The 115343-nt window shown below is 70.7% G+C and carries 87 protein-coding genes, 3 tRNA genes and 3 pseudogenes (2 of these 93 cut by a window edge); 57 read left to right on the top strand and 36 right to left on the bottom strand.

Going from position 1 to position 115343, the window contains the following annotated elements; genetic code table 11:
* From C4B68_RS27695 to C4B68_RS27660, 8 genes are all read left to right on the top strand, one after another.
* On the top strand, positions 1-845 hold the 3' portion of the coding sequence (locus tag C4B68_RS27695) for a mandelate racemase/muconate lactonizing enzyme family protein (RefSeq protein ID WP_099499111.1). Its footprint begins 313 nt before the window's first position; only the last 845 of its 1158 coding nucleotides appear in the window; the start codon falls outside the window, past its left edge; it ends in the stop codon at positions 843-845.
* Positions 846-871: 26 nt separating this feature from the next.
* A complete protein-coding gene (locus tag C4B68_RS27690; protein ID WP_099499493.1) occupies positions 872-1876 on the top strand; it encodes a zinc-dependent alcohol dehydrogenase in 1005 nt (334 codons plus the stop codon).
* Between the two features lie 119 nt (positions 1877-1995).
* On the top strand, positions 1996-2961 hold the full coding sequence (locus tag C4B68_RS27685; RefSeq protein ID WP_099499112.1) for a hypothetical protein: 966 nt from the start codon (positions 1996-1998) through the stop codon (positions 2959-2961).
* A 37-nt stretch (positions 2962-2998) separates the two neighbouring features.
* A complete protein-coding gene (gene chvE / locus C4B68_RS27680; RefSeq protein WP_099499113.1) occupies positions 2999-4105 on the top strand; it encodes a multiple monosaccharide ABC transporter substrate-binding protein in 1107 nt (368 codons plus the stop codon).
* 41 nt (positions 4106-4146) lie between these two features.
* Positions 4147-5697 carry a multiple monosaccharide ABC transporter ATP-binding protein gene (gene mmsA, locus C4B68_RS27675; protein WP_099499114.1) on the top strand — a complete coding sequence of 517 codons (1551 nt, stop codon included), beginning with the start codon at positions 4147-4149 and terminating at the stop codon, positions 5695-5697.
* Positions 5694-6941 (top strand): multiple monosaccharide ABC transporter permease, encoded by a 1248-nt coding sequence (gene mmsB / locus C4B68_RS27670; RefSeq protein ID WP_099499115.1) that lies wholly within the window; start codon positions 5694-5696, stop codon positions 6939-6941. The genes mmsA and mmsB overlap by 4 nt, the downstream gene beginning before the upstream one ends.
* A 210-nt stretch (positions 6942-7151) precedes the next feature.
* Positions 7152-8765, top strand: a complete 1614-nt coding sequence (locus C4B68_RS27665) for a pyridoxal phosphate-dependent aminotransferase (RefSeq protein WP_099499116.1) — start codon at positions 7152-7154, stop codon at positions 8763-8765.
* A gap of 170 nt (positions 8766-8935) precedes the next feature.
* On the top strand, positions 8936-11887 hold the full coding sequence (locus C4B68_RS27660; RefSeq protein WP_099499117.1) for a beta-galactosidase: 2952 nt from the start codon (positions 8936-8938) through the stop codon (positions 11885-11887).
* 6 nt (positions 11888-11893) lie between these two features.
* Here C4B68_RS27660 and C4B68_RS27655 read toward each other — a convergent pair whose 3' ends face one another.
* The 4 genes from C4B68_RS27655 to C4B68_RS42110 all read right to left on the bottom strand — a co-directional run bounded on the left by C4B68_RS27655 (position 11894) and on the right by C4B68_RS42110 (position 15060).
* Complete coding sequence (locus C4B68_RS27655; protein ID WP_099499118.1) at positions 11894-12763, bottom strand: SMP-30/gluconolactonase/LRE family protein; 870 nt, start codon at positions 12761-12763, stop codon at positions 11894-11896.
* Positions 12760-13533: an IclR family transcriptional regulator gene (locus tag C4B68_RS27650; protein ID WP_099499119.1), complete on the bottom strand. Its 774-nt coding sequence runs from the start codon at positions 13531-13533 to the stop codon at positions 12760-12762. The genes C4B68_RS27655 and C4B68_RS27650 overlap by 4 nt, the downstream gene beginning before the upstream one ends.
* Positions 13534-13660: 127 nt before the next feature.
* Positions 13661-14905, bottom strand: coding sequence for a PucR-like N-terminal domain-containing protein (locus C4B68_RS27645; protein WP_099499120.1), 1245 nt, complete (start codon positions 14903-14905; stop codon positions 13661-13663).
* Positions 14906-14907: 2 nt separating this feature from the next.
* On the bottom strand, positions 14908-15060 hold the full coding sequence (locus C4B68_RS42110; protein WP_167459177.1) for a hypothetical protein: 153 nt from the start codon (positions 15058-15060) through the stop codon (positions 14908-14910).
* A 385-nt stretch (positions 15061-15445) separates the two neighbouring features.
* Here C4B68_RS42110 and pgfA point away from each other — a divergent pair, with 385 nt between their 5' ends.
* The 9 genes from pgfA to C4B68_RS27600 all read left to right on the top strand — a co-directional run bounded on the left by pgfA (position 15446) and on the right by C4B68_RS27600 (position 27772).
* Positions 15446-16423, top strand: a complete 978-nt coding sequence (gene pgfA, locus C4B68_RS27640; RefSeq protein ID WP_099499121.1) for a cell envelope lipid trafficking protein PgfA — start codon at positions 15446-15448, stop codon at positions 16421-16423.
* 307 nt (positions 16424-16730) lie between these two features.
* Positions 16731-17993: a glycosyltransferase family 4 protein gene (locus C4B68_RS27635; RefSeq protein WP_099499122.1), complete on the top strand. Its 1263-nt coding sequence runs from the start codon at positions 16731-16733 to the stop codon at positions 17991-17993.
* Entirely contained in the window at positions 17990-18808 is an 819-nt protein-coding gene (locus C4B68_RS27630; protein WP_099499123.1) for a class I SAM-dependent methyltransferase, read from the top strand. The genes C4B68_RS27635 and C4B68_RS27630 overlap by 4 nt, the downstream gene beginning before the upstream one ends.
* On the top strand, positions 18805-23406 hold the full coding sequence (locus C4B68_RS27625; protein WP_099499124.1) for an alpha-(1->3)-arabinofuranosyltransferase: 4602 nt from the start codon (positions 18805-18807) through the stop codon (positions 23404-23406). The genes C4B68_RS27630 and C4B68_RS27625 overlap by 4 nt, the downstream gene beginning before the upstream one ends.
* On the top strand, positions 23403-24923 hold the full coding sequence (locus C4B68_RS27620; RefSeq protein ID WP_099499125.1) for a condensation protein: 1521 nt from the start codon (positions 23403-23405) through the stop codon (positions 24921-24923). Before C4B68_RS27625 ends, C4B68_RS27620 begins: the two co-directional genes overlap by 4 nt.
* The gene (locus C4B68_RS27615; protein WP_099499126.1) at positions 24920-25660 is read left to right on the top strand and encodes a class I SAM-dependent methyltransferase; all 741 of its coding nucleotides are present in this window, start codon (positions 24920-24922) and stop codon (positions 25658-25660) included. Before C4B68_RS27620 ends, C4B68_RS27615 begins: the two co-directional genes overlap by 4 nt.
* Positions 25661-25675: 15 nt before the next feature.
* Positions 25676-26581: a hypothetical protein gene (locus C4B68_RS27610; RefSeq protein ID WP_099499494.1), complete on the top strand. Its 906-nt coding sequence runs from the start codon at positions 25676-25678 to the stop codon at positions 26579-26581.
* Positions 26578-26805: a Trm112 family protein gene (locus C4B68_RS27605; protein ID WP_099499127.1), complete on the top strand. Its 228-nt coding sequence runs from the start codon at positions 26578-26580 to the stop codon at positions 26803-26805. The genes C4B68_RS27610 and C4B68_RS27605 overlap by 4 nt, the downstream gene beginning before the upstream one ends.
* A 331-nt stretch (positions 26806-27136) precedes the next feature.
* Positions 27137-27772 (top strand): hypothetical protein, encoded by a 636-nt coding sequence (locus C4B68_RS27600; protein WP_099499128.1) that lies wholly within the window; start codon positions 27137-27139, stop codon positions 27770-27772.
* Here C4B68_RS27600 and C4B68_RS27595 read toward each other — a convergent pair.
* Positions 27753-28658: an ATP-grasp domain-containing protein gene (locus tag C4B68_RS27595; RefSeq protein ID WP_099499129.1), complete on the bottom strand. Its 906-nt coding sequence runs from the start codon at positions 28656-28658 to the stop codon at positions 27753-27755. The genes C4B68_RS27600 and C4B68_RS27595 overlap by 20 nt on opposite strands.
* Before the next feature lie 158 nt (positions 28659-28816).
* On the opposite strand from C4B68_RS27595, the pseudogene C4B68_RS27590 reads away from it, so the two are divergent.
* Positions 28817-29881 (top strand): annotated as a pseudogene (locus C4B68_RS27590) (MerR family transcriptional regulator); the annotation flags it as partial.
* Between the two features lie 44 nt (positions 29882-29925).
* On the opposite strand, the gene C4B68_RS27585 reads toward C4B68_RS27590, so the two are convergent.
* Genes C4B68_RS27585 through C4B68_RS27575 form a run of 3 tightly spaced genes read right to left on the bottom strand, consistent with a single transcriptional unit; the run spans position 29926 to position 33221 of the window.
* Positions 29926-31359 carry an FAD-dependent monooxygenase gene (locus C4B68_RS27585; RefSeq protein WP_167459176.1) on the bottom strand — a complete coding sequence of 478 codons (1434 nt, stop codon included), beginning with the start codon at positions 31357-31359 and terminating at the stop codon, positions 29926-29928.
* Positions 31356-32573: an MAB_1171c family putative transporter gene (locus C4B68_RS27580; protein WP_099499130.1), complete on the bottom strand. Its 1218-nt coding sequence runs from the start codon at positions 32571-32573 to the stop codon at positions 31356-31358. The genes C4B68_RS27585 and C4B68_RS27580 overlap by 4 nt, the downstream gene beginning before the upstream one ends.
* A 6-nt stretch (positions 32574-32579) precedes the next feature.
* Positions 32580-33221, bottom strand: coding sequence for a toxin-antitoxin system, toxin component (locus C4B68_RS27575; protein ID WP_240634490.1), 642 nt, complete (start codon positions 33219-33221; stop codon positions 32580-32582).
* Between the two features lie 303 nt (positions 33222-33524).
* Here C4B68_RS27575 and C4B68_RS27570 point away from each other — a divergent pair, with 303 nt between their 5' ends.
* The 9 genes and pseudogenes from C4B68_RS27570 (at position 33525) to fxsT (ending at position 47578) form a co-directional block, all read left to right on the top strand.
* Complete coding sequence (locus tag C4B68_RS27570) at positions 33525-35018, top strand: acyl-CoA synthetase (RefSeq protein ID WP_099499131.1); 1494 nt, start codon at positions 33525-33527, stop codon at positions 35016-35018.
* Positions 35011-36426, top strand: a complete 1416-nt coding sequence (locus C4B68_RS27565; protein ID WP_099499132.1) for a carboxyl transferase domain-containing protein — start codon at positions 35011-35013, stop codon at positions 36424-36426. The genes C4B68_RS27570 and C4B68_RS27565 overlap by 8 nt, the downstream gene beginning before the upstream one ends.
* Before the next feature lie 414 nt (positions 36427-36840).
* Positions 36841-37878, top strand: a complete 1038-nt coding sequence (locus C4B68_RS27560; protein ID WP_099499133.1) for a rod shape-determining protein — start codon at positions 36841-36843, stop codon at positions 37876-37878.
* 26 nt (positions 37879-37904) lie between these two features.
* Positions 37905-38526: pseudogene (locus tag C4B68_RS27555) on the top strand (GAF domain-containing protein); the annotation flags it as partial.
* A 387-nt stretch (positions 38527-38913) separates the two neighbouring features.
* Positions 38914-39096, top strand: coding sequence for a hypothetical protein (locus tag C4B68_RS27550; protein ID WP_099499134.1), 183 nt, complete (start codon positions 38914-38916; stop codon positions 39094-39096).
* Positions 39097-39238: 142 nt separating this feature from the next.
* Positions 39239-41422 carry a radical SAM/SPASM protein FxsBH, inactivated beta-hydroxylase extension form gene (gene fxsBH / locus C4B68_RS27545; protein ID WP_099499135.1) on the top strand — a complete coding sequence of 728 codons (2184 nt, stop codon included), beginning with the start codon at positions 39239-39241 and terminating at the stop codon, positions 41420-41422.
* A 106-nt stretch (positions 41423-41528) separates the two neighbouring features.
* The gene (locus tag C4B68_RS27540) at positions 41529-42236 is read left to right on the top strand and encodes an AAC(3) family N-acetyltransferase (RefSeq protein ID WP_099499497.1); all 708 of its coding nucleotides are present in this window, start codon (positions 41529-41531) and stop codon (positions 42234-42236) included.
* A 93-nt stretch (positions 42237-42329) separates the two neighbouring features.
* Entirely contained in the window at positions 42330-43646 is a 1317-nt protein-coding gene (locus C4B68_RS27535) for a TIR-like protein FxsC (RefSeq protein ID WP_180289153.1), read from the top strand.
* Positions 43643-47578 carry an FxSxx-COOH system tetratricopeptide repeat protein gene (fxsT, locus tag C4B68_RS27530; RefSeq protein WP_099499137.1) on the top strand — a complete coding sequence of 1312 codons (3936 nt, stop codon included), beginning with the start codon at positions 43643-43645 and terminating at the stop codon, positions 47576-47578. Before C4B68_RS27535 ends, fxsT begins: the two co-directional genes overlap by 4 nt.
* Before the next feature lie 206 nt (positions 47579-47784).
* Here the strand turns inward: fxsT and C4B68_RS27525 are convergent.
* Positions 47785-48648 (bottom strand): annotated as a pseudogene (locus tag C4B68_RS27525) (alpha/beta fold hydrolase); the annotation flags it as partial.
* A 218-nt stretch (positions 48649-48866) separates the two neighbouring features.
* Between C4B68_RS27525 and C4B68_RS27520 the strand changes: the two are divergent.
* Together C4B68_RS27520 and C4B68_RS27515 are read left to right on the top strand one after the other, a co-directional pair.
* Positions 48867-50369 carry a serine/threonine-protein kinase gene (locus tag C4B68_RS27520; protein ID WP_099499138.1) on the top strand — a complete coding sequence of 501 codons (1503 nt, stop codon included), beginning with the start codon at positions 48867-48869 and terminating at the stop codon, positions 50367-50369.
* A 139-nt stretch (positions 50370-50508) separates the two neighbouring features.
* Positions 50509-51771 (top strand): hypothetical protein, encoded by a 1263-nt coding sequence (locus tag C4B68_RS27515; protein ID WP_099499139.1) that lies wholly within the window; start codon positions 50509-50511, stop codon positions 51769-51771.
* A gap of 195 nt (positions 51772-51966) precedes the next feature.
* Here C4B68_RS27515 and C4B68_RS27510 read toward each other — a convergent pair.
* The 3 genes from C4B68_RS27510 to C4B68_RS27500 form a co-directional block, all read right to left on the bottom strand.
* Positions 51967-52043: transfer RNA gene (locus C4B68_RS27510), tRNA-Ile, on the bottom strand.
* 176 nt (positions 52044-52219) lie between these two features.
* Positions 52220-52292 (bottom strand) — tRNA-Asn (locus C4B68_RS27505).
* A 5-nt stretch (positions 52293-52297) separates the two neighbouring features.
* Positions 52298-52370, bottom strand: a tRNA-Asn gene (locus C4B68_RS27500).
* Between the two features lie 144 nt (positions 52371-52514).
* Between C4B68_RS27500 and C4B68_RS27495 the strand changes: the two genes are divergently transcribed.
* The 4 genes from C4B68_RS27495 to C4B68_RS27480 all read left to right on the top strand — a co-directional run bounded on the left by C4B68_RS27495 (position 52515) and on the right by C4B68_RS27480 (position 58223).
* Positions 52515-52814: a YtxH domain-containing protein gene (locus C4B68_RS27495; protein WP_099499140.1), complete on the top strand. Its 300-nt coding sequence runs from the start codon at positions 52515-52517 to the stop codon at positions 52812-52814.
* 73 nt (positions 52815-52887) lie between these two features.
* A complete protein-coding gene (locus tag C4B68_RS27490) occupies positions 52888-54342 on the top strand; it encodes an FGGY family carbohydrate kinase (protein ID WP_099499141.1) in 1455 nt (484 codons plus the stop codon).
* A gap of 219 nt (positions 54343-54561) precedes the next feature.
* Complete coding sequence (locus C4B68_RS27485; RefSeq protein WP_099499142.1) at positions 54562-56295, top strand: ABC transporter ATP-binding protein; 1734 nt, start codon at positions 54562-54564, stop codon at positions 56293-56295.
* Positions 56295-58223 (top strand): ABC transporter ATP-binding protein, encoded by a 1929-nt coding sequence (locus C4B68_RS27480; protein WP_099499143.1) that lies wholly within the window; start codon positions 56295-56297, stop codon positions 58221-58223. Before C4B68_RS27485 ends, C4B68_RS27480 begins: the two co-directional genes overlap by 1 nt.
* 113 nt (positions 58224-58336) lie before the next feature.
* On the opposite strand, the gene C4B68_RS27475 is transcribed toward C4B68_RS27480, so the two are convergent.
* The 5 genes from C4B68_RS27475 to C4B68_RS27455 form a co-directional block, all read right to left on the bottom strand.
* The gene (locus C4B68_RS27475) at positions 58337-59635 is read right to left on the bottom strand and encodes an RNA polymerase sigma factor (RefSeq protein WP_099499144.1); all 1299 of its coding nucleotides are present in this window, start codon (positions 59633-59635) and stop codon (positions 58337-58339) included.
* Positions 59636-59854: 219 nt separating this feature from the next.
* Entirely contained in the window at positions 59855-61756 is a 1902-nt protein-coding gene (dnaG, locus tag C4B68_RS27470) for a DNA primase (RefSeq protein WP_099499145.1), read from the bottom strand.
* A 148-nt stretch (positions 61757-61904) separates the two neighbouring features.
* Positions 61905-63170, bottom strand: a complete 1266-nt coding sequence (locus C4B68_RS27465) for an NAD(P)/FAD-dependent oxidoreductase (RefSeq protein ID WP_099499146.1) — start codon at positions 63168-63170, stop codon at positions 61905-61907.
* A gap of 93 nt (positions 63171-63263) precedes the next feature.
* Complete coding sequence (locus C4B68_RS27460) at positions 63264-64634, bottom strand: deoxyguanosinetriphosphate triphosphohydrolase (protein ID WP_099499147.1); 1371 nt, start codon at positions 64632-64634, stop codon at positions 63264-63266.
* Positions 64635-64707: 73 nt separating this feature from the next.
* Entirely contained in the window at positions 64708-65625 is a 918-nt protein-coding gene (locus C4B68_RS27455) for a sirohydrochlorin chelatase (RefSeq protein ID WP_099499148.1), read from the bottom strand.
* A gap of 255 nt (positions 65626-65880) precedes the next feature.
* Between C4B68_RS27455 and C4B68_RS27450 the strand changes: the two genes are divergently transcribed.
* On the top strand, positions 65881-66591 hold the full coding sequence (locus tag C4B68_RS27450) for a SanA/YdcF family protein (RefSeq protein WP_099499498.1): 711 nt from the start codon (positions 65881-65883) through the stop codon (positions 66589-66591).
* Between the two features lie 197 nt (positions 66592-66788).
* Positions 66789-68978: a molybdopterin oxidoreductase family protein gene (locus C4B68_RS27445; RefSeq protein WP_099499149.1), complete on the top strand. Its 2190-nt coding sequence runs from the start codon at positions 66789-66791 to the stop codon at positions 68976-68978.
* Between the two features lie 41 nt (positions 68979-69019).
* Here the strand turns inward: C4B68_RS27445 and C4B68_RS27440 are convergent, their stop codons facing one another.
* Both C4B68_RS27440 and cutA read right to left on the bottom strand, forming a co-directional pair.
* Positions 69020-69475 (bottom strand): gamma-glutamylcyclotransferase family protein, encoded by a 456-nt coding sequence (locus C4B68_RS27440; RefSeq protein WP_240634489.1) that lies wholly within the window; start codon positions 69473-69475, stop codon positions 69020-69022.
* The gene (cutA, locus tag C4B68_RS27435; RefSeq protein WP_099499151.1) at positions 69472-69813 is read right to left on the bottom strand and encodes a divalent-cation tolerance protein CutA; all 342 of its coding nucleotides are present in this window, start codon (positions 69811-69813) and stop codon (positions 69472-69474) included. Before cutA ends, C4B68_RS27440 begins: the two co-directional genes overlap by 4 nt.
* Positions 69814-70015: 202 nt before the next feature.
* Between cutA and C4B68_RS27430 the strand changes: the two genes are divergently transcribed.
* Positions 70016-71659, top strand: a complete 1644-nt coding sequence (locus tag C4B68_RS27430; protein WP_099499152.1) for a M4 family metallopeptidase — start codon at positions 70016-70018, stop codon at positions 71657-71659.
* Between the two features lie 226 nt (positions 71660-71885).
* Here the strand turns inward: C4B68_RS27430 and C4B68_RS27425 are convergent, their stop codons facing one another.
* Positions 71886-72638, bottom strand: coding sequence for a helix-turn-helix domain-containing protein (locus C4B68_RS27425; protein ID WP_099499153.1), 753 nt, complete (start codon positions 72636-72638; stop codon positions 71886-71888).
* A gap of 242 nt (positions 72639-72880) precedes the next feature.
* Here C4B68_RS27425 and C4B68_RS27420 point away from each other — a divergent pair, with 242 nt between their 5' ends.
* Genes C4B68_RS27420 through C4B68_RS27410 form a run of 3 tightly spaced genes read left to right on the top strand, consistent with a single transcriptional unit; the run spans position 72881 to position 75313 of the window.
* On the top strand, positions 72881-73552 hold the full coding sequence (locus C4B68_RS27420) for a DUF4097 family beta strand repeat-containing protein (protein ID WP_099499154.1): 672 nt from the start codon (positions 72881-72883) through the stop codon (positions 73550-73552).
* A gap of 16 nt (positions 73553-73568) precedes the next feature.
* Positions 73569-74525: an ATP-binding cassette domain-containing protein gene (locus C4B68_RS27415; RefSeq protein WP_099499155.1), complete on the top strand. Its 957-nt coding sequence runs from the start codon at positions 73569-73571 to the stop codon at positions 74523-74525.
* Entirely contained in the window at positions 74522-75313 is a 792-nt protein-coding gene (locus C4B68_RS27410) for an ABC transporter permease (protein WP_099499156.1), read from the top strand. The genes C4B68_RS27415 and C4B68_RS27410 overlap by 4 nt, the downstream gene beginning before the upstream one ends.
* 1091 nt (positions 75314-76404) lie before the next feature.
* On the opposite strand, the gene C4B68_RS27405 is transcribed toward C4B68_RS27410, so the two are convergent.
* Positions 76405-76794 (bottom strand): hypothetical protein, encoded by a 390-nt coding sequence (locus tag C4B68_RS27405; protein ID WP_143674243.1) that lies wholly within the window; start codon positions 76792-76794, stop codon positions 76405-76407.
* Between the two features lie 311 nt (positions 76795-77105).
* Between C4B68_RS27405 and C4B68_RS27400 the strand changes: the two genes are divergently transcribed.
* The 3 genes from C4B68_RS27400 to C4B68_RS27390 all read left to right on the top strand — a co-directional run bounded on the left by C4B68_RS27400 (position 77106) and on the right by C4B68_RS27390 (position 79608).
* On the top strand, positions 77106-77621 hold the full coding sequence (locus tag C4B68_RS27400; protein WP_099499158.1) for a hypothetical protein: 516 nt from the start codon (positions 77106-77108) through the stop codon (positions 77619-77621).
* A 140-nt stretch (positions 77622-77761) separates the two neighbouring features.
* Complete coding sequence (locus tag C4B68_RS27395) at positions 77762-78391, top strand: class F sortase (RefSeq protein ID WP_099499159.1); 630 nt, start codon at positions 77762-77764, stop codon at positions 78389-78391.
* Between the two features lie 146 nt (positions 78392-78537).
* The gene (locus C4B68_RS27390) at positions 78538-79608 is read left to right on the top strand and encodes a S1C family serine protease (protein WP_099499160.1); all 1071 of its coding nucleotides are present in this window, start codon (positions 78538-78540) and stop codon (positions 79606-79608) included.
* Positions 79609-79692: 84 nt separating this feature from the next.
* Here C4B68_RS27390 and C4B68_RS27385 read toward each other — a convergent pair whose 3' ends face one another.
* Positions 79693-80475 (bottom strand): sulfite exporter TauE/SafE family protein, encoded by a 783-nt coding sequence (locus C4B68_RS27385; RefSeq protein WP_099499161.1) that lies wholly within the window; start codon positions 80473-80475, stop codon positions 79693-79695.
* Between the two features lie 254 nt (positions 80476-80729).
* Between C4B68_RS27385 and C4B68_RS27380 the strand changes: the two genes are divergently transcribed.
* Genes C4B68_RS27380 through nirD form a run of 3 tightly spaced genes read left to right on the top strand, consistent with a single transcriptional unit; the run spans position 80730 to position 85057 of the window.
* Positions 80730-82082, top strand: a complete 1353-nt coding sequence (locus C4B68_RS27380) for an NAD(P)/FAD-dependent oxidoreductase (protein ID WP_099499162.1) — start codon at positions 80730-80732, stop codon at positions 82080-82082.
* Positions 82083-84710: a nitrite reductase large subunit NirB gene (gene nirB, locus C4B68_RS27375; protein WP_099499163.1), complete on the top strand. Its 2628-nt coding sequence runs from the start codon at positions 82083-82085 to the stop codon at positions 84708-84710. It abuts the gene before it with no gap.
* Positions 84707-85057 carry a nitrite reductase small subunit NirD gene (gene nirD / locus C4B68_RS27370; RefSeq protein ID WP_099499164.1) on the top strand — a complete coding sequence of 117 codons (351 nt, stop codon included), beginning with the start codon at positions 84707-84709 and terminating at the stop codon, positions 85055-85057. Before nirB ends, nirD begins: the two co-directional genes overlap by 4 nt.
* A gap of 24 nt (positions 85058-85081) precedes the next feature.
* Here nirD and C4B68_RS27365 read toward each other — a convergent pair whose 3' ends face one another.
* From C4B68_RS27365 to C4B68_RS27355, 3 genes are all read right to left on the bottom strand, one after another.
* Positions 85082-87007 carry a glycoside hydrolase family 5 protein gene (locus C4B68_RS27365; protein ID WP_099499165.1) on the bottom strand — a complete coding sequence of 642 codons (1926 nt, stop codon included), beginning with the start codon at positions 87005-87007 and terminating at the stop codon, positions 85082-85084.
* A gap of 251 nt (positions 87008-87258) precedes the next feature.
* A complete protein-coding gene (locus C4B68_RS27360) occupies positions 87259-87576 on the bottom strand; it encodes a nuclear transport factor 2 family protein (RefSeq protein ID WP_099499166.1) in 318 nt (105 codons plus the stop codon).
* A gap of 213 nt (positions 87577-87789) precedes the next feature.
* Positions 87790-88716 carry an oxidoreductase gene (locus tag C4B68_RS27355; protein WP_099499167.1) on the bottom strand — a complete coding sequence of 309 codons (927 nt, stop codon included), beginning with the start codon at positions 88714-88716 and terminating at the stop codon, positions 87790-87792.
* A 201-nt stretch (positions 88717-88917) separates the two neighbouring features.
* On the opposite strand from C4B68_RS27355, the gene C4B68_RS27350 reads away from it, so the two are divergent.
* The 3 genes from C4B68_RS27350 (at position 88918) to C4B68_RS27340 (ending at position 91336) form a co-directional block, all read left to right on the top strand.
* A complete protein-coding gene (locus C4B68_RS27350; protein ID WP_099499168.1) occupies positions 88918-90078 on the top strand; it encodes an alkaline phosphatase PhoX in 1161 nt (386 codons plus the stop codon).
* Positions 90079-90410: 332 nt separating this feature from the next.
* Positions 90411-90812: an excalibur calcium-binding domain-containing protein gene (locus C4B68_RS27345; RefSeq protein ID WP_099499169.1), complete on the top strand. Its 402-nt coding sequence runs from the start codon at positions 90411-90413 to the stop codon at positions 90810-90812.
* Positions 90813-90901: 89 nt separating this feature from the next.
* Entirely contained in the window at positions 90902-91336 is a 435-nt protein-coding gene (locus tag C4B68_RS27340) for a VOC family protein (RefSeq protein ID WP_099499170.1), read from the top strand.
* A 145-nt stretch (positions 91337-91481) separates the two neighbouring features.
* Here C4B68_RS27340 and ppdK read toward each other — a convergent pair whose 3' ends face one another.
* Positions 91482-94223: a pyruvate, phosphate dikinase gene (gene ppdK / locus C4B68_RS27335; protein ID WP_099499171.1), complete on the bottom strand. Its 2742-nt coding sequence runs from the start codon at positions 94221-94223 to the stop codon at positions 91482-91484.
* 462 nt (positions 94224-94685) lie between these two features.
* Positions 94686-95924, bottom strand: coding sequence for an ROK family transcriptional regulator (locus tag C4B68_RS27330; protein ID WP_180289154.1), 1239 nt, complete (start codon positions 95922-95924; stop codon positions 94686-94688).
* A 119-nt stretch (positions 95925-96043) separates the two neighbouring features.
* Between C4B68_RS27330 and C4B68_RS43545 the strand changes: the two genes are divergently transcribed.
* Both C4B68_RS43545 and C4B68_RS27315 read left to right on the top strand, forming a co-directional pair.
* Positions 96044-98203 carry an MGH1-like glycoside hydrolase domain-containing protein gene (locus C4B68_RS43545; RefSeq protein ID WP_373682173.1) on the top strand — a complete coding sequence of 720 codons (2160 nt, stop codon included), beginning with the start codon at positions 96044-96046 and terminating at the stop codon, positions 98201-98203.
* Positions 98200-100137 (top strand): amylo-alpha-1,6-glucosidase, encoded by a 1938-nt coding sequence (locus tag C4B68_RS27315; RefSeq protein ID WP_099499173.1) that lies wholly within the window; start codon positions 98200-98202, stop codon positions 100135-100137. The genes C4B68_RS43545 and C4B68_RS27315 overlap by 4 nt, the downstream gene beginning before the upstream one ends.
* 16 nt (positions 100138-100153) lie before the next feature.
* Here the strand turns inward: C4B68_RS27315 and C4B68_RS27310 are convergent, their stop codons facing one another.
* Together C4B68_RS27310 and dusB are read right to left on the bottom strand one after the other, a co-directional pair.
* Entirely contained in the window at positions 100154-100681 is a 528-nt protein-coding gene (locus C4B68_RS27310; RefSeq protein WP_099499174.1) for a hypothetical protein, read from the bottom strand.
* 42 nt (positions 100682-100723) lie between these two features.
* On the bottom strand, positions 100724-101878 hold the full coding sequence (gene dusB / locus C4B68_RS27305; RefSeq protein ID WP_099499175.1) for a tRNA dihydrouridine synthase DusB: 1155 nt from the start codon (positions 101876-101878) through the stop codon (positions 100724-100726).
* A 118-nt stretch (positions 101879-101996) separates the two neighbouring features.
* Between dusB and C4B68_RS27300 the strand changes: the two genes are divergently transcribed.
* Positions 101997-103442 carry an MFS transporter gene (locus C4B68_RS27300; protein WP_099499176.1) on the top strand — a complete coding sequence of 482 codons (1446 nt, stop codon included), beginning with the start codon at positions 101997-101999 and terminating at the stop codon, positions 103440-103442.
* A gap of 231 nt (positions 103443-103673) precedes the next feature.
* Entirely contained in the window at positions 103674-103880 is a 207-nt protein-coding gene (locus C4B68_RS27295; RefSeq protein WP_099499177.1) for a hypothetical protein, read from the top strand.
* 44 nt (positions 103881-103924) lie between these two features.
* On the opposite strand, the gene C4B68_RS27290 is transcribed toward C4B68_RS27295, so the two are convergent.
* A complete protein-coding gene (locus C4B68_RS27290) occupies positions 103925-104521 on the bottom strand; it encodes a TetR/AcrR family transcriptional regulator (protein WP_099499178.1) in 597 nt (198 codons plus the stop codon).
* 26 nt (positions 104522-104547) lie between these two features.
* Complete coding sequence (locus tag C4B68_RS27285) at positions 104548-105552, bottom strand: aldo/keto reductase (protein ID WP_099499179.1); 1005 nt, start codon at positions 105550-105552, stop codon at positions 104548-104550.
* A 323-nt stretch (positions 105553-105875) separates the two neighbouring features.
* On the opposite strand from C4B68_RS27285, the gene C4B68_RS27280 reads away from it, so the two are divergent.
* Positions 105876-106928: a chitinase gene (locus C4B68_RS27280; RefSeq protein WP_099499180.1), complete on the top strand. Its 1053-nt coding sequence runs from the start codon at positions 105876-105878 to the stop codon at positions 106926-106928.
* A 171-nt stretch (positions 106929-107099) separates the two neighbouring features.
* Here the strand turns inward: C4B68_RS27280 and C4B68_RS27275 are convergent, their stop codons facing one another.
* Together C4B68_RS27275 and C4B68_RS27270 are read right to left on the bottom strand one after the other, a co-directional pair.
* Positions 107100-108044, bottom strand: coding sequence for a DUF4394 domain-containing protein (locus tag C4B68_RS27275; RefSeq protein WP_099499499.1), 945 nt, complete (start codon positions 108042-108044; stop codon positions 107100-107102).
* 185 nt (positions 108045-108229) lie between these two features.
* Positions 108230-109612 carry a glycine--tRNA ligase gene (locus tag C4B68_RS27270; RefSeq protein WP_099499181.1) on the bottom strand — a complete coding sequence of 461 codons (1383 nt, stop codon included), beginning with the start codon at positions 109610-109612 and terminating at the stop codon, positions 108230-108232.
* A 224-nt stretch (positions 109613-109836) separates the two neighbouring features.
* Here C4B68_RS27270 and C4B68_RS27265 point away from each other — a divergent pair, with 224 nt between their 5' ends.
* The 4 genes from C4B68_RS27265 to C4B68_RS27250 all read left to right on the top strand — a co-directional run bounded on the left by C4B68_RS27265 (position 109837) and on the right by C4B68_RS27250 (position 113053).
* Positions 109837-110811: a metal ABC transporter substrate-binding protein gene (locus C4B68_RS27265; RefSeq protein ID WP_099499182.1), complete on the top strand. Its 975-nt coding sequence runs from the start codon at positions 109837-109839 to the stop codon at positions 110809-110811.
* 83 nt (positions 110812-110894) lie between these two features.
* On the top strand, positions 110895-111677 hold the full coding sequence (locus C4B68_RS27260) for a metal ABC transporter ATP-binding protein (RefSeq protein WP_099499183.1): 783 nt from the start codon (positions 110895-110897) through the stop codon (positions 111675-111677).
* Positions 111677-112579, top strand: a complete 903-nt coding sequence (locus C4B68_RS27255) for a metal ABC transporter permease (protein ID WP_099499184.1) — start codon at positions 111677-111679, stop codon at positions 112577-112579. Before C4B68_RS27260 ends, C4B68_RS27255 begins: the two co-directional genes overlap by 1 nt.
* 57 nt (positions 112580-112636) lie before the next feature.
* Positions 112637-113053, top strand: coding sequence for a Fur family transcriptional regulator (locus C4B68_RS27250; RefSeq protein WP_099499185.1), 417 nt, complete (start codon positions 112637-112639; stop codon positions 113051-113053).
* Between the two features lie 249 nt (positions 113054-113302).
* On the opposite strand, the gene C4B68_RS27245 is transcribed toward C4B68_RS27250, so the two are convergent.
* The 3 genes in view from C4B68_RS27245 to C4B68_RS27235 are tightly spaced (at most 24 nt apart) and all read right to left on the bottom strand, a layout consistent with a single transcriptional unit that may run on beyond the window.
* Positions 113303-114154, bottom strand: a complete 852-nt coding sequence (locus C4B68_RS27245; RefSeq protein ID WP_099499186.1) for an isoprenyl transferase — start codon at positions 114152-114154, stop codon at positions 113303-113305.
* Positions 114155-114178: 24 nt separating this feature from the next.
* Positions 114179-114925, bottom strand: a complete 747-nt coding sequence (gene recO / locus C4B68_RS27240) for a DNA repair protein RecO (protein WP_099499187.1) — start codon at positions 114923-114925, stop codon at positions 114179-114181.
* A gap of 22 nt (positions 114926-114947) precedes the next feature.
* On the bottom strand, positions 114948-115343 hold the 3' portion of the coding sequence (locus C4B68_RS27235) for a DUF1266 domain-containing protein (RefSeq protein ID WP_099499188.1). It continues 219 nt past the right edge of the window; 396 of the gene's 615 nt are visible here — the last part of the coding sequence; its start codon lies beyond the right edge, outside the window; its stop codon occupies positions 114948-114950.

The following is a 115343-nucleotide window of genomic DNA, read 5'->3' as shown; positions in this document are numbered from 1 at the left end:
CCGTCTGGCAGCTGCTCGGCGGCAAGGTCACCGACAAGGTCAAGGCGTACGCCAATGGGTGGTACACCACGGAGCGGACCCCGGAGGCTTATCACAAGGCCGCCCAGGAGGTCGTCGCGCGGGGGTACAAGGCCCTCAAGATCGACCCCTTCGGCACCGGGCACTTCGAGCTCGACAACGATGCCACGCTCTACTCCGTCTCCCTCATCGAGGCCGTACGGGATGCGATCGGGCCCGATGCAGAGCTGATGCTGGAGATGCACGGGCGCTTCTCCCCCGCCACCGCCGTCCGGCTCGCCCGCGAGCTCGCGCCCTTCAAGCCCGCCTGGCTGGAGGAGCCGGTTCCGCCGGAGAATCTCAAGGCCCTGGAAAAGGTCGCGGCCAAGGTCGACATCCCGGTCGCCACCGGTGAGCGCATCCACGACCGGATCGAGTTCCGGGAGCTCTTCGAGAGCCAGGCCGCCGACATCATCCAGCCCGATGTCGGTCATATCGGGGGAATTTGGGAGACCAGGAAGCTGGCCGCCACCGCCGAGACCCACTACGTACTCGTCGCGCCGCACAACGTCGGCGGGCCCGTCCTCACCGCCGCCTCCCTCCAAGTCGGCTTCACCACCCCGAACTTCAAGATCCTGGAACACTTCAACGACTTCGCGGACGCGGAGATCAAGAAGGTCGTCAAGGGCGCCCCGCAGGTGGTCGACGGCTACTTCCACCTGTCCGACGCGCCCGGTCTCGGCGTCGAGCTGGACACCGATGCCGCGGCCGAATTCCCGCAGCAACAGGCGCGCTTCGACCTCTGGGCGGACGGCTGGGAGCAGCGCAAGCCGAAGGGGACACAGTGAGCACCGCCGCGGGGAGCACCGACGCCATAAGCACCGCGGTCGTCGTCGAGGCGCCGGGCGAGCACCGGCTGACCGCCCACGAGCCCCGGCAGCCGTCCGCCGGCGAGGCCCTGATACGCGTCCACGCCGTCGGCATCTGCGGCAGCGACCGCGAGGTGTACCAGGGCAACCGGCCCGACGGGTACGTCCGGTATCCGCTCACGCCCGGTCACGAGTGGTCCGGGACCGTGGAGAGGGTCGGCGCGGGAGTGCCGCACAACCTCGTCGGGCGCAAGGTCGTCGGCGAGGGCTTCCGCAACTGCCAGGTCTGCGACCGCTGTCACGCGGGTGAGACCACGCTGTGCACGGCGGGGTACGAGGAGACCGGCTTCACCCAGCCGGGCGCGATGGCCGCCACGCTGACGCTCCCGGCCCGGCTGCTCCATGTCCTGCCGGACGATGCCGACTTGACTGCTGCCGCCCTGCTGGAGCCCGCCGCCTGTATCGCCGCCGCCGCCCTCAAGGCGGACGCCCGGCCCGGCGAGCGGGTCGCGGTGGTGGGGACGGGGACGCTCGGGATGTTCGCCGTGCAGTTCCTCGCCGCGGGTTCTCCGGGCGAACTGCTGGTGGTCGGTACGCGCCCGGACCGGGCGGAGCTGTCCAGGGCCTTCGGGGCCACCGACTTCCGTACGCGGGACGAGAAGCTCCCCGACGACATCGATGTCGTCATCGAGACCGCGGGGTCCGCGTCCGCCGCGCGCACCTCCGCCTCCCTGCTCAGGCGCGGCGGACGTCTGGTCCTCACGGGGATCCCGGCGCCGGGCGCCGAGGGACTCGACCCCACCGATCTCGTCGTACGGCAGCTGGAGGTGCACACCGTGTTCGGGGCGCCGCCCAAGGCCTGGGCGCACACGGTGCGGGTCTTCGGCACGGGGTTGCTGAACCCGTTGCCGCTGGTCACGCATGAGCTGCCGCTGGCCGAGTTCCCGCAGGCCATCGAGTTGGCGGGATCCGGTGATCCCAAGGTCGGAAAGGTCCTGATGAGGCCCTGACACCGCAGGCCGTGCGCCGGTACGGGGTCATCTGACGAGCCCCGTACCGGCGTACCCCCCAGCTACCGCACACCCAAGTCGCAACCCCCGTCCGAAATACCGAACGTGAAGGACAGCTTGTGACCGACGCCTCCGTTACGGCAGCCCGTCGACCCGGTGAGCAGGCGCTCGCCGCGCTCGGCCTGGGCGCGCCCGCCCTCTCCCCCGCCGACGCCTCGCCCCACACCTTCCCGGGAGGCGGCCGCTGGCGCACCGAGGTCCCGTCCGTCGAGGGGCCCGAAGCCCTGGCCGTGGTCCTCAAGGAGTCCTCGCGGCTCGATGTGCCGATCCACCGGATCAGCCAGGGCAGCGGTGTCTGGATGCTGACCGACGCCGAGATCACCGAGATGGTCGAGGCCACCGGTGAGCGCGGCATCGAGCTGTGCCTGTTCACCGGTCCGCGCGGCACCTGGGACATCGGTGCCTCCGTACGCACCGATTCGCGCGGCGGCGGGCTGCGTGCCCGGGGCCACGACGCGGTCGCCGGATGCGTCGAAGACGCCGTCCGGGCCACCGAGTTGGGCGTCAGGTGCCTGCTGGTCGCCGACGAGGGCGTGCTGTGGACGCTGCACCGGGCGCGTGAGGCCGGGATCATCCCGGCCGACACGACGCTCAAGGTCTCGGCGCTGATCGGCCCGGTCAACCCGGCCTCGTACGCCGTGTACGAGCACCTCGGTGCCGACTCCGTCAATGTGCCGAGTGATCTGACGCTTGATCATCTCACCGAGATCCGGCGGGTTTCCGCCGCTCCCATGGACCTTTACATCGAGGCGCCCGACGACCTCGGCGGGTACGTGCGGATGTACGAGGTCGCCGAGCTGATCCGGCGCGGCGCACCGCTCTATCTGAAGTTCGGCCTGTCCAAGGCCCCCGGGATCTACCCGTACGGCACCCATCTGCGGGACCTGACCCTGAACACCGCCCGGGAGCGGGTGCGGCGCGGCCGCCTCGCCCTGGACCTGCTCGCCCGGCACGGTGCGGACGGCGACATGGCGCCGCTCGGCTCCCGGCTGCCCGGACCGCTCCACCGCTTTCCCACGCTGTGACACCTCACCACAACGAGAAGAACAGGGACTGATCACCATGCGCAACCGCAGAGCCGCCCTCGCCGCGATGGCCACAGCCGCCTCCCTCGCCCTCACGCTGTCCGCGTGCGGCCAGAGCGGTGAGGGCGGCAGCAAGGAGGACAAGGGCGACGCCAAGGGCGGCACCATCGGCATCGCGATGCCGACCAAGTCCTCCGAGCGCTGGATCGCCGACGGCAAGAACGTGGTCAAGGACCTGGAGTCCAAGGGCTACAAGACCAAGCTGGTCTACGGCGAGGACGACCCCGACCAGCAGGTCTCGCAGATCGAGAACCTGATCACGCAGGACGTGAAGGCCCTGATCGTCGCCGCGATCGACAACAAGTCGCTGAACAACGTCCTCCAGCAGGCCAAGGACGCCGGCATCCCGGTCATCGCCTACGACCGTCTGATCCTCGGCACGCCGAACGTCGACTACTACGCGTCCTTCGACAACACCAAGGTCGGCGAGCTCCAGGCCACCTACATCGTTGACAAGCTGGGCCTGAAGGACGGCAAGGGCCCGTTCAACATCGAGCTGTTCGCCGGTTCCAACGACGACAACAACACCAAGTACTTCTTCAACGGCGCGATGAGCGTCCTGAAGCCGTACATCGACAGCAAGAAGCTGGTCGTCAAGTCCGGCCAGACCGCGCTCAACCAGGTCACCACCCTGCGCTGGGACGGCGCCACCGCCCAGCGGCGCATGGACGACATCCTCACCAAGTCGTACAAGAGCGGCAAGGTCGACGCGGTGCTCTCGCCGTACGACGGCATCTCCATCGGCATCCTGTCGGCGCTGAAGTCGGACAACTACGGCTCCGGGAGCAAGCCGCTGCCCGTCGTCAGCGGCCAGGACGCCGAGCTGGCCTCGGTGAAGTCGATCATCGCGGACGAGCAGACGATGACCGTCTACAAGGACACCCGCGAGCTGGCCAAGGTCGCCTCGAACATGGTCGACGCCGTCCTCGGCGACAAGAAGCCCGAGGTCAACGACGAGAAGACGTACGACAACGGCTCGAAGGTCGTCCCGGCCTATCTGCTGCAGCCGGTGAGCGTCGACAAGAGCAACTACCAGCAGGTGCTGGTCGACGGCGGTTACTACACCGAGTCCGACCTCAAGTAATCCGTCGCCCCCCTGACAAGCACAGATTGGAAGGCACGACCATGGCGGGACCCGTCCTGGACATGCGCTCGATCGTCAAGACCTTTCCCGGTGTCACAGCGCTGTCGGACGTCACACTGACCGTCCGCCAGGGCGAGGTCCACGCCATCTGCGGGGAGAACGGCGCCGGGAAGTCCACCTTGATGAAGGTGCTCTCCGGCGTCCATCCGCACGGCACGTACGAGGGCGAGATCCTCTTCGGGGGAGAGGTCTGCCGCTTCAAGGACATCCGGGCGAGTGAGCACCACGGCATCGTCATCATCCACCAGGAGCTGGCGCTGGTGCCGTTCCTCTCCCTCGCCGAGAACATCTTCCTCGGCAACGAACACGCCACGCGCGGGTTCATCAACTGGAACGACACCCTCAGGCACGCCACCGAACTGCTGCGCCGGGTGGGTCTCGACGACCACCCGGAGACCCGCGTCGCCGACATCGGCGTGGGCAAGCAGCAGCTCGTGGAGATCGCGAAGGCGCTGTCGAAGAAGGTGAAGCTGCTCATCCTGGACGAGCCGACCGCGGCCCTGAACGACGAGGACAGCGGCAAACTCCTCGACCTGATCCTGGAGTTGAAGGAACAGGGCATCACCTCGATCATCATCTCCCACAAGCTGAACGAGATCCGCCGGGTCGCCGACTCGGTGACGATCCTGCGCGACGGGCGGTCCATCGAGACCCTCGACGTGAAGGCCCCGGAGACCACCGAGGACCGGATCATCAGCGGCATGGTCGGCCGCGACCTCGACCACCGTTTCCCCGAGCGCACCGCGTACGACGGCGAGGTGGGCGCGGCCGCCGCCCTGGAGATCCGCAACTGGACGGTCCACCACCCGATCGACCAGCAGCGGAAGGTCGTCGACGACGTGTCGCTGCACGTACGGCGCGGGGAGATCGTCGGTGTCGCGGGACTGATGGGCGCGGGGCGCACCGAGCTCGCGATGAGCGTCTTCGGGCGGACGTACGGCCGCTACGGGGGCGGCACGGTCCTCAAGGACGGAACGGAGATCCGTACGAAGACCGTCGCGGAGGCGGTCGGACACGGCATCGCGTACGTCACCGAGGACCGCAAGCGCTACGGCCTCAACCTCATCGACACCATCAACCGCAACATCTCGCTGACCGCCCTGAACAAGGTCGCCAAGCGAGGTGTGGTGGACGAGCACGAGGAGCGGCAGGTCGCCGAGCGCTTCCGCACGTCCATGAACATCAAGGCGCCGACCGTCTTCGAGCCGGTGGGCAAGCTGTCCGGCGGCAACCAGCAGAAGGTCGTCCTCAGCAAGTGGATCTTCGCGGGGCCCGACGTGCTGATCCTGGACGAGCCCACGCGCGGCATCGACGTCGGCGCCAAGTACGAGATCTACACGGTCATCGACCAGCTGGCCGCCCAGGGCAAGGCGGTCGTCTTCATCTCCTCCGAGCTGCCCGAACTGCTCGGCATGTGCGACCGCATCTACACCATGGCCGCCGGGCGGCTCACGGGCGAGGTCCCGCGCGCCGAGGCCACGCAGGAAGTGCTGATGCGCCAGATGACGAAGGACAAAGAGGTAACGCGATGAGCACGGATGTGACCGCCCCGAGCCCGGCGCCCGCGCCGCCCGGGAAGAGCGGGGGACCGGCCGCGGGCACCGGCCTGCTGCGGCTGATGCTGGACGGCATGCGCCGCAACATGCGGCAGTACGGCATGCTGCTCGCGCTCGGCCTGATCGTGGCCCTGTTCGCGGTGTGGACCGGCGGCGACCTGCTGCTGCCGCGCAACGTCTCCAACCTGGTGCTGCAGAACAGCTACATCCTGATCCTCGCGATCGGCATGATGCTGGTGATCATCGCGGGCCATATCGATCTGTCGGTCGGCTCGCTGACGGCGTTCGTGGGCGCGACGGCGGCCGTGCTGACGGTGCAGAACGATGTGTCGTGGCCGGTCGCCGTGGTGCTGTGCCTGCTGGTGGGCGCGGTGGCGGGCGCGGCGCAGGGATTCCTGATCGCGTATCTCGGCATACCGTCGTTCATCGTCACCCTCGCCGGGATGCTGCTGTTCCGGGGCCTGACGGAGATCCTCCTGGAGGGCCAGACCCTCGGCCCGTTCCCGGACGGGCTGCAGAAGATGGGCAACGGCTTCCTGCCGGAGGCCGGCCCGAACACCAACTACCACAACCTCACGCTGCTGCTGGGCCTCGTCCTGATCGCCTTCGTGGTCATTCAGGAGGTCCGCGACCGCAGGCGCCAGCAGGAGTTCTCGCTGGACGTGCTGCCGAGGAACGTCTTCCTGCTCAAGCTCGTCTCCATCGTCGCCGCGGTCCTCGTCGTCACGCTGCTGCTCGCCAGCTACAAGGGCACCCCGATCGTGCTGCTGATCCTCGGCGTGCTGGTGGTCGGGTACGGCTACGTCATGCGCAACTCCGTGTTCGGCCGCCACATCTACGCGATCGGCGGCAACCTGCCGGCGGCGAAGCTGTCCGGCGTCAAGGACAAGAAGGTCACGTTCTACGTCTTCCTGAACATGGGCGCGCTCGCGGCCCTGGCGGGCCTGGCGATCGCGGCCCGCCTCAACGCGGCGTCGCCCAAGGCGGGACTGAACTACGAACTCGAGGCGATCGCCTCGGCGTTCATCGGCGGCGCGTCCATGAGCGGTGGTGTCGGTACCGTCCTCGGCGCGATCATCGGCGGTCTGGTCCTCGGCGTGCTGAACAACGGCATGAACCTCCTCAGCGTCGGCACCGACTGGCAGCAGGTCATCAAGGGCATGGCCCTGCTGGCCGCGGTCGGCTTCGACGTGTGGAACAAGCGCAAGTCCGGTTCGTAAGCCTGGCCCGGGCCCCGCCGTACGTACGGCGGGGCCCGTCCTGCGTGACCGGCCCCTCACGGCCTGTTCACAGCTTCCGCACGAATACGCATTCGTTGAACAGCGCCACGTTCGTATCCGTACAGGAGGTCGGCCCGTGCTCCCCCGCGCGGGCCACCCAAAGACGGAGGGCCCGTCCACCCCAACAGGCCCGCACCATACGGAGGTTCCATGGCCGGCAACGTCACCTCGCTCTTTCGCGGAACCGCGGCGCACAGCCCGTCGATGGCCGCGCTGGCGCGGGAAAGTGACGGGGCCGGTCCGGTGGACTTCTGCATCCCGTGCAACCCGTACTTCCCCACGCCCACGATGTTCGACGAACTGGCGGGCCGGCTGCGCGAGATCATCACGTACTACCCGAGCAGCGCCGAGACCATCACGGCCGAACTGTGCTCGCTGCTCCAACTCCCGCCGCAGTGCGTCGCGATGGGCAACGGCTCCACCGAACTCATCACCTGGATCGACCATTTGCTGGTCCGGGAGTCCCTCGCGATCCCCGTCCCCACCTTCGGCCGCTGGACCGACCAGCCGATGGAAACCGGCAAGCGGGTCGACATGTTCCCGCTCCAGGAGTCCTCCGGATTCACCCTCGACCTCGCCCAGTACGCCGAGTTCATCCGCGCCCGCGGCAGCCGGGTCGCCGTCATCTGCAACCCGAACAACCCGGACGGCGGCTTCCTCCCCCGCCAGTCCGTCATCCAGTTCATGGACGCGATGGCGGACCTGGACCTGATCGTCATCGACGAGTCGTTCCTGGAGTTCGCCGACGCGGAGTCCGAGCCGAGCGTGGTCGAGGACGCGGTGATGCGGCCCAACGTCATCGTGCTGCGCAGCCTCGGCAAGAACTTCGGACTGCACGGCATCCGCTTCGGCTACCTCGTCGCCAACCCGGCCCTCGCGGGCAAAGTCCGCTCGATGCTGCCGAAGTGGAACCTCAACTCCTTCGCGGAGACCGTGGTGTTCATGCTCAAGGAGCACGGCGCGGAATACCTGGAGAGCCTGCACATGGTCCGCCGCGACCGGCTCGACATGGCCCGCCAGCTCTCCGCCCTGCCCGGTCTGACGGTCTACCCGTCGCAGGGCAACTTCCTCTTCGTGCGCCTCCCCGTGGGCGCCGAAGGCACCGTGGTCCGGGACCGGCTGCTCACCGAGCACCGGATCCTGGTCCGCGAGTGCGGCAACAAGATCGGTTCGTCCAGCCGCTTCCTGAGACTCGTGGTGCGCCCCCAGGTGGATGTGCGACGCCTGGTGTCCGGCCTGGAACAGGTGCTCTACGGGACCAGGAGGGGAGCCGCCGTGCCCGAGCTGGGCAACGGGACCAGCTACAGCTCGGGTACGGCGGCGGTGGACCGCCTGGTCAGCGCCACCAACGGGGCGGGCATGCAGGGGCTGACCGGGCAGGTGGGCGCGTGGCCGGCGGCGCCTTCTCCGGCACAGGCACCGGCGCAGATCCCCGCACAGATCCCCGCACAGATCCCCGCACAGATCCCCGCACAGATCCCGGCACCGAGCTTCCCGGCCCCGCAGCCGCCGCCCCAGCCGCAGCCGCAGCCCATCGCCTGGCCGGCGCCGGCCGCCGCGCAGGCTCCCGGAGCGATGCCGGGCCTGGCTCCGGCCCCGGCTCCCGCGCCGGCTCCCGCGCCGGCCGCCGCTTCCCTGGGCGCCCAGGGAGGCCTGACCGCCGCCCAGGTCCGCGGCCGGACCCAGCCGGAACCGCCGCCCCAGCCCCAGCAGGCGACCGGGTGGCCGGCCGTGGGGGCCATGCTGTACAACCGGGCGGGCTGACGACCGGGGCGCCGGGGCCGTCCGGGCGCCCGTACCGCGCCAACCGCCCATACGGCGTCATCCGCCCGTACCGCGTAATCCGCCCGCGCCGTGATCCTCATATGACCAGGGTGGGACGCCCCGCTGTGGACAATGGCCGCACCCCCGCTGCCGTCCCCAGGAGGACCCGCATGGTGTTGAGCCGACGTACCTTCAGTGCCTTCGCGGGAAGCGCCGCGCTCGGCCTCTCGCTGAGCGGCAGCGCGGGCGGTGCAGCCTCCGCAACCGGACGGGCACACGTCGCTCCGACGGGGCCCGCGCCCGGACCGCCCGCCGCCGACCGCGCCGCGCACACCGTCGGCTTGGACCGCTACTCGATGCTGATCGACGGCAAGCGCCTGGTGCTCTGGTCCGGCGAGGTCCACCCCTTCCGGCTGCCGAGCCCGTCGCTGTGGCGGGACGTCCTGGAGAAACTGCGCGCCCACGGCTACAACGCGATCAGCATCTACGTGTCGTGGAACTACCACTCGCCCGCGCCCGGAACGTACGACTTCACCGGCGTCCGCGACCTCGACCTGTTCCTGCGGACGGCCGCCGAGACGGGCCTGTACGTCATCTTCCGCCCCGGCCCGTACATCAACGCCGAGGTCGACGCGGGCGGCTTCCCCGGCTGGCTGACCGCCACCCAGGGCACCGCCAGGACCTCCGACCCGACCTATCTGAAGTACGTCGACGAATGGCTGACCGCCGTCGACCGGATCGCCGCCCGGCACCTCTACACCAAGGGCGACGGCACGATCGTCCTCTACCAGCTGGAGAACGAGTACGCGGACCACGTCGACAGCCCTCTCGGCCGCGACTACATGGCCCACCTCTACGCCAAGGTGCGCGCGGACGGCATCGACGTGCCCCTCTTCCACAACGACAAGGGCAGGAACGGCTATTGGGCCCCCGGGACCTTCGACACGGACGGTGAGACGGGGCGTTACCTGTACGCCTTCGACGGCTATCCGTCGCCTTTCAGGCAGCCGCCGGACTGGGGCTATTTCGGTATCGGCGGCACGCGGGGCGGCTCGACCGCGAGTCCCGAAACCCCGGGATTCATCGCCGAGTTCGGGGGCGGCTGGTTCGATCCGTGGGGCGGGGTGGAGTTCGGCGGCAAGGGGTACGCGGAGTCCCGCCGGACCCGGGACGCGGCGTACGAGCGGCGTTTCTACCTCACCAACCTCGCCAACGGCATCAAGGTCCACAACGTCTACATGTCCTTCGGCGGCACGAGCTGGGGCTGGCTGCCCGCGCCGGTCGTCTACACCTCGTACGACTACGGGGCCGCCCTCGACGAGGCCCGGCAGCCCACCGCGAAGCTGATCCCGATGCACCAGATCGGCCAGCTCCTGCACTCCGTGCCCGACCTCGCCAAACTGGACCGGGCGGCCGACATCACGGTCGGCCCGGACATCAAGGCGTACCACCTCGTCAACCCGGACACGAAAGCGCACGTCTACGTGCTGCGCAACGACTCCTCCACCGAGGTCGTCGCCTCCGTCCCGCTCGCCGGGACGACCGTTCGCGTGCCGGTTCCCGGCCTCGACGCCCGGCTGCTCGCCACCGGAATCGCCCTCGGGCGCCGGACGTTGAGGTACTCCAGCGCCCAGCCGATGCTGTGGTTGACCGCCGGACGCCAGGACATCGCCGTGTTCACGGGCCGGCTCGGGGAGTCGACACAGACGGCGCTGGAGTGCGCGAGCGAACCGAAGGTCACCGTCCTTGAGGGCGACGCCGCGTGCGCGTACGCCGACGGCGTGCTGCGCGTGGACGCCGAACTGTCGGGACTCACCCGCGTGCTGGTGGAGGGCGGCGGCACCTCGACGCCTCTCCTGCTGCTGCTCGCCGACGACGAGACCTCCCGACGGCTGTGGCGGTACGACACCCCGTCGGGGCCGGTGCTGGTGCACGGCCCCGCGCTCCTGCGCACCGCCGCCCTGCGCGATGCGACCGTCCATCTCACCGGAGACACCGTCGAGGCTGCGGATCTGGAGGTCTGGGGGCCGCGCGGAATCCGTGACGTGGTCTGGAACCAGGGCGCGGTGAAGACGCTCGCCACCGCGTCGGGAAGCCTGCGGGCCGAGCGGCAACTGCCCGGCGTGCCCGGCGTCCGGCTGCCCGCCCTCACCGACTGGCGCCGTTCCGTGGAGAACCCGGAGTCCGCCGCCGACTACGACGACTCGGACTGGAAGGCCGCCGACAAGACATCCTCGTACAGCGTCACCCCCGTACCCGCCGGCCAGCCCGTGCTGTTCGCCGACGACTACGGCTACCACTACGGCGACGTCTGGTACCGGGGGCACCTCACGGACGCGGGCGACGCGGACTCCGTCTCCCTCTCCTACATCTCGGGCTCGCAGGGGCTGCTGATGGCGTGGCTGGACGGGCGGCCGCTGGGCACGCACCGGATGCCGGTGCCGGACAAGAAGACGGTCAGGCAAGGGACATGGGCCGCCACGGCCACCTTCCCCGTCGAGCCGGACGGCCGGGGCCCCCATGTCCTGTCCGTCCTCGTCCGCCGTATGCAGCACGACCAGGACGGGACGGCCCGCGACACCCACAAGGTGGCCCGGGGCCTGACGGCCGTGACCTTCAACGGAGCATCCCCGGCGGTCACTTGGCGGATCCAGGGCGAGGTCTCACCCGACCCGGTGCGCGGCCCGGTCAACAACGGAGGGCTGCACGGGGAGCGGCACGGCTGGCATCTGCCGGGGCACGCCGACGGTGACTGGAAGACCGTCGGCTTCCCCCGCGCCGAGCGGCACCAGGGCGTCATCTGGTACCGCACCGGCTTCCGGCTCGCCATCGACACCGCCGTGGACGCCTCGATCGGGCTCACCCTCACCGATGACCCGGCCCGCGCCTACCGCGTCCAGATCTTCCTGAACGGCTGGAACATGGGCCAGTACATCAATGACGTTGGCCCCCAGCACATCTTCGTCCTGCCGAACGGGCTGCTGCGCACCCGTGGCTCCAACACACTGGCCCTCGCCGTCCTGTCCGACGGGACCACACCCGCGGGCCCCGGCCAGGTGGAGCTGACGCTGCTGGGCAGCGCGGCCGGAGGAGTACCGGTGACGCTGGTGGACTCCCCATGAGGTGGTTCAGCCGCCGAACGCGGGCTGCGGCAGGCCCCTCCCCGCGCCGGGGATCACCAGCAGCGAGCCGGAGAGCGGGTGCGGTGAGTCCAGGCCTGTGCGGGCGGTGGTGATGTAGAGGTCGGTGAGGCCGGGGCCGCCGAAGGCGCAGGCGGTGGGGCGGCGGACGGGGAGTTCGATGATCCGGTCGAGCTCCCCGTCGGGGGTGTAGCGGCGGACGGCGCCGCCGTCCCAGAGGGCGACCCAGACGCAGCCGTCGGCGTCGACCGTGAGGCCGTCGGGGAAGCCTTCGCCTTCTACGACGGCTGCCAACTGCCGTCTACGGGCTGGTCGTTGTTGATCCCCGTCCGTCTCGAAGACGTCGATGCGACGGGTCGGCGAGTCGATGTAGTACATCAGCCGCCCGTCGGGGCTCCAGCCGGTGCCGTTGCTGACGGCGACGTCGTCGAGGACCGTGCGGACCGTGCCGTCGGGGGCGAGCCGGGACAGCGTGCCGCCGCCCGGCGCCTCGTCGTAGCGCATGGTGCCGAACCAGAGCGAGCCGTCGGGGGCGACCGCCGCGTCGTTCCCGCGGCGGCCGGGGACGGGGTCGCGGTGCAGCCAGCGGAAGGCCCCGGCAAACTCCTTCGGCCCCTTCGGTTCGTAAAGCCCCACGCCGTCACGGAGGTTGACGACCAGACCGCCGCCCGCGCGGGGCTTGGCGGCGCCCACGTGCTGTTCGGTGGCCATGACCGTGCGGCGGCCAGAGACGGGGTCGTACGTGTGGACCCGGGAGCCGAGGATGTCGACCCAGAGCAGCCGCCCGGCCGCGCTGTCCCAGGTGGGGCCCTCACCGAGGGCCGCGTACGCGCGTACCGCTACCTCGACGGACGTCATCCGACGCTCCGGTGGCCGAGCCGCTCGGACAGCTCGGCGGCGCCCTTCGCGGCGAGTTGCTCCAGTTCGGCGTGGCGCTCGTCGCTCCAGCGGATCATCGGTACGGAGATGGAGAGCGCGGCGACGACCTGTCCCGTGCGGTCGCGCACCGGGGCGGCGACGCAGCTGACGTCCGGGTTGGACTCGCGGCTCTCCACGGCGATGCCGCGGTGCCGGATCCCCGCCAGGGCCTCGCGCAGCGCGGCCGGCTCGGTGATGCTGTTGGGCGTCATCGCGACCAGCTCGGCGTCGTCGGGGATGCGGGACGCCAGCTCCGGCTCGGGGAGCGAGGCGAGCAGCATCTTGCCGACGGAGGTGCAGTGCGCGGGCAGGCGGCGGCCCGCGGCCGACACCATGCGCACGGCGTGCGTGGAGTCGACCTTCGCGATGTAGATGACGTCGGTGCCTTCCAGGATGGCCACGTGCACGGTCTCGTCGCAGGTCTCGGCGACGGAGCGGGCGACCTGCTGGCCCTCGGCGGCGAGGTCCAGCTGCTCGGCGTACCGGCTGCCGAGCTGGTACGGCCGCACGCCGAGTCGGTAGCGTCCCGGCTGCCCGGGCACCTGGACGATGTACGACCGGGCGGCGAGGGTGGTGACCAGCTCGTGCACCGTCGTGCGGGGCAGCCGCAGCTTACGCACGATGTCGGGGGCGGAGAGTGTGCCGTCCCCGTCCAGGAAGAGCTCGAGTATGTCGAGAGCCCGGGTCACGGCAGGTACGAGGCGTCCCACAACCGGCCCCCTCCCTTGTGTTCGAAATTTCAACAGGCGATCGGCATGGCGAACACAGGCTAGTCATAGGAGGCTTGGGCGGGCAATGGGCGGGCACCGGGTGACAGGCCTGGTTACCCACGTGAGGTCAGCGGCGCGCCCGCGGATCTCCCAGCTCTCCCCGCAGCCGTTGCGCCCGCAGCACCAGTTCCAGCTCGAAACGCCGGTCGGGATGGTCGATCTCGTCGCCCCAGAGTTCGCGGATCTGGCGGAGCCGGTAACGCACGGTCTGCGGGTGCACCCCGAGCCGCGCAGCGACCTCGGGGGCGCCACCGCGTGTTTCCAGCCAGGCCAGCAGCGTCTCGGCGAGGCGGCGCCCATGGGCGGGCCCGCAGTGGGCCAGCGGAGCCAGGCACCGCAACGCCAGGTCGTCGATCAGCTCCTCGGGCTGGAGGAGCACCAGCGCCTCCGTGTGCTCGGTGCAGTGGAGCACCTCCCCGGCGGGAAGCAACCTCCGCTCCATGAGCCGTACCGCCGCCTCCGCCCAGCGCAGCGACTTCGCCGCGTCGGCGAGCGGCACCGGCGGCCCGATCGCCCCGGACCATCCGGTCAGCGCCCGGTGCAGCAGCTCGGGCCGCCCCGCGGCGTCCGGCTCGGGCACGACCATGCGCGGCTGCTCGTATTCCATGTCGAGCAGCACGCTCTGCCCGACGGCGGGTGCGACGGCCTCCCGCGCCGGGCGCAGCAGCACCCCGACGGCGACCCGGTCGGGCAGCGGCCAGCCGATCCGGGCGGCACATTCGACGAGCGCCTCGGCGGCGTCGCCCCGAGGGTGGTGCTCCGAGAGAAGCAGCTCCATCAGCCGGCGCTGCAGCCGCAGCCGCTCGCCCGCCTGTCTGGCCGCCGCCTCGGCGTAGCCCCGTACGGACTGCTCGACCAGGCCGTCCAGATACTCGTATCCGGCGTCGACCAGCTCGTACATCGCCGGTGGCGGGATGTCGACCCGCTGCCCGATCTCCGCGAACCGGCGCCAGGCGAGCCTGACCCCCAGCCGGTACATCGCCTGGAGCGAGTCGAGGCTGCGGCCGTGCAGCCCCTCACCCCGGCCGAACTCCTGGAACACCTCGGGGTGGACACGCGGGCGCCCTTCGGCGGTCTCCAGGTGCTGCACGAAGACCTCGATGGCACGGCGGATGCCGACGAGCGCCATCGGCTCGCCGGAGTCGTCGAGGACGACGGGCAGCTGCGGGTGCTCGCGGCGGATCTCGCGCAGGATCTCCTCGGCGAGCACCGGCGCCTCGGCCATCGCCAGCTCCGCGAACTGCCGCACCTGGAGGCGGGGAACATCGTGCCAGGCCGAGCGCGTCGTGACGGTTCCCGGGTGGGCGGCCACGGTCAGCGCTCCTGCGCGGCGTTCTCGTATGTGATGAGCGGGGTGTTCGGCTGGTCGGGCGTGGCCTCGAGCAGCGCAACGATGCCGAGCGCGGCGCCCACCGCCAGGACGGCGGCGAGCACCACGGCCAGCGCGACGGCAAGTAGTCTGGACATCGCAGGGTCAGCGTCTCTGATCGACTTAGTGCTCCTGTGTGTTGCTCAGGGGTGTGGGTCAATCGCCTTCGTGCCCTGGTGCTGAACGGCCGGAGCCGCCAGCCCGCGTGGCACGTCCCTCCGGACGCTGGTCGGTAAGGCCTCGCGGCCTCACCGAGGAGGGTGCCCGACGTCGCCTGGGCGCCGGGCGTGCGCTTAACGGTCTGCCACAGGATAGCTACGTTCCGCTAATCCGATTGGCGAGCGTCTCCGTCCGGAGGCCGTCTCACCCCTGCCTGTCGAGCCCAGTGTCGACAGACAATTGACACCCCGTCAAGGGGCTCCTACGGTTCCCGGCCCATAGAGCGGCCCAAACTCCGTCATCTCACGCCCCTGGAGTGCCCGCATGCGCCGGAACCCCTCACCCCTCTCGCTCATCCTTCTTGGCCTCGGCACCTTCCTGCTCGTGCTGGCCCCGATGCTCGCGTGGTACGTCGCACCACGAGCCGCCGTGAATCCGATCGACGTCGACCAGACCGCCGTCTACACCGGCACGGGCAGCGTCTTCGATGTCGACGAGGTCGCGACCGTGCCCGACCGGAAGATCACCGTCACCCAGCGGGTACGCGGCAACGTCGCCGACAGCGCGCGCAGCGGCAAGGCCGTCTGGGACGTGACGACCACGGTCGACACGGACAAGTCGCTGCCGGCGGCCGACCCGCACGACGCCCTGGAGTTCGTGCCGCACCGCTGGGTCACCGACCGCAGGACCAACATGCCGGTGCACTGCTGCGACGAGAAGCCGTACATCCAGGGCGAGGCCTACCTCAAGTTCCCCTTCGACGTGCAGAAACGCGCGTACCGCTGGTGGGACAACTCCCTTGGCGCGACGGTCACTTTGACCTACCGGGGCACCAAGAAGATCCAGGGGTACGAGGGTTACCGGTTCACCGGCACCGTCCCGGCGACCAGGACCGGGACCAGGCTCGTACCGGGCACGATCGTCGACGAGCCGGAGCGCAGCCAGGTGCTCGCCGAGGAGTGGTACGCCAACCACGGCATCGAGCTCGTCGTCGACCAGCGCACGGGCCGGGTGCTGTACGCGCAGGTCGGACCGCGTAAGACGCTGCGCGCCCCGGGCGGCACGAAGGACGCGGCGGTGCTCCTGGACAGCGAGAAGCTCGCCTTCACCACGGACACACAGGAGTTCGCGGTGAGCCGGGCGAAGGAGGAGAGCGGTCAACTGCGCATGGTGGGACAGACGTTGCCCATAGGTGCCGGTGTGCTGGGTATCGTCCTGGCCGCGGTGGGGGTCGTTTTGGTGGTGCGGGGGCGTCCGCATCCCGATACGTCCGAGTCCTCCCAGCCTTCGCCCACGATGTGATGTTCCGTCAGCTCCACAAAGCCCGAAATTGTCATCCCGGTGAGTAGCCGCATCGAACCTTCAGGCTAAAACTATCCACCCCACCCGAGCACAGCCCACCCACATCCCCGCCACGGCGAACGCCCAGAACCCCCACGGTTCGTCAGATTCCCAGCACAAAATCCAGTAGGGAATCCCCGTACGAAATCCAGCAAGATCCCCAGCACAGACCCCAGCACAGTCCCCCAGCAGTTTCCGTCACAACAGATCCGCGCCTCGCCCAGCCCCCCACGCTGAGTTCCGCACCCTGAGACGAGTTGGAGCACCCATGCCCCAGCACGTGCCGTCCCCTCCCCCACTCTCGGCTTCTCCCCCACTCTCGGCTTCTCTCGAGCGGGGGAACCCCCATGAGCGGGGGGACCCCCATCGCGCCACGGTCCCCAGCCCGGCGCCGCAGCACCTTCCGGCGCTCCCCCCACCGCCGCGCCGCATCGTCTTCCTCGCCCGCCGCGATCTCGGCAATCCGGCGGCGGGCGGCTCCGAGCTCCTGGTCGACCGCCTGGCCGAGGGGCTGACGCAGCTCGGCCACCAGGTCACCCTGCTGTGCGGCGGACCCGCCTCCCCCACGCTCGAACACGCTCGCGCGGGAGGTGCCCCCCTCCGCGAGTACCGGGTGGTGTCGGCGGGCGGCGACCTGGGCCACTATCTCGGCGCCCGCCCCGCCTTCCACCGTCACGTGGGCGACTGCGACCTCCTGGTCGAGGTGTGCAACGGCATGCCGTACCTGGCACCCCTGTGGCATCACGGCCCCACCCTCTGCCTGGTCAACCACGTCCACACGGACCTGTGGGCGATGCGGTTCGGCGGACCGCTGACACCCGCCGCACGGCTCGGACGAAGACTCGAGCACTGGGCGCTGGCCGGCGGGCGGCGCCGCAATCTGCTGGTCGCCGTCTCTCCGTCGACGGCACACGCCCTGCGCGCGATCGGGGTCGAGCGGGACCGCATCCGGGTCGTGCACAACGGGGTCGAGGAGCCGGGGCCGCGCGCCGCGCGCTCACCGGAGCCGCTGTTCGTGGCGATGGGGCGGCTCGTCGAGTACAAGCGGATCGATCTGCTGCTGCGGCTGTGGGAGCGGGTCCGCCCGGTCACCGGCGGCCGTCTGGTGATCGTCGGAGAGGGGCCCGAGCGGGAACGCCTGGAGCAACTCGCCGGTCCTGGCGTGGAGTTCACAGGTCATGTATCCGAGGCCGAGAAACACCGGCTGCTGTGCGCCGCCTGGCTGCTGCTGCATCCCTCCGCCGTCGAGGGCTGGGGTCTGGTGGTCACCGAGGCGGCCGCGCGCGAGACCCCGGCGGTCGCCTTCGACGTACCCGGACTGCGCGACTCCGTGGTGAACGGGGAGACGGGTCTGCTGGCCCGCGGCGAGTCCTCGTTCGCGGCGGCCTGGTGCACCCTCGCCCTGTCCACGCACCGCCGCACCCTCATGGGCAAGGCGGCCCGCGACCGCGCCGCCCAGTACCGCTGGAACCACACGGTCCGCCAGTTCGGAGCGGTGGCCGCGGAGGCGGTGAGGAGCTGGGCACCATGACGGCCCCGAAGGGCGAGGGCGTGGGGAAACGTTCCGGTACAGGTACGGAGACGGGCACAGGCACAGGGACCAGAAGCCGTACAGGCACAGGCCTCAAGGACCCGTCCATACGCCGCTCCCTCGCCCTCTTCCGCGCCTTCCTGCACGAGCAGGACGACCCCGAGTCCTGCTACACGCTGCTCGCCCGGGACGCCGCCGACCAGGTCGAGGCGTACGGCGCCGTCGAGGGCCGTACGGTCGTGGACGTCGGCGGTGGCAGCGGATACTTCACCGAGGAGTTCCGGCGGCGCGGCGCCCACGCCTACCTCTTCGAGCCGGACGTACGGGAGCTGGGGCCGAAGCCGCCCCGCTCGGCGGTCGTCGCGGACGGGTATCTGCTGCCGCTCGCGGACGGGGTCGCCGACGTCTGCTTCTCCTCCAACGTGCTGGAGCATGTGGCCGATCCGCAGACGTTCCTGAGCGAAATGGTGCGGGTGACCCGGCCCGACGGGCTGATCTACATGGCGTTCACCAACTGGCTTTCCCCGTGGGGCGGTCACGAGTGGGCGCCCTGGCACTACTTCGGAGCCGAGCGGGCGCGGGCCCGCTACCGGCGCCGTACCGGAAAGGCCGCCAAGCACACCCTCGGCGAGAACCTCTTCGCCGTGCACATCGGCACCACCCTGCGGCAGGTGCGCGCCCGCGACGACGTCAGGGTCGTCGCGGCGCGCTCCCGCTACTGGCCGTTCCTCGCGGGAGCCGTCGCGAAGGCGCCGGGGCTGCGCGAGTTCGCCACCTGGAACCTCCTCCTCATCCTCCGGCGGTGTCCACCATGACCAGCACGGTCCAGGCTCCTCCCCCGGCAGCCGTCCGCCCCGCCGCCACGGCCTCGGGCCCTCCGGAGGGGCCGCGCTCGCGGCGGTGGCTGCTGGGTTTCTGGGCCGTGGTGTTCGTGCTGTTCCTGGCCGTACACCCGGGGCGGACGACCTTCGACACCAAGCTCGGCGTCGCGCTCGATCCGTGGCAATTCCTCGCCGATCTGGGCCAGCTGTGGCACGACCGGGGCGGTTTCGGCGGCATCCAGGACCAGTACGTCGGTTACGCCTGGCCGATGCTGCCGTTCTACGGCCTGTGCAAGCTGATCCATCTGCCGGTGTGGCTGGCGGAGCGGCTGTGGCTGTCGCTCGTCGTGTCCGTCGCCTTCTGGGGCGCGCTGCGGCTGGCCGAGCGGCTGCGGATCGGCAGTGCCGCGTCCCGGCTGCTCGCCGCCGTCGCGTACGCACTGTGGCCGGTCTTCACGATCGTCGTCGGCTCGACATCGGCGGCCGCACTGCCCGGCGCCTTCCTCCCCTGGGTCCTGCTGCCTCTGACGAACGAGCGCCACACCGCCCGGATCGCGGCCCTGCGCTCGGCGCTCGTCGTCCCCTTCATGGGCGGCGTGAACGCGGCCGCGACCCTGGCGTCCCTGCTCCCGGTCGGCCTGTATCTCCTGTCGCGCCCGCCCGGGCCCCGGCAGCGCAAGCTGATCGCCTGGTGGGTGCCGGGCGTGATCCTGGCGACCGCCTGGTGGTGGATCGCGCTGCTGATGCTCGGCATCTACGGCGAGAACTTCCTTCCCTACGTGGAGACTTCGGGTACCACGACGGCCACGATGTCGGCCACGGAGAGTCTGCGCGGTGCCGGGAACTGGGTCGCGTATCTGCACTTCGGCGAGGCCTGGCTGCCGGCCGGCTGGACCGTCGCGTCCTCGGTCATCGTGATCGTCAGCTCGACGCTCGCGGCCGGTCTCGGCCTGGCCGGGCTCGCGCGACGCGACATGCCCGAACGCCGCTGGCTCGTCGTGACCGTACTGTCGGTCGCGCTCATCACCCTGGCCGGGTACGGCGGTTCGTTCGGCGCGCCCTTCCACGGCATCGTCCAGGACTGGCTGAACGGCGGGCTCGCCCCCTTCCGCAACATCTACAAGTTCCAGACGGGCCTGGCGCTCGCGCTCGTCTTCGGGATCGCGCATCTGGTCGGTGTCGCGTCGCAGACACGCGGCGCCCGTCCCGTACGCGGCCGCCGTTTCGCGTCGCTCGTGGCGGCGGTACTGATCCTGCCGGGGCTGGCGTGGCCGTATCTCAACGGGTCGGTCCTGCAGCCGGGGTCGTTCCGGGAACTCCCCAAGTACTGGCAGACGACCGCCGACTGGCTGGAGAAGTACTCGCCCGACTCGCGCGCCCTCGTCGTCCCCGCCACCACGCACGGCATCTACACCTGGGGCTCCCCCATCGACCAGCCCCTCGACGTGCTCGCCGAATCCCGCTGGGCCCAAAGGGATTACGTCCCCTTCGGCAGCGCGGGCAACCGGCGCGCCATGGACGCGGTCGAGCAGGCGCTGATGACGGGCGGCGAAGTCCCGGGCATGGCCGACTACTTGAGCCGGGCCGGCCTCTACTACGTCGTCGTACGCAATGACCTGGACCCCGACCAGATCGGCTACGTCCCGACCACCACCGTGAAGCGCACCCTGGAGCAGTCCGGGTACCGGCGCGTGACCGGTTTCGGCCCGGTCATGACCGGGGGTCGGATCGCGGACGACACCCCGCTCCGGGTCGAGGGCCTGTATCCGCGCCAGCGCGCCGTCGAGATCTACGAGCCGGCCGGCCAGGACGTGCCGAGGCCCGGACAGGCCGGGCTGAAGCCGATCGCCGACACGGCCGTCGTGTCCGGCGGCCCCGAGGCGCTCCTCCCGCTGGCCGCCGACCCCTCGATGCGGGGCCGCGCCACCGTGCTGACCGGCGACAACCATCCCGGCCTCGGCACGCCCGCGGTGCAGGTGGTGGGCGACGGGCTGCGCCGCGCCGACACCCGCTTCGGCCTGGTCAACGCCAACACCTCGTACACGTACACGCGCGACCAGCGCAATGACAGCGACAGTGTCCAGGACGCCGGCGAGAAGCCGCACCAGATCCTGCCGGCCAAGGGGATCCGGCACCAGACGGTGGCGGAACTGCGCGGTGCCCGCTCGGTGACGGCGTCGTCCACCGGCAACTGGCTGTTCCACCTCCCCCAGTACGACCCCGTGAACGCCTTCGACGGCAACCCCGGCACGGCGTGGGCCGAGGGCGCGGCGGGCTCGGCGAACGGGCAGTGGCTGCGGATCCGCTTCGACGATTCGCTGGACATGCCGTCGTCGTTCAAGATGACCCCGCTGCCGCAGGACGGCGTACGGTCGGCGGCGACGCGGGTGCGGGTGGAGACGGAGAAGGGCTCCGTCAGCAGCTATCTCCAGCCGAACGGCATGGCCCAGTCGGTCAAGGCCCGCCCCGGCTCGACGAGCTGGCTGAAGATCACGATCACCGGCTCGACGCGGCAGCACGCCGGACTGACCGGTGCGGGCTTCTCCGAGGTCGACCTGCCGGACGTCCAGGTCACGCGTCTGCTGCGACTCCCGACGGACGCCGCCGGCTCGGACGCCTCCGCCGACATCGTCTCGCTGCACCGCACCGCCGACCCCACCGGGCTCTCCCCGACGGGCACCGAGGCGGGCCTGCACCGCAGCTTCTCGACGTCGACGGCGGGGACGTACGCGATCAAGGCGAGCGCGGTCCCCGTCCCGGGCGAGGAGCTCGACAGGCTGCTGTACGAGGTCGCGCCCGACCGGCGGAGCCGGATCGTCGCGACGGCCGACTCCACGGCCGAGCTGGGCGCCGGCCTGTCGGCGCGCAACCTCACCGACGGCGACCTGACGACGGCGTGGATCGCCGGGGACAACCCGGCGATCCACCTGAGCTGGCCGGACAAACAGCCGGTCGCCTCCATCGTCCTGGCCCCGGCGGGCGGCCTGTCGGCCCGGCCGACGAAGGTGAACATCAGCTCCCCGGACGGGGCGGCGATCGTCGCCGTCGACGAGAACGGCTGGGCCCGCTTCGATCCCATCACCACCGACCGCCTCGACATCACCGTCACCGAGACCGCACCGCTGACCGTCCACAACCCGGTCGCGGACGCCGACCTGCAGCTCCCGGTCGGACTGACGGAGGCCTACATCCCGGCGCTCGACCAGTACCGCACCCCGCAGCCGTCCGGCTCCCGTTCGTTCTCGCTCCCCTGCGGGAAGGGCCCGGTCGTCGCGGTCGACGGAAAGCTGCACGAGACGAGCGCGCAGGGGACGGTACGGGATCTGGTGGAGCGGCGTCCGTTCGACGTGACGCTCTGCCAAGAAGGGCGTGAGGACGGCTCCTTGGAGCTGGCCGGCGGCTCGCACCGGGTCGAGGCGGGCGACGCGGGACCGCTGACCGTCACCGCCGTGACGCTGACACGCGGCACGGTCACGGAGGCGGCCACCGCCGGGCGTGATCTCCGGATACGCGACTGGCTGGGCGACCGCCGCGAGGTGACGGTCGGCTCGGGCGCCGCCTCGTACCTGACGACGTACGAGAACTACAACGACGGCTGGAAGGCCACGCTGGGCGGCAAGGAACTCACGCCGGTACGGCTCGACGGCTGGCAGCAGGGCTGGCAGATCCCGTCTGGCCCGGGCGGCGCGGTCAAGCTGTCGTACGAGCCCTCGACGACGTACGAGGTCGGGCTGATCGGTGGCGGTGTCGCGGTGGCGGCCCTGGTGTGCCTCGTCGTGTGGCGCCGCCGCTCGGCGAACCCCGACGAGCCGCAGCCGGTGCCGCCGCTGCCCGGGATGTGGCTCGGCCTGGTCGCGCTCACCCTGGCCGGGGTCGTGATCGCGGGCTTCTTCGCCCTCCTGGTCCCGGCGCTGGCCCTGCTCGCCCGCAGGCGGCACGCCCTGCTCGTACCGATCGCGTTCCTCGCGCTCGCGGGTGCCGGGATCGCCGCCGCGACAGGGGCGGGATCGCCGGTGTCGGCGGACGAGGGGGCGTTCGGGCCGACGGCCCAACTGCTCGCGCTGATCGGGCTGTTCGCGGGGCTGGTGAGCGTACGGGAACCGGGCCCGTCCGGGGCGGCCGCTTCCCGGTGGTCCCGGCGGGAGGCACCGACGGCACCGCTGCCGCGACGGGTGCGGGGGGAGAGCCGGAGCGGGCCGGGGGCCTCGAGGGCTCCGGGGGTGTCCGGGAAGGCGGCGGGTGCGTCGGGGCCGGGGGCGACCGCAGAGACGCCGGGCGCACCGAAACCGAGGGCGACCGCAGAGACGCCGGGCGCACCGAAACCGAGGGCGACCGCAGAGACGCCGGGCGCACCGAAACCGAGGGCGACCGCAGAGACGCCGGGCGCACCGAAACCGAGGGCGACCGCGGAGACGCCGGGCGCGCCGAAACCGAAGGCATCCGGGGTCACCTCGGGGCCGACCGTCTCCGCGCGTGGCCCGGAGTCGGCGCAACCCGAGCCCGACCCGCCGACCGCCCGCATCGGGTTCCGCAAGCCGAGGTTCAGGGCGACACCGCCCGAGGACGACACGGGGAGGGGTGACACCGCATGACAGCAGTGGAGCACCCGGCACGGAACGGCACGGACGGTCCGCGCCGGCCTCCGGTACGCGTTCCGTTCCCGGTGGTGGACGAGGTCGCCCGCCACTGCCTCCAGGACGAGGAACCGGAAACGGTCCACATCGAGGTCCACCTGCCGGGCCGCCTCGACCCCGCCCGGCTCCGATCGGCCTTCGCCGAGGCCCTGCACCGGCACCCCCGCATCCTCATGCGCCAGGCCCCGGGCCGGTGGTACCGCCGCCGCTACGAATGGGAGCTCACCCCCGGCCCGGATGTGGAGGTCGTGACCTTCTCGCCCCCGGTCCGCGGCGCACTCAGAAACGCGAGAACCAGAGCACTCATGGAGGCCCCGCCGCTGTCCTTGTCCCCACCGATCCGCCTGGAGGTGGTCGAGAACGCGGGCCCGGCGGTGGGGAGCGAGGCGAAGGGCGCGGTGGGAGCCGACGTAGCTGCGGGCAATCCAGCCTCCCCCACTGCCTTAACGGCGTGGGGGGACCCCCAGGCGGCACCCGTCCCAAGGAGAGCGGCACCTCACAGCGCCGAGCAGCGCACCCACCCCCCGGCCGGCCACACCCCCGGGCGCCCGGACCCCAAGGGCACCGTCCTCTTCCTCACCATCAACCACACCGCGCTGGACGGCCCCGCCTGCCTCCGCATCCTGGCCACGGCAGCGCAGCTGTACGGCGGCCGGGACAACTCCCCCGCCGCAGCCCCGGTGCGCACCCCCGACACACCGCACACCGACCAGGTGGACGCCCCCTCCACCTGGACCCCACCCGCCCGGGTCGCCCCCGGCACCCCCGAACCCTCCCCCGGCAACGGCCTGCTGGTCAGCGAACTCACCGTCCCGCGCCGCCCCAAGGCCGCCCCCTACACCGTGAACGACCAGCTCATGGCCGCCACGGCCCTGATGATCGCCCACTGGAACAGAGAGCACGGCGCACACCCGCGCCCCCTCCGCATCACGATGCCGGTCGACGACCGCCCCAGGGGCGAGGACATGCCGATCGGTAACGGAACAAGGCTCGTAGAAGTCACCTTCGCACCGGAGGAGTTGAACCCGGACCGCATGGGCGAGCTCCTGCGCCGTACAGCGAACCGCACCCGTGCGCTGAAGGCGGCCGACCGACCCCAACTCGGCCATGGAGCAGCCCTGTTGACCGCGCCTGTCGTCCCCGTGGCATGGCGCGCGGCCGTCACCCGGGGCCTCCGCCGAGCGGCGGGCCCATGGACGTCGACCACCCTGCTCAGCAACATCGGCCGCGTCCCGTACCCGCTCGATTTCGGCGAGGAGGCCGGCCGCGCCCGCGCGGTGTGGTTCTCGGCCCCCGCCCGTATGCCCCGCGGCCTGACCGTCACGACCGCGTCCACCGCGGGCCGTCTGCACCTCGCCCTGCGCTGGTCGCGCACTCTGCTCGGCCACGGCGACGGCGCCCACCTCCGCGACCTCTTCGAGCACTACCTGCACGCGACGGAGGAGTCGAAGCCGACGAAGGAGCCCGGCGCATGACGACCTCGACAACCACCCCGGCCCGCACGGGACTCCGCGACTTCTACGAGGACCCCACCGTCCCCGTGGCCTCCGGCACCCCCCGCAGCCTCCGCCAGGCCCGCATGCTGGCCGACGTGCTCGGTCCGGCCACGGCGGGCGCGAAGACCGTGCTGGACATCGGCTGCGGCGACGGCACAGCCGCGGCCACCGCCGCTCCCCTCCTCGCCGGGCACCGCCTGATCGGCGTCGACTGGTCGCAGGACGCACTCAGACGCGCCCACGCCCACATGCCGTACACGGTCCGCGGTGAACTCACCGACGGCGGGCTGCCGTTCGCGACGGGCGCCGCCGACGCGGTGCTGTTCAGCGAGGTCGTCGAGCACCTCGTGGACCCGGATGGCGCACTGGACGAGATTCGCCGAGTCCTGCGCCCCGGCGGCCACTTGATGCTGTCCACCCCGAACCTCGCCGCCTGGTACAACCGTGCCCTGCTGCTCGCCGGTGTCCAGCCCGTCTTCTCGGAGGTGAGCCTGCGCGCGATCCACGGCCGCCCGGGCCGCGAGGTCGTGGGACACCTGCGGCTCTACACCGCCCGCGCGCTACGGGAGTTCGTGACCGCGTCGGGCTTCGAGGTGGTGCGCCTCGCGGGGGCCCCCTTCCACGGCGTACCGCGTCCGCTGTGGCCGCTGGACCGGCTGGCCTGCGCCGCGCCCTCGTTCTCCTCCATCCTGCTCCTGCACGCGCGAAGGACGTAGACCATGTGGTGGGGAGTGGCCGCGGCCCTGCTGGCGAACGTCCTGTACAGCACCGGATTCGTCCTGGAGAAACGCGCGCTGGCCGCCCTGCCCGAGGTGAACATCCACCGCCCCGCGCGGCTGCTGCGCCTGGTCCTCGGGAGCCCGCTGTGGATCGGCGGTTCGCTGGCCCTCGCCGCGGGCTTCGGCGCCCAGCTCGCCGTCTACCGCACGCTGCCGATCGCCGCAGCCCAGGGCCTGTTCGTCTCCGGCCTCGTCCTCCTGGTGCTGCTCTCCTCCCGGCTGCTCGGCGAGGAGACCACGGGCCGCGAACGGTACGCGCTCGGCGCCATCCTCGCCGCCCTGCTGATGGTCGTCCTGTCCCTGAGCGAGAGCACGGACACGGTGAGCCGCGGCGCCCCCGCGCCGCTGATCCTCACCGTGTGCCTGCCGTCCCTTGCGACGGGCGTCTGGCTGTACGGCAGTGCCGAGCGCCGTGCTAAGCACCGGCACCGCATGCCGACCACGGGCGTCGAATACGGTGTGGCGGTGGGCCTGTTGTACGGGGTGAGCTCGCTCGCCATCAAGGGCGTGTCGAGCTATCTGACGACAAGTAACCTTGGGGGAGCGGTTGTTGGCCTCCTGCGCTCCCCATACCCCTATCTCCTGCTCTTCACCGGCGCGTTCGGCCTGGTCATGTCGCAGGCGGCGCTGCAGCGCTGCCGGGCCTCGCTGATCGTGCCGGTCTGCACGACGGTGACCTGCCTGTTCACGGCGGTGCTCGGCACGCTCGCGTTCGGCGAGGCGCTGCCGGACCAGCCGGTGCGGCTGGCGCTGCGGCTGGCGGGCACCGTGCTCGCGGTGTCGGTTCTGCTTGCCATGCCCAAGCACGATGCCGCACCGCAACCCTCCACTGATACCAAGGAGTTGACGCCCCCATGAACGCCGACGACCCGCTGCTGAAGATTCTGGCCTGTCCGCTCGACAAGGGGCCGCTCCATCTGCTGGTGCCGGATGAGGCCCTGACCTCCGAGGAGGCGCTCTACAATCCGCGGCTGCGCCGCCGCTACCCGATCGTCGACGGCATACCGCAACTGCTGCCGTCCTCCGGGGAGCAGGTCACGGAGGACGAGCACGAGGAACTCCTCAAACGGATGGCCCCATGACGGCCGGAGGGGACCGGCCACGAGGGGTTTCCGCCCCCTCCGCCCCTACCCGTCCCGTATCTGGGGGCTGCCGCCCCCAGACCCCCCTATCGGCCTGAACGGCCTCGTCCTCAAACGCCGGACGGGCTGAAATGTGCCGCCCGGGGTGGGTGGGGGTGCGGCGGGGGTAGGTGGAGGGGAGTTCGTTACCTTGTCATCGAACGCCGGACGGGCTGAAAACTTCGCCACGCGGGGTTGAGGGTGCGGCGGGGTGGGTGGGGGCGCGACTCGTTGCCGCGTCCTCGAAGGCCGGGCGGGCTGCGACGTGCCTGCCGGGTTAAAACTGGACCCCATGCCCGCCAAGAAACGTCGCCCCGCCACCCCCTTCACCCCTCTCGACTTCCAGCTGGTTCTGTTGCGCCGCATGGCCGACCACAACCCCGGGCTCGTCGAGGACGCCCGCCGGGAGCTGGGCGTGTCCATCGCGGAGATGCGCGAGGCCAACCGCCGCTGGCAGGCGATGCTGCACGCCCCGCGCTCGCGGGCGGCCGTCTCCCTCCCCCATAGCCTTAAGGGCATGGGAGGTACCCCCATCCGGTCGATCCTGGGCGCCCCTGAGTCCGTGCAGGCCCGCCAGATCGGCGACCTCGCCTGCGAGGCCCTGCTCTGGCCGGTCCCCCTGTGGCCCGACCTCCGCTTCGAGGTTTTGGTCGCCCCGAACGGGGTGGCCTGGAACGAATGGCTGGTTCGGGCCCCTGGCGCCCCCGGCCCGGTCCTCTCGACGCTCGACGACCTGACCCCCTGGTCCTGCACCGTCGACGAGGTCGCCCGAGCCTTCGCCCCCGCCCGCCCCCTGGAGGGCACGGCCCCGACACGCTGGGGCCTGGCCTTCACGGCCCCGGACGCGTCGGGCGTACGCCACGCGTGCGCGGCGGAGTTCACCTGGGGCCTCCTCCAACGGCTGGCCGTCAGCGACCAGCCGCTTTGACGATCGCCTCCGCGACGAGGGGCACCGACTCCGGATGCAGCCCGAGGAAGAGATTCGGCTCGATCAGCTCCAGCTCCATCGCCCGGGGCTCGCCGTCGTCACCGTCGACGAGATCGACGCGGGCGTAGAGCAGCTCGGGCGCACCGGGAACGGCCGCCAACGCCCGTTCGGCGACGGCCAGTTCGGCGGCCGTCGGCTCCCAGGCCTCGAGCTGGGGATGCGGCACCTTGTCCCCGTCGTACGGCGTACCGGGGGCCAGCACGGCGCCCTTCCGGCTGGCATGCACCAGTCGCCCGCCGAAGAACTGCAGAGCCCGCTCCCCTCCCGCGTCGATGTTCCTCACATACGGCTGCACCATCGCGGTCAGCCCCTCCGCGTGCATCCGCGCGAGCTGCCGCACGGCCGTCTCCCGCTCCTCGGGCGTGTACCGGGCGGCGTACCGCGCACCCGCCCCGGCGGTGGGCTTTATGACGAACTCGTGGTCGTCGGGCAGGTCGGCGGGATCACCCGGCGCGAGATACCGCGTCGGCACGACCGGAACCCCCGCCGCCGCCAGATCCCCGATGTACCGCTTGTCGGTGTTCCACCGCACGACCGCCGCCGGATTCGCGAGCCGCGTACCCCGCGCACACCGCTCGGCCCACTCCACGAACTCGGCCACCCGCCAGCTGTAGTCCCACGTCGACCGGATCACGACGAGGTCAAAGGCCGCCCAGTCGGTCTCGGGGTCGTCCCAAGGCGCGACGACCGCCTCGGCGCCCGCGTCCTCGATGGCAGCCTTCAGCACGGGCAGGTCACTGTCGACGCTCGGCTCCTCCCCCGGATCGTAGGTGGCGAGCGCGACACGGGTGCGGGCGGCGGCGGTGCTGGCCACGGAGGACTCCATCCTCGTACGACGTCTCGGGGGGATCCCGCCGCAGGCTAACAACGGCGTGTGTGTGCGCCGCAACCCATTTGACCTTCACCATGGGTGAAGCCCCAGCATCGGTGGCGGAACGGGGAACGACTGGGTCACCGGTCACCACGACCACGGGGGTGGGCAGCTTGGACATGCTGACGATCGGCGCCTTCGCGAAGGCGTGCCGGCTGTCGCCGAAGGCGCTGCGGCTGTACGACGAGCTGGAGTTGCTGCGGCCCGCCCGGGTGGACCCGGAGACCGGGTACCGGTACTACGCGGCCGGGCAGCTGGAGCAGGCACGTCTGGTGGCGTGGCTGCGGCGGCTGGGGATGCCGCTGGCCCGGATCCGGCGGGTGTGCGCCCTGGAGCCGGGGGCGGCCGCGCGGGAGATCCGGGCGTACTGGGCGCAGGTCGAGGCCGAGACGGCCGCGCGCCGGGATCTGGCGGCGTTCCTCGTGGACCATCTCTCGCCGCCACCGAGGAAGGACACCAGCATGCTGGAGCTCCGTTACTCCGCGCTCTCCGACACCGGGCTGGTCCGGGGCACCAATCAGGACACGGCCTACGCGGGCGCCCGCGTCCTCGCCGTCGCCGACGGCTTCGGGCCGGGCGGGGCGCCCGCCAGTACGGCGGCGGTGGAGGCCCTCAAGTTCCTGGACGACGAGCCGCTCCCTGCCGGGAATGTGCTCAATCTCCTTGAGGACGCAATCCAGGGTGCCGCCCGGGCCGTCCAGGACATCGCCTCGGAACGGAAGGACGAGGCGGACATCGGCACCACCCTCACCGCGATGGTGTGGACCGGCTCCCGGCTCGCGCTCGTCCACATCGGGGACTCGCGCGCGTATCTGCTGCGCGACGGGGAGCTGTTCCGGATCACCCACGATCACACGGTCGTGCAGTCGTTGATCGACGAGGGCCGGCTGACGCCGGAGGAAGCCACCGCTCACCCCCAACGGGCCCTGCTGCTCAAGGCGTTGGGCACCGCCGCCGGCTCCGTCCCCGATCTGCGGCTGCACGACGCCAGGGCGGGCGACCGGTACCTGCTCTGCTCGGACGGTCTCTCCAGTGTCGTACCGGATGAGGAGATCGCGCGGGTTCTGTCGTCGCACCCCCTCCCGGACCAGGCCGCCGGGGCGCTCGTCCGGGTCGCCAACGACTCCGGCGGTCCGGACAACGTGAGTTGCGTCGTCGCCGATGTCGTGGCGGAGGCCGGCACCGGCTCCCGGCCGCTCAGCCAGAGCGGGTGCCCGCACGCTCAGCCAGAGCGGGTGCCCGCCGCCTTCCACTCCTCGTCCGCCAGCGGCGGTCCGGTGAGCTGGGGCTGGAGCGGACCGATCACGGCGGCGAGGAGCACGCTGGGGGCGAGGAGGACGTGCGCGCCGCGTTCGAGGGAGGACACGTCGGTGAAGCGTCGGGCGACACGGCCGTTGCCGGTGGCGGTGTACAGGAGCCGGTCGACGTACGCGGCCAGGACGCGGTCGCGGAGCGTGGGGCCCGCCTCGGTGGCGCCCGGGTAGAAGACGTCCTGGCCGGTGGCGAGATCCCAGGCCGCGTTGACCGGCCGGGCCACCGCCTTCTGCAGCGCACGGGCCAGCCGGGGCGTGCCCCAGCCCCGGCGGCGGATCACCTCGCGCAGGGCGACGGCGCTCTGGGCCGCGACGGACATGCCGTGCCCGTAGATGGGGTTGTACGCGGCCAGCGCGTCGCCGATGACGAGGAAGCCCTCGGGCCAGTGTCGCGAACGCTCGTAGTAGTAGCGGCGGTTGGCCGTGGTCCGGGTGAAGGCGACACCGGTCAGCGGTTCGGCACCGGCGATGAACTCGCCAAGAACGGAATGGCGCAGTTCCTCGGAGGCGTACCGCTCGAAGTCGGCCTCGTCGGCGCTGGGTTCGCCGCCCCGGGTACCCGACAGGGTGACCAGCCAGCGCCCGTCCTCGATGGGCAGCAGGACGCCTGCCCGGCCGGGGCACCCGTCGCGCGGGGCGGCCTGCACATTGAGGACGGGGAAGCCGTGCCGCGCGTGCTCCGGGGCGCGGAAGACCCGACTGGCGTACGCGAGGCCGGAGTTGACCTGCCGCGCCTCCGGTTCGGGAAGGCCGAGGGCGGTGAGCCACTCCGGTGCGCGCGAGGCGCGTCCGGTGGCGTCGACGACCAGGTCGGCGGGGAGGGTGCGCTCCGCGCCGTCGTGACCGCGGACGTGGACACCGGTGACGCCTGCCGCCGTACCGTCGAGGCCGAGTGCCTCGGTGCGCTCGACGAGACGGATCCGGTCGTCGCCGAATATCTGCGCGCGGACGGTCGCGTCGAGGAGGTCACGGCTGCACAGGACCATGTGGTGGGACTCGTTCCAGCGGCGGAACCAGCCCTGGGGCGACAGCGCGACCATGTCCGTCGGCAGCGGCAGCCGGTGCGCGCCTGCCCGCGCCAGCAGCCCGGTGACGCCGGGGACGAGTTCCTCCATGGCCTTCGCGCCGCCGGACCACAGCAGGTGGACGTGCTGTGCCTGCGGCAGGTTCTTGCGGGGCTCGGGCCCCTCGGGCAGCACGTCGCGCTCGACGACGGTGACGACGTCCGCGAACTCGGCCAGGGCGCGGGCCGCGAGCAGCCCGGCGAGGCTGCCGCCGAGGACGACGGCGGATCTCAGGGGGCGATCACCCACGGAGTTGATGCTCGTCGGGCTGTGGCTCATGGGGCGCGCACGCTCTCTGCTGCGGCGGCCGCGCGGACCGCTCTGATGTCGTCGGTGTGGCGGAGAGCCCGGGACACGGCCTCGATCCCCTCCAGCAGGTCTTCGATGTCGGGGCCGGCCGACGGCAGGGGCGCCGTGGAGTCGTCCGCCCGGGAACGCCGCTTGGTCTCGATGGCGTCCTGGATCGCCACCACATGGGCGAGCGGCCTCGCCCGGTCGGCCCCGCGCCCCAGCGCGACCGCCGCCTCGTACGCACGTCGGTCCAGGTCCTCGTCGACGTACCGGGCGAGGTGGAGCAGCGCGTCCCGGATGAACGTCTCGCGGCGCGTCAGGCGCAGCTCTGGGGTGGCGCGCAGCTTGAAGGGGACGCGGCCGCCGGTGATGCTGCGGGTGAGCCGGTACAGGGGCCGCAGGCGCCAGTGGCTGAGCCGGGTACGCACCCGGCGGTGCAGATACTGGCCGGCGTGCGGAAGGATGAACCCCACGGCGATGAGGATGGCGCAGACGCAGGCGACGGGCGGCGACACGTCCGTGCTCAGCCAGTCCAGGTCGTGGCCGGTCCACCGGGCGAAGACGGCCGTGATCTTCAAGGAGTCGTAGATGAGGTTCATCGCGTAGCCGACGCTGAGGCACTTCAGGCCGCCGCGCAGCCATACGTCGAGTCCGTCGGTGCGGATCCAGTTCCAGATCAGCCGGTACGTGATCAGGCAGGCGACGGTGTGCGCGAGCAGGTAGAGCACGATCTCTTCGCGCATGAAGGCGGTCGTGGCGTAGTACGTGTCGAGGTCCCGCACCCGCTCGACATCGGCGTCGGCGAGCGCGAACAGCGCCCACAGCGCGACGATCACGCCCGAGTAGACGCTCACCACCCATCGCGTGGTGCGGCGGGTGGTCTCCGAGCGGTCGGAGATGCCGTTGCGCCACGCGGTGATCAGCAGCAGACAGGATCCGCAGAACGCGGTGATGAGGCTGTAGACCAGGGGCGCCGAGATGTTGGGTACGCCGGTGACCCGGTTGGTCCAGGCAATGGTGGGCGGAGCCGCGAACACGAAAACACCGCAGGCGAGGACGAGCAGACCGCCGACGGCCCGCAGCAACGGGTCCTTCCAGAGCTTGATGATGCTGGGCAGCTTGATCGCCAGGGCGGCGGTCAGTACGGCCGCCGGTATCCAGAAGGAGATGTAGAGGCCGTCGAAGAGGCGGGAAGGATCCATCGCCGGTCAGTCCTGGGGTCCGCGATAGCCCAGGGATGCCTGGATGGCCCGCCCCACCGGGTCGCCGGGCCCACTGCTGCGAGGGCCGGTCACCCACGAGCGGAAGACACTCGCGAGGTGCAGCCCGAAGTCCTCGGCCTCGGCCTCGTCGGCTTCATGGGATCCGTTACGGGCGGCGACGGTGAGGGCGATCTCCCGCCAGACAGAACCGTTCGGCCCGTCCGAAGGGGAGCCGTCCGACTGGGAGCCGTCCGACAGAGCATGCGCGGCAGCGGCCGCACCGTCGACGTGGTGATCGCGATGCCCCTCCTTCATATGCCACAACTCATGCCCGAGGATGACGAGTTGCTGCACCGTCTCGGCACGCTCCTCGACGATGACGAGGTCGAAGTCGTGGAACTCCATCCACAGCCCGGTGACCTCGAACTCGTCGGGAAAGCGCTCGAAGCGCAGCTGGACGGGACGGCCGTTACGGCGTCTGCTCATCTCCTCGCACAGCGCGCCCGCCAGCTCCCGTACGTCGACGGGGGCGTCGAACCTCTTCCGCAGCACGCCGCTCAGCTCCACGGCCAGGGCACGCATCTCGGAGTCGTTCCTCGGTGACCGCAGCGCGGCCATGAGCTTCCGGACCCGGCCGCCCCTCTTCATCGCTCCGCCTCCTCGCTGCTCAAGATCTGCGCGTCGAGGCCGGCGACCGTCTCGGGAAGAGGCGGCGGGGACTCACTCACCAAGGCGGCTCCCGACAGTTGACTCCTCAAGTTGTCACTATTGGCCGAGACTACGTGTCCGGATCGCCCCGCGCCACACACCGCGACCGCACGGGCGGCCCACCATCCACTTGAGACCTTGCGGCGCCCGCCACCCCGTAACGGCGTGCGGCATCGTGTAGGAAGGCCAGGTCCCTGGTCCCTACCGGCGAAGTCCCTGAAGTCCTAGTGGCAAGGAGTACGCGTGTCCTCCCTCTTCCCGGCCCTGGTGGGCGTTTCGGTCGCGGAGCGGTCCGCGCTGCGGTTCGGTGACCGGTCCCTGACGTACGCGGAGCTCGCCGCCTCGGCGGGTGAACTGGCCGGGCGGCTCGGTGGCGCCCGGCGGGTCGCCGTGTGGGCGACGCCGACGCTGGAGACGGCCGTCGGTGTCGTGGCCGCACTGCTCGCCGGGGTACCGGCCGTGCCGCTCAATCCGAAGTCGGGAACGGGCGAACTGGGCCACATCCTCAACGACAGCGCGCCGTCGGCGATCCTCGCCGGCCCGGACGATGAACTGCCGCAGGCCGTACGGGGATGGGAACGGCTCGATGTCGACGTATACGGCACCGGAGCGGTGGCCGAACCACCCCCCGAGCCCGCCCCCTCCGCCCCCGCCCTCATCGTCTACACCTCCGGCACCACCGGCCCGCCCAAGGGCGCCGTCATCCCCCGTCGCTCGATCGCCGCGACCCTGGACGCGCTCGCCGACGCCTGGCAGTGGACCGGCGACGACGTGCTGGTGCACGGGCTGCCGCTGTTCCATGTGCATGGGCTGATCCTGGGCATTCTGGGGCCGCTGCGGCGTGGCGGGTCCGTACGGCATCTGGGCCGGTTCAGCGTGGAGGGCGTGACACGGGAGCTGAACGCCGGGGCGACGATGCTGTTCGGGGTGCCGACGATGTACCACCGACTCGCCGAGGCGGTCGCGGAAAACGCGGAGAACGCCGAGCCGGCCATGGCGCTCGGCCGGGCGCGGCTGCTCGTGTCGGGTTCCGCCGCGCTGCCCGTGCACGACCACGAGCGGATCACGGCCGCGACCGGGCGGTGGGTCATCGAGCGGTACGGCATGACGGAGACCCTGATGAACACGAGCGTGCGGGCGGACGGGGAGCCGCGGCCCGGCACGGTCGGGGTACCGCTTCCCGGCGTCGACCTGCGGCTCGTCGAGGAGGACGGGACGACGATCGCCTCGTACGACACCGACGGCACCCCGACCGGCGCGTACGACGGCGAGAGCGTCGGCGAGATCCAGGTGCGCGGGCCGAACCTGTTCACCGAGTATCTGAACCGGCCCGACGCCACCGCCGCCGCGTTCACCGAGGACGGCTGGTTCCGCACCGGCGACATGGCGGTCATCGACCCCGACGGCTCCGTACGGATCGTCGGCCGCAAGGCCACCGACCTGATCAAGAGCGGCGGCTACAAGATCGGCGCGGGCGAGATCGAGAACGCGCTCCTCGAACACCCGGGAGTGCGTGAGGCCGCCGTCACCGGAGAGCCCGACGCCGACCTCGGCGAGCGCGTCGTCGCCTGGATCGTGCCCGCCGACCCTCAATCCCCTCCCTCCGCGGACGAGTTGGCCGACCACGTGGCCCACCGCCTCGCCCCGCACAAACGGCCACGCACCGTGCACTTCCTGGAGTCCCTGCCCCGCAACGACATGGGCAAGATCCTGAAGCGGGAGCTGACCCGTGACTGAGCGCTTCTCGGCGCGCGAGGCCGTCGCCCTGGTCAGCGATGACTTCAGCGAACTCCGCGCACCCATGAGGCACTTCAAGCCCGACGGCCCTATCTCCTGGGAGGGGTACGACGACTCGCGCGCCCGGGCCGGCGACCGCACCGGCGAGGTGGAGTCCGCCGTCTGCGGTACGGCGACCATCGGCGACACCCCCGCCGTACTGATCGTCTTCGAGTTCGGCTTCCTCGGCGGCTCGCTCGGCGAGCGAACCGGCGACCGGCTGGAGGCCGCGTACTTCCACGCCCGTGAGCACCGCCTCCCCGTCGTCTCGCTCGTCGCGACGGGCGGCAGCCGGATGCAGGAGGGCATGCTCGCGCTCACCCAACTCCAGCGGGTGGCACGGCAGTCAGCGCTCACGCGCGAGGCCGGGCTCGCGCAGATCGCCGTGGCGTGCGACCCGGCGACGGGCGGCGGCTGGGCCACGCTGGGCGCGGGCGCCGACGTGACGCTGGCGCTGCCCGGCGCGCAGCTGGGCTTCGCGGGCTCCCGGGTCCGTCCGCCCGGCGCGGACCCGTCCGCCTACACGGCCGAGGCCCAGCTGGCGGCGGGGGCGGTGGACGCCGTCGTACCGACGGCGGAGCTGCGGGAGACGCTCGCGCTGTGGCTGCGGCTGCTCACCCGGCCCTCTGCGGAGGCCGAGGCCGGCGCGAAGGCCGAGGCCGGCGCGAAGGCCGAGGCCGCCCCCGTCCCACCCGGACCCGTCCAGCCCGCACCCGTCCCGCCCGCGCTGGGCGCGCTCGACCTCCCCGCCACCGGCTGGGAGGCCGTCCAGCGGGCCCGCTCTCCCCAGCGGCCCCGCGCTGCCGCCTACCTGGACGCGTACTTCACCCGACGAGCAACCATCAGCGGCGACCGTTGCGGCGGCACCGACGACGGCATGCTGTGCGGCTTCGGTCTCGCGCACGACGGAGGCTCCATCCGGTCCATCGCGTACGCCGCCCAGTGCGGGACCCCGACCCGCCCCGCCGGTTACCGCACCGCCGCCCGGCTGATCCGGCTGGCCGGTCGGCTCGGTATCCCGGTGCTGACCTTGGTGGACACCCCGGGCGCCGCGAATGACGCGGAGGCCGAGCGGCAGGGGGTCGGTGCCGCGATCGCGGACCTGTTCGCGGCGGTCGCCACCGCCCGTACGCCGGTCACCACGCTGGTGATCGGCGAGGGCGGGTCCGGGGGTGCGCTTGCGCTGGCCGCGCATGGCAATACCTGGGCCACGCCGGACAGTTACTTCTCCGTCATCGCGCCGGAGCTTGCCGCCGCGATTCTCAAGCGGGCGCCGGAGCAGGTGCGATCTACGGCGGACCAACTCCGGGTCCGTCCGCAGGACTTGCTTCAGCTGGGGGTGGTCCGGGGGATCGCGCAGGCGCCGTGAGCGGGGTGGGGCGGCGGGGGGCCGGGAGCGGGTCGGGGCGGCAGGGGGCCGGAAGCTGGGTCCTTTCGCCCCCTCCGCCCCTACCCGTCCCGTATCTGGGGGGCTCCGCCCCTCCAGACCCCCCTTATCGCGCCTCGCGCTCGTCCTCGAACGCCGGACGGGCTGGCGGCTACCCGCCACCGGCAAGGCGTACGGCAGCCGGCTTCCCACCGGACCAGGCGGGCACGAGCCGCGCAAACCGGGACAGCCCCAAGGCGATCCGCCTCACCGACCCGCGCCACGCGCAAGTCCACCCGTCCAGCGGCCCCCCTCCCGGCCCCCCACGAAAGGCGCCCCCGCCCAGGCCCCCGCACGATGCGAAAGAGGCCCGCCACCCGGCGGCCCCCACGGTCTGCGCTCTCGGGAGGACCTGCCATGACCGCCAGTCTGGAGCAGCTGCGCCGCTGCCACTTCGCCGTCGACCTGGGCGCGGCGAGGACCCGTGTGTACGTGAAGGGCGCCGGCCTGGTCGTCGATCAGCCGAGCGTCGCCGCGATCAACACGAAGACGGGCGCGCTGATCGCGGTGGGCGAGTTCGCGGAGAAGATGACGGGCCGTACGCCCGACTACATCCGGGTCGTACGGCCCGTGACCGGCGGCACGGTGGTCGACATCGAGATGGCGCAGCGCATGCTGCGCCATCTGCTCGGCGACAAGGTCCGCCGCACCCTGCGCCGCAAGCCACGGCTGCGGGCCGCCGCCTGCACCCCGCACGACGCCGACCCGTTGGCGCAGCGCGCAGCCGTCGAGACGCTCGTCGGGCTCGGCGCGCGGCGGGTCGAACTCGTGGACACGCTGATCGCCGCCGCCGTGGGCTGCGGGCTGCCCGTCGAGAAGCCCGAGGCCACCATGATCCTGGTGTGCGGGGCCGCCGCCACCCAGGTCGCCGTCCTCTCCCTCGGCTCCATCGTGACCGCCGAGCGCATCCCCGTGGGCGGCGAGGCCGTCGACCGCGCGATCGTGCAGCATCTGCGGCACGAGCACGAGTTGATGCTGCCGAGCCAGTCGGTCCGGCCGCTGCAGCTCGCCCTTTCCGGGAACGGCCTCACCTCGCAGGGCCCCGCCTCCACCGAGATCCACGGCCGGGACGTCGCGACGGGCCTGGCCCGCAGCGTCCAGGTCGACACCGCCGCCGTACGCGATGCCATCCAGACTCCGCTGACCGCCGTACTGGACGGCATCGGCAAGGTACTGCGCTGCTGCCCGCCCGACCTGGTGGCCGACCTCGCGGACCGCGGGATCATGATGGTCGGCGGAAGCGCGCTGCTCCCGGGGTTCGACCAGATGCTGCGGCAGGCGACCGGAATGCCCGTCAATATCGCCGAGCGGCCCGACGTGTGTGCCGTCCAGGGCCTCGGCTACATGCTGGAGGGCAAGATCGAGCCGCTGATCCTGGACCCGCTGACGGCCTGAGGCCCCCGGTGTCGGAGGGGCCTCGTATGACCGACCCGGTCCCCCGCCTCGCGGCCCTCCTGGAAGCCGTCCTCGCCGCGGGTTCCGACCTCGAACTGCGGGCCACGCTCCAGAACATCGTGGACGGCGCGGCCGAGCTGACGGAGGCCCGCTGCGCGGTGCTGGGGATCGCCGATCCCGATCGGGGGCACATCGGTCTCGTCGAGATCCGTACGGCTGCGGCCGCGCACGAGGCGGAGACGGGCGACCGCCTGGAGGTGCCCATCCGCGTCAATGACGAGGAGTTCGGGAGTCTCTACCTCGCCGGCAAACCCGGCGGCCCGTTCACCGGCGAGGACGAGCATCTGCTGCGCGCGCCGGCCACCCAGGCCGGTATCGCGATCGCCAACGCCCGGCTGTACGAGACGGCCCGGCAGCGCGAGCGCTGGATCGAGGGCGCGGCCGCCGTCACCACCGCGCTGCTCACCGGAGGGCCGCCGCCGACGCGCTGATGACCGTCGCCGAACGGGCCCGGATCCTCGCGGCCGCGTCGGCCGGGGTCATCCTCCAGCCCCTTTCGAGGACTCGGCGACCGATCCACGGATGACCACGCAGGTGCGGTCACGCTTCGGGCCGAACATACTGCTGCCCCTCCAGGCGGGGTCACGGTCGACACGACGGCGACTCTGCCCGACGGCCGCTCCGCCGCCCGCCTGACCGTCCACGACGACGGCGCGAGGGACGACCACCGGACGGACGACCACCGGACGGACGACCACCGGACGGACGACGGCCGGAGCCGGACAGGCGGCGACGGTGGCGGGGGCACGACGGTCACGTGGCAGTCACCGTTGTGAACAACCGGCACACATCGAACACATGTCTACAAATCCCACGGATGGCGTAGCGGCCCGACTTCCGCCGCCTCCCCCATTGCCCCGAGCGGACATAGAGCTATGCAGATGAAATCCACCCGTCGCCAGGCCATAACTGTTGATCTCCTGTAGGGTCCGCGTAAGCAGATAGATATCCCCACCTCAGACTGGAAACTCTCCAATGAACGTTTCGGTGACGCCGACGACGCACCGCTCCGCCGCTCCTCGGCCCGCTCGCAAGCAGCACACTCCCCTGTCGGCCATCGACCCCCGCGGCGCCGCAGCCGTGCGGTCCGCCGGACGAGTGACCGACATCCCCGGACGACGTCCGGCCAAGCCGATCACCTTCGACTCGGCACTGTAGACACAGACTTCGACACGGGCGCATCCGGCGGTACGACAACCGTCCGGTGCGCCCGTGCGTGTGCGCCGGAGCCGTCAACCTCCTTGAGGGATCAAGGGGTTGGTGGTACGGGCGACATCCCGTCGGCACTACTCTTCTCCGAGTGAAGCTGCAGCAGCTCGTCCTCAAGATCCACAGTCGATGCGACCTCGCCTGTGATCACTGTTATGTGTACGAGCATGCCGATCAAAGCTGGAAAGGGCGCCCGACCTTCATTTCCGAAGAAACGCTCGGAAAAGTGGCCCGGCGATTCGCGGACTATGCGGAAGAACAAAAACTCGCCTCCGTTTCCGTGATCCTTCACGGTGGTGAACCTCTTCTCGTAGGCCCCATCCGGATGAGAAACATTTGTGCGGAACTCACCCGTGCTATTACCCCGGTCACCGCATTAGATCTCCGCATCCACACCAATGGCGTTCAGCTGAACACCCGCCATCTCGATGTGTTCAAGGAATTCGGCGTCAGGGTCAGCATCTCGCTCGACGGCGACCGTGCCGCCAACGACCGGCACCGACGCGACCGGAGGCGGCGCAGCAGTTACGACCGGGTGCTGCGCGCGATCAGACTGCTGCGCACCCCCGAGTACCGGCATCTCTACAGCGGTCTGCTGTGCACCGTGGACGTGGCCAATGATCCCGTCGCCGTGCACGACGCGCTCGCCGCGCTCCGTCCGCCCCGCATCGACTACCTGCTGCCGCACTCCACATGGGACAGTCCTCCGCTCAGACCGGCCAACTCACCCACCGAGTACGCCGATTGGCTGCTCAAGATCTTCGATCGCTGGGACCGGCAGGGGCGTACCGTCGAGGTGCGGACCTTCGAGTCGGTGCTCAGCACCCTGCGGGGCGGGCCGAGCCTGACGGAGGCGATGGGGCTCGCGCCGAGCGATCTCGCGGTGGTGGAGACCGACGGCAGCTTTGAGCAGGCGGATTCCCTCAAGACCGCGTACGACGGGGCCCCTTCGACCGGCTACGACGTCTTCCGGCACAGCTTCGCGGAGTTCGCGCGCCACCCCGGCGTACGTGCCCGCCAGCTCGGCCTCGCCGGTGTCAGCGCGACCTGCCGTCGCTGCCCGGTGATCGAGTCGTGCGGCGGAGGCCTCTACGCGCACCGGTACAGCAACGGCAGCGGCTTCGACAACCCGTCCGTCTTCTGTTCCGACCTGCGCGCCTTCGTCGACGGCGTGGCCGAGCGCATCACCGAGCACGCGCTCAGCCCGGCCGTCCGCGACAGTGACGAACTCCGCTTCGCCCAGGTCGAGTTGGTGCGCCATCTCATCGCCGTCGTGGCGGCCCGGCACGCCGGGGAAGCCGACTGGGACGAGGTATGGCGGGCCTTCCTGGACCTCGACGGCATGACGGACGGCACACCGGACATCGACGAAGTCCTCGCCCACCCCTATCTGCACACCACGCTCAAGCACTGTCTGCACGGCCGGGTCACCACCCCGGAACCCCTCGCCTCGGCGGTGGTCGCCATCGCCGCCCGCGCCCGCGCCGACCTCAAGCTCACCTGGGACCAGCCCGCTCCCGAGCTGCACCTCCCCACCCTGGGCACCCTCGCGCTGGCCGGGCCCGGTCGCGTCGAGGTCCAGGTGGCGGCGGGCCGCGTCCACGTGCGCACCGAGGACGGTACCGAGTACTCCCCCGAGGACGGCACCGACTACGCCCCCGAAGACGGCCGCACCCCGTGGCGCCCCCTGCGCACCCTCCCCCTCCCGGACGGCACCCGGCTGCTCATCGACGACGCCGACCCGCTCCGCGACTGCTACCCCGTACCCGTCGCCCCTCCCCTCGGCCCCGGCGACCTCGCCGCGTTCGCCGAACGGCTGCGCACGGCGTACGCGCTGCTGGACGAGCGTCAGCCCGGCCGCCGGGACGACGTCAACGCGCTGCTCGCCACCACGGTCACCCCGCTCGTGGCGGGCTCGGGCGTACGGCTCGGCGCCCACGGGCTCGGCGCGGTCGGCGTGGCCGTCGACGTCGACCCGGAGGAGTTCGTGCGCGAACTGCCGCGCACCGGACGCCTGGCGAGGCTGACCGCGCTGCGCGAGACGGCGGACCTGAACGTGCCGGGCAACAGGGCCGGGCGGCTGCTCGACGAGGCGAGCCGCGAGCTCGGCAACGCCACCTACTGGCGGGGCGATGACGGCGCACGCGCCGGCGCACTAAAGCGGGCGGGCCGCGCCCTTGAGCAGCTGGCCGCCCGGCCGGAAGGTGAACTCACCGAGACCGGCGCGGTGTTGGCGGAGGAGCTGCGTGCCGAGTGGGAGGACTACCGTGCTTGACCACACACAACTGCCCGAGCTCGAGCGCAGGCGACCGGCCGGGCTCGAGTGCGGGCAACTGGCCGACTTATTCCTGGAGGTGGGGGTCCGCCCCGGCAGCGTCCTCATGGTCCACGCCTCCCTCGGCGGCACGGGGCTGCGTGACACCGACGTACAGAAGGCGTTGCTCGAGGCGCTGGGCCCCGACGGCACGCTCGTCGTGCCCGCCTTCACGCCGGAGAACTCGTTCACCTCGCGGGCGTACAAGGAGCTCACCGACGGCATGTCCGAGCGTGAGGAGAGGGAGTTCCGGGAGTCGAGGCCGCCGTTCGAGCCCGACGCGACGCCCTGTCCGACGATGGGCGTGCTCGCCGAGTGCGTACGGACCACGCCGGGCGCCGTACGCAGCGGGCATCCGCACACCTCGTTCGCCGGGCTCGGTCCGCGGGCCGCGGAGCTGCTGGGCGACCACGATCCGCACTGCCTTCTCGGCGAGCGCTCCCCGCTGGCCCGGCTGTACGCCGCGGACGCCCAAGTCCTGCTGTTCCGGGTGGGGTTCGAGGTGTGCACCGCGTTCCATCTCGCCGAGTACCGGCTGCGGCCCACGCCCCCGAAGCGGACGTACCACGGCGTGGAGGGCGAGAAGGGGAACTGGACCCCGTACGAGGACATCACCCTGTACGACGGGGACTTCGGAGCCATCGGGGAACGACTGCCGCGTGATCTCATGACGAAACGGGAAATGGCGGGGAAAGCGGTGCTGCTCCTCGGGATGCGGGAAGCTGTCGACCAGGGCGGTGTCCAGATGTCTGGATATCGCCACGGTTTGACGTGAAAGAGGCGGACCGTACGGGCGCATGGTCGGGAAGATTGTTGGTTCCGGCCAGGTGAACATCCCGTAGGGGCTCATCCACAGGCAGGGGGGCGCGTGGACATACCTGAACGGGCATCATCGGACAACCGGCCGTATTTCTTCCTGAGTTACGCCCACACACCGGCCTGGGGGCCCGGCGGCGGCGATCCGGACCACTGGGTGCACGTCCTCTTCACGGACCTGTGCGACCACATCATGGCGCTCACGGATCTCCCGGCCGGCGCGCCCGCGGGTTTCATGGACCGAGAGATGCGCTCGGGGGACGGGTGGCCGGAAAAACTCAGCGAGAACCTCGCGACATGCCGGGTGTTCGTGCCGCTGTTCTCGCCGCGGTACTTCACGAGTGAGAGTTGCGGCCGGGAATGGTTCGCGTTCAACGAACGTATTCTGCGCGCGCGGGCCACCGGTTCCGGTTCCGTTCCCGCGATCGTCCCCGCGCTGTGGACGCATATCGACTACGCTCAACTCCCGGACTCCGTACGGCATATCCATGTGGACCACGCGCCGTTCGGCGACCGGTACGCGGCCAACGGGATCTACGGTCTGATCAAGCTCAACCGGCTGCACGACGAGTACGAGGAGACCGTCCTCGGGCTCGCCCAGCGGATCGTGCGGGTCGCCCACGAGTCGCCGCTGCCGTCGAGCAGGCCCCGCCCGTACGAGTCAACGCCGAGCGCGTTCAAGCCGCGCGGCGAGGGCCCCCGGCGCATCCACCTCACCGTGGCGGCGCCCACCCGGCACACCATCCCCGAGCACCGGGACGCCCGCCCGTACGGCGAGGACGCGCAGGACTGGAATCCGTACCACTCGGAGTCCACCCGTCCGCTGCCCTCGCTCGCCGAGGAGCTGATCCGGTCGCTCGACTACCGGATCACGGTGTCCTCCTTCGACGACGAGACCACCGGCGAGGACCTGGTGACGGACGACTCCGAGAAGGCGGCGCCGAGCCACCCCGGGATTCTGCTCATCGACCGGTGGTCGCTGACCGACGAGGAACGCAAGCGCAGACTCAGGGCCTTCGACTCGACCGCCCGCCCCTGGGTCAGCGCGATCGTCCCCTGGAACCGGGCCGACATCCAGTGTCACGGCGAGGAGGGCCGCAAGCTGGCCGGCGACCTGGAGCGGACCCTTCCGTCGATCCTGGACCGGGGCCGGCGCGCCGACTGCCGGATCGCCGTCAACGGCGTCCCCACCCTGAAGGCCTTTACCGACGTACTCCCGGCCGTCGTGGCACACGCGACCCGGCAGTACCTCAAGCACGCCGAGGCTCATCCGCCCGCGGGCCCGACCATCCGCAGGCCGCGCCTGATGGGCCCCGTCCACCCGCCGCTACCCGAAGGCGGATCCGATAACGGAGGAGAAGAAGAATGACGGCCGCGCAGGACGGACGCATCATCACCTTCTACTCGTACAAAGGCGGCACCGGCCGCACGATGGCCCTGGCCAACACGGCATGGATCCTCGCGGCGAACGGCAAGCGCGTCCTGGCCGTCGACTGGGACCTGGAGGCCCCGGGTCTGCACCGCTTCTTCCACCCCTTCCTCGATCCCAACGCGCTCGCGGCCACCACCGGTGTCATCGACATCATCAACGAGTACGCCTGGGCCGCGACCACCGGAACCCAGCGCTCCGGACAGTGGCACCTCGACTACGCGCGGGTCGAGCAGCACGCCATCTCGCTGACACCGGAGCGGCTGGGACTGCGCTTCCAGGAGGGCGGCTCGCTGGACTTCCTCTCCGCCGGACGCCAGGACCGCTCGTACTCCGCGACCGTGTCGTCCTTCGAGTGGGACAACTTCTACGAGCGGCTCGGCGGCGGGCTCTTCCTCGACGCGCTGCGCGACGACATGAAGGCGTCGTACGACTATGTCCTGGTCGACAGCCGGACCGGTCTGTCCGACAACGCGGACATCTGCACCATGCAGATGCCGGATGTCCTCGTGGACTGCTTCACCCTCAGCGACCAGTCCCTGGACGGCGCGGCGGCCGTGGCCCGCAGCGTCGAGGACGGCTACCGCAAGCGCAAGATCCGGGTGCTGCCGGTGCCGATGCGGATCGACGAGGGCGAGAAGGAGAAGGTCGACGCCGGACGGGCGCTCGCCCGGCTGAAGTTCGACGGACTGCCCAAGGGACTCGGCGGCGAGGAGTTGGGCGGCGAGGAGCTGACCGCGTACTGGGGGGCGGTCGAAATACCCTATAGGCCCTATTATGCCTACGAAGAGACCCTCGCCACCGTCGGCGACGAGAGCGGTATCGCCAACTCGCTGCTGTCCGCCTTCGAACGGCTCACCGCGGTCATCACAGACGGCGATGTCACCGCGCTGCCGCCGGTGCCGGAGCCGGTGCGGCTGCGCTGCCGCGACGCGTTCCTGCGTCGGCGGCCGATGACCACCGCCGCCGACGTCGTCATCGCGTACGCGGCGGAGAACCGCATGTGGGCCGACTGGGCGGAGTCCCTCCTCAAGCGGTCCGGCTGCAACGTCATTCCGCACGACATCTCCACCGGGTCCGTCGAGCACCACGACCCGGCGACCCGCACCCTGGTCCTCCTCTCGAACGCCTTCCGCAAGTCCCGCAACGCCGACGCCGTCTGGCGTTCCCTCATCGAGTCCGACTCGGAAGCCACGGGCGCCACCCTGGTCCCGCTGCGGGTCGACGAGGTGCGACTGCCCGAGTCGTATCTCGACCACAATCCGGTCGATCTGCACCGGCTCGACGAGGGCCAGTGCGTCACCGCGCTGCTGAGCGTCCTGGAGCTGCCGGGCCGGCCCCTCGACGGCGGCCCCTCCGGTCCCCGCTTCCCCGGCAGCACCCCGGCCGTCTGGAACGCGCCGCAGCGCAACAACACCTTCACCGGCCGCAACCTCATCCTGGACCGGGTCCGCGACCAGCTCAGCGGCGGCATGTCCGTCGTCCTGCCGCAGCCGCAGGCGCTGTTCGGGCTCGGCGGCGTCGGCAAGACGCAGGTCGCTCTGGAGTATGTGCACCGGTTCATGGCGGACTACGACCTCGTGTGGTGGATCTCCGCCGAGGACACCGGCAACGTCGTCGCCTCGCTCGCCGAACTCGCCGCCCGCATCGGCGCACCCGGCGGCGACGACATCAACCTGGCCAGCCAGGAAGCCGTACAGATGCTGTCCCGCGGCGCGCCGACCAAGCGCTGGATCCTGGTCTTCGACAACGCCGACGATCCCACCCAGCTCACCCGCTACTTCCCGAGCGGAGGCGGCGGCCACATCCTGGTGACCTCCCGCAACCAGGCGTGGGCGCAGCAGGGCGACTCCCTGGCGATCGACGTGTTCCTGCGCGAGGAGAGCGTCGAGCACCTCACCCGGCGCGCCTCCGGGCTCACCCCCGAGGAGGCCGACCAGGTGGCGGTCGCGGTGGGCGATCTGCCGCTGGCCGTCGAACAGGCGGCGGCGTGGCTCGCCGAGACGGCCACCCCGATCGAGGAGTATCTGCGCCAGCTGGCCGAGCAGACCACCGAGGTGCTCGACCTCAACCAGCCCTCCGACTACCCCAAGACGGTCGCCGCGACCTGGAACATCTCCATAGCCAGGCTCCGGGAACGCTCCCCGGCCTCGGTCCGCCTGCTCCAGCTGTGCGCGTTCCTCGCCGCGGAACCGATCTCCTCCCACCTGCTCTACAGCAAGGAGATGATCGACGCCCTCAAGCCGTACGACCCCGCCCTCCAGGAGAGTCTGCTGCTCGGCCGGGTCATCCGCGAGATCGGCCGGTTCGCGCTCGCCAAGGTCGACCAGGTCAGCAACAGCATCCAGGTCCACCGTCTGGTGCAGGCCGTGATCCGCTCCCAGCTCACCGAGGAGGAGCAGCGGCAGGCCCGGCACGTCGTGCACACCGTCCTCGCCGGCTGCCGGCCCGACGGCGACGAGCCCATCGACGACCCCGAGACCTGGCCGCGGTTCTCGGTCATCTGGCCGCACCTGGCCGCCTCCGACGCCCGCAACTGCACCGAGGCGGAGACCCGCAGGCTGCTCATCGACCGCGTCCGCTATCTGTGGAAGCGCGGTGAGTTCCCCGGCGCCCAGGCGCTCGCCCAGGACCTCCTCGACCACTGGAAGCCGATCCTCGGCGAGGACGACGTCCAGTACCTCTACCTGCGCTGCCAGCTCGGCAACGTCCTGCGCTCCCAAGGCCGGTACGTGGAAGCCCGCGACATCAACACCGAACTCCTCGAACGCCAGCAGCGCGTCCTCGGGCCCTCGCACCCGCACACGTACGTCACCATGTCCGGCCTGGCCAGTGACCTCGCGGCGCTCGGCGTGTACGGCTCGGCGGTGGAGTTCGCGCGCGAGGCGCACGAGGGCTTCAGCCAGATCTTCCACGAGTCCCACCGGCGCACCCTCAGCGCCGCCAACAACCTCGCGCTCGCGCTGCGCATGGTCGGCCGCTACGGCGAAGCCCGCGTCATCGACCAGGACACCTACGACCGGCGCATCGAGGTCCTGGGCCCCGACCACCCGTACACGCTGGCCTCGGCGGCTCGCGTGGGCCGCGACCTGCGCGAGGTGGGCCGCTACACGGAGTCGGTGTCGATGCTCTCCCGCGCGTACGACGCCCATAAGCGGATCCTCGGAAAGGAGTTCCCCGGCACGCTGAGCTGCGCCAAGTCGCTCGCCGTGTCGCTGCGCAGGGCGGGCCAGTTCGAGGACGCCCGCCGGCTGACGACGGCCACGCGCGCCCAGTACCGGGCCCAGTACCCGACCTCCACCCCCGACTCGCTCGCCTGCGATCTGAACATGGCCGCCGACCTGTTCGCCGCCGACGAGCGGGAGGCCGCGCGCGAGGTCGCCCGGGAGGCTCTGGCCGAGTACATGAAGGTGCCGGGCGAGGCCCATCCGTACACCCAGGCCGCAATGAACAACCTGGGCATCTTCCACTGGGGCTGCGGGGACACCGAGGAGGCGGCAACGGTACTCAGCCAGGTGCTCCGCCGGATGGGCGAAGTACTGGGCGAACAGCACCCCCACACCCTCTTCACCGGCATCAACTACGCCAACGTCCTCGCCGACCAGGGCCGTTTCGCCGAGGCCCGGGAACTGGAGGAGAACGCCGTCGTCACCCTCCGCACGGTCCTCGGACCCCACCACCCGGAAACCCTCGGCGTCGTCGCCAACACCGGCCTGACCCTGGCCGCCATGGGCCGCAAGGACGAGGCCAGGCGCCTCCGCGACGATTCAGTGGCGGAACTGCGCGCACTGCTGGGCGACGAGAACGGAATGACACGCCTGGCATCGGCCGACCGCAGGATCTACCGCGACTTGGAACCACTGGCGGTGTAGTCAGCCCGTCCGGCGTTTGAGGACGAGGCCGTTCAGGCCGAAGCGGGGGCCTGGGGGCGGCAGCCCCCAGGGACGATGGGGGTCCCCCCGCTCGAGCAAAGCCGAGAGTGGGGGAGGGTAGGGGCGGAGGGGGCGACGGCATCCATCAGCGGCTCCGCCGCGGGCCCCGACGCCCGCCCCCGCCGGCCCCCCGGCCAGACGGGCACATCGGCCAGCAACCACGTCAGCACCTTGGGCAGGGCCCGCAACGCGGCAAAGTGCGCCGCCGTAGGCTCCAGCACCGCCGTAGCCCGAGGAATCCGCGCCGCAAGCCACGACGAATGCGACGCGGGCGAGAACACATCCTTCACCCCGTGCCACAACAACACCGGCACCTGAATGTCCCCCGGATCGAACCCCCAGTTGCCGGTCAACGCCAACGCGTCATCGACCCACCCGTACGGCGAAGTCCGCAACGCCTCCCGGTAGTTGCGCAGCAACATCGACCGAATGGTGTTGTCCGACACGATCTGCCGGTCGTCATCCGTGAGATCCTGCCGCAACTCCTCCAGCAGCCGCACCGGATCCCGCCGGATCGCGGCGGACCGCGGAATCAGCCGCTCCACGAACCGCTCGGGATCGGTGAACGCCGTCCGGAACTCATGGACATTGGACGACGCCATCCCGGCGAACCAGTCCAGCCCCTCCGCGTCCCGCGGTGCCAGCCCGACCAGCGCGGCGGCCCGCGTCACCCGCTCCGGCATCAGCGCGGCACACGCCAGCGCGTGCGGGGCACCCCCGGACCGCCCGGCCACCGCGAACCGCTCAAGGCCCAGGGCGTCGGCAACACAGGTCACGTCCTGTACGACATCGACGACGCGCCGCCCCGGCATACGGTCGGACCCCCCGTACCCCGGGCGGTCGTAGCTGACGAGCCGCGTACCGCGCTGGTACAAGAACATGGACCGCGGCCGGGGCCCGACCCGGCTGCCGGGCATCCCGTGCAGCAGGAACACCGGGCGACCCCGCGGATCCCCCGTGACCTCGACGCGCAGCAACCGCCCGTCCGCCGTCCGCACATGATCGCGCACAGCGCTCCCCCTCCTCGGTCCGCTGGACCGGGTCAAACGCTTCCCGATCCCTGCCCGCAAGCTCGCAGGACGAAACGAATCCGCAGGTCAACAAGACTTCATATCAGATCACTTGACGCCACATCAGAGACTCTGGCGGCGCACACCCGGGGTTCGACGGCGAACCGGAATCGGAACCGGAATCGGAGTCTCGCCCCCGACCCTCTAGCCTGTCGCGCATGAACGCACCGGGGGACGTCGTAGACGGACGGTTCGAACTGATCGAGCGGCTCGGCAGTGGCGGGATGGGCACCGTGTGGCGGGCCCGCGACGCCGTGCTGCACCGCGAGGTCGCCCTCAAGGCCGTACGGCCCGACGCGGGGGCCTCCGACGCCGTACGGGAACGGGTGCTGCGCGAGGCGCGGGCGCTCGCCCGGCTGAGCCATCCGCATGTGGTGACCGTCCATCACATCGTGGACGCCGATCCGCACCCGTGGATCGTGATGGAGCTGGTGCCCGGCACTTCGCTGCAGCAGCGGCTCGACGCCGAAGGGCCGCTGCCACCGTCCGAGGCTGCCTCCATCGGCCGCCAGATCCTCTCCGCCCTCCGGGCCGCGCACACCGCCGGCATCCAGCACCGCGACGTCAAACCCGCCAACGTCCTGCTCCGCCCCGACGGAACCGCCGTCCTCACCGACTTCGGCATCGCGGCGCTCCAGGGCACGACCGCCCTGACGGTCACCGGCGAACTCGTCGGCTCGCCCGAGTACATGGCCCCCGAGCGCATCCGCGGCCATGCCGACGACGACCCGGCGTCCGACCTCTGGTCCCTGGGGCTCGTCCTGTACGTGTGCGTGGAGGGCGTCAGCCCCTTGCGGCGCGCGACGACCCTCGCCACCCTCGCCGCCGTCCTCGACGACCCGCTGCCGCCGCCGGTCCGCTCGGGCCCGCTCGAACCCGTACTCCACGCGCTGCTCGTACGCGACCCCGCGGCCCGGCCCGACGCGCAGCGGCTGGACGCGATGCTGGCGGAGGTCGGGTCGGGAGCAACGCCGCACTGGGCCCAGCCGACGCAGACCGCGCCGGTACCGCCACCGGTCGCCGGGCCCGCACCCACGAGACGGGCGACCCCGCCGCCGTACACGGACAACCATCCGCGGGCCCGTAGCCGTACGACGATCGCCGTCGCCGTGACCGCGGTGCTGGCGATCGCCACGGCGACCACGCTGTTCCTCACGCTGCGCGACCCGGGAGACGGAACGCCGGCGACGGGCGGAGCCCCGGGCTCATCGACGACCACGCAGACGCCCTCGCGGCCCGGAACGGCACCGACACCGAGCCCCACGCCCACACCCACGCCCTCCGCGAAGGGCTCCCCCACCGCGTCCGCGACGACACCGCCCCCGCCCACAGGCCAGTGGATCGCCCAGCTCTTCTCCGAACCCGTCGGCTCGGGCACCGCCGCGCGGGACATCCGGTTCGCGAAGATCAGGAAGTCCGTGCCCGAGGCGAGGATGGTGCGCAGCGACAAGTACGCCTCCCTGCGCCCGGGTTACTGGGTGATCTACGCGCCGGGCCCCTTCGCCGGCGGCCGTGCCGCCCTCGCGTTCTGCGCCGAGCGCGGCAGGACCACGGCGAACACCTGCATCGGCCGTTATCTGAGCACGAACGCGGCCGACTCGGTCCTCCAGTGCCGTCCTCCGGCGACCGCACCGACGGGCCGCTGCACCCGCCCGCAATAGAGCCGCGGCCGTCGGGCCGACGGGCGGCACACCATCATCAGCACAACCCTTCTGCCTCAGCGGGTGTCTGATGTTGGGGAACTGCTGTTTCCTCGCCGTTCCCCCGTCCGTCTCCGACGATTTACTCAGAGGGACCCATATGCTCCGCAAGACCGTCGGCGCGATCGGCGCCGTAGCCCTGATCTCGCTGGGCGCCGCCCCCGCTGCCGCCGCCGATGAACCCCAGCCCGCCCTGGCGCTGGGGAAGTTCTCCCCGATCGACGATGTGAAGCCGGGCAGCACCTTCGACGTGCCGGCCGTCTTCAAGAACACGGGGACCGCGGCGGCCGACAAGGTCTGGCTTTCGTACTCGGTCACCCAAGGGCTGGGACACACGGAGCTGCCGTCCAACTGCGTTCAATGGGAGGTCAGTTCGTTCGACGAAGCCCCGAGCGCCTCGGTCGCGGAATGCGAGTTCGACCAGGCGGTGGAACCCGGCGTCGTCTACGCGCCTGAGAAGCCGCTGACGCTGAAGGCCCTCGACCGCGCGCTGTACGACGAGCTTCGGGTGACGGTCGCCACCTACGAGCACGGTCCCGGGGACGGCGCTTCGCGGCCCGTGCGCGGAACCGCCCCCGCGGTGAGGCTGGTTGAGCAGCCCGCGACCACCCCGGTCGGCACCGGCGGCGCGAACCACCCGGACTGGGACGCGGCCACCGTGCCGGTGACCGCGGTGAACACGGCCGACTTCCAGGTGACCGGAGCGAAGCTCAAGGGCCGCGTCGGGGACACGGTCACCCTGGAGGCGAAGTTCACCAACGCCGGACCGGGCTGGGTGCAGGGGACCCCTGGCACCCCGGCGACCCGGGTCCTGATCCAGATGCCCGCTGGTACGACGGTGACCAAGGCGCACGGGTACTGCGACGAGGTCGGGCCCGGAGGCTACGAATGCGGCACCAGCCAGTCCTGGGTCGACGCGACCGACGGACAGACCTACACCTTCACGCTGAGGATCGACAAGGCGGTGCCGGGGGCCAAGGGCTCGGTGGCGCTGGACGCGGAGGACCGGCCGTTCGACATGAACAAGGCGAACGACACCGCCGAGATCCTGCTCGACGTCACCGGGGGCGGCTCGACGGGCGGCGGCAGCTCGACGGGCGGTGACGGCGGGACGTCCTCGACCGGGGGCTCCGGCTCCACGGGCGGCTCCGGCTCCGCGGGCGGTCCTACGGGCGGTTCCACCGAGGGCTCCACGGGTGGCTCCTCGACGACCGGCTCCTCGGGCACCTCCTCCACCGGCGGAGGCGACCTGGCGAACACCGGCTCCGGCTCGGCCCTGCCCCTCGCGGGCGCCGCCGCCGCGGCCGTCGCCGCCGGCGCAGGCGCGGTCCTGGTGGTCCGCCGCCGCGCGGCCCGGCGGTAACGACGGACTCCCCGAGGAGGGTCACCACGGCTCCCGTGGTGGCCCTCTCAGCCCCTGGGCCGCTCGTGGCTTGATCGTCCGCCATTCGGGCCGGCAGCGGCCAGGCCGACGATCTCCAGAGGCGACGAAACCCCCTCGCCCAGCGAGGGGGTGACGGCCTGTCGCAGGTGGAAACGTTCCTGCGGCGAGGGGCCGTGGTGGGGCGGGTGGGACTCGAACCCACGGCCGACGGATTATGAGTCCGCTGCTCTAACCGGCTGAGCTACCGCCCCGTGCGGCGTGTCGCGCACATTTGTGCGCGCCGTCTGCCGCAGCATAGCCGCTCATACGATCTCCTGCTTCGGATGGTCGGCATCGCACGACCATGAGGACTTCGGCGCGGCCTGCGCGGTTCCCGCAGACACAAAGCAGACATGAAAGAGGACCCCAAGGGGGTCCTCTTCCGTTGCTCTCCCGACTGGACTCGAACCAGTAACCTGCCGGTTAACAGCCGGCTGCTCTGCCAATTGAGCTACAGGAGATCGAGCTCCCCCGACTGGACTCGAACCAGTAACCTGCCGGTTAACAGCCGGCTGCTCTGCCAATTGAGCTACGGAGGATTGCCTCGTTGCATCGAACGTACCTACCCGGGTATTCGCCAGGGGGCGTGCGCTCGCTGCGACACATACATTAGCGCAAGCAGGGGGGTGCTCCGCCAATCGGTTCCCTCCGCACCGATCCGACGCTAGGGAAGGGTGGCCGCCATGCGCTACCGGCTCACATTCGTCGCCGGACTGGCCGTGGGTTACGTGCTCGGTACACGCGCCGGGCGCGAGCGCTACGAGCAGTTGAAGAAGTCCGCGCGCCAGGTCGCGCAGAACCCCGCCGTGCGCAATACCGCGGAGAGCGCCGCCCAGCAGGGCCGGGAGTTCGCGGGCAAGGCGCTCCACACGGTGAGCGACAAGGTCCACGTCCCCGACTCGGTGGCCGGCCGGGTCCGCTCCCTGCGCGAGTGGAACACCAACGGCACCGGCGAGGACGACTGGGGCACCAGCAACACCTAGCGTCACGCGCCCGGCAGCTCCGCCCACGCCGACGCGGTACGGCCGGCCCTCGCCATACGGCAGAATTTCCGCCATGGGGATAGTCGCCGGGCTGGACAGTTCGCCCGATTTCACTCGTATCGTCGTCTGTGACACGGACACGGGGGCCGTGCTCAGGCAGGGCTATGCGCCACACCCGGTCGAGAGCGCTGAGGGCGGCGGCCGTCCCTCCGACGTCGATCCGCAGGCCTGGCTGCTGTCCCTGGGAGAGGCGGCCGGCGGCGGGCTGCTCGAAAGCGTGCAGGCCATCGGCGTCTCCGCGCAGCAGAACGCGCTCGTCCCGCTGGACGCGCAGGGCAATACGGTGCGCCCGGCCCTCGTCGGCGGCGACAAGCGCGCGCAGGTCGCGGCGGCGGATCTGGTGGACGCGCTCGGCGGGCGCGAGGCGTGGGCGCAGGCCGTGGGCTGTGTGCCGCAGGCCGCGCAGCCGGTGACCAAGCTGCGCTGGCTGAACAGGACCGAGCCCGAGGCGGCCCTGCGCACCGCCGCTCTGTTGCAGGCGCACGACTGGCTCGTGTGGCAGCTGCTCGGGCGGCCCGTGAGGAGGAGCACCGACCGCGGTGGCGCCTCCGGGACCGGGTACTGGTCGGCGGCGACCGGCGCCTACCGGCCGGATCTCGTCGAACTGGCACTCGGACATCAGGCCGCGCTGCCCGACGTGCTCGGCCCGTCCGAAGCCGCCGGTACGACACCGGAGGGGTTGCTGATCTCCGCCGGGACCGGCGAGACGATGGCGGCGGCGTTCGGGCTCGGGATCGGACTCGGGGACGCGGTCGTGTCCCTCGGTGCCTCCGGATCCGTGATGGCCGTCCACCCCGAGGCGCTGGTGGACTCCACCGGCATGATCACCTCGCTCGCGGACGCGACCGGTATGCATCTGCCGGTCGTGACCACGCTCAACGCCGTACGGGCGCTGCGCGGGGCCGCCGAACTCCTCGGCGTGCCCGACCTGGAGAGCCTGTCCGAACTGGCGATGAAGTCGACGCCGGGCGCCCACGGGCTCGTACTGCTGCCGTATCTGGAGGGCGAGCGGACGCCGAACCTGCCGCACACGGCGGGGACCCTCGCCGGGCTGCGGCGGGAGTCGATGCGGCCCGAGCATCTGGCGCGGGCGGCCTTCGAGGGCATGCTGTGCGGGCTCGCGGACGCGCTGGACGTGCTGCGCGGCCGGGGTGTCGACGTGCGGCGGATCTTCCTCCTCGGCCCGGCCGCCGAGCTGCCCGCCGTCCAGGCCATGGCGCCCGCACTGTTCGGCGCACAGGTCGTCGTACCGCAGCCGGCTGACTACGCGGCGCTCGGCGCGGCCCGGCAGGCGGCCTGGGCCCTCGGGGTCTCGCAGGGCACGCTCGACCCGCGGCTGCCTCCTGTCTGGCAGGGTGCGGTCGCCCAGGTGCTGGAGCCCGGTGAGGAGCTTGCCGTGGGGCAGGCCGTACGACAGCAGTACGTGTCCGTACGCGAACAGACGCATCCTGGGGCGTTCCGGGCGTGAGCGCCCCCGAGCGTCCCCAACGGCCTAGTCCCCAGGGCCGAGTTCTGGTCCATTCTTGGACCGCTCTTGGGTTAATCAGTTGAAGTAACACGGGTGGAATGTTCGACGATAGGGGCTGGTGCACCACCCCTCGCCCGCCGGTCGCTTGCCGACCGCCGGGTGATCGCCTGCCGATCGCCTGCCGATCACCCCGCCGTCGACGATTCCGAGAGACCCCGCGTGCTCATACGACTCCTGCGGACCTACCTCAGTCCGTACAAGAAGCCCATCGCGCTGCTGGTGCTGCTGCAGTTCCTGCAGACCTGCGCCACCCTCTACCTGCCCACGCTGAACGCGCACCTCATTGACAACGGTGTCGTGGAGGGTGACACGGGTTACATCCTGTCCTACGGCACCCTCATGATCGGTATTTCGCTGGCGCAGGTGGTCTGCAGCATCGGGGCCGTCTACTACGGCGCCCGTACGGCGTCGGCTGTCGGCCGGGACATCCGCGGGGCCGTCTTCGACCGCGTCCAGTCCTTCTCGGCCCGCGAGGTCGGCCACTTCGGGGCACCGTCACTGATCACCCGGACCACCAATGACGTCCAGCAGGTGCAGATGCTCGCCCTGATGACGTTCACCCTGCTGGTGTCGGCGCCGATCATGTGCGTGGGCGGCATCATCCTGGCCCTCGGCCTGGACCTGCCGCTGTCCTTGGTGCTCGTCGGCGTGGTGCCCGTCCTCGGCATCTCCGTGGGCCTCATCGTGCGCAGGCTGCACCCCCTGTTCCGCACGATGCAGGTCCGTCTGGACAAGGTGAACCAGGTGCTGCGCGAGCAGATCACCGGCAACCGCGTGATCCGCGCCTTCGTGCGCGACGACTACGAGAAGGAGCGCTTCGGCGGCGCCAACACCGAGCTGACGGACGTGTCGCTGGCCACCGGCCGGATGATGGCGCTGATGTTCCCGATCGTGATGACGGTGGTGAACCTGTCGTCCATCGCGGTCGTCTGGTTCGGCGCCCACCGCATCGACAGCGGCGGTATGCAGATCGGCGACCTGACCGCGTTCCTCGCCTACCTCATGCAGATCGTGATGTCCGTGATGATGGCCACCTTCATGTTCATGATGGTGCCGCGTGCCGAGGTCTGCGCCGAGCGCATCCAGGATGTCCTGGACACCGACAGCAGCGTGGTCCCGCCGGCCGCGCCCGTCATCGAGCTGCGCCGCCACGGTCACCTGGAGATCCGCGGGGCCGGGTTCGGCTATCCGGGCGCCGAGGAGCCGGTGCTGAAGGCCATCGACCTGGTGGCGCGGCCCGGCGAGGTGACGGCCGTGATCGGGTCCACCGGCAGCGGCAAGTCCACCCTGCTCGGCCTGGTCCCCCGCCTCTTCGACGCCACGGACGGCGAGGTGCTCGTCGACGGTGTGGACGTGTCGGCCATCGAGCCGAAGCTGCTGGCCAGGACGGTCGGTCTCGTCCCCCAGAAGCCGTACCTCTTCGCGGGCACGGTCGCCACGAACCTGCGGTACGGCAATCCGGACGCGACCGACGAGGAGCTGTGGCACGCGCTGGAGGTGGCGCAGGCCAAGGACTTCGTCGAGGCCCTGGAGAACGGCCTGGACTCGCCGATCGCGCAGGGCGGCACCAACGTGTCGGGCGGCCAGCGCCAGCGTCTGGCCATCGCCCGCACCCTCGTGCAGCGCCCGGAGATCTACCTCTTCGACGACTCCTTCTCCGCGCTCGACTACGCGACCGACGCCGCCCTGCGCGCGGCACTCGCCGAGGAGACCGCCGAGGCGACCGTCGTGATCGTCGCCCAGCGGGTGTCGACCATCCGGGACGCCGACCGGATCGTGGTCCTCGACGAGGGCCGGGTCGTCGGCACCGGACGGCACCACGAACTGATGGCGGACAACGAGACCTACCGGGAGATCGTGCTCTCCCAGCTGACGGAAGCGGAGGCTGCCTGATGGCAGGGCCGATGGGGCGGATGATGGCCGGGGGCGGCCCTGATCAGCACTCGATCGATTTCAAGGGGTCCGGAAAACGGCTCCTCGCACAGTTCAAGCCCGAACGCGTCACCCTGTACGTGATGCTGGTCGCCGTCGTCCTGAGCGTCGCGCTCTCGGTGGTCGGCCCGAAGATCCTCGGCAAGGCCACCGACCTCGTCTTCGCGGGCATCATCGGCCGCGAGATGCAGCCGGGCCCCTCGAAGGCCGAGGTCCTCGCCTCGATGCGCGAGCGCGGCGACGGCGGCGTCGCCGACATGCTGTCGGGGACGGACTTCACCCCCGGCCAGGGCATCGACTTCGGTGCCGTCGGGAACGTACTGCTGCTCGCGCTCGGCGCTTTCCTGCTGGCCGGACTGCTGATGGCGGTGGCGACGCGTCTGGTGAACCGGGCCGTCAACCGGACCATGTACCGCATGCGCGAGGACCTGCAGACGAAGCTGTCGCGCCTGCCCCTCTCGTACTTCGACAAGCGGCAGCGCGGTGAGGTGCTCAGCCGCGCTACGAACGACATCGACAACATCGGGCAGACGCTGCAGCAGTCGCTGGGCCAGCTGGTCAACTCCCTGCTCACCATCGTGGGCGTGCTGGCGATGATGTTCTGGGTCTCACCGCTCCTCGCCGTGGTGGCGCTGGTCACGGTGCCGTTGTCCTTCTACGTCGCCACACGCATCGGCAAGCGGTCGCAGCCGCACTTCGTGCAGCAGTGGCGCACCACCGGCAAGCTCAACGCCCACATCGAGGAGATGTACACCGGGCACACCCTGGTGAAGGTGTTCGGGCGGCAGGACGAGTCGGCGGCGCAGTTCGCCGAGGAGAACGAGAAGTTGTACGAGGCCGGGTTCAAGGCGCAGTTCAACAGCGGGGTCATGCAGCCGCTGATGATGTTCGTGTCGAACCTGAACTATGTGCTGGTGGCGGTGGTCGGCGGACTGCGGGTCGCGTCGGGTTCGCTGTCGATCGGCGACGTACAGGCCTTCATCCAGTACTCCCGCCAGTTCTCCATGCCGCTGACGCAGGTCGCGTCGATGGCGAACCTCGTGCAGTCCGGGGTGGCTTCGGCCGAGCGGATCTTCGAGCTGCTGGACGCGGAGGAGCAGGAGGCCGACCCGGTACCGGCGGCCCGCCCCGACGAACTGACCGGGCGGGTGGCACTGCAGAACGTGTCCTTCCGGTACGCCCCCGAGAAGCCGCTGATCGAGGACCTCTCACTGAAGGTGGAGCCCGGCCACACGGTGGCCATCGTCGGCCCCACGGGCGCCGGCAAGACGACCCTGGTGAACCTGCTGATGCGGTTCTACGACGTCACCGGCGGGCGCATCACCCTCGACGGCGTCGACATCGCGTCCATGTCCCGGGACGAACTCCGGTCCGGGATCGGCATGGTGCTCCAGGACACCTGGCTGTTCGGGGGGACGATCGCCGAGAACATCGCGTACGGGGCCTCGCGGGAGGTTTCGCGCGGGGAGATCGAGGAGGCGGCGCGGGCCGCCCACGCGGACCGGTTCATTCGTACGCTGCCGGACGGGTACGACACCGTGATCGACGACGAGGGAACCGGGGTGAGCGCGGGTGAGAAGCAGCTGATCACGATCGCTCGGGCGTTCCTGTCGGATCCGGTGATTCTGGTGCTGGACGAGGCGACGAGTTCGGTCGACACGCGTACGGAGGTGTTGATCCAGAAGGCGATGGCCAAGCTCGCGCATGGCCGTACGTCGTTCGTCATCGCGCATAGGCTCTCCACGATCCGGGACGCCGACACGATTCTGGTGATGGAGAACGGGGCGATCGTGGAACAGGGCGCGCATGCGGAGCTGCTCGCCTCGGGCGGCGCGTACGCCCGCCTTTACAAGGCCCAGTTCGCGCAGGCCGTGGCCGAGGTGGATTAGCCCCCGAACGCCGGAGGGGCTCAGCCCCTCCGGCGTTTGAGGAGCGGGTGTTTGGGGGCGGAGCCCCCAAGTGACGGGAATGGGTAGGGGCGGCGGGGGCGAGAAAAATCCCCTCAGTCCAGATAGCCCCGCAGCTGATCCGCGAAGGCGTGGTCCCTCAGCTTGTTGAGGGTCTTGGACTCGATCTGGCGGATGCGCTCGCGGGTCACCCCGAAAATGCGGCCTATCTCCTCAAGGGTGCGCGGACGCCCGTCCGCGAGCCCGTACCGGAGTTGGACGACCTTCCGCTCACGCTCGCCCAACGTCGACAGCACAGCCTCCAGGTGCTCCCTGAGCAGCAGGAACGCCGCCGACTCGACCGGCGAGGTCGCGTCCCCGTCCTCGATGAGGTCGCCGAGGGCCACGTCGTCCTCCTCCCCCACGGGCGCGTGCAGGGACACGGGCTCCTGGGCCAGACGAAGGACCTCGCTCACGCGTTCCGCCGGCAGGTCCAGATGCGCCGCGACCTCTTCCGGCGTCGGCTCGTACCCCCGCTCCTGGAGCATCCGCCGCTGCACCCGGACGACCCGGTTGATCAACTCGACCACGTGCACCGGGACGCGGATCGTCCGGGCCTGGTCGGCGAGCGCACGGGACATGGCCTGGCGGATCCACCAGGTCGCGTACGTCGAGAACTTGTACCCACGCGCGTAGTCGAACTTCTCGACGGCCCGGATGAGCCCGAGATTCCCCTCCTGGACGAGGTCGAGCATGGTCAGCCCGCGGCCCACATACCGCTTGGCGACGGAGACGACGAGTCGCAGGTTCGCCTCGATGAGACGGCGCTTGGCCATCCGGCCCATGACGACCAGCCTGTCCAGGTCGAGGGCGAGCTGGCTGTCCAGGTCGGGGGTGAGGCGGAGCTTCTCCTCGGCGAAGAGACCGGCCTCGACGCGGCGGGCGAGTTCCACCTCCTCGGCCGCGGTGAGCAGCGGAATCCGTCCGATCTCCCGCAGATACTGGCGGAACAGGTCGGACGAGGGGCCACCGGTGTCGGCGGTGCGGCCTCGGGGCAGTTCGACGGGCTCGGGCGCCTCGGCCTCGGGTGCTGTCTCTACGTCGACGGCCCCGATCGGCGGCTCGGGCGGGCCCTCCGGATCCGTCTCGGGGTGGAGCGCGGCACGGCTCTGCGCGGGTACCGCCCCGACGACGTCGGCATTCGCGTCCGTGGCGACGGTGTTGTCGGTCTGGGTGAGGGTCTGGGTCTGCACGGGGGCGACCTCCAGGAATGTCGCTGCTGAGGCGTGCGGCAGCGGTACGTCGGGGATGGGGACGACGGCCTCGCCGCTGTCCATCCCGTAGTCGTTTGGCGGAACCGCGGGGATCAGGAACCCGTCGCGTGCGGGTCGGCCGCGCTCCGAGGACTCAGGCACCGGAACCCAGTGTGGAGTACGACACATCGCCGCCACGAGGGGCGTGCGATGACTTTTTGCGTCCGGTCCGTGACCGCGCGGTTACTCAGTCGACCGAGTACGCAGCTCACGCCGCGCGAAACCCTTTGAAGGGCGTACGGGATTGGCATGTGCGCGGGGGCCGTCCGGCTTCGGGGCCCCGCAGGCAGGGCACCCGCCGCGGGAACAGGTCGTCCCGGCTCAGAGCGCGCCCGGACCCTGCTCCTGCAGTGCCCTGTCGTACCGCTGGAGGATCATCAACTCGTTCTGCACGGCGGCCGCCTGGGCCGGGTCGCCGTGCGGGCCCAGGCGGGCGAACGCGCTCTGGAGGTCCGTGATGCGGCGGGCGACGGCCCGTCGGCGGACGGTGACCAGCTGTTCGCCCGCGTAGTTCTCGTCGACCGTCCTGCGCAGGATCGCCTCCACGGCCAGCTCTGTGACCATCGCGCGCACCGCGTCGTCCGGGGCGGTCTCACGGACCCGGACCAGATACTCCTGAGGGTCCTGCACGCCGTACTCGGCGCCGCCCGCTTCCATGATCGCCAGGCGTACGGCCGCGTACGGCGGGGCGGTGAACTCGTCGATCCCGTACGCGTCGAACGCCGGGGAGACCAATTCGGGCTGCTGGAGGGCGAGTTTGAGCAGCTCGCGCTCGGTGGCGAACACGGGGTTGCGCAGGTTGAGCGCCGGGCCGCCGATGGTTGCCTGGACGGAGGCGTACGTCTGCGGGGACCGGGGTCCGGTCGGGGCCGGGCCCTTGCCGCCGCGGTCGCGGGCCCAACGGGCCAGCTGGGCCACCCGCTTGACCACGAACTGGGTGTCGAGGATGCCGAGCATGCCCGCGAGCTGCACGGCGACCTCGTGCTGTGCGCCGCTGTTCTTGATGCGGGCGACGATGGGCGCCGCCTCGTCGAGCGCGGCCGCACGCCCGGCCGGGGTCTCCAGGTCGTACCGCAGGACGATCTGGCGCAGGGCGAACTCGAAGAGCGGGGTTCGGGGTTCGGCCAGGTCGGCGACCGCCTCGTCGCCCTTGGCGAGGCGCAGCTCACAGGGGTCCATGCCGTCGGGGGCGATGGCGATGTACGTCTCGGCGGCGAACTTCTGGTCGTCCTCGAAGGCGCGCAGGGCGGCCTTCTGGCCGGCCGCGTCTCCGTCGAAGGTGAAGATCACGCGCGCCGAGCCGTTGTCCATCAGGAGCCGGCGGAGGATCTTGATGTGGTCGCCGCCGAAGGCCGTACCGCAGGTGGCGATGGCCGTGGTCACGCCGGCGAGGTGGCAGGCCATGACGTCCGTGTAGCCCTCGACCACCACGGCCCGGCTCGACTTCGCGATCTCCTTCTTCGCCAGGTCGATGCCGTACAGGACCTGGGACTTCTTGTAGATCGCCGTCTCGGGGGTGTTGAGGTACTTCGGGCCGTTGTCCGACTCGTACAGCTTGCGGGCGCCGAAGCCGACGACCTCGCCGCCGATGTCGCGGATCGGCCACATGAGGCGGCCGCGGAAGCGGTCGATGGGGCCGCGGCGGCCCTCCTGGGAGAGGCCGGAGACGACCAGCTCCTTGTCGGTGAAGCCCTTGCCGCGCAGATAGCGGGTGAGGTGGTCCCAGCCCTGCGGGCTGTAGCCGACGCCGAAGTGGGCGGCGGCGGCCTGGTCAAAACCACGCTCGGCGAGGAACTTGCGGCCCGTGTCGGCCTCGGGGCTGGTGTCGAGCTGCTCGATGTAGAACTGCGCGGCGACCTTGTGCGCCTCGACCAGGCGGATGCGCTCGCCGCGCTGGTGGGCGGGGTTGTACCCGCCCTCCTCGTACCGCAGGGTGATGCCGGCCTGGCCGGCGAGGCGCTCGACCGCCTCCGAGAAGGAGAGGTGGTCGACCTTCATCACGAACGTGATGGTGTCGCCGCCCTCCTGGCAGCCGAAGCAGTGGAAGAGGCCCTTGCTCGGGCTGACCTGGAAGGACGGGGACTTCTCGTCGTGGAAGGGGCAGAGACCTTTCAGGTTTCCGCCGCCCGCGTTGCGCAGCTGGAGGTACTCGGACACCACGGCGTCGATCGGGACCGCGTCCCGAACCGCCTTCACGTCCTCGTCGTTGATCCTTCCAGCCACGAGGTGATTCTACGGGGCCGAACTGACACTCATGGGGCGAGGTGAACGCCCCCCGGCCGGGGGTCCGGGGGTTGTCCCCCGGGAATCACAGCACGGGGGCGGTGTGACAGTCCAGCGCCGCCGTCCGTCACGGGACGAGGCCGGACCGTCACGGGACCAGGCTGTCCAGCGGAACGTGCGGGTCGGCGAGGGCGTCGGTGTCCACCTGGGCCCGGGATCGGATCAGCCGCTGGATCGGCTCCGTGACGTCCCACACATTCACGTTCATCCCGGCCAGCACCCGCCCCTCCTTCTCCCAGAAGGCGATGAACTCCCGCTTGCCCGCATCACCCCGGATCACCACTTGGTCGTACGACCCGGGAGGCGCCCAGCCGGAGTACTCCATCCCCACGTCGTACTGGTCGGAGAAGAAATAGGGCACGCGGTCGTACGTCGTCTCGCGGCCCAGCATCGAGCGGGCGGCGGCCGGTCCGCCGTTCAGGGCGTTGGCCCAGTGCTCCACGCGCAGCCGGGTGCCGAAGAGCGGGTGGTGGAAGGCGGCGACGTCACCGGCGGCGTAGATGTCGGGGTCGGAGGTGCGCAGCCGCTCGTCGACCGCGATGCCGCCGCCGTGCGCGCGGTCGACGAGGGTGAGGCCCGCGGCCTCGGCGAGCCCGGTGCGCGGCGCCGCACCGATGGCCGCGAGGACGTCGTGGGCGGGGTGTTCCTCCCCGTCGTCGGTGCGGGCGGCGAGCACCACGCCGTCCTGGCCGACGATCTCGGTGAGCCGGACGCCGAAGTGGAAGCGGACGCCGTGCTCGCGGTGCAGCTCGGCGAAGAGCTGGCCGAGCTCGGGTCCGAGCACCGCGTGCAGCGGGGTGGGCTCGGGTTCGACGACGGTGACCTCGGCGCCGTACTCCCGGGCGGCGGCCGCGACCTCCAGGCCGATCCAGCCGGCGCCCGCGATCACGATGTGGCCGTTGTCGCGGCCGAGGTTGGTGAGGACGCTTTTCAGCCGCTCGGCGTGGGCGAGGCGGCGCAGGTGGTGGACGCCGGCGAGGTCGGTACCCGGAATCTCCAGGCGCCGGGGCTCCGCGCCGGTCGCGAGGAGCAGCTTGTCGTACTGGACGAGGGTGCCGTCGTCACCGAAGCGGACGGTCTTCGCGGCGCGGTCGATGGCGTCGACGGTCTGGCCGAGATGCAGCTCGACGTCGTTCTGGGCGTACCACCCGGGTTCGTGCACGAAGACGCTGTCGCGCTCCTCCTTGCCGAGGAGATAGCCCTTGGACAACGGCGGGCGTTCGTACGGGTGGTCGCGTTCGTCGCAGATCAGTATCACGCGGCCGGTGAAGCCCTCCGTTCGGAGCGTCTCGGCCGCCTTGGCGCCGGCGAGACCTCCTCCGACGATGACGAATGTCTGATCCGCGTCGACCACTTGATGCCTCCTCGTAAGGATGTCGCCACATGCGAGCGTCCCGCACGCAGCGTGATGCGGGAAGAGGGAGTGGCCCGATCAGGCCACGCAGGGTCACACTCCACGGCCCCCATGGGAACGCGTGGTGAGCCTGAGATGCAGGGAACGCGCCGAGGCGTCGGTGAGCGAGGCGATCTGGTCGACGATCACCCGCTTGCGGGCGCGGTCCTCGGTCGCCTGGTCGAACAGCGCCCGGAACTGCGGATCCAGTCCGTCGGGCGCGCGGGCCGTGAGCGCCTCGGCCAGCTCGGCGACGACGATCCGCTGATTGGCGCGCAACCGTTCCTGCTCGGCGCGCTGCATGACGTACCGGTCGGCGACCGCCTTGAGGACCGCGCATTCATAGCGCGCGCCTTTCGGTACGACGAGTTCGGCGCCGTACCGCGTGAGCCGCCCGCTGCCGTACGTCTCGCGCGTGGCGCCCTCCGCGGCCAGGCAGAAGCGGCCGATGAGCTGGCTGGTGGCGTCCTTCAGCCGGGCCTGCGCGACGGCCGTTCCGTCGTATCCGTGCGGCCACCACTCCTGGTCGAGGAGCCGGTCGAGGGCCTCGGCCAGCTCGGCGGGATCCGTGTCCGCGGGCACGTACCGCCCGATGGCCACCGCGAAGATCTCCTGCCGCTCGGGCTCGGCCTGCAGGCAGTTGGGGTCGATGTGGCCCGCGTGCAGACCGTCCTCGACGTCGTGCACCGAGTACGCCACGTCGTCCGACCAGTCCATGACCTGGGCCTCGAAGCACGTACGGGTGCCCGGGGCGCCCTTGCGGACCCAGTCGAAGACGGGACGGTCGTCCTCGTAGACCCCGAATTTCGACGACGTGGCGTCGGTGGGGTGGGCGCCGCGCGGCCACGGGTACTTGGTGGCGGCGTCGAGGACGGCGCGGGTGAGGTTGAGGCCCACGCTGACCAGTTCCCCTGTGTCGTTGTCCGGTACGAATCGCTTGGGCTCGATCCGCGCGAGCAGCCGCAGGGACTGCGCGTTGCCCTCGAAGCCGCCGCAGTCCTCCGCGAACTCGTTCAGCGCCTGTTCGCCGTTGTGCCCGAAGGGCGGATGGCCCAGGTCGTGCGAGAGGCAGGCCGCCTCGACCAGGTCGGGGTCGCAGCCGAGCGCGGCGCCCAGCTCGCGGCCGACCTGGGCGCACTCCAGGGAGTGCGTCAGACGCGTACGCGGGCTGGCGTCCCACACCTGGCTTCGGGTGCCGGGGGTGACGACCTGGGTCTTTCCGGCGAGCCGTCGCAGGGCGGCGGAGTGCAGCACGCGCGCGCGGTCGCGCTGGAAGGCGGTGCGCCCGGGGCGTTTGTCGGGCTCGACGGCCCAGCGCTCGACGGCGGAGTCGTCGTACCCGCCGTACGCCGCGTGGTTCTCGTATGCCGCGTGGTTCTCGTATGCCGCGTGGTTCTCGTATGCCTTCGGTGCAGTGCCTTCCATGCACCGACAGTAAACGCAGGCGGTGACGATCGGGACGTAGTCGGCGGCGAGCGGCGGGGTGCGGCCGTCCGGTTCAGGCCGAGGCCAGTGCGCTCTCGGGGGCGGGCTCGGGGGCGCGCTCGGGGGTCGCGACGGCCTGGTCGTAGCGGTGCAGGACGAGGCGGGCCATCGCCGGGTGGTCGCCCAGCGGGTCGGCGGCGATCCAGGGGGCGGCCTCGGCGCACTGGGTGGCGAAGCGGCCGGGGGCGGTGAAGTAGGAGGCGACGGCGATCCGGTGGCGGCCGCGGGCGGCGAGGGCGCGCAGGGCCGCGGGCACGGTGGGCGCGGCGGCGGACGCGTACGCCGGGACGACCGGAACGCCGAGGCGTTCGGCGAGCAGCTGGGCGGTGCGGCGCGTGTCGACGGCCGCGTCGGGGTCGCGGGAACCGGCGGCGGCGAGCACGACCGCGCTCGCGCGGCGGGCGGAGTCGCTCATCCGCGTCCGCCATCCGGCCTCGACGAGCCGCCCGTACAGCGTCTCCACGAGCAGCGGGTGCGGGCCGAGCGGGGCGGCGACGCGGGTACGGACGTGGGGCGCGGCGGCCGCGGCGTCAGGAATGTCCTGCTTGACGTGGTAGCCGCGGCTGAGCAGCAGCGGGACGAGGACGGCGTCGCCCGTGCGCAGCGCGGCGAGCGTGTCGGGCAGCAGGGGCTCGTTCAGCTCTATGTGCCCCAGGTGCACCGGCAGGTGGGGCCGCAGCTCACGCACCCGCTCGATCAGGCTTCGTACGGTGCTCAGCGCGCGGGGGTCGCGGCTGCCGTGCCCCACGAGGACGAGCGCGGGCGGCGCCGCCCGGCGCGTGCCGTTGCGGGAGACGAGGCTGAGCTGACTGCCGAGCTGGCCGCTGATCCGGTTCATGATTTGCGCCGTACTGTCGAGGTGGCCGCCGGGCGGCTGCTCGCCACCGGGGTGGTGCGGGGAATCGTCGCGGGAAGGGTTCGACGCCGTCATGGAGCGATCCTGCCGGTACGACGTTGCGCCGCGATTGCACGGGCATGACGGGTGTTTTCCGGGGCTTCACGATGGGACGCACGGCGTGTGTGAGCGTTCGCGACCTGCGCCGACGGCTCCGGGACTGAATCTGATCACTCCGTGATGCGAACCGGATCATCGCGGAGCGCGTCCTCCTGGGGCGAGGCCACCTGGGAAGGGGACCGTCCGATGCGCCGCCGCCTGATACGCCGTCCGAAGCTGCCGAACCTGCGCATGCCGCGCCCGCTCCGGCTATCGCGCATGCTCCGGCTGCCGCGCCTGCCCCGCACCCGGAGCGGGCAGCGGCGGGCCGTGCAGGGGTTCATGCTGCTGTGCGTCCTCGCGCTGCTGCCCGCGACCTGGATGTACGTATCGACGGGAGACCGCCTCCGGACGACGGCGGACGCCCCGCGCACCGACGTCGCCGTGGTCTTCGGCGCCGGCCTGTGGGACGGCGAGCCGTCGCCCTACCTCGCCCACCGCCTCGACGCGGCGGCGCAGCTGTACCGCGCCGGGCAGATCAAGGTCGTCCTCGTCACCGGGGACAACAGCCGCGCGGACTACGACGAGCCGGACGCCATGCGCACGTACCTCACCGCGCGTGGCGTGCCCGACCGGCGCATCGTCTCCGACTACGCGGGCTTCGACACCTGGGACTCCTGCGTCCGCGCGAAGAAGATCTTCGGCGTCGACCGCGCCGTCCTGATCAGCCAGGGCTTCCACATCCGCCGCGCCGTCGCCCTCTGCCAGGCCGCGGGCGTCTCGTCGCACGGCATCGGCGTCGACGAGCCGCACGACACCACGTGGTACTACGGGGGAGCCCGCGAGCTCTTCGCCGCGGGGAAGGCGGCACTGGACGCACTGTTCGAACCGGACCCACGGTTCCTGGGGCCGAAGGAGCCGGGGATCGCGCGAGCGCTGGGTTTCAGCCCGTCCGGCGTTTGAGGACGAGGCCGTTCAGGCCGATAGGCGGGGGTCTGGGGGCGGCAGCCCCCAGGTAGGGGAAGGGGAGGGGCGGAGGGGGCGAAACCCACTGTGCGCCAGGACCTCACCACCCCCCACCCCCGCCCGGGAGGCCCCCGTCCCGGCCACGTAACGCCCCCCGCCCCGGCACGTAACACGCCCGCCGCACGCTGAACGGTATGCCGAACTCCGCGACGCCCACCCACTGCCCGTACTGCGCCCTCCAGTGCGGGATGAATCTGACGCCCACGCCCGACGAAGGCGGCGGCGCAGGCGCAGGCGTCGAGGTAACCGAGCGCGCGGACTTCCCGGTAAACCGCGGCGCCCTGTGCGGTAAGGGCCGCACGGCACCCGCACTGCTCTCGTCCCGCGTGCGCCTGACCTCCCCGCTCGTCCGCAACGACGGCGTCCTGGTCCCCGCGACCTGGGACGAGGCCCTCGACCGCATCGCCGGGGAACTGTCCCGCACGCGCACGGAGCATGGCCCGGACGCGTGCGGAGTGTTCGGCGGCGGCGGACTGACGAACGAGAAGGCGTACGCCCTCGGAAAGTTCGCCCGCGTCGCCCTCGGCACCTCGCAGATCGACTACAACGGCCGCTTCTGCATGTCGTCCGCGGCGGCGGCCGGCATCAAGGCCTTCGGCCTGGACCGGGGCCTCCCCTTCCCCCTGGAGGACATCCCGAAGACCGGCTGCGTCATCCTCGTCGGCTCCAATCTCGCCGAGACGATGCCGCCCGCACTGCGCTACCTCACCGAGCTGAAGGAGAACGGCGGCACTCTGATCGTCATCGACCCACGCCGGACCCGTACGGCCGAGCAGGCGGACCTGCATCTGGCCCCGCGCCCGGGTACGGACCTGGCGCTGGCGCTGGGCCTGCTGCACCTCGTGGTGGCGGAGGGACGTACCGACGAGGCGTACATCCAGGACCGTACGAACGGCTGGGAGGAGGCGCGGGCGGCGGCCATGGCGCACTGGCCGGAGTACGTGGAGCGGATCACGGGCGTGTCCGTGCCCCAACTCCGGGAAGCGGTACGGCTGTTCTGCGAGCCGGAGGCCGCGATGGTGCTCACCGCGCGCGGGCCCGAGCAGCAGTCCAAAGGCACGGACACGGTGGGCGCGTGGATCAACCTGTGTCTGGCGACGGGCCGTTCGGGGCGTCCGCTGTCCGGGTACGGCTGCCTGACCGGGCAGGGCAACGGGCAGGGCGGGCGTGAACACGGCCAGAAGGCCGACCAGTTGCCCGGCTACCGCAAGCTGACGGACCCGGCGGCGCGGCGCCATGTGGCCGAGGTGTGGGGCGTGGACCCGGACTCGCTGCCGGGGCCGGGGCGGAGCGCGTACGAACTTCTCGACGCGCTGGGTACGGACATCCGCGCGCTGCTGCTGATGGGCTCGAACCCGGTGGTGTCCGCGCCGCGCGCCGCGCACATCGAGGAACGCCTGACGTCCCTGGACTTCCTGGCGGTCGCGGATGTGGTGCTGTCGGAGACGGCGGCGCTCGCGGACGTCGTCCTGCCGGTCACCCAGTGGGCCGAGGAGACGGGCACGACCACGAACCTGGAGGGCCGTGTCCTCCTCCGCCGCCGGGCGATCACTCCTCCCGAGGGCGTACGCAGCGACCTCGACGTCCTGCATGAACTGGCCGCCCGCCTCGGTGTGGAGAAGGGTTTCCCGACGGACCCGGAGGAGGTCTTCGACGAGTTGCGCCGGGCGAGCGCGGGCGGGCCCGCGGACTACTCGGGGATCACCTACCGGCGCCTCGCCGAGGAGAGCGGGGTGTTCTGGCCCTGTCCGGCGCTCGAGGCGGCGGACGACTGCGAGGACGCCTCACTCGACGTACTCCAGGACGACCCGGCGCGCGAGCCCACCGGTGACGGAGGCGGTGACGGGGCCGGTGACGCGGCGCACCCCGGCACACCCCGCCTCTTCCTCGACCGTTTCGCCACCGAGGACGGCCGGGCGCGCTTCGTCCCCGTCTCCCATCGGCCGATGGCCGAGGAGCCGGACGACGCGTACCCGGTGCTGCTGACCACCGGGCGGGTGGTCGCGCAGTACCAGTCGGGGGCGCAGACGCGGCGCGTCGACGAGCTGAACGCGGCCGCGCCCGGGCCGTTCGTCGAGATGCACCCGCGGCTGGCCGAGCGGCTGGGCGCCGGGGAGGGGGACGCGGTGGCGGTGGTGTCGCGGCGCGGCCGCGCCGTGGCGCCCGCGCGGATCACGACCGCCATCCGCCCCGACACCGTCTTCATGCCCTTCCACTGGCCGGGCGAGGGCCGGGCCAACACCCTGACCAACCCGGCCCTCGACCCGACCTCGCGGATGCCGGAGTTCAAGGCGTGCGCGGTGCGGGTGGAGGCGGTGAAGTAGCTGAAGCAGGGGTATCGGCTGGGCTGTTGGAGCCCATCGGCTCAGTGCCGGGTATGCCAGTCGCCGCCCTCGATGAGCTTGCCGGTGGCGCGCAGGCGGGCCGTGACGGTGGGGGCGGCCACGTACACCCAGGCTCGTACGGAGGTGCCGTCCGCGCGGGTCACTGGGCGCGCGACCCGCTCGTACAGGTTGCGGGGGTCACCCGGTGCGTAGTCCTCCAACCGGTCGAGGGAGGCGAGCAGTTCCTCGTACGCCTCGGGCCGTGCGGCGACCAGTTCGCCGCTGACCGTGCCGCCGGGCTCCTCCACGGCGTACGGATAGCCGGGCCCCTCGTACAGCACCGCGCCTGCCAGCCGTCCCGGTTCCCCGGACGCCGTGCGCCCGCGCAGGAAGAGGTCGTGGTTGCGTTCGCCGGGGCGGAGGGTGCCGTAGACGAAGAAGGGCAGGCGCGGCTCGGCCGAGAGGCTCAAGGAGCTCAAGGGGCTCAGAGGGTTCAAGAGGCCGTCTCCTCCCCGGCCGTCTCCTCCCCCAGCCACTGCAGATAGTCCGCGCTCCCCCGCACGACCGGGGTCGCGATGATCTCCGGCGTGTCGTAGTCGTGCGCTTCGAGGAGGTACGCCTCCAGCGCGTCGTACCGCACGCCCGTCGTCTTGAAGAGTACCTGCCACTCGGCGGCGGTCTCGATGTCGCCCTTCCAGCGGTAGACGGACGTGACGGGGCCGGAGATCTGGGCGCAGGCGGCGGCCCGCGCCCGCACGGCGCCGCGGGCGAGCGTCTCCGCCTTGTCCGGGGCGTCGGTTGTGGTCAGGACGGTCAGCCAGTCGGCCGTGGCCATGATCGTCTCCTTTTCGGTCCTTCGCGGAAGCGTGCGCACAGACCTTCGCAGAAACGATTCTCACTCCTCACACATCCCCACACATCCAACAGAGCGCGCTATGGACATGACATGTCATGGACCTTTAAATCTGAGTCAACTCCAGCGCTCCCCACCCGCCGCCCCCACGCGCCCTCTTCAAGGCGCCTTTCCGAGGAGACCGATGAGTCGGATACGGCACATCCGAGGTTCCCGTCTCGCCACGGCCGGCATAGCCGCCTCCGCCGCCGCCCTCATGGCCGCCACACTCTCCCCCACCGCCGACGCGGCCGCCAGACCGACCCGGGCCACCGCGATCAAGAACGCGGCGTCGGCCCTCGTCGAACACGCCGCGAGCCTGGGACTCACCTCCGCGCACAACACCACCGTCCGGGACGTCGTCGTCGACAAGGACGGCACCCAGCACGTGCGCTACGACCGGACGTACCATCAACTCCCGGTCCTGGGCGGTGACTTCGTGGTCCACCTGGCGCCGGACGGCACGTACCGCAGCGCCTCACGGGCGACGAAGAGCCCCGTCTCCCTGTCGACCGTGACGCCGAGGCTGTCCGCCCCGAAGGCCGCCGACCTCGCGGCGAACGCGCTGCGGGCCGCGAACCTCGGCGAGACGCTGAGGAAGCTGACTGCCAAGCCGGAGCTGGTGGTTGACGCCCTGCACGGCGCCCCCAAGCTGGCCTGGCGCACCAACGCGGTGGCGCAGGACTCGCACGGCAACCCGCTCGCCCGCACGGTCCTGACCGACGCCGCCACCGGCGCGCAGATCGACGCGTGGGACAGCATCGAGACGGCGACGGGTGACGGCCAGTCGCTCTACGGCGGCAAGGTTCCCCTGGAAACGACCCTGTCGGGATCGACGTACCAGCTCACGGACCCGACGCGCGGGAACACGTACACGGGCGACGCGGCGAACAAGACGGACCTGTGCGTCCTGGGCATCTGCCTGAGCCGCGCCCCGTCGACGGTCTTCACGGACGCCGACAACCACTGGGGAACGGGCACGACGACGGACCGCGCGACGGCGGCCGTGGACGCCCAGTACGGCACGAACACCACCTGGGACTACTACAAGAACGTCCACGGCCGCAGCGGCATCGCGGGCGACGGCAAGGGCTCGTACAACCGCGTCCACTACGGCAGCAACTACAACAACGCCTTCTGGGACGACACTTGCTTCTGCATGACGTACGGCGACGGTGACGGCACGACGCTCGGCCCCCTGGTGGCCCTGGACGTGGCCGGACACGAGATGTCCCACGGCGTGACGTCCAAGACGGCAGGCCTGACGTACTCGGGCGAGTCCGGCGGCCTGAACGAGGCGACGTCCGACGTCTTCGGCACGCTGGTGGAGTGGTACGCGAACAACTCCTCGGACCCCGGTGACTACTTGATCGGCGAGAAGATCGTCCGCTCCGGCTTCGGCAGGCCGGCCCTCCGCTTCATGGACAAGCCCTCCAAGGACGGCAACTCGGCGGACTGCTGGACCTCGTCGCTCGGAGATCTGGACGTCCACTACTCATCGGGCGTCGCGAACCACTTCGCCTACCTCCTGGCCGAGGGCAGCGGCGCGAAGACCCTCAACGGCGTCAGCTACAACTCCCCCACGTGCGACGGCTCGACGGTGACGGGCATCGGCCGGGACAAGGTCGGCAAGATCTGGTACCGCGCGCTGACGGTCTACATGACGTCGTCGACGAACTACGCGGGTGCCCGGGCGGCGACCCTGAACGCGGCGAAGGATCTGTACGGGGCGGGGAGCCCGGAGTACGCCGCGGTCGCGGCGGCTTGGTCGGCTGTGGCGGTGCGCTGACAGTACGACGTGGTACGGCCGCGACCAGCAGTACCCGCCCAAAGCCATCGTCGCCACGGAGCGGCCGTTGAGTGGATGGGGCGCGGTCCCGGGGTGGGGGCACGCCGCGACCGCGCCCCATCTCCGCCTGCCTGGTCTGCGCAGGAGTCGTCGAGCAAACCCCTAGGTTTCCCCGAGAACACAGTCGGCTTCGCCCCATGGCTGTGACCATCAAGACGGCTGTCCATCAGCGATCTGAACTTGGCTCGGCAGTGCCGCCTGAGGTCGTTTCGGGTTTCGTGTGGAGGACTTCGCGGGCCTGCTCCGCGGCTCGGGCGATGCTCTCGGAGACGAAGTCGACGAAGCGGGCGATGTTCTCGAGGCGGGCGGCGGCCGGGGTGCCGGGGCCGAGGATGCTGACGCCCTGTCGTGCGGTTTCGCCGAGGTGGGCGGTGGCGCGGGCGCTGGCCATCGTTGATTGGTACATGACGTCGTCGTCGACGACGTAGCGCTCGCGGCGGCGTTCGTCGCGTTCCCGACGGACGAGGCCCTGGCTCTCGAGGAACGCGATCGCTTTGGAGACGGTCGCCGGGCTGACCTCGAGGCGCTGGACGAGTTCGGACGCGGTGAGGCTGCCCGCGTCGGTGGTGTAGAGGCAGACCAGCAGGCGGGCCGTCATCTTGGGCAGGCCCGATTGCATGAAGACGGTGGCGAGCATCTCCTCGTACTCGCGCACGGCCTCGGCGTCGCGTCCGTGGGCCTGCGGGGGCGCTTCCGCCCCTCGGGGCGCGGTCTGCCTGCGGCGGTGGGCGCGGTGTTCGGTGGCGCGGTGGGCGAGGTCGGCGCGGTAGGCGGTGGGGCCGCCGTTGCGCATCACCTCACGCGTGATCGTCGAGGTCGGACGGTCGAGGCGTCTGGCGATCTCCGCGTAGGCAAGGCCGTCGGCCAGTCCCAGCGCGATCTGCTGGCGTTCCTGCTGGGTGAGTCTGCCTCCCGGCATCGCGGTCTCCTTCGTGGTCCGTGGTGTCTCCAGTATAGCGTTCACCTCCAGCCCATTGCAACGATCAGAGTGACGGTCGTTGCATTAGACTCAAAACCATTGCAACGAATTACCGTCTCCTAGCTGCAATGACGGCAATTACGCGCAACGAGTCTGTTGCCAGAACCGTGAACGCAACGTAGCTTTCCGTCATCGGAAACAGCGCGCCGAAGGAGCGCACGCTGCAGAAGAAGGAGAGCACGATGCAGAAGTTCGACACCCCCGCCCCGGTCTCGGCCGTCCTCGACATCCCCGCGGGACGCATCCGGTTCATCGCCGCCGACCGGGCCGACACCACGGTCGAGATCCTGCCCGCGGACGCCTCCAAGAGCCGCGACGTGAAGACGGCGGAGCAGACCGAGGTCGCCTACGGCGACGGCGTCCTGCGGATCGAGGTCCCGGCGGCGAAGAACCGGATCCTCGGCGCTTCCGGATCCATCGAGGTGACCATCCAGCTGCCCGCCGGCTCCCGCACCGAGGTGACGGCGGCCAGCGCCGAGTTCCGGGGCGTCGGACGGCTCGGCGACATCGCCGTCGACGGCGCCTACCGCCACATCAAGATCGACGAGGCCGCGAGCGTCCGGCTCACCGCGATCGACGGCGACGTCGAGGTCGGCCGGCTCAACGGCCCCGCGGAGATCAGCACCGCAAGGGGCGACATCCGGATCACCGAGGCCGTGCGCGGCACGGTGACCCTGCGCACCGAGTCCGGCGACATCTCGGTCGGCGCCGCCCGCGGAGTCTCCGCCTCCCTGGACGCAGGCACCGCCTACGGCCGGATCCACAGCGCGCTCAAGAACACCGACGGCGCCGCCGCCGGCCTGAACATCCACGCGACCACCGCCTACGGCGACATCACCGCCCGCAGCCTGTAAAGAAGGAGCACCCCCCATGACCAACCTGGCCATCGCGGCGAACGGGCTGCGCAAGTCCTACGGCGACAAGACCGTCCTCGACGGCGTCGACCTGGCCGTCCCGGAAGGAACGATCTTCTCCCTGCTCGGCCCGAACGGCGCCGGCAAGACCACCGCCGTCAAGATCCTCTCCACCCTCATCACCGCCGACGCCGGCGAGCTGCACGTCGGCGGCCACGACCTCGCCACCGACCCGCAGGCCGTGCGCGCCGCGATCGGTGTCACCGGGCAGTTCTCCGCCGTCGACGGCCTGATCACCGGCGAGGAGAACATGCTCCTCATGGCGGACCTGCACCACCTGTCCAAGCGCGAAGGGCGGCAGGTCACCGCCGAGCTGCTGGAGCGCTTCGACCTCACCGAGGCCGCGAAGAAGCCCGCCTCCGCCTACTCCGGCGGCATGAAGCGGCGCCTGGACATCGCCATGACCCTGGTCGGCAACCCGCGGATCATCTTCCTCGACGAGCCGACCACCGGCCTCGACCCGCGCTCCCGCCACAACATGTGGCAGATCATCCGCGAGCTCGTCTCCGACGGCGTCACCGTCTTCCTCACCACCCAGTACCTGGAGGAGGCCGACGAGCTCGCCGACCGCATCGCCGTGCTCCACGACGGCAAGCTCGCCGCCGAGGGCACCGCCGACGACCTGAAACGGCTCATCCCCGGCGGACACGTCCGGCTCCGCTTCACCGACCCAGCCGCGTACCAGAGCGCCGCCTCCGCACTGCACGAGGCCTCCCGGGACGAGGAATCCCTCGCCCTGCAGATCCCCAGCGACGGCAGCCAGCGCGAGCTGCGCTCCATCCTCGACCGGCTGGACGCGGCCGGCATCGAGGCCGACGAGCTGACCGTGCACACCCCCGACCTCGACGACGTCTTCTTCGCCCTCACCGGCGGCGCCGCCGTCCCCAACCAGCCCAAGGAGGCTGTCCGATGAGCGCCCTCTCCCTTGCCATGCGCGACTCGTCCACGATGCTGCGCCGCAACCTCCTGCACGCCCGGCGCTACCCGTCGCTCACCCTGAACCTGCTGCTCACCCCGATCATGCTGCTGCTGCTCTTCGTCTACATCTTCGGCGACGTGATGAGCGCGGGCATCGGCGGCGGCGGCGCCGACCGCTCCGAGTACATCGCCTATGTCGTCCCGGGCATCCTGCTGATGACCATCGGCAGCACCGTCATCGGGGCCGCGGTGTCCGTCTCCACCGACATGTCCGAGGGCATCATCGCCCGCTTCCGCACGATGGCGATCCACCGCCCTTCGGTGCTCGTCGGGCACGTCGTCGGCAGCGTCCTGCAGTCGATCGCCAGCGTGGTCCTCGTCGGCGCCGTCGCCGTGGCCATCGGCTTCCGCTCCACGGACGCCACGGCCCTGGAGTGGCTGGCAGCGTTCGGGCTGCTCGCGCTCTTCACCATGGCGCTCACCTGGATCGCGGTCGGGATGGGCATGGCCAGCCCGAACGCCGAGGCCGCCAGCAACAGCGCCATGCCGCTGATCCTCCTGCCGCTCATCTCCAGCGCGTTCACCCCGATCGACGCGATGCCGGGCTGGTTCCAGCCGATCGCCGAATACCAGCCGTTCACACCTGCCATCGAGACCCTGCGCGGCCTGCTGCTCGGCACCGAGATCGGCCACAACGGATGGCTCGCCGTCGTCTGGTGCCTGGGCCTCGCGGTGCTCGGCTACTTCTGGTCGACCTCGAAGTTCAACGACGACCCGAAATAACCGCCATGACAAGGCGGGCCACCTCCCGCAACTCGTGCCACCCCAGGGCGGCGTACACCGACACCCGGTCGGCGTACGCCGCCCCGTTCGTGTGCAAGGAGGACCCCGTTGCCCCATGTGCCCTCCCCGGAGGAAGGGTGTTCCAGCGGATGGTGCCGGCTGTACCGAGCAGGACGGATGGGAGTCACGACCGGTGCACCTGCTGGGAGGTGTACGCCGCCGTCGCCTTCACAGCCACCGCGCTCGATTCCCTGGTCCGCCCAGCGTGCCGACGATAGAACGTACGAGACTGGTTGCGCCGCCCACCTGGGGTTTCCCTGTCCTGACGTGAGACAAAGCTGCCAATTACCCTCTCTCGGCCTTGGGAGGCGTGATGGGTGATGCTGGTCTGACAGGTGAGGGGCCCTGGGGGCCTTCTGCCTCCCAGGGGACGGTAATTGGCAGATTTGGGCCACCCCCCAGCCACCCACCTGGGGCTTTCCTGTCGCGGCGTGGCCCAAATCTGCCAATTACCCCCAGAGGCCCCCCGGATGCGTCCCCACCAGCAAGCCGCTGAGCCCACCAGGCGTGCTGCCACCCCGCCGCTGCGCACCCGTCCCCACCCGCAAGCCGCCAAGCCCACCGGGCGTGCCGCCACCCGGCCGCTGCGCACCCCCACCCACCCGCAAGCGGCCAAGCCCACGGGGCGTGGCCCCGACCCACGAGCGCGCCCCATCCACTCACCCGCAGGCCGCTAAGCCGACCCGGCGTGCAGGCGAGCCGCCAGCGCGCCCGCCCCACCCCGGACCGCGACGCAGCCGACCCCGCCCGCAAGCGCACCTCGGCCACCCACCCTTCCGGGCCGTCCGCTCGCTTCTCCCCCGTGCTGGAGCGAGCCGAGTCACGGGTCGGCCGCAGGCCGATCGGCGCAGCCGACGCGAAGCGCAGCGCCCTTTACCCGGCTCGCGGAAGCACGACACTGCCAAAGAAGCGGGCGGCCCCAACAGCCACTGGAAAACACCAGGGGGCAAGCCCACCGCCCTCACCGACGCCCATGTGAGCCAGGCGCTCCCCTCCACCCGCCAGGTCATGTCTTCCATTGACGGGGATCCTCAGCCCCACCAGTTGAACAGCAAGTCGCCAACCACCCCGGGGCGCCAGTAACGGATCTGGGCGAGCTCCGCGTTCGCCAGCTCGCTCAAGTCCACGCTGGCCATGGGCGCGTTCAGATCACGCGTGGGCAGGGCCCGAAGACCGACAGCGTCGAAGCCTCCCGCCCATGCCGGCGGGTCCACGAAACCCGACACCGGCCGGCCCGGCACAGGTGACGTGCCGGTGAAGGCGACGAGGGGCAGGTGGTCGTGGCACAAGACGGCGTGCGAGCCCGCGCGTCCGGCGATCGTGACCGCGTGGAAGCTGGACGCTCCAGCGAAGGCCAGCTCTTCGGTACGAGCCCCGATTCCTCGCGTGGCTTCGAAGCAGGCGCTTCTGAACGATGCCAAGTCCGTCTGCGGGAGGGGCTCTGCCGGTTCGGAAGCGGCTCCGCCGCCCAGCCTGATCACCCGTTCACACCCCCGCCCCGTACCCTTCGCGTTCTTTTCCGTCGGACACCCGCCGCACCCCGGTGACCTGCTGGAATGCGGCTGATCCGGCACTCCCCGACTGCCCGGATGACACCCGTTCAGCCCGCTTCCTGACGTTCGGTCAGGAAGCGGACGTCGCCACGTGCCACTTACCTCGGTACAGCAGGGGCACGACCGACACAGCGGCACGGGGGTGTCGCGGGCCGCGCCCCTTCGGAGGAGCAAGCACGATGCGACGTACCGCCCGTCTGCTGACCGGTACCGCACTCGCCGTCGCCGCCGCGGGCCTCGCCACCGCGCCCGCGTACGGTGCGGACAGCGCGAGCCTGGAGGTGTTCCCCTCCAACGTCGTCCCGGGGGGCGACGTCACCGTCAACACGGCGGCGTGCGGCCAGGCCACGGCGACGGGTGACGCGAGCGCGGTGGGCGCGGGCAGCTTCATGTTCACCCCCAGCACGCACGAGAACGACGCGATCGGCCAGTTCCGGGTGCCGCCGAGCGCGCAGCCGGGGACGTACGAGATCGTCGCGAAGTGCGACGGCGGCCGGCAGGTGAAGGGTGACCTGGTGGTGACCCTGACGTCCACGCGGGAGCAGGTCCAGCCGCGCGGACTGGTGAAGACGGGGGTCGGTGGCGCTCTGGGCACCGACCCCGTGAAGACCGCGGCGGGAGTGGCGGCCCTGGCCGTCGCCGCCGCGGGCGGTACCTGGCTCCTGCATCGCCGGGCGAGAGGCGACAGGATCTGACGGACACCCTCCGCTGTCCGTCCACCGGTACCGCCGTCCCCTCCCCCTCCGTGGCCCGACGCCCCTCGCGGCCCGGAGGGGGAACGGGACCCAGCAACGAACAGAAGACCGCGACAGGAGCGAGCAGAGAGGAGGCTCACGTGCGCCGGGTCAGCGACATCGCCATATCGTCCGTCACCGTGGTCGCGCTCGGCTCCGGTGCCTGGCTGCTGCGCAGCGGCGCCGAGACCCATGCGCCGCCCCAGCCGTCCGCCGCGCAGGCCGCGTCGCCCGGCACCCGCGCCAAGGAGTCCGCGGCGCCCGCGCTGCCGCATTCCCCGCCCGAACGCATACGCATACCCTCGATCCACGTCAACGCCCCGCTGATGGGACTCGCCCTCACCCCGCAGGGCAGCCTGGACGTCCCGCCCGCCGGGGAGAAGAACCTCGCCGGCTGGTACGAGGCCGGCACCACCCCGGGCGAGCGAGGCACCGCCATCGTCGCCGGACACGTCGACAACACCGAAGGTCCCGCCGTCTTCTACGACCTCGGTTCCCTCAAGAAGTCCGACACCATCGAGGTGGCCCGCCGCGACGGCAGCACCGCGGTCTTCGCCGTCGACGCCGTCGAGGTCTACGCCGCCCGCGACTTCCCCGACGACAAGGTGTACGGCGCCGCGGACCGCCCTGAGCTCCGCGTCATCACCTGCGGAGGCGGCTACTCGAAGACGACGGGGTATCAGGGCAACGTGGTCGTCTTCGCCCATCTGACGGGGAGCCGGGGCGGGTAAACAGCGGCCCCTGGAGGGGAGACCGGCCGGATGGCCGGCGGCCGCCGTTCACCGCGACAGACGTCAGCGGGAGCCTTACGCTGAAAAGGGCAGATCTTTCTCGGGCTTGAGTGCTGACACCTCAGGCCAGGAGCTGGGAGGCCCGTATGCGGCCGATAGCCAGAATATGCGTCGCCACCGCGTCAGCCGTCGCTTTGAGCGCTGGTTTCACGGCACCCACGGCCACGGCGGACGACCCTAAGGAGATCTTTGAAAAGGTGGCGCCCGCGACCGTGCAAGTCGTGGGCAGTGTGAGTTCCGGTACGGGAATCATCTACGACGCCGAACAGGGCCTCATCCTCACCAACGCCCATGTCGTCGCCGGTGAGACCGCCCTCAAAGTCCGCATCGGGGACCGCGGGCCCGTTCCCGTCCGGCTGTTGGGAAGTGATCCCTGCGAGGACCTGGCGGTCTTGAAACTCTCGACGCCAGAAGAGGATCTGAAACAGGTGGAGTTCGGCGACAGCCGCGAACTCAAGCAAGGGGACGAAGTGACGGCGATCGGCTACCCCTCGGCGGGAGGCGACGTCGGCAGTCAGAAGGCCGTCCTGACCAACGGGGTGGTCCAGGTGCCCGACGTCGCCGAGACGGGCAATCTGAGTCAGCCCGATCTGCCGTCCACCATCCAGCATTCGGCGACACTCAACGCCGGGAACTCCGGAGGGCCGTTGCTCAACGACAGGGCACAGCTTGTCGGTATCAACGACTCCTACGCGGCAGGCGATATCCGGGACCAGAACTTCGCCATCAGCAGCAGCCACGCCGAACCCATCCTCCAAGGGCTCGCCGACGGAAAGAGCAAGAACAATCCCGGATGGCAGACACTCGTCGCGCTCAGCGACCCGAATTTCGTCGACTACTTCACCGCTGACCTACAAGCCGATGCTCAGGCGCTTCAGAAAAATCTCGTCGACAAACAGATCGACGGTCTCTACGTAGGCAGCGTGGACAGCAACTCTCCGGCCAGCGCGGCGGAACTTGTGGCCGGTGACGTCATCACCCACCTCAAGGACACTCCGGTCACCAGCGTCCCTCAGGTGTGCAACATCCTTCAGTCGTCCGCGCCAGGTGAGAAACTCAAAGTCAGCGGCGTGTTCACAGAGGATGGAAAGGACGTCAACGGGCAACCCGTCAAGGTCGGCGACCCCTGGTCAATCAACATCAAGCTGTCGGAGTGACGTCCGCCCGGTCACACCGGCAGAGTGACATCCACCCGCCGTACTGAGTGACATCCACCAGCCGTGCAGAGTGACATCCCGCCGTCACGCCACCCACTGCTGATACGCCAGATTCGCCACCAGCGCGAACACCACCGTCAGCAGCACCACCCGTACGAACCCGCTGCCCTTCTTCAGCGCCGTCCGCGCCCCGACCGTCCCGCCGACCAGGTTGAACACGGCCATCAGGGCGGCCAGTTGCCAGTGCACCGTGCCCTTCCAGGCGAAGGTCGCGAGGGCGCCCGCGTTGGTGCAGCAGTTGACGATCTTGGCGGTGGCGGAGGCGGTCACCAGGTCGAGGTGGAGGAGCGCGGTGAGCGCGAGCACCAGGAACGTACCGGTGCCGGGGCCGATCAGCCCGTCGTAGAAGCCGATGCCGAGGCCGGCGAGCCCGATCGCGGCCAGCACGCGGCGCGCGGAGACCGGGGTGGCCGATGGCGCCGTACCGAACGCGGGCTTGAGGATCACGAAGGTTCCGACGCCGAGCAGGACGACCATGACGACCGGCTTCAGTACGTCGGTGCTCATCCCGGCCGCGACGAAGGCGCCCCCCGTCGAACCGGCGAGCGCCGCGAGCCCGATCCGTACGGCGAGGCGCACATCGACGGGCGCCTTGCGTGCGTACGTCACCGCCGCGCCGGTCGTGCCGACGATCGCCACCGCCTTGTTCGTGCCGAGCGCGTACGCCGCCGGTGTGCCGCTCGGCAGCCCGAGCAGCAGCGCGGGGAGCAGGAGCAGCCCGCCGCCGCCCACCACGGCGTCGATCCAGCCGGCCGCCAGGGAGGCGAGGCACAGGACGGCGACCATGGTCAGTGATATGTCGGGCATGATCGCGAGCCTATGGACGAAGTAGATGTGCGGTCCATGAATCCTGCGAAGCTTGAGGGGTTTCTGAGGTTCGGCCCCCTTCGGCCCCACCTCACGCCTCACCTCAGGGCCGGCTTCAGGGCCCATCTCACAGCCGCCACTTCCCAGCGCCCCCCGAACCCTCACATCCGGACCCCATCCCCGCTGAGGGCAGCGTTCCTCCCGGGAAACAACCGTGATGCGGCCGGGTAACACCGGCACCGCACGGTGTGGTCATGACCTCGAAAACGCATGTGGTGGTGATCGGCGCCGGGCTCGCGGGCGCACGGCTCGCCCGGCGGCTCGAAGAGCTCGGGGCGACCGGGGCGACCGGCGCGTCCGGCGCGTCTTCCGCCGCAACCGGTGCGTCCGCCGGGTCGGCCGGGCCCGCCGTGACCGTCGAGCTCGTCGGCGAGGAGGAGCACCCCCCGTACAACCGTGTCCTGCTCGCCGAGGTCCTGGCCGGGCGGTATGCCCCCGAGGTGATCGCCCTCCCCGCGCCGAGCCGGCTGACCCGCGCCCGGGTCACCGGCATCGACCGCGCCACGCGCACGCTGCACTGCGCGGATGGCTCGGTGATCGCATACGACACGCTGGTCCTCGCGACGGGCTCGAACCCCGTACTCCCGCCGCTGCGCGGCCTGTTCACGTCGGCCAGGCACGAACTCCCCGACGGTGTCCACGCGTTCCGCACGATGGACGACTGCCTGGGCCTGTCGAAGTCCGTACGGCCCGGCGCCCGCGTCGTCGTGATCGGCGGCGGTCTGCTCGGCGTCTCCGCCGCCCGCGCGCTCGCCGTGCGCGGCGCCCAGGTGGTGCTGGCCCAGCAGTCCGAGCGGCTCATGGAGCGCCAGCTCGACCCGTCCGCGTCCCGTCTGGTCCACCGGCACCTCACGGACCTGGGCGTCGAGGTGCACACCGAGTGCCGGGTGCGCGACGTGCGCTGCGTCGGCGGTGCGGTCCGCTCGGTCGAGCTGGCCGACGGGTACGCCCTCGACGCCGACCTCGTGGTCCTGGCCTGCGGCGTCCACCCTCGCGTGGGTCTGGCCAACGACGCGGGACTCGCCGTCCACAAGGGCATCCTCGTCGACGACGAACTGCGGACGTCCGACCCGCACATCCGGGCGATCGGCGACTGCGCCCAACACGAGGGACATATCTACGGCTTGGCCACACCGGCTCTCGAACAGGCTGACACTCTCGCAGAGTTGATAACCGCCGAGGCCAGGGAAGCCGCCGAGTCCGGGGAAGCAGTCACCGCGCGGCCGACCACCCGCCCCGCCGCCCGCTACACCGGCACCCGCGCCCTGACCCGTCTCACCCTCACCGGCCACGACTCCACCCCCCTCGACCTCGCCGCGTTCGGCGAACCCGAACCCCGCCCGGGCGACGACGTCATCCAGCTCGCCGACGCCACCCGCGGCACCTACCGCAAGGTCGTCGTCCGCGACGACCGGCTCGTCGGCGGCGTACTCGTCGGCGAACTCGGCACGGTCGGCGCCCTCGCCCGCGCCTGGGAGGGAGCGGAGCCGCTCCCCGCGGACGGCGCCCCCCTGCTCCACCTGCTCACCAACGACGGAGGCTCCTGAATGTCCACGGACACGACGAAGGCGGCGAACGCGAACGCCGCCGACGGAACCGCGCACACGATCGTGCTCGTGGGCCACGGCATGGTCGGCCAGCGCTTCCTGGAAGCGCTCGCCGAGCGCGGTCTGACCACCACCCACCGCGTGGTCGTGCTGTGCGAGGAGCCCCGCCCGGCGTACGACCGGGTCCAGCTCACCTCGTACTTCTCGGGCAGGACGGCCGACGACCTGTCCATGACCGACATGGAGTTCATCGAGAAGCACGCGATCGAACTGCACATCGGCGACCCGGCGGAGACCATCGACCGCGAGGCCCGCACGGTGACCGCCCGCTCGGGACGGGTCGTCGCCTACGACACCCTCGTCCTCGCCACCGGCTCCTACCCCTTCGTCCCGCCGGTCCCCGGCAAGGACGCCGAGGGCTGCTTCGTCTACCGCACGATCGAGGACCTGCTCGCGATCGAGGAGTACGCGAAGACGAAGGCCACGAGCGGCGCGGTGGTCGGCGGCGGCCTGCTCGGACTCGAAGCGGCGGGCGCGCTGAAGGGACTGGGACTCAGCACCCACATCGTGGAGTTCGCGCCGCGCCTGATGCCGGTGCAGGTGGACGACGGCGGTGGCGCGGCGCTCCTGCGCACCATCGCGGACATGGGCCTGACGGTCCACACCGGCACGGGCACGCAGGAGATCATTACGGACGCCGCAGGCTCCGTGGCCGGCATGAAGCTGTCCGACGGTTCCGAACTCGCCACGGACATGGTGGTGTTCAGCGCCGGTGTCCGCCCCCGCGACCAGCTCGCCCGCGACTGCGGCCTGACGGTCGGCGAGCGCGGCGGCATCACGGTCGACGAGCAGTGCCGCACGGTCGCCGACCCGCACGTTTTCGCGATCGGCGAGTGCGCGCTGGCTGCGGACGGCCGCGTGTACGGCCTGGTGGCGCCCGGTTACGAGCAGGCCGAGACGGCGGCCGCGACCATCGCCGCGGACGAGGCCGCCTTCACCGGCGCCGACCTCTCCACCAAGCTGAAGCTGCTCGGCGTGGACGTGGCGTCCTTCGGCGACGCGCACGGCACGACCGAGGACTGCCTGGACGTCGTCTACGCGGACTCGCGCGCGGGCCTGTACAAGAAGCTGGTCATCGGCCGCGACGGCACCCTGCTCGGCGGCATCCTGGTCGGCGACGCCGAGACGTACGGCACCCTGCGCGCGCTCACCGGCTCCGTACCGCCCGTCTCGCCGGAGCAGCTGGTGCTGCCCGCCGGTGCCGGGGCGCCCGCCCAGCTCGGCCCGTCCGCCCTGCCGGACGGGGCGGTCATCTGCTCCTGCCACAACGTCACCAAGGGCACGATCCGCGGCGCGGTCACCGAGCACTCCTGCACGACCGTGCCCGAGGTGAAGCAATGCACCAAGGCCGGTACGGGCTGCGGCAGTTGCGTCAAGGTGCTGGGCCAGTTGGTCACCGCCGAACTGGAGGCGAGCGGCGTCGAGGTCGACAAGGGCCTGTGCGGCTGCTTCGCGCAGACGCGCGAGGAGCTGTACGAGATCGTCTTCGCGCTTCGGATCACCTCGTACCCGACGCTGCTGGACCGCTACGGCCGCGAGGGTGCCCGGGGCGCCGACGGCTGCGAGATCTGCAAGCCGGCGGTCGCCTCGATCATCGCCTCGCTGGCCCCGACGATCGGCGCGAGCGGCTACGTCCTGGAGGGCGAGCAGGCGGCCCTCCAGGACAGCAACGACCACTTCCTCGCCAACCTCCAGAAGAACGGCTCCTATTCGATCGTGCCGCGCATCCCCGGCGGCGAGATCACCCCCGAGAAGCTGATCGTGATCGGCGAGGTGGCCCGGGACTTCGGCCTCTACACGAAGATCACGGGCGGCCAGCGCATCGACATGTTCGGCGCGCGGGTGGAGCAACTCCCGCTGATCTGGACCAGGTTGGTGGATGCGGGCTTCGAGTCGGGCCACGCGTACGGCAAGGCCCTGCGCACGGTGAAGTCCTGCGTCGGCCAGACCTGGTGCCGGTACGGCGTCCAGGACTCGGTCCGCATGGCCATCGACCTGGAGCTGCGCTACCGGGGACTCCGTTCCCCCCACAAGCTCAAGTCGGCGGTCTCCGGGTGCGCCCGCGAATGCGCCGAGGCCCAGTCCAAGGACTTCGGCGTGATCGCCACCGCCAACGGCTGGAACCTGTACGTCGGCGGCAACGGCGGCGCGACCCCGCGCCACGCGGACCTGCTGGCCCAGGACTTGACCGATGCGGAGCTCATCCGTCTGATCGACCGCTTCCTGATGTTCTACATCCGTACGGCGGACCGCCTGGAGCGCACGTCGACGTGGCTGGAGCGGATCCCGGGCGGCCTGGACCACGTGCGCGACGTGGTGGTGGACGACTCGCTCGGCATCTGCGAGGAGCTGGAGTCACTGATGGCGGCGCACGTGGCGAACTACCGCGACGAATGGGCCGAGACCATCAACGACCCCGAGAAACTGGCCCGGTTCGTGTCCTTCGTCAACGCGCCCGACACCCCCGACCCGGTCGTCGGCTTCGTCCCCGAACGCGACCAGATCAAGCCCGATCTGCCGCTGCTGACCATCGGCCACCGTCCCCTGGAAGGAAGCTCCCCGCGATGACCCTGGCCCCCGAGACGACCGGCCTGAAGGTGCAACTGCGCTCGCGCGACGCCTGGTTCACCGTCTGCGAGCTGACCACCCTCATGCCGGGCCGCGGAGTGGCGGCACTGCTCCCCGACGGCCGGCAGGCAGCCCTCTTCCGCGACCGCACGAACCGCCTGTACGCCATCGACAACCGCGACCCGTTCAGCGGAGCGGCGGTCCTCTCCCGCGGCCTGACCGGCACCCACCAGGGCCGCCCGTACGTCGCCTCCCCGCTGCTGAAGCAGCGCTTCGACCTGATCTCCGGGCAGTGCCTGGACGACGAGACCGTACGGGTGGCGACGTACGAGGTGCGGGTGCACTAGGGCCGTTGGCTCAGGGCTGCGTGTTCAGGTGCGAAGCGGGCTGCACAACAGCGCCGCGGGGCCAGGGGTGCTGCCCAGACGGGTGGTGAAGGCGATGCCTGCGGCGTACTCGTCGGCCGCGCATTGGCCCTTGTAGCGTCCGTGGGCGAAGTCGCCGCCGTCACCCGTGCTGGGGCGGTTGTCGGAGCGGTCGAACCAGACGGTTCGTCCGGTGAGCCCCAACGCGGTGCGGGCGGGCGCGCACAGGGCCGCCGACACACGGTCGCCGCGGCGGCTGTAGCCGATGAGGAACTGCCCGGCGGGGCACTGGAGTTTGGTGTGGCCGCCGGCCCAGTCGCCGCCCGCGGGAACGTGGCGTTCGTCGGTGACGACCGTCTGAGCGTCGCCTGCCGCGCGCAGGTCGCCGCCGCTCGTCGTGTCGGTGCACAGACCTCGGCCGCCGGTGTGGCTGAGGCCGATCAGCCGCAGGCCATCGGGGCAGGCGGCCTTGGACGACCCCGGATTCCAGTCGCCCTGGGCCCGCACCCGCAGGGAGCGCACGTCGTCGCCGTGGTCGGTGGTGAGCATGCGCCAGGCAGCCACCGGCGAAATGTCCCCGGTGCGGGTCGGCGAGGTCATGAGGTGATTCCAGGCGGTGCCACGCCAGTCGCCCTGATCGAGGATGCCGTACCGTCGCCCCGCGGTGTCGTAGCGCAGTAGGGCCCAGTCGTCGTGGCCCTCCCAGCCGACCAGCGGCCAGTAGGCGAAGTCCGCGTCCTGGTCGGCGAAGTAGTCGGTGATGTTGCCGAACCAGGTGCGGGCGGCCGCGCCCGTTTCACCGGATCCGATGCCGAACTCACTGATCCACAGGGGTGCGGTGTAGTGCTGCCCTTCCGTGGTGACGAAGAAGGCCTGGTCGTGGAGGACTTGGCGGAGCTGGTCGCGGGACAGGTCCTGGTAACGGGGGTCGTGCGTCTCGCCGATTCCGGTGGCGCCACTGTGCCGGGGGCCGGTGTAGCCGTAGAAGTGGGCAGAGTAGACCAGCTTGTGGGCGTTCACGAGGGTGTGCGAGAGCGTGCGCGCCGGCGTGAGGGTGGGGCGGTCGTGCGGCAGCCCGTCGACGGGCAGGCCGGTCCAGTTGATGCCCTCGATGATGATGAGGAGGTTGGGGTTGGCCTCGATGAGGATGCGGTCCGCGGCGAGTCGGGCCGCGGCGTACCAGTCGTGGTTGTCACCCAGGCCCCAGTTGGGGTCGTCCAGTATGTCGCGGCGTACCTCGTTGTAGAGATCCGCTCCTACGACACGGGAGTTGGCGGCGTAGCGGCGGGCCATGAAGACCCAGTCGTCGGCCCACTGCTGGGTGGACTGGCTGCTGTTCCACCGTTCGTTGCCGTCGATGCCGCAGCACCAACGGGACGTGTTGGTGTGGTTGTTGAGGATGACCGCGAACCCGTCCTGGGTGAGGGCGGTCACGACGGCGTCGAAGATCTGCAGCGGGGTCTTGCCACGCAGCTGAGGGTTGGCCGCGACGGCCGTGTCCGGCACGGGAGTTGACGCGCGGATCATCTCGTTGGAGAACGGCAGCCGGATGCTGTTGATGCCGAGGGCGTGGAAGTCGGCGAGCAGTTGGGGCAGCGGGGCGCGGTCCAGGCCGAGGGGTATGTCGTGGGCGTTCTGGCCGGCGTGGTGGTTGGCCGGGTCGGCGGTGCTGCCGCTTCCCGTCCACGACCCCTGCGCGCCGTCCCAGTTGGCCGACTTCAGGCGGAACCGGTGCCCGTCGGCATCGACGATGTACCGGCCGCGGGTGGATAACGGGGCATGCCAGGTGTCGGCCGCCGAGGGCGTGACCTGGGTGGCGGAGGCGGCAGGCTCCGGGGGGGCGGCGACCGCGGTGGGCGCCGTGGTCAACAGCGTCAGCAGGGTGGCTGTTGCTGTCAGGTACTGGACAAGTCTGGGTCTGACGGTCGGCATCCGGTCCTCTGTGGGGGCGCAAAGGGAATCGACGAGCGGTGAGCAACGAGCTTCGGCTGTCACCCTACGGAGGAAGACCCGGGCAGGTCGATATCAGTTGTCGCCACCATGTTGTTCCCGCGGCGCCCACGCGTACCGGCCCGCATCGGGGAAGCACGCAAGACCGCGCACCTCCCCGAGCCGCCGATACGTACGACCGCCAGGCGAACCGTCCTTCCGCTCGACCGTCAGGCGAGCTGCCCGTACGACCGTCAGGCGAACTGGAAGTCCGCCTTCGGGACCCGTCCGTCTTCGATCGTGAAGTCGAAAGTCGCCCGGAAGCCCTCACCACCGTTCGGCTTGACCTCCACCAGCAGCCGCTGCCCGTCGGCTCGCCGCTCGCCGATCTCGAGTACCTCGACGGAGTAGCCGGTGACCTCGGGTTCGGCGAGGCCGCTGCGGATCTCCTCGTGCCCCTCGAACCGTCGGTCGGCGTCGATGAGCACGCCGTCCTCGGTGAAGACCTCGGTGAGCGCGTCCGCGTCGCGGTCGTTCCACGCGTCGATGAACGCCTTGGCGACCGGGTCCATCTCGTTCGCCTGGTCGGGCTTGTCCGCCTGGTCCGGCGAGACGCTTCAGCCGCGGCCTGCAACCTCCCCCTGCCGCCACTCGGCCTGTGGACTCGCGTGGCAGCACCCAGTCTGTGCACGCGCATCGCACTCGTGGGAGAGGCTGCTTATGGGGGGGCACCAGCAGTGCCCCCCCATGGGCCGGAACCGACCGGCCGGGACAGGACACAGGCTCTAAGCCTGGAGAGCGTCGGACTTCGCTCCGGTCAGCCGTTCGGACGCTTCCCACAGCCGCCGGGAGACCGCGTCGTCGCGTGTCCACGGTGCCCGCCAGGAAGGGGCGGGCGCGCCTCGCCACATCGCGAAGGACGGGCCGAAGAAAGAGTCGGGGTGCACGTCGGGGGCGGTGGCCGCGTACAGCGTGGGCAGCGCGCCCGACTCCGCCGACTGGGCGAAGACCCGGTTGGTGAGTTCCATCAGGCGCTCGGCACCCCGGCGGCCCTCCGCGCGCGGGCCCGCGGTCTGGAGGTTGGTCGCGGCGTAGCCCGGGTGGGCCGTGGCCGCGAGCACATCCGCTCCGGTGGCCGCCAGCCGTCGCGCCAGTTCGTGGGTGAAGAGCAGGTTGGCGGTCTTGGAGCGGGCGTAGGCGATCCAACGCCGGTAACGGTGCTCACTGTTGAGGTCGTCGATGTCGATGTTGGCCAGGGCGTGCATCATGCTGGACACGGTCACGACCCGCGCACCGGGCGAGGCGAGCAGCGCGGGCAGCAGCAGTCCGGTGAGGGCGAAGTGGCCCAGGTGGTTGACCCCGAACTGCGTCTCGAAGCCGTCCGCCGTCGTCCCGTACGGCGGTGCCATCACCCCGGCGTTGTTGACGAGCAGGTCGAGACGGTCGTACGGGAACGCCTCCGCGAAGCCCCGTACGGATGCCAGGTCCGCGAGGTCGAGCCGCCGGAACTCGGCCGTGACGCCCGGCACTTCGGCCACGATCCGGTCCGTCGCCTCACTCCCCCGCACCTCACTCCGGCACGCGACCACGACCCGGGCGCCCTTGCGCGCCAGCTCCCGCGCCGTGACGTAACCCAGGCCGCTGTTGGCCCCGGTGACGACGGCAACGCGTCCGGTCTGGTCGGGGATGGCGCTGATGTCCCAGCCGGCCATGGCGGGCGCTCCTTCCGATCGCGGGCAGGGTCTCACCCTAGGGCCTGTCCGGCGTGCGACGCGTACGCCGTGCTCACACCCTGTCCACGACCCGTCAACCCGCTGTCCCCGAGCACGGTAACCCCGCGCCCATAAGGTCCCTCACCGTACGGCCCCGTCGCCGACCGGCGGCGGGGTGGTCACTTTCCCCTTGGAGCGAGAGTGGAACGTCGTACTGTCCTGCGTGCGGCCGTCCTCGGCGGAACCTCCGCCGTGTTCGGCGGAACCCTGTGGCGCGGAGCCGCGTACGCCGCGCCCGCGCAGCCCGGCACGGGCCCGTACGGAGCGCTCGGCTCACCGAACGCCAACGGCATCAGACTTCCCAGCGGCTTCACCAGCCGGGTGATCGCCCGTTCCGGCCAGACGGTCCCCGGCACGTCGTACACCTGGCACAACGCCCCGGACGGGGGCGCCTGTTACGCCGACGGCAGCGGCTGGATCTACGTCTCCAACTCGGAGATCAACCCCTCGGGCGGCGTGAGCGCGGTCAAGTTCTCGTCGAGCGGCACGGTCACGTCGGCGTACCGCATCCTCTCCGGCACCCGCCAGAACTGCGCGGGCGGCAAGACCCCGTGGAACACCTGGCTGTCCTGCGAGGAGGTGTCCCTCGGTTACGTCTACGAGACCGACCCCTGGGGCGTGAACGCGGCCGTGCAGCGGCCGGCGATGGGCCGCTTCAAGCACGAGGCGGCGGCCGCCGACCCCGTCCGCAAGGTGGTCTACCTGACTGAGGACGAGACGAACGGCCGCTTCTACCGCTTCGTGCCCACGACTTGGGGCAGCCTCTCCTCCGGCACCCTCCAGGTCATGGTCGCCGGCACCGCCACATCCGGTTCCTTCACCTGGGCGAACGTGCCCGACCCGGACGGCTCCCCCACCAGCACCCGCACCCAGGTCTCAGGGTCGAAGTCCTTCAACGGCGGCGAGGGCTGCCACTACGCCGACGACACGGTCTGGTTCACCACGAAGGGCGACAACCGCGTCTGGCAGCTCAACCTGACCAACAACACGTACGAGTTGGCGTACGACGACTCCCTCGTCACCTCCGGCACCGCCCCGCTCACCGGCGTCGACAACATCACCGGTTCCTCCTCCGGCGACCTGTTCGTCGCGGAGGACGGCGGCAACATGGAGATCTGCGTCATCACCCCGGACGACGTGATCGCCCCGTTCCTGCGCATCGACGGGCAGTCGGGGTCGGAGATCACCGGCCCGGCCTTCTCCCCGGACGGCACCCGGCTGTACTTCTCCAGCCAGCGGGGGACGAGCGGGAGTTCGTCGGGCGGGATCACGTACGAGGTGACCGGGCCGTTCCGGTCATAGTCCACCCGTAGGCCGCGGACCGCTTCCGGCCCCGCCCCAAGCGGGCCCGGAAGCGGTTCGGCACGGATGCAACCGAACTGCCCGGCCAAACACCTCAACGTCTCCTCTGCGCATCGGCCTCCACCGTCTGAACGGCGGGTCGACGAGGCGCGGTTTACAGAACATGGAGACATGAGCGGAGAGCTACCGTCCAGTCACGTCACGTTCGCATCACGGGTCCGTCAATCCGCCGCGGCACCAGCGACCCCCCAATACCTTCGTCACCTCAAATCCGGCTGATCGCCTCACTGTGATCACGCGTACGGATATCGTCACAAATCCTTGGGGTCCCCGTGAACCTGCTCCGCAAGCCTGCCGCCGTGGCCGTTGCCGCACTGGCGCTGGCCGTCCTGCCGGCCACCGCCGAGGCTCATGACGGCAGTCACCCGTTCGAGAACTGCACCGAGGCGTACGAGAACGGGTACGCCAACATCAAAGAGGGTGACGAGCACTACGGTGACCACCTGGACCGCGACCGGGACGGCATCGGCTGCGACAACCCGCCCGCGGACTTCACCCCCGCGGAGGACGAGGGCACGGACAGCGCCGAGGACGCCGCGGGACAGGAGGACGCCGACCTGGCGGCGACCGGCGGCAATGGTGCCACGCCGTACCTCGCGGGCGGCGGTGTGGCCGTTCTCCTCGCCGGGGGCGGACTGCTGGCCGCGGTACGCCGGCGCCGCGCAGCCCGCTGACCCGTGGACGGCAAAGGGCCGGAGACGTGGAATCGCCCCGCCCGTCGGCGAGTTGACGCGTGCGTATCCGCGATCTCCAAGGAGCCGGCATGTCGGACGAACCCGCCATCGATCCCGCCGCAGAACCCGCCGTCCGTGAACTCCGCCTGGTCGTCACGGCGGACGACTACGACGCGGCACTGCACTTCTACCGCGACGTGCTCGGCCTGACCGAGCAGGCGGCTTTCTCCTCACCCGGTGGACGGGTCACCATCCTCGACGCCGGGCGGGCCACGCTGGAGCTGACCGACCCGAACCACGCGGCCTTCATCGACGACGTCGAGGTCGGGCGGCGCGTGGCCGGGCACATCCGGGTGGCGTTCCAGGTCGACGACTCCACCGCCACCACGGCGAAGCTGGCCGCCGCCGGCGCCGAGGTGATCGCCGAGCCGACGCGCACGCCCTGGAACTCGCTCAACTCCCGGCTGGAAGCACCGGGCGCGCCTCAGCTGACGCTCTTCGCCGAACTCGGCGAAGGCGAATAGGCCACCGGTCAGCAAGAGGGCGGCACCCCCGCACAGGGTGCCGCCCTCTCTTGGTGCGCCGGAGCCGCCGCCCATCGGTGAGGGTCGGGGACGGTCAACGGCTCCGGGGTCGGGGACTGGCCACGACTCCCGGGTCGGGGAAGGGTCAGCGGTGGTCGCTGCCCCGTGACTGCGATGCCGCCCGGCCCGCCTCGAGACGCGCCACCGGGATCCGGAACGGCGAGCAGGAGACGTAGTCCAGACCGACCTCGTGGAAGAAGTGGACCGACTCCGGGTCACCGCCGTGCTCGCCGCAGACGCCGAGCTTCAGGTCGGGGCGGGTGGCGCGGCCCGCCTCCGCGGCGGCCTTCACCAGCGAACCGACGCCGTCCCGGTCGATCGTCTCGAACGGCGACACCCCGAAGATGCCCTTCTCCAGGTACGCCGTGAAGAACGAGGCCTCCACGTCGTCCCGGCTGAAGCCCCACACCGTCTGGGTGAGGTCGTTCGTGCCGAAGGAGAAGAACTCCGCCGCTTCCGCGATCTGACCGGCGGTCAGCGCGGCGCGCGGCAGCTCGATCATCGTGCCGATCGCCAGGTTCAGGTCCGTACCCGTCGCCGCCTGGACCTCCTTGATGACCTGGTCGGCCTCCTCGCGGACGATCTCCAGCTCCTGGACGGTGCCGACGAGCGGGATCATGATCTCGGCGCGCGGGTCGCCCTTGGCGTTCTTGCGCTCGGCCGCAGCCTCGGCGATCGCCCGTACCTGCATGGTGAACAGGCCGGGGATGACCAGACCGAGGCGGACGCCGCGCAGGCCCAGCATCGGGTTCTGCTCGTGCAGGCGGTGCACGGCCTGGAGCAGGCGCAGCTCGTTCTCGTGCGGGTCCTTGCGGGCTTCCGCGAGCGCCACGCGCACCGACAGCTCCGTGATGTCGGGCAGGAACTCGTGCAGCGGCGGGTCCAGGAGACGGATCGTGACCGGCAGTCCGTCCATCGCCTCGAAGAGCTCCACGAAGTCCTGCTTCTGCAGCGGAAGCAGCTCCTTCAGGGACTCCTCGCGCTCGGACTCGGTGTCGGCCAGGATCAGCCGCTCGACCAGTTCACGCCGGTCGCCGAGGAACATGTGCTCCGTACGGCACAGACCGATGCCCTGCGCCCCGAAGCGGCGCGCGCGCAGCGCGTCCTCGGCGTTGTCGGCGTTGGCGCGCACCCGCAGCCGCCGCTTGCGGTCCGCGAACGCCATGATCCGGTGCACGGCCTCGACCAGCTCGTCCGCGTCGTCGGCGCCGGCGTGCATGCGGCCCTCGAAGTACTCGACGACCGGGGAGGGCACGACCGGGACCTCGCCCAGGTACACCTTGCCGGACGAGCCGTCGATGGAGATGAGGTCGCCCTCCTCCACCACGTGCCCGCCGGGCACGGTCATCCGGCGCCGCTTGGTGTCGACCTCCAGCTCCTCGGCGCCGCAGACACAGGTCTTGCCCATGCCGCGCGCCACGACGGCGGCGTGCGAGGTCTTGCCACCGCGCGACGTCAGGATGCCCTCCGCCGCGATCATGCCGTCGAGGTCGTCCGGGTTCGTCTCGCGGCGGACCAGGATCACCTTCTCGCCCGAACGCGACCACTTCACCGCGGTGTACGAGTCGAAGACCGCCTTGCCGACCGCCGCACCCGGCGACGCGGCGATGCCCCGGCCGATCTGCTCGACCTTCGCCTGGTCGTCGAAGCGCGGGAACATCAGCTGCGCGAGCTGGGCGCCGGTGACGCGCTGGAGCGCCTCGGCCTCGTCGATCAGTCCCTGGTCCACCAGCTGCGTGGCGATACGGAAGGCCGCACCCGCCGTGCGCTTGCCGACACGGGTCTGGAGCATCCACAGCTGGCCGCGCTCGATGGTGAACTCGATGTCGCAGAGATCCTTGTAGTGGTTCTCCAGGGTCTCCATGATCTGCATCAGCTGGTCGTACGACTTCTTGTCGATCGACTCCAGCTCGGCGAGCGGGACCGTGTTGCGGATGCCCGCCACCACGTCCTCGCCCTGGGCGTTCTGCAGGTAGTCGCCGTACACGCCCTGGTGGCCGCTGGCCGGGTCGCGGGTGAAGGCGACGCCCGTGCCCGAGTCGGGGCCCAGGTTGCCGAAGACCATCGAGCAGACGTTGACCGCCGTGCCGAGGTCGTGCGGGATGCGCTCCTGGCGGCGGTACAGCTTCGCGCGGTCGCCGTTCCACGAGTCGAAGACCGCCTTGATGGCGAGGTCCATCTGCTCGCGCGGGTCCTGCGGGAAGTCGCGGCCGGCCTCGGTCTTGACGATCTTCTTGAACTTGGTGACGAGCTTCTTCAGGTCGGCCGCTTCGAGGTCAGTGTCGACCGTGACCTTCTTCGCGTCCTTCGCCGCCTCCAGCGCATCCTCGAAGAGGTCGCCGTCGACGCCGAGGACCGTCTTGCCGAACATCTGGATGAGGCGGCGGTAGGAGTCCCACGCGAAGCGGTCGTCGCCGGCCTGCTTGGCGAGGCCCTGGACCGACTTGTCGGAGAGGCCGATGTTCAGGACGGTGTCCATCATGCCCGGCATGGAGAACTTCGCCCCGGAACGTACCGATACGAGCAAGGGGTCATCGGCCTGGCCGAGCTTCTTGCCCATCTTCGCTTCGAGGGCTTCGAGGTGCGCACTCACCTCGTCACGCAGTGCCGCCGGCTCCTCGCCACTGTCGAGGTACGTCTTGCACGCCTCGGTGGTGATGGTGAAGCCGGGAGGGACCGGAAGGCCCAGGTTGGTCATCTCGGCGAGGTTCGCACCCTTGCCGCCGAGGAGGTCTTTGAGGTCCTTGTTCCCCTCGGTGAAGTCATAAACGAACTTCACGTCCTCGACGCCGCTCTCAGCTACGTGGGGATCTTTGTTTTCCGACACGAGTCTCGACTCCTCGACGTCGCGGTGGCTGCCCTGACGAGGGGGAACATACCCAGATCGAAGGCGTCTGGGTACGTCTGCTTGCGCGTCATACGGCCGTAACCACCCGTCCGCCACCAGATCGAAAGTCAAAGCTTGGCAAGCATCGCACGGCGGATGTTTTCACTTCTTGAACGAATCAACGCTCGTAGGCCCGGATATGGCACTCAAATGAGCGCTATCCGGCACGTCTGAGTTCGATCGATGAACGATCAAAGGGTGGCACTCAGTGCCACCCTTTGGAGAAGTGCAACCGCCCAAGATTTGCTCATCTGAGCGCTACCCCTATCAAGGGTGGCGAGAATCACGCTAGACGAGGCGGCCAGTTTTCACCATGCGGACCTCATTCCGGACAGGACACATGGATGACACACACCCCTGAACCACCGGTGAAACCGATGACACCGATGCAACGCGTGGACGTCACACGCCCAGCGCCGCCAGCCGCTCCTCGGCCCGCTCGGGCGCGTACAGGTACTCCACGACCAGCGCCCCGGCGCCCACGAGCCCGGCGCGCTCGCCGAGTCGCGAGGTCACCACGTCCAGATGAGCGGTGGAGCGGGGCAGCGCCCGCTGGTACATCAGTTCGCGCACGCCCGTGAGGAAGGGAGTTCCGGCCAAATCTCCGGCGATCATCAGCACGCCGGGGTTGAGCAGCGTCACCACGGTGGCCAGTACGTCACCGACCTGGCGCCCCGCCTCCCGCGCGAGCGCCGTCGCCTCCGGGTGCCCGGCCGCCAGCAGGTCGCGCACATCCGATCCGGAGGCGGCCGGGACCCCGGACTCGGCGAGCCTGCGCGCCACCGCGCCACCGCTCGCGACGGCGGCCAGACAGCCGTACGCACCGCACCGGCACAACGCGTCCGCCCCGACCCGGATATGCCCGATGTCGCCGGCGCCTCCGTCGACGCCCCGGTAGATGCTGCCCCCGACGACCATGCCCGCGCCGATACCGGTGGAGACCTTGACCAGGGCGAACGCCGAGCAGTCCGGGTATCCGGTGCGCTGTTCGCCGTACGCCATGAGGTTGGCGTCGTTGTCGACGAGTACGGGAACCCGGGTGCCGCCCTCCCCGGCCCCGGCTCCTGTGTGCTCCGCGAAGGCGCGGCCCAGGCGGCCTCTTATGTCGTAGCCGTCCCAGCCCGGCATGATCGGCGGCTGCACCACGCGGCCGGTGTCGCTGTCCACCGGACCCGGCACCGCGAGCCCGATGCCGCACACCGCGTCCGCGCGCTGCCCCGCCTTCTCCAGCAACTCGGCGAACCAGCGCCCGAGTTCGCCGAGGACCACCTCCGGCCCCTCGTCGATCACCAGGGCACCCGTGTGCTCGGCCAGGATCTCGCCGGCCAGGGTGAGAACGGCCGCCCGGCCGTGCCGGGTGTCGAGGTCGGCGGCGAGGACGACTGCATGGGCGTCGTCGAATTCGAGGGTGATCGACGGGCGCCCGCCGAGCGGGGAGTCGACGGGGCCTCCCGCGCCCTCACGCAGCCAGCCCGCGCGAAAGAGCCGGTCGAGCCGGTGGCCGACTGTAGCCCGCGACAGCCCTGTTGCCTGCTGCAGCGCGCCGCGCGTCGTCGCCCGGCCGCTGCGCACGAGTTCGAGCAGATCTCCGGCGCTTGCCTGATTCCCGGCCTTCACGGCTCTCCCCGCCCTTCCTGTCATGGGCACCCTCTTGCGTTCCCCAACTCAGCATTACATATTGAGTTTTGCGTGTTAAATAGACGTAACCCTACGGTAGCTACTGCCGAACTGGTCGGCCGGACGTCTTCGGGGAGACCTGAGTGGACCGCAGAACCCAGCTCACCGCCCTGCGCACGGGTAGCGCAACTCCCCCGCGCGCCTCCGGCAGTCCCGCGCACCCTTCCGGCCCGCCCCCTTCGCCCGGTCCGGGCGGGATCACCCATTCCGGATCACTTGTATACGATTCCGCCGAGCTGACGGGGTCACTGCACCTCAGGGCGGCCCGGGTACTGAACGGCAACTGGACGGGAACGTCCACGGTGCCCTCGCGCGGCCTGTATCCGCACCAGTGGTCGTGGGACTCCGCGTTCATCGCGATCGGACTCCGCCATCTGTCCCCGCTGAGGGCGCAGGTGGAGCTGGCGACCCTGCTCGGCGCGCAGTGGGCCGACGGGCGGATCCCGCACATCGTGTTCAACCCCTCCGTGCCGCTGGACGCGTACTTCCCGAGCCCCGACTTCTGGCGCTCCTCGACCGCGGGGCGCGCTGCGGGCGCCCCGCGCACCGTACAGACGTCGGGCATCGTGCAGCCACCGGTGCACGCGCTCGCCGTGTGGCTGGTGCACCGGGCCGATCCGGGCCTGTCACGGGCCCGTTCGTTCCTCTCCCGGATGTATCCCAGGCTTGCGGCCTGGCACCGTTATCTCCTGCACCGCCGGGACCTGGGCGGCGGAGGGCTCGCGTCCGTGGTCCACCCCTGGGAACAGGGCATGGACAACAGCCCCTGCTGGGACGCCCCGCTGAGCCGCGTCACCCCGGCCCCGTCCCGCTCCTTCCGCCGTGCCGACCTCGACCACGGCACCCCCGAGGACCGTCCGACGGACCTCGACTACGGGCGGTACGTGCGCCTCGCCACCGACTACCGGGACCGTGGATACGCGGACGGGGAAGACGAGGGGGTGGCCCGCAGGGCCTCGGTTGAGGGTGGTGGCGGGAGACGGGCAGGCGAGTTCGCGGTCGAGGACCCGGCGTTCAACGCCCTGCTGATCGCGTCGGAACACGCGCTGGCGCGCATCGCCCAGGAACTGGGCGCGACGGGGACCGCTCGGCACGCGCGCGCCGAGCGCCTCACGGCTGCGCTCGTGGAGCGGCTGTGGGATCCGGCGGAGGGGATGTTCTTCTGCCGGGATGTGTACGGCGAGGCCGCGAACAGTGGGGGCGAGAATGTTCGGGGCGAGAGCGGTGCTCGCGTATGTGACCAGGAGTCTCGGAGCGGTGCTCTTGGTCCGGAGCGGTGCTGCTCGCCGAACGGTGCTCGCGAATCGGAGCGGCGCTCACAGGACAACGCTCGCGCCTCAGAGCAGTGCTCGCGGTGCCGCCCACGCACTTCAGAGCACCGCTCTCCCAGCAGCGGCGCTCACGAATCGGAGCCGCGCTCCCCGAGCGGTGCTCGCGCTTCAGAGCAGTGCTCGCGGTCCAGCCCACGCGCTTCAGAGCACCGCTCTCCCAGCAGCGGCGCTCACGAATCGGAGCCGCGCTCCCGGAGCGGCGCTCGCGCTTCAGAGCAGTGCTCTCAGAGCAGCACTCGCGCTTCAGAGCAGTGCTCGCAGAGCAACACTCGCGTTTCAGAGCGCCGCTCTCCCAGCGGCGCCCTCATCGCCAAGCGCAGTGTCGCCGGGCTGCTCCCGCTCATCCTCCCCGCGCTGCCGCGCGACATCGCCGCCGCGCTCGTACGCACCGCGAGCGGACCGCACTTCGGGCTCGGCGGGGACACGCGGCTCGTGCCCAGCTACGACCTCACCGGGCACGCGTTCGACCCGCATCGGTACTGGCGGGGGCCAGCCTGGTTCAACACCAACTGGCTGCTGGAGCGCGGGCTGCGGCTGCACGGGGAGCACGGGCGGGCGGACGAACTGCGGGCCGCTCTGCTCGACACCGCCGGGGAGTCCGGGTTCGCGGAGTACGTGGATCCGTACACCGGCGAGGCCTGCGGGGCGTTCGGTTTCAGCTGGACGGCCGCGCTGACGCTGGACCTGCTGCATGAGCCCTCGTGGGCGGACCAGGCGGACCATGTCGTGTCCCACCCGGGGCACTCCGCGTTCGACAAGACGGACAGCACAACGGCGCACAGCACCACCGCACACGGCACAACGCCGCACAGCACCACTGCACACGGCGCAACCGCGCACAGTACGACGACACACAGCCCAATGGGACAGAGCGCAATCGAGACGGGCGCCAAGGGAGGGGACCGGGGATGACGAACCGGCATCATCTGCTCGTGCACGGTGGGACGTTCGCCGTCGTAGGCGACGGCGGGGACATCAGCGGCGTCCGGAGCGGCAGCTCCCCGGACGGCTTATTCGTACGCGACGCCCGGCACCTCAGCCGCTGGCAGCTGACCGTAGACGGCGCGGTGCCCGAGGCGCTCTCTCCGGTCGCGGACGGCGACACGGCACGCTGCGTACTGGTGCCGCGCGGCGGCCGCAACGAGCCGCCCGCATACACGCTCTTCCGTGAACAGGCCGTCGCCGACGGCGCGTTCGTGGAGGCGTTACGCGTCACCAGCAACCGCCCGGCGCCCACGACGGTCCGTATCGCGGTCACCGCGGACGCCGACTTCACGGACCAGTTCGAGCTGCGCTCGGACTACCGTACGTACGCCAAGACAGGCGTCGTCCGTCAGCGTCAAGTCCTCGACGACGGCGTGGAGTTCAGCTATCGGCGCGGCGAGTGGCGGTCGTCCACGACCGTCACCTCCGAGCCCGCCCCGGACGGCGTCGAGGAGACGGGCACGGGCGCGCGTCGCCTCGTATGGACCCTCGATCTCGAACCGCACGGTTCGGCGGAGCTGTCGCTGCGGGTCGCGGCGCGTCCGCACGGCGCCGCGCGGGAACCCCGGGTACCGCTCTCCCCCGCCGCCGCCACTGAACAACTCCTTGCTCTGGAAGGGGAGTTCGCGCAGGGCGTGCCCTTCCCGACCGGCTGGCCGGAGCTGGCCGCTGCCTGTGCGCGGGGCCTCTCCGACCTGGCGGTGCTGCAGATCCCGGCGACGGGCCCGGACGGCGAGGAACTGCGCGTCCCCGCGGCCGGAGTCCCCTGGTTCCTCACCCTGTTGGGCCGCGACGCGCTGCTCACCTCCCTCTTCGCGCTCCCCTACCGTCCCCACCTCGCCGCCGCGACGCTGCCCGCGCTCGCCGCGACCCAGGCGACGGAGCCGGGGGCCGGCGCGGTCGCCCAGCCCGGCAAGATCGTGCACGAGGTGCGGCACGGTGAGCTGGCGCACTTCGGGCAGGTGCCGTACGGGCGTTACTACGGTTCGGTGGACGCGACGCCGCTGTTCCTGGTGCTGCTCGGCGCGTACACCGAGAAGACGGGGGATGTCTCCCTGGCCCGCCGCCTCGAGGCCAACGCCCGCGCGGCGATCGGCTGGATGCTGGACCACGGCGGTCTGACCTCGCGCGGCTATCTCGTCTACCGCGCGGACGGCGGCGGCCTCGCCAACCAGAACTGGAAGGACTCCCCGGGCGCCATCTGTTCGGCCGACGGCAGCCGCCCCAGCGGCCCGGTGATGGCGGCGGGCGCGCAGGGGTACGCGTACGACGCGCTGCGCCGCACCGCGCAGCTGGCCCGCACGGTCTGGGGCGACGAGGTCTACGCGGCCCTCCTCGAACAGGCCGCCGGTGACCTCCGCGACCGCTTCCAGCGGGACTTCTGGATGGACGAACACGCCTTCCCCGCACTGGCGTTGGACGGCGACGGCCACCACGTGGACGCCCTCGCGTCGGACGCGGGCCATCTGCTCTGGTCGGGTCTGCTCGACAAGGAGTACGGCGAACTGGTCGGCCGCCGCCTCCTCGAACCGGACTTCTTCTCCGGCTGGGGCGTCCGCACCCTGGCCGCCGACCAGCCGGCGTACCACCCGCTCTCGTACCACCGCGGCTCGGTCTGGCCCCACGACAACGCGCTGATCACCCTGGGCCTCGCCCGCTACGGCCTGCACGACGAGGCCCGCACGGTCGCCCACGCCCTCGTCGACGCGGCCACCGCCGCCGGCCACCGCCTCCCCGAGGTCCTCGCGGGCTACGGCCGCGACACCCACGGCGAGCCGGTGCCCTACCCGCACGCGTGCGTACGGGAGTCGAGGTCGGCGGCGGCACCGCTGGCGCTGCTGACGGCGGTGGGGGGCGCGTAGTAGTACTGGAAAGGCGCTAGGAGGCGGTCATGGCATTCCGGGCCGCCTCGACGAACCGCTCCAGCCGGCGGCGGAACACTCCGTGTGCCTCGTCGAAGCGTTCGCGGGCGCCCGAGTCGCCCTCCGTGATCCGCCACAGCGCGCGGTTGGCCTCCAAAGCCGCCCCCTGCACGGCCACGGCCGCTTCGGCGGCCGGGGCCGGGCCTTCCAGAAGAACGACCCTGACGCAGCGCATCAGCGGGTCGAAGGCCGTGCGCAGTTCGACGCGGAGTTCCTGAATGCGCGCCAAGCGGCCGTCAGGGGCGGAGAGTTGGGCGTATGCGTCGCCCACTCTCCAGTACAACTCGCCCGTGATGTGCGCCTGTTCCATGAGGTCCAGATAGGCGGCGCGCCGCAGCTCCCGGATCCGGTCGCGCTGCTGGGCCCACGCCGACGCCTCCGCCTGGACCTTCGCCGCCCGGGCATTGCCCAGAGTGGTCACCCAACTCGCGAGCACCGCGGTCGCCCCGGTGAACACCGCGACCCACACCGCCCCGTCCGTCACACCGCTCAGTGTCCGGGGCCGACGTCCCCGTGTCGAGACGGGCTACCCCCCGGACGTGTCCAGTTCCGCGTCCTCGCCCACGCCCGCGCAGTCGTACGGGTCCTTCAGCCAGCCGTCCGGCAGGACGACCCTGTTGTTGCCGGACGTACGACCGCGGGGTCCATCGGCGCCGAGCGGCCAGGGCTGGTCGAGGTCCAGCTCGTGGAGCCCCTCGGAGAGTTCGGCCAGCGACGAGGTGATCGCGAGGCGCTTGCGCATCTCGGAGCCGACCGCGAAGCCCTTCAGGTACCAGGCCACGTGCTTGCGGAAGTCGATGACGCCGCGCGCCTCGTCGCCGATCCACTCGCCGAGCAGGGTGGCGTGGCGGACCATGACGGCCGCGACCTCGCGCAGCGCCGGGAGGGCGTAGGCGTCCGTGCGGCCCTCGAAGGCCGCCACCAGGTCGCCGAACAGCCAGGGACGCCCCAGGCAACCGCGCCCGACCACGACCCCGTCGCACCCGGTCTCGCGCACCATCCGCAGCGCGTCCTCCGCCGCCCAGATGTCGCCGTTGCCGAGGACGGGGATCTCCGGCACGTGTTCCTTGAGGCGCGCGATGGCGTCCCAGTCCGCCGTGCCGCCGTAGTGCTCGGCGGCGGTGCGGCCGTGCAGGGCGATGGCCGTGACGCCCTCCTCGACCGCGATCCGTCCGGCGTCGAGGTAGGTGATGTGGTCGTCGTCGATGCCCTTGCGTATCTTCATCGTGACCGGAAGGTCCCCGGCGCCGCTGACGGCCTCGCGGAGGATCGCCCGCAGCAGGTTGCGCTTGTACGGGAGGGCGGAGCCGCCGCCCTTGCGGGTCACCTTCGGGACCGGGCAGCCGAAGTTCAGGTCGATGTGGTCGGCCAGGTCCTCCTCCGCGATCATGCGGACGGCCTTGCCGACGGTCGCCGGGTCCACGCCGTACAGCTGGATCGAGCGCGGCGTCTCGGTCGCGTCGAAGTGGATCAGCTGCATGGTCTTCTCGTTGCGCTCGACCAGCGCCCGCGTGGTGATCATCTCACTCACGAACAGGCCCTTGCCGCCACTGAACTCACGGCACAGCGTGCGGAACGGCGCGTTCGTGATCCCGGCCATGGGCGCGAGGACGACGGGCGGCTGCACGGCGTGGGGGCCGATCGACAGCGTGGACGCGGGGGCGAGGGCGGTCGTGGACATTCCCCCATTGTCGCGTACGCCGACCGGTGCACGGTACGACGGTCCGCCCGTGCATGACAGAGATCACAGCGGCAGTCATTAGTTAGACGCACTATCGAAGACGGCGTACTCTGGTGGCATGTCGGGGATCAGCCATCGCCAACGCATGCTGGTGCTCGCGATCTGCTGCATGAGCCTGCTGATCGTGAGCCTCGACAACACGGTTCTGAACGTCGCCCTCCCCTCGATGCAGAGGGAACTGCACGCGAGCGTCGCGGGCCTGCAGTGGACGATGGACGCGTACACGCTGGTGCTGGCCTCGCTGCTGATGCTCGCGGGTTCGACCGCCGACCGCATCGGGCGGCGCAAGGTCTTCATGGCGGGTCTGGTCGTCTTCACGCTCGGCTCGGCGCTGTGCTCCCTCGCCCCGAACCTGGACTCGCTCGTCGCCTTCCGCATGGTGCAGGCGGTCGGCGGTTCGATGCTGAACCCGGTGGCGATGTCGATCATCACCAACACCTTTACGAACCCGCGCGAACGCGCCCGCGCCATCGGTGCGTGGGGCGCTGTCATCGGCATCTCGATGGCCGCCGGCCCCCTGGTCGGCGGCCTGCTCGTGGACTCGGTCGGCTGGCGGTCGATCTTCTGGATCAACCTCCCCGTGGGCCTGGCCGCGCTCCTGCTCACCCTGCGCTACGTCCCCGAGTCCCGCGCCCCCAAGGCCCGCCGCCCCGACCCTGTCGGCCAGCTCCTCGTCATCGCCCTGCTCGGCTCACTGACGTACGCGATCATCGAGGCGCCCCACTCCAGCGCACTCAAGACGGCCGTCTTCGGCGCGATCGCCGTCGCCGCGCTGCTCGGGCTCCTGTGGTACGAGCCCCGGCGCGCCGAACCGCTCATCGACCTGCGCTTCTTCCGCTCGGCGCCGTTCAGCGGGGCCACGGTCATCGCCATCAGCGCGTTCGCCGCGCTCAGTGGCTTCCTCTTCCTGTCGACGCTCTACCTCCAGACCGTACGCGGCCTGAACGCGCTCGACGCGGGCCTGTGGATGCTGCCGATGGCGGCCATGTGCTTCGTGTGCGCACCGCTGTCGGGACGGCTGGTCGGCAGCCGCGGCCCACGCCTGTCGCTGCTGATCGCGGGGGTCGCGACGACCGCGAGCGGCATCCTGTTCGCAGCCTTCGATGCCGAGTCGTCCAACGTCACACTCGTCCTCGGCTACGTCCTCTTCGGCCTCGGCTTCGGCTTCGTGAATGCCCCCATCACCAACACCGCCGTCTCCGGCATGCCCCGCACCCAGGCGGGCGTCGCCGCCGCGGTCGCCTCGACGAGCCGCCAGATCGGCGCCACGCTCGGCGTCGCCGTGGTCGGCGCGGTGCTGGCGTCCGGGGTGCGGGCGTCGGCGTACAACGACACCTTCGTGCCGGCCGCTCGCCCCGGCTGGTGGATCATCGCCGGCTGCGGCCTCGCGGTCCTGCTCGTGGGCGCGCTGACCAGCGGACGCTGGGCACGGAGGACGGCAGAGCGCACGGCGGAGCGGCTGGAGGCTGTGGAGCTACGGGACGGGGCGGGCGTACGGGCTTAGGGCCCGTCCGGCGGATCCGGTCGGCGAGAGGCGACGGCGCCCTGTCAACACAGGTGAGCGGGGTCTGGCGCCTGCAGCTGTGGAGACTGCCACTGCGACGGATCGTGAACAGCAGCCGACCGGTCGTTCAACTCGCCGCCCAAGAACCCCCGTTGATCTTCGCCATGCTGCACACTCCTTGCTGCGCAAGCTGAGGCGGTAGGGAGCGGTATCACCAGGAGGTGTCATGTCATGCTGCAGATCAACACGAGCAAGGTAAGCCGCTGGGACCAGCACGGCCGCGAACACGTCGTACGCGTCCAACGTGCCGGGGTGCAGCGCACGATCAGATGCGATACGTGCGGCTGGCGCAAAGGCGCGCAGTTCCTGCCCTGGCTGAAGGCCGAGGAACACCTGGCGGAGGCGCATCAGGCGACGGTGGATCCCACCGAGGCGTAGGCCCGGAACCCGGCGGACGGTTACCGCCGGGACCCGGGCGCCGGTCAGCGGCGCAGGCCGCGCAGGACCAAGCTCACGACGGTCGAGAACTCGGCCTCGATGCCCGGCTGCTCCCACTCGTGGGCATAGCACGGGTCGTGGAAGCGGTTCGTGGCATCGAAGATCGCGCGGGCCGTCGCGGCGGAGTCGCCGTCCACGGCCGTGAAGTCGCCTTCCTGCACGCCGCGGAACACGATCTGGTTGAGCTGTCCGACGAGCTCGTCGATGTGCTCCTGGACCACGGAGCTGGCCTCGCCGAGCAGCACCGTGTAGGTGGCGAACAGCTCCGGGTCGTCCCCCGCCTTGCGCCGCTTGGCGGTGAACAGCGCGCCCAGCCAGTGCCGCAGGGCCACAGGAGGCGTCTCGTCGCGGGTCCCGGCGATCTGCTCCAGCGTCTGCGTCGTGCGGTCCAGCCAGCGCTTCGTGACCGCCTCCCGCAACGCCACCTTCGTACGGAAGTGGCGGTAGACGCTGCCGTGGCTGACGCCGAGCGCACGGGCCACGTCCACCACGGTGGCCTTGGCGGGCCCGTGGCGGCGCAGCACCTCCTCGGTCGCTTCGAGGATGCGCTCGGCGTTCAGTGCTTCGGTGGTCGATGCCATGGCGAAAACCGTACCTGCCGGTACTGTCAGCGCTCGCTGTCGAGGTGTGCCATCTGCGCCGACGGGTAGCGGTCGCCAGCGGCGGCGCCCGCCGGCACCGCTGCCTCGATCGCGGCCAGATCGCCCGCGTCGAGCGTCACGTCCAGCGCGCCCAGCGCCTCCGTCAGACGGTCACGGCGGCGCGCACCGACGAGCGGCACGATGTCCTCGCCGCGCGACAGCACCCACGCGATCGCGATCTGCGCCACGCTGGCACCCTTCTGCTCGGCGATCTTCCGCAGCGCCTCGACGAGAGCGAGGTTGTGCTGGAGGTTCTCTCCCTGGAAGCGGGGGCTCATGGCGCGGAAGTCGTTCGCGGCGAGCTTCCGGTCGGCCGTGAAGTGGCCGGAGATCAGCCCGCGGGACAGCACACCGTACGCCGTGACGCCGATGCCCAGCTCCCGGGCCGTCGGCAGGATCTCCTCCTCGATGCCACGGGAAATGAGCGAGTACTCGATCTGCAGGTCCGAGATGGGCGCGGTGGCGGCGGCCCGGCGGATGGTGTCCGCACCGACCTCCGACAGCCCGATGTTCCGCACGTGCCCGGCCTCGACCAGCTCCCCGATCGCCCCGACCGTCTCCTCGATCGGCACATCGGGGTCGACTCGCGCGATCCGGTACACGTCGATGTGGTCCACACCGAGGCGCTGCAGAGAGTAGGCGGCGAAGTTCTTCACGGCCGCCGGGCGGCCGTCGTACCCCGACCAGCCACCGTTCGGGTCACGCAGTGCGCCGAACTTGACGCTGGTCAGAGCCTGCTCGCGCAGCGCCGCGGGAACACCGCGCAGCGCCTCGCCGATCAGCATCTCGTTGTGGCCCATGCCGTAGAAGTCACCGGTGTCGAGCAGGGTCACGCCCGCCTCGAGGGCGGCGTGGATCGTCGCGATGGATTCCGCCCGGTCGGCATCGCCGTACAGCGCCGACATGCCCATGCAGCCGAGACCGAGGGCGGAGACCTGGGGGCCGGTGGATCCGAGGGGACGGGTTTGCATGAGGACTCCTTGGTGTCCGTGTGGGGGTTGCGCATCCACCATGACATGACAGCTGACAGATTTCAATATCTGTCAGCTGTCATCTGTCATCCGATATCTGTCAGCTGTCATCTGTTATCCGTCAGCCGTCAGCCGTCAGCCGCGCTGCGTCAGCTGTCAGCCGTTGGCTGCCATCCGCGAGCGTCACCCGCCACCGCCCCCACATCTGGTCCAGACCTATTGACGACAGGTCTGGACCGCGAGCACTGTCATGCCTACGACAGCCCAGCCCCACACCACCCCACACCACCCCACACCACCCCGACCCCACCGGGAGGCCCCGCATGATCCATCGGAAGCTGCGCTTACTCGCCGTCGCGTTAACGGCGGCCGTCCTCGTTCCACTGTCGATCGGCACCGCCCCCACCGCATCCGCGGCCGACACCTGCGCCGTGAAGTCGAAGCCCGCCGGCAAGGTCCTCCAGGGCTACTGGGAGAACTGGGACGGCTCCGCAAACGGGGTCCACCCGCCCTTCGGCTGGACCCCGATCACCGACTCCCGCATCGCCGCGCACGGCTACAACGTGATCAACGCGGCCTTCCCCGTCATCCGCTCCGACGGCACCGCGCTGTGGGAGGACGGCATGGACGCGGGTGTGAAGGTGGCGACGCCCGCGGAGATGTGCGCGGCCAAGGCGGCCGGCCAGACGATCCTGTTGTCCATCGGCGGCGCAACGGCAGGCATCGACCTCAACTCGACGGCCGTCGCCGACCGCTTCGTCGCGACCATCATCCCGATCCTGAAGAAGTACAACTTCGACGGCATCGACATAGACATCGAGACGGGCCTGGTCGGCAGCGGCAACATCAGTCAACTCGCCCCGTCTCAGGCTAACTTGATCCGCATCATCGATGGGATCCTCGCGCAGATGCCGTCCAACTTCGGCCTCACCATGGCCCCAGAGACGGCGTACGTCACCGGCGGCAGCGTGGTGTACGGCTCGATCTGGGGGGCGTACCTGCCGATCATCAAGAAGTACGCGGACAACGGCCGCCTGTGGTGGCTGAACATGCAGTACTACAACGGCAGCATGTACGGCTGCTCCGGCGACTCCTACTCCGCCGGTACCGTCGAAGGCTTCGTCGCCCAGACCGACTGCCTCGACAGGGGCCTGGTCGTGCAGGGTACGACGATCAAAGTGCCGTACGACAAGCAAGTCCCGGGCCTGCCCGCCCAGTCGGGCGCCGGTGGCGGCTACATGTCACCGAGTCTCGTCTCCCAGGTGTGGCGGCACTACGGCACCGGCCTCAAGGGCCTGATGACCTGGTCCATCAACTGGGACGGCTCGAAGAACTGGACCTTCGGCGACAACGTCAAGGCCCTGCAAGGCCGTTGACCCGCCACGCGAACGGCCCCGGCAGAGGAGGGGATGGCCGACAGGAACGCCCTGCTCATGCCGTCCCCCGCCGGGGCCGCCGCAACTCGCACAAGGCCCGTCATATGGCCCGTACAAGGTCCGGCATGCGGCCCGTACAAGACCCGTCATACGGCCCGCACAAGCACCCCCTCACCCCTGCCGCAGCGGCACCGCCAGGTCCACCACCGCCCTGCCGCCGTCGAACGTCCCGGTCCGCGTCACCGAGCCGTTCAGCAGGTCCACGCGGTACAGCCGCTGGGCGCCGCCGACGGTCAGAACGCCGTACGCCGCGTTCGTGCCGCTCTGCGTGGACGTGTAGATGTCGAAGCCCGCGCTCGGGCCCGCGTCGACGCCCAGCTTGCCGGTGGGGGCCAGGTTGCCCGCGTTCGCCGGGGACTGGACGGAGACCTGGTCGCCCACCGTGTCCACGTCGAACAGGGTGGTCGCGGTCGTCGCGGAGAGGTCGTTGTTCGTGTACGCCGCCCCGGTCACGCCCTGGGCCGTGGCACCCACCGTGGCGGGCGGGACCGGCGGGTTGGTCAGCGTGCCGTCGCTCGCGGTCGTACCGGCCGCCGGGGCGCCCGCCGGGTCGTCGATGTTGTGGCGGAGGTTCTGGCCGGTGTCGCTGATGACCCGCAGGCGGTTCGCGGCCGGGTTGAAGTCGACGCCGAAGCTGCGGCCCTGCAGGGCCACGCTCAGCTGGCCGGCCTTCGTGGCCTTCGCGCCGATCTCGCGGATGGTGTAGATGCCGCCGCGGTCGCCGACGCCGTACAGCTTGTTGTTCTGCATCCGGTAGTCGATGCCGACGAGCTTGGTGTCGCCCTTGAGGCCCTTCACCTTGCCGAGCGGGAGGGTGCGGTCGGGCCGGTCGGTGCGGAAGCTGACGAGCCGCTGGTCGGCGGTGAGGCCGACGGCGGTGAGCCGGTTGCCGGTGGCCCGCGGCAGGCCCGCGGCGAAACCGGCCTTGTTCTCGACGGCGTTCCCGGCGGCAGCGGAGGCGTCGGCCCTCGCTCCCCCGTCGCCCATCGCCCCACAGCCGACGGATCCGATGGCAATGGCCATGACGGCCGCGGCGATGACTGCTTGCTTGCGCATGGTGCCCCCGTGGAGGTTCGTCACCGCGACCCGCCTGCTGCGGGCCGCGCATGACCTCTCCTTCGAAGCCGTACGGGCACCGGATGGGAAAAGCCCCGGTTCCGTTACGTCTGTTACGTCCGTAACGGAACCGGGGCAATCCCTACGACAAGCTCCCAGAACTACGAGGAGCTACGAGCGGCGACTCAGCAGCCGAGCAGACGCGAGGCGAGGTAGCCCTCGATCTGGTCGAGCGACACGCGCTCCTGCTTCATCGTGTCGCGCTCACGCACCGTCACCGCGTTGTCGTCGAGCGTGTCGAAGTCGACCGTGACGCAGAACGGGGTGCCGATCTCGTCCTGGCGGCGGTAGCGACGGCCGATGGCGCCGGCGTCGTCGAACTCGATGTTCCAGTGCTGGCGCAGGGCGGTGGCCAGGCCCTTGGCCTTGGGCGACAGCTCCGGGTTGCGGGAAAGAGGCAGCACCGCGACCTTGACCGGCGCCAGGCGCGGGTCGAGGCGCAGCACCGTGCGCTTCTCCATCTTGCCCTTGGCGTTCGGGGCCTCGTCCTCGACGTAGGCGTCGAGGAGGAACGCCAGCATCGCGCGGCCGACACCGGCCGCGGGCTCGATGACGTACGGCGTCCAGCGCTCGCCGGCCTCCTGGTCGAAGTAGGAGAGGTCCTGGCCGGAGGCCTTGGCGTGGGCGGAGAGGTCGTAGTCGGTGCGGTTGGCGACGCCCTCCAGCTCACCCCACTCGTTGCCGCCGAACCGGAAGCGGTACTCGATATCGGCGGTGCGCTTGGAGTAGTGGGAGAGCTTCTCGGCCGGGTGCTCGTACCAGCGCATGTTCTCCTCGCGGAGACCGAGGCCGGTGTACCAGTTCCAGCGCTCCTGCATCCAGTACTCCTGCCACTTCTCGTCCTCGCCCGGCTTGACGAAGAACTCCATCTCCATCTGCTCGAACTCGCGGGTGCGGAAGATGAAGTTGCCGGGCGTGATCTCGTTGCGGAAGGACTTGCCCATCTGGGCGATGCCGAACGGCGGCTTGCGGCGCGAAGTGGTCTGCACCTGGGCGAAGTTGGTGAAGATGCCCTGGGCGGTCTCGGGGCGCAGGTAGGCGACGGAGCCGCTGTCCTGCGTGGGGCCGAGGTGGGTGGACAGGAGGCCCGAGAACTGCTTGGGCTCGGTGAAGGTGCCCTTGTTGCCGCAGTTCGGGCAGTTGAGGTCGGCGAGGCCGTTCTCCGGGAGGTGGTTGTGCTTGGCCTCGTACGCCTCCTCCAGGTGGTCGGCGCGGAAGCGCTTGTGGCAGGAGGTGCACTCGGTGAGCGGGTCGGTGAAGGTGGCGACGTGACCCGACGCGACCCAGACCTCGGTGGCCAGGATCACCGACGAGTCGATGCCGACGACGTCCTCACGGGAGGTGACCATGTAACGCCACCACTGGCGCTTGATGTTCTCCTTGAGCTCGACGCCGAGCGGGCCGTAGTCCCAGGCGGCGCGCTGACCACCGTAGATTTCACTACTGGGGTAAACGAAGCCACGGCGCTTGCTCAGGCTGACGATGGTGTCGATCTTGTCGGCGGCCACGGTGCTCTCTTCATTACGAACGGACGGCAGCGAATGATTCAGGTTACCGGCGCCGCCCACCCCTGTATCAAATCGGTTCGCGTAGTGAGCCATATCGACTCGCATACCGAACCATATCGACTCCCGGACCGACTCCCGGGACCGGCTCCCGCGCCGAGCCCTTTACGCAAGGCAAACCAAGGGCTTGTTGACAATCGTTTCCAGATTTGTTGAAAATGAGTGTCATGAACGTACGACGACGCCTCATATCCGGCACCGCGGTCGCGGCGGCCACCGCCCTCGGTCTCGGAGTCCTCTCGGCCTGCTCCGACGCCTCCGGGTCCGACGACGCCAAGAGCAGCGGGAAGCTCGACGTGGTGGCGTCGTTCTATCCCATGCAGTACCTCGCCGAGGAGATCGGCGGGACGCACGTGAACGTCACGAACCTGACCGAGCCCGGTCAGGAGCCGCACGACCTGGAGATCAGCGCCCAGCAGACCGCGCAGCTCCAGGAGGCGGACGCCGTCCTCTACATCAAGGACCTGCAGCCGGCCGTCGACGACGCCGTGGCGCAGTCCGGGGTCAAGACCAAGATCGACGCGGCCACGCTGACCACGCTCGAGGACCACGGCAGCACCGGCCACAGCCACGAGGGCGAGGAAGAGCACGCCGGGGAAGAGCACTCCGAGGAGGAGCACGCCCTCGACCCGCACGTCTGGCTCGACCCCGTGAAGTACGCCGAGCTCGCCGAGGGTGTGGGCAAGGCCTTCGAGAAGGCCGACCCGGACAACGCGGCGGACTACAAGACCAATGCCGAGGCCCTGGTCAAGAAGCTCGGCGCCCTCAACACCGAGTTCGCGGACGGTCTGAAGAACACGAAGTCGAAGGTCTTCTTCACCAACCACGCCGCCTTCGGCTACCTCGCCGAGCGCTATGGCCTGACCCAGGAGGCCATCTCCGGCCTCGACCCCGAGAGCGAGCCCAGCCCGGCCCGGATCAAGGAACTCCAGGAGGAGGCCAAGGCCGACGGCGTCACCACCGTCTTCTACGAGACACTGGTCTCCGACAAGACCGCGAAGACCCTGGCGGACGACGCCGGACTGAAGACTGATGTACTCGACCCCCTTGAGGGCATCACCGAGAAGTCCAAGGGCGATGACTACATCGCGGTCATGAAGTCGAACCTGACCGCGCTGGAGAAGGCTCTCGGCGCGAAGTAACGCAGCACGCAACACGGCACTCAACATGCAGCACTCAACATGCAGTACGCGGTACGGAACACGACGGACGGAAGGCGCGAGCCATGAAGGCTGACCAGCTCGGGGAACCCGTCATATCCCTGCGCTCAGTGACCGCCGAACTCGGCTCGCGCCCCGTCCTGCGCGGCATCGACCTCACCGTGCACCGCGGCGAGGTCGTCGCGCTGCTCGGCGCAAACGGCTCCGGCAAGTCCACCGCCGTGCGCAGCATCATCGGGCAGGTCCCGGTCAGCGGCGGCGAGATCGGGATCTTCGGCACCCCGCGGCGCCGCTTCCGCGACTGGGGGCGCGTCGGGTACGTGCCGCAGCGGACGACGGCCGCGGGCGGCGTGCCCGCGACGGTGACCGAGGTGGTGTCCTCCGGGCGGCTGTCGCGCGCCCGCTTCGGCGTGCTGCGCAAGGCCGACCACGAGGCCGTACACAAGGCACTGGACCTCGTCGGCATGGCGGACCGCGCCAAGGACTCCGTGAACGCGCTCTCCGGCGGCCAGCACCAGCGCGTCCTCATCGCGCGCGCCCTGGCCTCCGAGCCCGAACTGCTGATCATGGACGAGCCGATGGCGGGCGTCGACCTGGCCAGCCAGGAGGTGCTCGCGGCGACGCTGCGCGAGCAGGTCGCGGCCGGCGTCTCCGTGCTGCTCGTCCTGCACGAACTCGGCCCCCTGGAGCCGCTGATCGACCGCGCGGTCGTGCTGCGCGACGGCTGCGTCCTGCACGACGGCCCGCCCCCGCGGGCGGTCGGCCAGCACGCGCTGCCCGGCCACGACCACGTACACCCGCACGCGGCTCACGACGCCGAACCGATCCGGACGGGACTGCTGAGCTGATGGACTTCCTCGACTACGCCTTCATGCAGCGGGCCCTGCTCGCCGCCGTCCTCGTGGGCATCACCGCGCCCGCCGTCGGCATCTACCTCGTGCAGCGCCGCCAGGCGCTCATGGGCGACGGAATCGGCCACGTGGCGATGACGGGCGTCGGCCTCGGCTTCCTGCTCTCCTGGTCGCCCGTGTGGATGGCGACGGCCGTCTCGGTCCTCGGCGCCGTCCTCATGGAACTGATCCGCTGGTACGGCAGGACGCGCGGCGACATCGCCCTCGCCATGCTCTTCTACGGCGGTATGGCGGGCGGCGTGATGTTCATCAACCTCGCGCCGACCGGCTCCAACGCCAACCTGAACTCGTACCTCTTCGGCTCGCTCTCCACGGTGTCGGAGAGCGACGTGACGGCGATCTGCCTGCTCGCCGCCTTCGTTCTGCTGGTCACGCTCGGCCTGCGCCGCCAGCTGTTCGCGGTCAGCCAGGACGAGGAGTTCGCGCGCGTGACGGGCCTGCCGGTGCGCGCCCTGAACCTGCTCACGGCGGTCACGGCCGCGGTGACGGTGACGGTCGCGATGCGGGTGGTCGGCCTGCTGCTGGTGAGCGCGCTGATGGTGGTCCCGGTGGCGGCGGCCCAGCAGCTCAGCCGCAGCTTCGCGGCCACGTTCGCGATCGCGGTGGCCATCGGCGTGAGCGTGACGACCGGCGGCACCGTGACGTCGTACTACCAGGACGTACCGCCCGGCGCGACAATCGTGCTGCTGACCATCGGCGCGTTCATCGTGCTGACGGCGCTGGCGACTCCGCTGGCCCGCCGCCGGGCCCGAGCACTCGCCGCCGCGCAGGCCACCGGGGACCCGGCGGAGTGCGCGATTCCGGCGAACCGCGATCAGGAGAACAAGGTCGGCGTCTGACCGCCCGCTGTCCGGGCTGGCACAATGACCGGGCAAGGCAGACGTGAGGAGGCAACGGTGACAACTGCTGGATCGCCTGTACGAGGCCGTTCCACCCGGCAGCGTGCCGCCGTGGCGGCAGCGCTCGACGAGGTGGACGAGTTCCGCAGTGCGCAGGAACTCCACGACATGCTCAAGCACAAGGGCGACTCGGTCGGGCTCACCACCGTGTACCGCACGCTGCAGTCCCTCGCCGACGCCGGCGAGGTCGACGTCCTGCGCACCTCCGACGGCGAGTCCGTCTACCGCCGCTGCTCCTCCGGCGAGCACCACCACCACCTCGTCTGCCGCGTCTGCGGCAAGGCGGTCGAGGTCGAGGGCCCGGCCGTCGAGAAGTGGGCGGAAGCGATCGCCGCGGAGCACGGCTACGTCAACGTCGCCCACACGGTGGAAATCTTCGGCACGTGCGCGGAGTGCGCGGCGCGTAAGCCCTAGCTGTGGGCAGTCGTGCCGCTGAGCCTGACGTAGCTGTGGGCAATCGTGCCTCCCCCACTGCCTTAAGGGCGTGGGGGACCCCCAGGCGGCACGGGTGGGCACAGCGGCACCCCGTTCAACGCCGGGCTGCGTGCCCACCCCCGATCTCAGCCCCAGTGCCGGGGGCCCTTGTGGTCAGCGGCACCCGGCACAGCGGGAGCGGGAAGATTGCCCACAGCGGGAGCGGAAGCGCCCCGCCCGCAGGGCGGGTCACTCGTCCCCGGGGCGGCCCTTCATCGCGGCCTCCATCGCGAGCAGCTCCTCGTTCGGAACCGCACCGCCGAACCGGCGGTCCCGCGACGCGAACTCCACGCAAGCCCGCCACAGATCACGCCGGTCGAAGTCGGGCCACAGCACGTCCTGGAAGACCATCTCGGCGTAAGCGCTCTGCCAGAGCAGATAGTTGGAGGTGCGCTGCTCACCGCTGGGCCGCAGGAAGAGATCCACGTCCGGCATGTCGGGGTAGTAGAGGTACTTCGCGAAGGTCTTCTCGCTGACCTTGGACGGGTCGAGCCGCCCCGCCTTCACGTCCTCCGCCAGCGCCTGCGCCGCGTCCGCGATCTCGGCGCGGCCGCCGTAGTTCATGCAGAAGTACAGGGTCAGCCGGTCGTTGCCCTTGGTCTGCTCCTGGGCGATCTGCAGCTCATTGGCCACCGACTTCCACAGCTTGGGCATACGGCCCACCCAACGCACCCGGATGCCGAGTTCGTCGAGCTGGTCGCGGGTCTTGCGGATGAAGTCGCGGTTGAAGTTCATCAGGAAGCGCACCTCGTCGGGCGAGCGCTTCCAGTTCTCGGTGGAGAAGGCGTACAGCGAGATCGCCCCGACGCCCATCTCGATCGCGCCCTGCAGCACGTCCAGCACGCGCTCGGCGCCGACCTTGTGACCCTCGGTGCGCGGCAGCCCGCGCTCCTTGGCCCAGCGACCGTTTCCGTCCATGACGATCGCCACATGGCGGGGGATCAGCTCGCCGGGGAGTTTCGGCGCGCGGGCACCGGACGGGTGCGGCTGCGGCGCCTTGTACTCCCGGCGCTGACGCCCCAGGATCCCGCGTACGACCATGTGCTTCTCGTCTCCCTTGCTTTTCTACTTCTCTACGTAGCGAAGTGAGCGCAGTCCACGCTCGAGATGCCAGTGCAGGTAAGCGGAGACCAGCCCGCTCCCCTCCCGCACGTACCGCGGCTCGCACGCGTCCGCGGTCTCCCAGTCTCCCGTAAGCAGCGCGCCGAGCAGTTCCAGGGTCTGCGGCGAGGGTACGACGCTGCCGGGCACCCGGCAGTCCACGCAGACGGAACCTCCCGCCGCGACCGAGAAGAACCGGTTCGGTCCGGGCATCCCGCACTTCGCGCAGGCGCTGAAGCTGGGCGCGTAACCGTTCACGGCCAGGGAGCGCAGCAGGAAGGCGTCGAGGACGAGGTGGGGTTCGTGTTCCCCCCGGGCGAGGGTGCGGAGCCCGCCGACCAGCAGCAGATACTGCTGCACCGCGGGCTCCCCCTCGTGATCGGTGAACCGCTCGGCGGTCTCCAGCATGGCCGTCCCGGCGGTGTACCGCGCGTAGTCGGTCACGATCCCGCCACCGTACGGAGCGATCGTCTCGCTCTGCGTGCACAACGGCAGCCCGCGCCCGACCAGCTCACTCCCCCGCGCGAAGAACTGCACGTCCACGTGCGAGAAGGGTTCGAGCCGCGCCCCGAACTTCGACTTGGTCCGCCGTACGCCACGGGCTACGGCCCGTACGCGCCCGTGACCGCGTGTGAGCAACGTGATGATCCGGTCCGCCTCACCCAGCTTCTGGGTGCGCAGCACGATGCCGTCGTCGCGGAACAGGCTCATGGGCCCATTCTCGCGTACGGAGTCAGCGTGCGTGGTCGGGGTGGCTGATCGCATCCCAGGGGGCCTGGTTCCAGGGGCTGGACTTGTTCGCCGGGTCCAGGAGGGACTTCAGATGGGCGTCCGACGCGGACTGCGGGGCGGGGAAGTTCGCATCGCGCGGGCCCGGGAGACCCTCCCGCCAGACCGACCGTCCCAGCAGGTAGTGCTCGGCGTACTCATTCCAGGAGGCGTACGACCGCACCACCGCCGGCACGATGTTCTTGAGCGCCGTCCACGTCTCGGCCTCGCTCAGCATGCCGCACGCGAATCCCCTGCGGGAGAGGTCCACGTACAGTCCGGCATCCCACGCCAGCGGTTCGACGCCGAGGCGCTGCAGCGCCCGGGTGCGGTATCCGGTCCGCGCGAGGCCGTCGAGCCG

It is taken from the genome of Streptomyces dengpaensis, assembly GCF_002946835.1.
GTDB classification, from domain to species: domain Bacteria; phylum Actinomycetota; class Actinomycetes; order Streptomycetales; family Streptomycetaceae; genus Streptomyces; species Streptomyces dengpaensis.
This window is presented reverse-complemented; position numbering and strand designations above follow the sequence as displayed.

Excerpts from the sequence above, each read along its gene's own strand:
- chvE (WP_099499113.1), top strand. The coding sequence starts at position 2,999 with ATGCGCAACCGCAGAGCCGCCCTCGCCGCGATGGCCACAGCCGCCTCC.
- mmsA (WP_099499114.1), top strand. The coding sequence starts at position 4,147 with ATGGCGGGACCCGTCCTGGACATGCGCTCGATCGTCAAGACCTTTCCC.
- mmsB (WP_099499115.1), top strand. The coding sequence starts at position 5,694 with ATGAGCACGGATGTGACCGCCCCGAGCCCGGCGCCCGCGCCGCCCGGG.
- C4B68_RS27665 (WP_099499116.1), top strand. The coding sequence starts at position 7,152 with ATGGCCGGCAACGTCACCTCGCTCTTTCGCGGAACCGCGGCGCACAGC.
- C4B68_RS27660 (WP_099499117.1), top strand. The coding sequence starts at position 8,936 with ATGGTGTTGAGCCGACGTACCTTCAGTGCCTTCGCGGGAAGCGCCGCG.
- C4B68_RS27655 (WP_099499118.1), bottom strand. The coding sequence starts at position 12,763 with ATGACGTCCGTCGAGGTAGCGGTACGCGCGTACGCGGCCCTCGGTGAG.
- C4B68_RS42110 (WP_167459177.1), bottom strand. The coding sequence starts at position 15,060 with ATGTCCAGACTACTTGCCGTCGCGCTGGCCGTGGTGCTCGCCGCCGTC.
- pgfA (WP_099499121.1), top strand. The coding sequence starts at position 15,446 with ATGCGCCGGAACCCCTCACCCCTCTCGCTCATCCTTCTTGGCCTCGGC.
- C4B68_RS27635 (WP_099499122.1), top strand. The coding sequence starts at position 16,731 with ATGCCCCAGCACGTGCCGTCCCCTCCCCCACTCTCGGCTTCTCCCCCA.
- C4B68_RS27630 (WP_099499123.1), top strand. The coding sequence starts at position 17,990 with ATGACGGCCCCGAAGGGCGAGGGCGTGGGGAAACGTTCCGGTACAGGT.
- C4B68_RS27625 (WP_099499124.1), top strand. The coding sequence starts at position 18,805 with ATGACCAGCACGGTCCAGGCTCCTCCCCCGGCAGCCGTCCGCCCCGCC.
- C4B68_RS27620 (WP_099499125.1), top strand. The coding sequence starts at position 23,403 with ATGACAGCAGTGGAGCACCCGGCACGGAACGGCACGGACGGTCCGCGC.
- C4B68_RS27615 (WP_099499126.1), top strand. The coding sequence starts at position 24,920 with ATGACGACCTCGACAACCACCCCGGCCCGCACGGGACTCCGCGACTTC.
- C4B68_RS27605 (WP_099499127.1), top strand. The coding sequence starts at position 26,578 with ATGAACGCCGACGACCCGCTGCTGAAGATTCTGGCCTGTCCGCTCGAC.
- C4B68_RS27600 (WP_099499128.1), top strand. The coding sequence starts at position 27,137 with ATGCCCGCCAAGAAACGTCGCCCCGCCACCCCCTTCACCCCTCTCGAC.
- C4B68_RS27595 (WP_099499129.1), bottom strand. The coding sequence starts at position 28,658 with ATGGAGTCCTCCGTGGCCAGCACCGCCGCCGCCCGCACCCGTGTCGCG.
- C4B68_RS27585 (WP_167459176.1), bottom strand. The coding sequence starts at position 31,359 with ATGAGCCACAGCCCGACGAGCATCAACTCCGTGGGTGATCGCCCCCTG.
- C4B68_RS27580 (WP_099499130.1), bottom strand. The coding sequence starts at position 32,573 with ATGGATCCTTCCCGCCTCTTCGACGGCCTCTACATCTCCTTCTGGATA.
- C4B68_RS27575 (WP_240634490.1), bottom strand. The coding sequence starts at position 33,221 with ATGAAGAGGGGCGGCCGGGTCCGGAAGCTCATGGCCGCGCTGCGGTCA.
- C4B68_RS27560 (WP_099499133.1), top strand. The coding sequence starts at position 36,841 with ATGACCGCCAGTCTGGAGCAGCTGCGCCGCTGCCACTTCGCCGTCGAC.
- C4B68_RS27550 (WP_099499134.1), top strand. The coding sequence starts at position 38,914 with ATGAACGTTTCGGTGACGCCGACGACGCACCGCTCCGCCGCTCCTCGG.
- C4B68_RS27540 (WP_099499497.1), top strand. The coding sequence starts at position 41,529 with ATGGTCCACGCCTCCCTCGGCGGCACGGGGCTGCGTGACACCGACGTA.
- fxsT (WP_099499137.1), top strand. The coding sequence starts at position 43,643 with ATGACGGCCGCGCAGGACGGACGCATCATCACCTTCTACTCGTACAAA.
- C4B68_RS27520 (WP_099499138.1), top strand. The coding sequence starts at position 48,867 with ATGAACGCACCGGGGGACGTCGTAGACGGACGGTTCGAACTGATCGAG.
- C4B68_RS27515 (WP_099499139.1), top strand. The coding sequence starts at position 50,509 with ATGCTCCGCAAGACCGTCGGCGCGATCGGCGCCGTAGCCCTGATCTCG.
- C4B68_RS27495 (WP_099499140.1), top strand. The coding sequence starts at position 52,515 with ATGCGCTACCGGCTCACATTCGTCGCCGGACTGGCCGTGGGTTACGTG.
- C4B68_RS27490 (WP_099499141.1), top strand. The coding sequence starts at position 52,888 with ATGGGGATAGTCGCCGGGCTGGACAGTTCGCCCGATTTCACTCGTATC.
- C4B68_RS27480 (WP_099499143.1), top strand. The coding sequence starts at position 56,295 with ATGGCAGGGCCGATGGGGCGGATGATGGCCGGGGGCGGCCCTGATCAG.
- C4B68_RS27460 (WP_099499147.1), bottom strand. The coding sequence starts at position 64,634 with ATGGAAGGCACTGCACCGAAGGCATACGAGAACCACGCGGCATACGAG.
- C4B68_RS27455 (WP_099499148.1), bottom strand. The coding sequence starts at position 65,625 with ATGACGGCGTCGAACCCTTCCCGCGACGATTCCCCGCACCACCCCGGT.
- C4B68_RS27450 (WP_099499498.1), top strand. The coding sequence starts at position 65,881 with ATGCCGCGCCCGCTCCGGCTATCGCGCATGCTCCGGCTGCCGCGCCTG.
- C4B68_RS27445 (WP_099499149.1), top strand. The coding sequence starts at position 66,789 with ATGCCGAACTCCGCGACGCCCACCCACTGCCCGTACTGCGCCCTCCAG.
- cutA (WP_099499151.1), bottom strand. The coding sequence starts at position 69,813 with ATGGCCACGGCCGACTGGCTGACCGTCCTGACCACAACCGACGCCCCG.
- C4B68_RS27430 (WP_099499152.1), top strand. The coding sequence starts at position 70,016 with ATGAGTCGGATACGGCACATCCGAGGTTCCCGTCTCGCCACGGCCGGC.
- C4B68_RS27425 (WP_099499153.1), bottom strand. The coding sequence starts at position 72,638 with ATGCCGGGAGGCAGACTCACCCAGCAGGAACGCCAGCAGATCGCGCTG.
- C4B68_RS27420 (WP_099499154.1), top strand. The coding sequence starts at position 72,881 with ATGCAGAAGTTCGACACCCCCGCCCCGGTCTCGGCCGTCCTCGACATC.
- C4B68_RS27415 (WP_099499155.1), top strand. The coding sequence starts at position 73,569 with ATGACCAACCTGGCCATCGCGGCGAACGGGCTGCGCAAGTCCTACGGC.
- C4B68_RS27410 (WP_099499156.1), top strand. The coding sequence starts at position 74,522 with ATGAGCGCCCTCTCCCTTGCCATGCGCGACTCGTCCACGATGCTGCGC.
- C4B68_RS27400 (WP_099499158.1), top strand. The coding sequence starts at position 77,106 with ATGCGACGTACCGCCCGTCTGCTGACCGGTACCGCACTCGCCGTCGCC.
- C4B68_RS27390 (WP_099499160.1), top strand. The coding sequence starts at position 78,538 with ATGCGGCCGATAGCCAGAATATGCGTCGCCACCGCGTCAGCCGTCGCT.
- C4B68_RS27385 (WP_099499161.1), bottom strand. The coding sequence starts at position 80,475 with ATGCCCGACATATCACTGACCATGGTCGCCGTCCTGTGCCTCGCCTCC.
- C4B68_RS27380 (WP_099499162.1), top strand. The coding sequence starts at position 80,730 with ATGACCTCGAAAACGCATGTGGTGGTGATCGGCGCCGGGCTCGCGGGC.
- nirB (WP_099499163.1), top strand. The coding sequence starts at position 82,083 with ATGTCCACGGACACGACGAAGGCGGCGAACGCGAACGCCGCCGACGGA.
- nirD (WP_099499164.1), top strand. The coding sequence starts at position 84,707 with ATGACCCTGGCCCCCGAGACGACCGGCCTGAAGGTGCAACTGCGCTCG.
- C4B68_RS27365 (WP_099499165.1), bottom strand. The coding sequence starts at position 87,007 with ATGCCGACCGTCAGACCCAGACTTGTCCAGTACCTGACAGCAACAGCC.
- C4B68_RS27360 (WP_099499166.1), bottom strand. The coding sequence starts at position 87,576 with ATGGACCCGGTCGCCAAGGCGTTCATCGACGCGTGGAACGACCGCGAC.
- C4B68_RS27355 (WP_099499167.1), bottom strand. The coding sequence starts at position 88,716 with ATGGCCGGCTGGGACATCAGCGCCATCCCCGACCAGACCGGACGCGTT.
- C4B68_RS27340 (WP_099499170.1), top strand. The coding sequence starts at position 90,902 with ATGTCGGACGAACCCGCCATCGATCCCGCCGCAGAACCCGCCGTCCGT.
- C4B68_RS27330 (WP_180289154.1), bottom strand. The coding sequence starts at position 95,924 with ATGACAGGAAGGGCGGGGAGAGCCGTGAAGGCCGGGAATCAGGCAAGC.
- C4B68_RS27315 (WP_099499173.1), top strand. The coding sequence starts at position 98,200 with ATGACGAACCGGCATCATCTGCTCGTGCACGGTGGGACGTTCGCCGTC.
- dusB (WP_099499175.1), bottom strand. The coding sequence starts at position 101,878 with ATGTCCACGACCGCCCTCGCCCCCGCGTCCACGCTGTCGATCGGCCCC.
- C4B68_RS27300 (WP_099499176.1), top strand. The coding sequence starts at position 101,997 with ATGTCGGGGATCAGCCATCGCCAACGCATGCTGGTGCTCGCGATCTGC.
- C4B68_RS27295 (WP_099499177.1), top strand. The coding sequence starts at position 103,674 with ATGCTGCAGATCAACACGAGCAAGGTAAGCCGCTGGGACCAGCACGGC.
- C4B68_RS27290 (WP_099499178.1), bottom strand. The coding sequence starts at position 104,521 with ATGGCATCGACCACCGAAGCACTGAACGCCGAGCGCATCCTCGAAGCG.
- C4B68_RS27285 (WP_099499179.1), bottom strand. The coding sequence starts at position 105,552 with ATGCAAACCCGTCCCCTCGGATCCACCGGCCCCCAGGTCTCCGCCCTC.
- C4B68_RS27280 (WP_099499180.1), top strand. The coding sequence starts at position 105,876 with ATGATCCATCGGAAGCTGCGCTTACTCGCCGTCGCGTTAACGGCGGCC.
- C4B68_RS27275 (WP_099499499.1), bottom strand. The coding sequence starts at position 108,044 with ATGCGCAAGCAAGCAGTCATCGCCGCGGCCGTCATGGCCATTGCCATC.
- C4B68_RS27265 (WP_099499182.1), top strand. The coding sequence starts at position 109,837 with ATGAACGTACGACGACGCCTCATATCCGGCACCGCGGTCGCGGCGGCC.
- C4B68_RS27260 (WP_099499183.1), top strand. The coding sequence starts at position 110,895 with ATGAAGGCTGACCAGCTCGGGGAACCCGTCATATCCCTGCGCTCAGTG.
- C4B68_RS27255 (WP_099499184.1), top strand. The coding sequence starts at position 111,677 with ATGGACTTCCTCGACTACGCCTTCATGCAGCGGGCCCTGCTCGCCGCC.
- C4B68_RS27245 (WP_099499186.1), bottom strand. The coding sequence starts at position 114,154 with ATGGTCGTACGCGGGATCCTGGGGCGTCAGCGCCGGGAGTACAAGGCG.
- recO (WP_099499187.1), bottom strand. The coding sequence starts at position 114,925 with ATGAGCCTGTTCCGCGACGACGGCATCGTGCTGCGCACCCAGAAGCTG.